This is a genomic window from Myxococcus sp. CA056 (assembly GCF_013336715.1).
GTDB lineage: Bacteria > Myxococcota > Myxococcia > Myxococcales > Myxococcaceae > Myxococcus > Myxococcus llanfairpwllgwyngyllgogerychwyrndrobwllllantysiliogogogochensis.
The window spans coordinates 1-114,490 of the sequence record NZ_JABUMT010000007.1 but is presented as its reverse complement, the minus strand read 5'-3'; the positions used below and the strand labels follow the sequence as shown (position 1 = coordinate 114,490).

At 69.2% G+C, this 114,490-nt stretch carries 96 protein-coding genes and 1 riboswitch (1 of these 97 cut by a window edge); of the genes, 54 read left to right on the top strand and 42 right to left on the bottom strand.

Features of this window, described 5'->3' with window-relative positions; all coding sequences use genetic code 11:
• The 3 genes from HUA76_RS26890 to HUA76_RS26880 all read right to left on the bottom strand — a co-directional run.
• Positions 1–455 carry the beginning of an ATP-binding protein gene (locus tag HUA76_RS26890; protein ID WP_174462457.1) on the bottom strand. The gene continues 1,669 nt to the left of window position 1, outside the view, so only the first 455 of its 2,124 coding nucleotides appear in the window; its start codon is at positions 453–455; its stop codon lies off the left edge, out of view.
• Positions 456–607: 152 nt separating this feature from the next.
• Positions 608–1,291 (bottom strand): phosphoribosyltransferase, encoded by a 684-nt coding sequence (locus tag HUA76_RS26885; RefSeq protein ID WP_174462456.1) that lies wholly within the window; start codon positions 1,289–1,291, stop codon positions 608–610.
• A 184-nt stretch (positions 1,292–1,475) separates the two neighbouring features.
• Positions 1,476–1,760: a hypothetical protein gene (locus HUA76_RS26880; protein ID WP_246137533.1), complete on the bottom strand. Its 285-nt coding sequence runs from the start codon at positions 1,758–1,760 to the stop codon at positions 1,476–1,478.
• Between the two features lie 237 nt (positions 1,761–1,997).
• Here HUA76_RS26880 and HUA76_RS26875 point away from each other — a divergent pair, with 237 nt between their 5' ends.
• The 4 genes from HUA76_RS26875 to HUA76_RS26860 all read left to right on the top strand — a co-directional run bounded on the left by HUA76_RS26875 (position 1,998) and on the right by HUA76_RS26860 (position 6,369).
• Positions 1,998–3,182 (top strand): SRPBCC family protein, encoded by a 1,185-nt coding sequence (locus HUA76_RS26875; protein ID WP_254614503.1) that lies wholly within the window; start codon positions 1,998–2,000, stop codon positions 3,180–3,182.
• Positions 3,183–3,384: 202 nt separating this feature from the next.
• Entirely contained in the window at positions 3,385–4,578 is a 1,194-nt protein-coding gene (locus HUA76_RS26870; protein ID WP_174462455.1) for a sensor histidine kinase, read from the top strand.
• Complete coding sequence (locus HUA76_RS26865) at positions 4,553–5,266, top strand: response regulator (protein ID WP_141646154.1); 714 nt, start codon at positions 4,553–4,555, stop codon at positions 5,264–5,266. Before HUA76_RS26870 ends, HUA76_RS26865 begins: the two co-directional genes overlap by 26 nt.
• A complete protein-coding gene (locus HUA76_RS26860; protein WP_174456742.1) occupies positions 5,263–6,369 on the top strand; it encodes a sensor histidine kinase in 1,107 nt (368 codons plus the stop codon). The genes HUA76_RS26865 and HUA76_RS26860 overlap by 4 nt, the downstream gene beginning before the upstream one ends.
• Before the next feature lie 36 nt (positions 6,370–6,405).
• Here the strand turns inward: HUA76_RS26860 and HUA76_RS26855 are convergent, their stop codons facing one another.
• From HUA76_RS26855 to HUA76_RS26830, 6 genes are all read right to left on the bottom strand, one after another.
• Positions 6,406–8,298, bottom strand: coding sequence for a M56 family metallopeptidase (locus HUA76_RS26855; RefSeq protein WP_174462560.1), 1,893 nt, complete (start codon positions 8,296–8,298; stop codon positions 6,406–6,408).
• Positions 8,298–8,687: a BlaI/MecI/CopY family transcriptional regulator gene (locus tag HUA76_RS26850; RefSeq protein ID WP_141646159.1), complete on the bottom strand. Its 390-nt coding sequence runs from the start codon at positions 8,685–8,687 to the stop codon at positions 8,298–8,300. The genes HUA76_RS26855 and HUA76_RS26850 overlap by 1 nt, the downstream gene beginning before the upstream one ends.
• 105 nt (positions 8,688–8,792) lie before the next feature.
• On the bottom strand, positions 8,793–10,214 hold the full coding sequence (locus tag HUA76_RS26845; RefSeq protein WP_174456740.1) for a sigma-54 dependent transcriptional regulator: 1,422 nt from the start codon (positions 10,212–10,214) through the stop codon (positions 8,793–8,795).
• 19 nt (positions 10,215–10,233) lie between these two features.
• On the bottom strand, positions 10,234–10,755 hold the full coding sequence (locus tag HUA76_RS26840; protein ID WP_174462454.1) for an OsmC family protein: 522 nt from the start codon (positions 10,753–10,755) through the stop codon (positions 10,234–10,236).
• A 119-nt stretch (positions 10,756–10,874) separates the two neighbouring features.
• Positions 10,875–12,287 (bottom strand): SLC13 family permease, encoded by a 1,413-nt coding sequence (locus tag HUA76_RS26835; RefSeq protein WP_174462453.1) that lies wholly within the window; start codon positions 12,285–12,287, stop codon positions 10,875–10,877.
• 25 nt (positions 12,288–12,312) lie between these two features.
• Complete coding sequence (locus HUA76_RS26830) at positions 12,313–12,744, bottom strand: CBS domain-containing protein (RefSeq protein ID WP_174456737.1); 432 nt, start codon at positions 12,742–12,744, stop codon at positions 12,313–12,315.
• Between the two features lie 221 nt (positions 12,745–12,965).
• Positions 12,966–13,076: riboswitch (TPP riboswitch) on the top strand.
• Between the two features lie 45 nt (positions 13,077–13,121).
• On the opposite strand from HUA76_RS26830, the gene thiC reads away from it, so the two are divergent.
• On the top strand, positions 13,122–14,996 hold the full coding sequence (gene thiC, locus HUA76_RS26825; RefSeq protein ID WP_141647377.1) for a phosphomethylpyrimidine synthase ThiC: 1,875 nt from the start codon (positions 13,122–13,124) through the stop codon (positions 14,994–14,996).
• A 140-nt stretch (positions 14,997–15,136) separates the two neighbouring features.
• Positions 15,137–15,526 (top strand): DUF4870 domain-containing protein, encoded by a 390-nt coding sequence (locus tag HUA76_RS26820; protein ID WP_141647378.1) that lies wholly within the window; start codon positions 15,137–15,139, stop codon positions 15,524–15,526.
• A 286-nt stretch (positions 15,527–15,812) separates the two neighbouring features.
• Here the strand turns inward: HUA76_RS26820 and moaA are convergent, their stop codons facing one another.
• The 3 genes from moaA to thiO form a co-directional block, all read right to left on the bottom strand.
• Positions 15,813–16,826, bottom strand: a complete 1,014-nt coding sequence (gene moaA / locus HUA76_RS26815; RefSeq protein ID WP_141647379.1) for a GTP 3',8-cyclase MoaA — start codon at positions 16,824–16,826, stop codon at positions 15,813–15,815.
• A gap of 65 nt (positions 16,827–16,891) precedes the next feature.
• Positions 16,892–18,133, bottom strand: coding sequence for an HD domain-containing phosphohydrolase (locus HUA76_RS26810; RefSeq protein ID WP_174456735.1), 1,242 nt, complete (start codon positions 18,131–18,133; stop codon positions 16,892–16,894).
• A 166-nt stretch (positions 18,134–18,299) separates the two neighbouring features.
• A complete protein-coding gene (gene thiO / locus HUA76_RS26805) occupies positions 18,300–19,418 on the bottom strand; it encodes a glycine oxidase ThiO (RefSeq protein ID WP_174462452.1) in 1,119 nt (372 codons plus the stop codon).
• A gap of 312 nt (positions 19,419–19,730) precedes the next feature.
• Here thiO and hisG point away from each other — a divergent pair, with 312 nt between their 5' ends.
• The 10 genes from hisG to HUA76_RS26755 all read left to right on the top strand — a co-directional run bounded on the left by hisG (position 19,731) and on the right by HUA76_RS26755 (position 27,864).
• Positions 19,731–20,591, top strand: coding sequence for an ATP phosphoribosyltransferase (hisG, locus tag HUA76_RS26800; RefSeq protein ID WP_141647382.1), 861 nt, complete (start codon positions 19,731–19,733; stop codon positions 20,589–20,591).
• Positions 20,591–21,898 (top strand): histidinol dehydrogenase, encoded by a 1,308-nt coding sequence (hisD, locus tag HUA76_RS26795; RefSeq protein ID WP_174462451.1) that lies wholly within the window; start codon positions 20,591–20,593, stop codon positions 21,896–21,898. The genes hisG and hisD overlap by 1 nt, the downstream gene beginning before the upstream one ends.
• Positions 21,895–22,935 carry a histidinol-phosphate transaminase gene (locus tag HUA76_RS26790; protein ID WP_174462450.1) on the top strand — a complete coding sequence of 347 codons (1,041 nt, stop codon included), beginning with the start codon at positions 21,895–21,897 and terminating at the stop codon, positions 22,933–22,935. The genes hisD and HUA76_RS26790 overlap by 4 nt, the downstream gene beginning before the upstream one ends.
• On the top strand, positions 22,932–23,525 hold the full coding sequence (gene hisH, locus HUA76_RS26785) for an imidazole glycerol phosphate synthase subunit HisH (RefSeq protein ID WP_174462449.1): 594 nt from the start codon (positions 22,932–22,934) through the stop codon (positions 23,523–23,525). The genes HUA76_RS26790 and hisH overlap by 4 nt, the downstream gene beginning before the upstream one ends.
• Entirely contained in the window at positions 23,522–24,238 is a 717-nt protein-coding gene (locus tag HUA76_RS26780) for a HisA/HisF-related TIM barrel protein (RefSeq protein ID WP_174462448.1), read from the top strand. Before hisH ends, HUA76_RS26780 begins: the two co-directional genes overlap by 4 nt.
• Positions 24,235–24,771 carry an imidazoleglycerol-phosphate dehydratase gene (locus HUA76_RS26775; RefSeq protein WP_174456729.1) on the top strand — a complete coding sequence of 179 codons (537 nt, stop codon included), beginning with the start codon at positions 24,235–24,237 and terminating at the stop codon, positions 24,769–24,771. The genes HUA76_RS26780 and HUA76_RS26775 overlap by 4 nt, the downstream gene beginning before the upstream one ends.
• Positions 24,768–25,532, top strand: coding sequence for an imidazole glycerol phosphate synthase subunit HisF (hisF, locus tag HUA76_RS26770; protein ID WP_368773779.1), 765 nt, complete (start codon positions 24,768–24,770; stop codon positions 25,530–25,532). Before HUA76_RS26775 ends, hisF begins: the two co-directional genes overlap by 4 nt.
• A gap of 198 nt (positions 25,533–25,730) precedes the next feature.
• Complete coding sequence (hisN, locus tag HUA76_RS26765) at positions 25,731–26,510, top strand: histidinol-phosphatase (RefSeq protein ID WP_174462447.1); 780 nt, start codon at positions 25,731–25,733, stop codon at positions 26,508–26,510.
• Positions 26,510–27,139 carry a bifunctional phosphoribosyl-AMP cyclohydrolase/phosphoribosyl-ATP diphosphatase HisIE gene (gene hisIE / locus HUA76_RS26760; protein ID WP_174462559.1) on the top strand — a complete coding sequence of 210 codons (630 nt, stop codon included), beginning with the start codon at positions 26,510–26,512 and terminating at the stop codon, positions 27,137–27,139. The genes hisN and hisIE overlap by 1 nt, the downstream gene beginning before the upstream one ends.
• A 179-nt stretch (positions 27,140–27,318) precedes the next feature.
• On the top strand, positions 27,319–27,864 hold the full coding sequence (locus HUA76_RS26755) for a DofB protein (RefSeq protein ID WP_246137656.1): 546 nt from the start codon (positions 27,319–27,321) through the stop codon (positions 27,862–27,864).
• A gap of 12 nt (positions 27,865–27,876) precedes the next feature.
• Here the strand turns inward: HUA76_RS26755 and HUA76_RS26750 are convergent, their stop codons facing one another.
• Entirely contained in the window at positions 27,877–29,019 is a 1,143-nt protein-coding gene (locus tag HUA76_RS26750) for a hypothetical protein (RefSeq protein ID WP_371823527.1), read from the bottom strand.
• A gap of 81 nt (positions 29,020–29,100) precedes the next feature.
• On the opposite strand from HUA76_RS26750, the gene lpdA reads away from it, so the two are divergent.
• The 5 genes from lpdA (at position 29,101) to lipB (ending at position 36,218) form a co-directional block, all read left to right on the top strand.
• Positions 29,101–30,498, top strand: a complete 1,398-nt coding sequence (gene lpdA / locus HUA76_RS26745; RefSeq protein WP_174456726.1) for a dihydrolipoyl dehydrogenase — start codon at positions 29,101–29,103, stop codon at positions 30,496–30,498.
• Positions 30,499–30,815: 317 nt separating this feature from the next.
• Entirely contained in the window at positions 30,816–31,745 is a 930-nt protein-coding gene (lipA, locus tag HUA76_RS26740; protein WP_141649413.1) for a lipoyl synthase, read from the top strand.
• A gap of 57 nt (positions 31,746–31,802) precedes the next feature.
• The gene (locus HUA76_RS26735) at positions 31,803–33,065 is read left to right on the top strand and encodes a dihydrolipoamide acetyltransferase family protein (protein WP_174462445.1); all 1,263 of its coding nucleotides are present in this window, start codon (positions 31,803–31,805) and stop codon (positions 33,063–33,065) included.
• A gap of 160 nt (positions 33,066–33,225) precedes the next feature.
• On the top strand, positions 33,226–35,136 hold the full coding sequence (locus HUA76_RS46520) for a ClpX C4-type zinc finger protein (RefSeq protein WP_174462444.1): 1,911 nt from the start codon (positions 33,226–33,228) through the stop codon (positions 35,134–35,136).
• Positions 35,133–36,218, top strand: coding sequence for a lipoyl(octanoyl) transferase LipB (gene lipB, locus HUA76_RS26725; RefSeq protein ID WP_174462443.1), 1,086 nt, complete (start codon positions 35,133–35,135; stop codon positions 36,216–36,218). Before HUA76_RS46520 ends, lipB begins: the two co-directional genes overlap by 4 nt.
• A gap of 31 nt (positions 36,219–36,249) precedes the next feature.
• Here lipB and HUA76_RS26720 read toward each other — a convergent pair whose 3' ends face one another.
• From HUA76_RS26720 to glp, 3 genes are all read right to left on the bottom strand, one after another.
• Positions 36,250–37,086 (bottom strand): MBL fold metallo-hydrolase, encoded by an 837-nt coding sequence (locus HUA76_RS26720; RefSeq protein ID WP_141645343.1) that lies wholly within the window; start codon positions 37,084–37,086, stop codon positions 36,250–36,252.
• A gap of 49 nt (positions 37,087–37,135) precedes the next feature.
• Positions 37,136–37,810, bottom strand: coding sequence for a GTP cyclohydrolase II (gene ribA, locus HUA76_RS26715; RefSeq protein WP_174456721.1), 675 nt, complete (start codon positions 37,808–37,810; stop codon positions 37,136–37,138).
• A 125-nt stretch (positions 37,811–37,935) separates the two neighbouring features.
• Positions 37,936–39,168: a gephyrin-like molybdotransferase Glp gene (gene glp, locus HUA76_RS26710; RefSeq protein WP_174462442.1), complete on the bottom strand. Its 1,233-nt coding sequence runs from the start codon at positions 39,166–39,168 to the stop codon at positions 37,936–37,938.
• A 175-nt stretch (positions 39,169–39,343) separates the two neighbouring features.
• Between glp and HUA76_RS26705 the strand changes: the two genes are divergently transcribed.
• From HUA76_RS26705 to HUA76_RS26685, 5 genes are all read left to right on the top strand, one after another.
• Positions 39,344–40,777: a protease inhibitor I42 family protein gene (locus HUA76_RS26705; protein WP_141645323.1), complete on the top strand. Its 1,434-nt coding sequence runs from the start codon at positions 39,344–39,346 to the stop codon at positions 40,775–40,777.
• Positions 40,778–40,884: 107 nt separating this feature from the next.
• On the top strand, positions 40,885–44,718 hold the full coding sequence (gene rnr / locus HUA76_RS26700; RefSeq protein ID WP_174462441.1) for a ribonuclease R: 3,834 nt from the start codon (positions 40,885–40,887) through the stop codon (positions 44,716–44,718).
• A gap of 45 nt (positions 44,719–44,763) precedes the next feature.
• Positions 44,764–45,507 carry a hypothetical protein gene (locus tag HUA76_RS26695; protein ID WP_174462440.1) on the top strand — a complete coding sequence of 248 codons (744 nt, stop codon included), beginning with the start codon at positions 44,764–44,766 and terminating at the stop codon, positions 45,505–45,507.
• 210 nt (positions 45,508–45,717) lie between these two features.
• The gene (locus HUA76_RS26690; protein ID WP_371823526.1) at positions 45,718–46,479 is read left to right on the top strand and encodes a hypothetical protein; all 762 of its coding nucleotides are present in this window, start codon (positions 45,718–45,720) and stop codon (positions 46,477–46,479) included.
• Between the two features lie 108 nt (positions 46,480–46,587).
• Positions 46,588–46,803, top strand: coding sequence for a DUF3185 family protein (locus tag HUA76_RS26685; protein WP_141645327.1), 216 nt, complete (start codon positions 46,588–46,590; stop codon positions 46,801–46,803).
• 34 nt (positions 46,804–46,837) lie between these two features.
• On the opposite strand, the gene HUA76_RS26680 is transcribed toward HUA76_RS26685, so the two are convergent.
• The 5 genes from HUA76_RS26680 to HUA76_RS26660 form a co-directional block, all read right to left on the bottom strand.
• Entirely contained in the window at positions 46,838–48,118 is a 1,281-nt protein-coding gene (locus HUA76_RS26680; RefSeq protein ID WP_254614502.1) for an MgtC/SapB family protein, read from the bottom strand.
• Positions 48,119–48,152: 34 nt separating this feature from the next.
• Positions 48,153–49,235 carry an aquaporin gene (locus HUA76_RS26675; protein ID WP_174462437.1) on the bottom strand — a complete coding sequence of 361 codons (1,083 nt, stop codon included), beginning with the start codon at positions 49,233–49,235 and terminating at the stop codon, positions 48,153–48,155.
• Between the two features lie 160 nt (positions 49,236–49,395).
• Positions 49,396–50,247 (bottom strand): S-formylglutathione hydrolase, encoded by an 852-nt coding sequence (fghA, locus tag HUA76_RS26670; RefSeq protein WP_174462436.1) that lies wholly within the window; start codon positions 50,245–50,247, stop codon positions 49,396–49,398.
• On the bottom strand, positions 50,244–51,356 hold the full coding sequence (locus HUA76_RS26665) for an S-(hydroxymethyl)glutathione dehydrogenase/class III alcohol dehydrogenase (RefSeq protein ID WP_141645331.1): 1,113 nt from the start codon (positions 51,354–51,356) through the stop codon (positions 50,244–50,246). The genes fghA and HUA76_RS26665 overlap by 4 nt, the downstream gene beginning before the upstream one ends.
• 173 nt (positions 51,357–51,529) lie before the next feature.
• Positions 51,530–52,315: a tetratricopeptide repeat protein gene (locus tag HUA76_RS26660; protein WP_141645332.1), complete on the bottom strand. Its 786-nt coding sequence runs from the start codon at positions 52,313–52,315 to the stop codon at positions 51,530–51,532.
• A 344-nt stretch (positions 52,316–52,659) separates the two neighbouring features.
• Here HUA76_RS26660 and HUA76_RS26655 point away from each other — a divergent pair, with 344 nt between their 5' ends.
• Complete coding sequence (locus HUA76_RS26655) at positions 52,660–53,406, top strand: hypothetical protein (protein WP_174462435.1); 747 nt, start codon at positions 52,660–52,662, stop codon at positions 53,404–53,406.
• 89 nt (positions 53,407–53,495) lie between these two features.
• Here the strand turns inward: HUA76_RS26655 and HUA76_RS26650 are convergent, their stop codons facing one another.
• A complete protein-coding gene (locus HUA76_RS26650) occupies positions 53,496–53,801 on the bottom strand; it encodes a hypothetical protein (protein WP_174456713.1) in 306 nt (101 codons plus the stop codon).
• Positions 53,802–53,873: 72 nt separating this feature from the next.
• Between HUA76_RS26650 and HUA76_RS26645 the strand changes: the two genes are divergently transcribed.
• Positions 53,874–54,782 (top strand): sigma-70 family RNA polymerase sigma factor, encoded by a 909-nt coding sequence (locus HUA76_RS26645; RefSeq protein WP_174462434.1) that lies wholly within the window; start codon positions 53,874–53,876, stop codon positions 54,780–54,782.
• A gap of 51 nt (positions 54,783–54,833) precedes the next feature.
• Here HUA76_RS26645 and HUA76_RS26640 read toward each other — a convergent pair whose 3' ends face one another.
• Complete coding sequence (locus tag HUA76_RS26640; protein WP_174462433.1) at positions 54,834–58,676, bottom strand: G8 domain-containing protein; 3,843 nt, start codon at positions 58,674–58,676, stop codon at positions 54,834–54,836.
• A gap of 312 nt (positions 58,677–58,988) precedes the next feature.
• Here HUA76_RS26640 and HUA76_RS26635 point away from each other — a divergent pair, with 312 nt between their 5' ends.
• Entirely contained in the window at positions 58,989–60,536 is a 1,548-nt protein-coding gene (locus HUA76_RS26635; RefSeq protein WP_174462432.1) for an alkaline phosphatase, read from the top strand.
• Positions 60,533–60,985 (top strand): hypothetical protein, encoded by a 453-nt coding sequence (locus tag HUA76_RS26630; protein ID WP_174456708.1) that lies wholly within the window; start codon positions 60,533–60,535, stop codon positions 60,983–60,985. The genes HUA76_RS26635 and HUA76_RS26630 overlap by 4 nt, the downstream gene beginning before the upstream one ends.
• 15 nt (positions 60,986–61,000) lie before the next feature.
• On the opposite strand, the gene HUA76_RS26625 is transcribed toward HUA76_RS26630, so the two are convergent.
• Positions 61,001–62,227, bottom strand: a complete 1,227-nt coding sequence (locus HUA76_RS26625; RefSeq protein WP_174462431.1) for a metallophosphoesterase — start codon at positions 62,225–62,227, stop codon at positions 61,001–61,003.
• 191 nt (positions 62,228–62,418) lie between these two features.
• On the opposite strand from HUA76_RS26625, the gene HUA76_RS26620 reads away from it, so the two are divergent.
• Entirely contained in the window at positions 62,419–63,189 is a 771-nt protein-coding gene (locus HUA76_RS26620) for an SDR family oxidoreductase (RefSeq protein ID WP_174462430.1), read from the top strand.
• 48 nt (positions 63,190–63,237) lie between these two features.
• On the opposite strand, the gene HUA76_RS26615 is transcribed toward HUA76_RS26620, so the two are convergent.
• From HUA76_RS26615 to HUA76_RS26600, 4 genes are read right to left on the bottom strand one after another with little or no spacing between them, the layout of a single operon-like run.
• Positions 63,238–64,443: an ABC transporter permease gene (locus tag HUA76_RS26615; RefSeq protein WP_174462429.1), complete on the bottom strand. Its 1,206-nt coding sequence runs from the start codon at positions 64,441–64,443 to the stop codon at positions 63,238–63,240.
• Between the two features lie 23 nt (positions 64,444–64,466).
• Entirely contained in the window at positions 64,467–65,960 is a 1,494-nt protein-coding gene (locus HUA76_RS26610) for an efflux RND transporter periplasmic adaptor subunit (protein WP_174462428.1), read from the bottom strand.
• A gap of 45 nt (positions 65,961–66,005) precedes the next feature.
• The gene (locus tag HUA76_RS26605; RefSeq protein ID WP_174462557.1) at positions 66,006–66,722 is read right to left on the bottom strand and encodes an ABC transporter ATP-binding protein; all 717 of its coding nucleotides are present in this window, start codon (positions 66,720–66,722) and stop codon (positions 66,006–66,008) included.
• Positions 66,723–66,730: 8 nt separating this feature from the next.
• On the bottom strand, positions 66,731–68,239 hold the full coding sequence (locus HUA76_RS26600) for a TolC family protein (protein ID WP_254614501.1): 1,509 nt from the start codon (positions 68,237–68,239) through the stop codon (positions 66,731–66,733).
• Between the two features lie 569 nt (positions 68,240–68,808).
• On the opposite strand from HUA76_RS26600, the gene HUA76_RS26595 reads away from it, so the two are divergent.
• Positions 68,809–70,023 carry a sensor histidine kinase KdpD gene (locus HUA76_RS26595; protein ID WP_246137460.1) on the top strand — a complete coding sequence of 405 codons (1,215 nt, stop codon included), beginning with the start codon at positions 68,809–68,811 and terminating at the stop codon, positions 70,021–70,023.
• Between the two features lie 3 nt (positions 70,024–70,026).
• The gene (locus tag HUA76_RS26590; RefSeq protein WP_174456703.1) at positions 70,027–71,373 is read left to right on the top strand and encodes a sigma-54 dependent transcriptional regulator; all 1,347 of its coding nucleotides are present in this window, start codon (positions 70,027–70,029) and stop codon (positions 71,371–71,373) included.
• A gap of 40 nt (positions 71,374–71,413) precedes the next feature.
• Here HUA76_RS26590 and HUA76_RS26585 read toward each other — a convergent pair whose 3' ends face one another.
• Positions 71,414–72,004, bottom strand: coding sequence for a hypothetical protein (locus HUA76_RS26585; RefSeq protein WP_174456702.1), 591 nt, complete (start codon positions 72,002–72,004; stop codon positions 71,414–71,416).
• Between the two features lie 98 nt (positions 72,005–72,102).
• Between HUA76_RS26585 and HUA76_RS26580 the strand changes: the two genes are divergently transcribed.
• Positions 72,103–72,564: a tetratricopeptide repeat protein gene (locus HUA76_RS26580; protein WP_174456701.1), complete on the top strand. Its 462-nt coding sequence runs from the start codon at positions 72,103–72,105 to the stop codon at positions 72,562–72,564.
• A 10-nt stretch (positions 72,565–72,574) separates the two neighbouring features.
• Here the strand turns inward: HUA76_RS26580 and HUA76_RS26575 are convergent, their stop codons facing one another.
• The gene (locus HUA76_RS26575; protein ID WP_174462427.1) at positions 72,575–72,970 is read right to left on the bottom strand and encodes a VOC family protein; all 396 of its coding nucleotides are present in this window, start codon (positions 72,968–72,970) and stop codon (positions 72,575–72,577) included.
• 157 nt (positions 72,971–73,127) lie between these two features.
• Positions 73,128–75,302, bottom strand: coding sequence for a M4 family metallopeptidase (locus HUA76_RS26570; RefSeq protein WP_174456699.1), 2,175 nt, complete (start codon positions 75,300–75,302; stop codon positions 73,128–73,130).
• 241 nt (positions 75,303–75,543) lie between these two features.
• Between HUA76_RS26570 and HUA76_RS26565 the strand changes: the two genes are divergently transcribed.
• Entirely contained in the window at positions 75,544–77,268 is a 1,725-nt protein-coding gene (locus tag HUA76_RS26565) for a phosphatidylinositol-specific phospholipase C (RefSeq protein WP_174462426.1), read from the top strand.
• Positions 77,269–77,527: 259 nt separating this feature from the next.
• The gene (locus HUA76_RS26560) at positions 77,528–79,036 is read left to right on the top strand and encodes a hydroxymethylglutaryl-CoA reductase (RefSeq protein ID WP_254614500.1); all 1,509 of its coding nucleotides are present in this window, start codon (positions 77,528–77,530) and stop codon (positions 79,034–79,036) included.
• 69 nt (positions 79,037–79,105) lie between these two features.
• On the opposite strand, the gene HUA76_RS26555 is transcribed toward HUA76_RS26560, so the two are convergent.
• Positions 79,106–81,511, bottom strand: a complete 2,406-nt coding sequence (locus HUA76_RS26555) for an endonuclease MutS2 (protein WP_174462556.1) — start codon at positions 81,509–81,511, stop codon at positions 79,106–79,108.
• Between the two features lie 75 nt (positions 81,512–81,586).
• On the opposite strand from HUA76_RS26555, the gene HUA76_RS26550 reads away from it, so the two are divergent.
• The 5 genes from HUA76_RS26550 to nadD all read left to right on the top strand — a co-directional run bounded on the left by HUA76_RS26550 (position 81,587) and on the right by nadD (position 86,187).
• Positions 81,587–82,333, top strand: coding sequence for a lipopolysaccharide assembly protein LapB (locus HUA76_RS26550; RefSeq protein WP_141645665.1), 747 nt, complete (start codon positions 81,587–81,589; stop codon positions 82,331–82,333).
• Positions 82,334–82,398: 65 nt separating this feature from the next.
• The gene (locus HUA76_RS26545) at positions 82,399–83,703 is read left to right on the top strand and encodes an adenylate/guanylate cyclase domain-containing protein (protein ID WP_174456696.1); all 1,305 of its coding nucleotides are present in this window, start codon (positions 82,399–82,401) and stop codon (positions 83,701–83,703) included.
• Positions 83,704–83,742: 39 nt separating this feature from the next.
• Positions 83,743–84,924, top strand: coding sequence for a DUF1343 domain-containing protein (locus HUA76_RS26540; RefSeq protein ID WP_174462424.1), 1,182 nt, complete (start codon positions 83,743–83,745; stop codon positions 84,922–84,924).
• 16 nt (positions 84,925–84,940) lie between these two features.
• Positions 84,941–85,612, top strand: a complete 672-nt coding sequence (locus tag HUA76_RS26535; RefSeq protein ID WP_174456694.1) for a hypothetical protein — start codon at positions 84,941–84,943, stop codon at positions 85,610–85,612.
• A gap of 14 nt (positions 85,613–85,626) precedes the next feature.
• Positions 85,627–86,187 carry a nicotinate (nicotinamide) nucleotide adenylyltransferase gene (nadD, locus tag HUA76_RS26530; RefSeq protein ID WP_141645669.1) on the top strand — a complete coding sequence of 187 codons (561 nt, stop codon included), beginning with the start codon at positions 85,627–85,629 and terminating at the stop codon, positions 86,185–86,187.
• Positions 86,188–86,193: 6 nt separating this feature from the next.
• Here the strand turns inward: nadD and HUA76_RS26525 are convergent, their stop codons facing one another.
• The gene (locus HUA76_RS26525; protein WP_217440260.1) at positions 86,194–89,775 is read right to left on the bottom strand and encodes a hypothetical protein; all 3,582 of its coding nucleotides are present in this window, start codon (positions 89,773–89,775) and stop codon (positions 86,194–86,196) included.
• An 85-nt stretch (positions 89,776–89,860) separates the two neighbouring features.
• Between HUA76_RS26525 and HUA76_RS26520 the strand changes: the two genes are divergently transcribed.
• Positions 89,861–91,177 carry a hypothetical protein gene (locus HUA76_RS26520; protein ID WP_174456691.1) on the top strand — a complete coding sequence of 439 codons (1,317 nt, stop codon included), beginning with the start codon at positions 89,861–89,863 and terminating at the stop codon, positions 91,175–91,177.
• On the opposite strand, the gene HUA76_RS26515 is transcribed toward HUA76_RS26520, so the two are convergent.
• Positions 91,170–92,105 (bottom strand): Rossmann-like and DUF2520 domain-containing protein, encoded by a 936-nt coding sequence (locus HUA76_RS26515; RefSeq protein WP_174462422.1) that lies wholly within the window; start codon positions 92,103–92,105, stop codon positions 91,170–91,172. The two genes, HUA76_RS26520 and HUA76_RS26515, sit on opposite strands and share 8 nt — an antisense overlap.
• The gene (locus HUA76_RS26510; RefSeq protein WP_174456689.1) at positions 92,102–94,672 is read right to left on the bottom strand and encodes an AAA family ATPase; all 2,571 of its coding nucleotides are present in this window, start codon (positions 94,670–94,672) and stop codon (positions 92,102–92,104) included. Before HUA76_RS26510 ends, HUA76_RS26515 begins: the two co-directional genes overlap by 4 nt.
• Before the next feature lie 232 nt (positions 94,673–94,904).
• Here HUA76_RS26510 and HUA76_RS26505 point away from each other — a divergent pair, with 232 nt between their 5' ends.
• The 8 genes from HUA76_RS26505 (at position 94,905) to HUA76_RS26470 (ending at position 104,118) form a co-directional block, all read left to right on the top strand.
• Complete coding sequence (locus HUA76_RS26505; protein WP_141643769.1) at positions 94,905–95,618, top strand: YIP1 family protein; 714 nt, start codon at positions 94,905–94,907, stop codon at positions 95,616–95,618.
• Positions 95,615–96,955 (top strand): TolC family protein, encoded by a 1,341-nt coding sequence (locus HUA76_RS26500; RefSeq protein WP_174456688.1) that lies wholly within the window; start codon positions 95,615–95,617, stop codon positions 96,953–96,955. The genes HUA76_RS26505 and HUA76_RS26500 overlap by 4 nt, the downstream gene beginning before the upstream one ends.
• Entirely contained in the window at positions 96,952–98,217 is a 1,266-nt protein-coding gene (locus HUA76_RS26495) for an efflux RND transporter periplasmic adaptor subunit (protein ID WP_141643767.1), read from the top strand. Before HUA76_RS26500 ends, HUA76_RS26495 begins: the two co-directional genes overlap by 4 nt.
• Positions 98,214–98,966 carry an ABC transporter ATP-binding protein gene (locus HUA76_RS26490; RefSeq protein ID WP_141643766.1) on the top strand — a complete coding sequence of 251 codons (753 nt, stop codon included), beginning with the start codon at positions 98,214–98,216 and terminating at the stop codon, positions 98,964–98,966. Before HUA76_RS26495 ends, HUA76_RS26490 begins: the two co-directional genes overlap by 4 nt.
• Entirely contained in the window at positions 98,963–100,201 is a 1,239-nt protein-coding gene (locus tag HUA76_RS26485; protein WP_174462421.1) for an ABC transporter permease, read from the top strand. The genes HUA76_RS26490 and HUA76_RS26485 overlap by 4 nt, the downstream gene beginning before the upstream one ends.
• Before the next feature lie 4 nt (positions 100,202–100,205).
• Positions 100,206–101,438 carry an ABC transporter permease gene (locus tag HUA76_RS26480; protein WP_141643764.1) on the top strand — a complete coding sequence of 411 codons (1,233 nt, stop codon included), beginning with the start codon at positions 100,206–100,208 and terminating at the stop codon, positions 101,436–101,438.
• Positions 101,439–101,494: 56 nt separating this feature from the next.
• On the top strand, positions 101,495–102,499 hold the full coding sequence (locus HUA76_RS26475; RefSeq protein WP_174462420.1) for a cysteine synthase A: 1,005 nt from the start codon (positions 101,495–101,497) through the stop codon (positions 102,497–102,499).
• A gap of 197 nt (positions 102,500–102,696) precedes the next feature.
• A complete protein-coding gene (locus tag HUA76_RS26470) occupies positions 102,697–104,118 on the top strand; it encodes an RICIN domain-containing protein (RefSeq protein ID WP_174462419.1) in 1,422 nt (473 codons plus the stop codon).
• A gap of 9 nt (positions 104,119–104,127) precedes the next feature.
• Here HUA76_RS26470 and HUA76_RS26465 read toward each other — a convergent pair whose 3' ends face one another.
• Positions 104,128–104,796 carry a hypothetical protein gene (locus HUA76_RS26465; protein ID WP_141643761.1) on the bottom strand — a complete coding sequence of 223 codons (669 nt, stop codon included), beginning with the start codon at positions 104,794–104,796 and terminating at the stop codon, positions 104,128–104,130.
• Between the two features lie 214 nt (positions 104,797–105,010).
• On the opposite strand from HUA76_RS26465, the gene HUA76_RS26460 reads away from it, so the two are divergent.
• From HUA76_RS26460 to HUA76_RS26450, 3 genes are all read left to right on the top strand, one after another.
• Positions 105,011–106,804 carry a choice-of-anchor X domain-containing protein gene (locus HUA76_RS26460; protein ID WP_174462418.1) on the top strand — a complete coding sequence of 598 codons (1,794 nt, stop codon included), beginning with the start codon at positions 105,011–105,013 and terminating at the stop codon, positions 106,802–106,804.
• A gap of 118 nt (positions 106,805–106,922) precedes the next feature.
• A complete protein-coding gene (locus HUA76_RS26455; protein ID WP_174462417.1) occupies positions 106,923–108,233 on the top strand; it encodes a hypothetical protein in 1,311 nt (436 codons plus the stop codon).
• Between the two features lie 7 nt (positions 108,234–108,240).
• Positions 108,241–109,434: a hypothetical protein gene (locus HUA76_RS26450; RefSeq protein WP_174462416.1), complete on the top strand. Its 1,194-nt coding sequence runs from the start codon at positions 108,241–108,243 to the stop codon at positions 109,432–109,434.
• On the opposite strand, the gene HUA76_RS26445 is transcribed toward HUA76_RS26450, so the two are convergent.
• Genes HUA76_RS26445 through HUA76_RS26435 form a run of 3 tightly spaced genes read right to left on the bottom strand, consistent with a single transcriptional unit; the run spans position 109,422 to position 112,105 of the window.
• Entirely contained in the window at positions 109,422–109,787 is a 366-nt protein-coding gene (locus HUA76_RS26445; protein WP_174462415.1) for a GatB/YqeY domain-containing protein, read from the bottom strand. The genes HUA76_RS26450 and HUA76_RS26445 overlap by 13 nt on opposite strands.
• Positions 109,788–109,800: 13 nt before the next feature.
• Positions 109,801–111,438 (bottom strand): histidine kinase dimerization/phospho-acceptor domain-containing protein, encoded by a 1,638-nt coding sequence (locus HUA76_RS26440; RefSeq protein ID WP_174462414.1) that lies wholly within the window; start codon positions 111,436–111,438, stop codon positions 109,801–109,803.
• Positions 111,407–112,105 carry a response regulator transcription factor gene (locus tag HUA76_RS26435; protein ID WP_174462413.1) on the bottom strand — a complete coding sequence of 233 codons (699 nt, stop codon included), beginning with the start codon at positions 112,103–112,105 and terminating at the stop codon, positions 111,407–111,409. The genes HUA76_RS26440 and HUA76_RS26435 overlap by 32 nt, the downstream gene beginning before the upstream one ends.
• Before the next feature lie 132 nt (positions 112,106–112,237).
• On the opposite strand from HUA76_RS26435, the gene HUA76_RS26430 reads away from it, so the two are divergent.
• Positions 112,238–113,071, top strand: coding sequence for an endonuclease I family protein (locus tag HUA76_RS26430; RefSeq protein ID WP_174462412.1), 834 nt, complete (start codon positions 112,238–112,240; stop codon positions 113,069–113,071).
• Between the two features lie 76 nt (positions 113,072–113,147).
• Here the strand turns inward: HUA76_RS26430 and HUA76_RS26425 are convergent, their stop codons facing one another.
• From HUA76_RS26425 to HUA76_RS26415, 3 genes are all read right to left on the bottom strand, one after another.
• The gene (locus HUA76_RS26425) at positions 113,148–113,297 is read right to left on the bottom strand and encodes a hypothetical protein (protein WP_174462411.1); all 150 of its coding nucleotides are present in this window, start codon (positions 113,295–113,297) and stop codon (positions 113,148–113,150) included.
• A 102-nt stretch (positions 113,298–113,399) separates the two neighbouring features.
• Positions 113,400–113,813, bottom strand: a complete 414-nt coding sequence (locus HUA76_RS26420) for a hypothetical protein (RefSeq protein WP_174462410.1) — start codon at positions 113,811–113,813, stop codon at positions 113,400–113,402.
• A gap of 114 nt (positions 113,814–113,927) precedes the next feature.
• Complete coding sequence (locus HUA76_RS26415; RefSeq protein ID WP_174462409.1) at positions 113,928–114,401, bottom strand: hypothetical protein; 474 nt, start codon at positions 114,399–114,401, stop codon at positions 113,928–113,930.
• Positions 114,402–114,490: the final 89 nt, after the last annotated feature.

Genomic DNA, 114,490 nt, shown 5'->3' with positions numbered 1-114,490 from the left:
TGGACGGGCGCATCCGTCTCCAGCGCGCTCTTGAGTCGCGGCGCGAGGAGCCGACCCAGCTCTGGCATCACCTCCGACACGTGACGGCCCAGGTGTCCTCCCGCGGGCAGCCCGTTCATCGCCGCGAGCGCCGCGTTGACGTGGATGTAGCGCAGGTTCCGGTCGAAGAAGGCGAAGCCCACCGGGGTGACGTCCATGATGGCGTCGCGCAAGGCGCTGGAGTCACCGGCGCTGCGCAAAGCGGCGTCGCGCTCGCGGCGGGTCCGCTCCCGGGCGTGCGCGAGCAGCAACGCGGGAGTGCCGGCACAGGTCAGCACCAGGGCCGCGGTAGTGAGGACACGGGGCAGGGGGCTCGCGGCATCGGGGCTGGCCCAGGCCCACTCGATGAGAGCGGCGAGCGCGGTGGCCATGAGGACGGCCAGCAGCATCTGACGGCGGGTGGGGAACTCGTGCATGGGGGTGTGGGGAGCGCGAGCCTAACCGGAATCGAGCCCGCCACCGCGCCACCGGAGCTTGGGACAGGTGCTCCCGTTGTTCGGTGAGCAAGGGGGCGGGTCCTCGATGCTCCTGCCACATGCGGGTCTGCGAGGACCGCGAGGGCGCGCGCTCACCCAGGGGCTGGATGCGCCTCTACCATGGACGACTCACGCGCGGCGCGCTCCAGGAGGTCCCTGACCTCCGCGTCGGAGGTCTGCTCGAACTGGCGATACCAGAGGCCCACGGCGAAGAACGGCTCCGGGGTCCGGACGCACACCGTCTCGTCCGCCAGCGTCGCGATGACCTCGCAGGTCTCCAGAGGTGCGACGGGCACGGCGACGACGATGCGAGCGGGCCCTTGCTTCCGGAGCGCGGCCACGGCTGCGCGCATGGAGGAGCCGGTGGCGAGCCCATCATCGACGAGGATGACGTTGCGTCCGCGCACGTCCAGGGCGGGTCTTCCCTGTCGGTAGCTTGCCTCGCGGCGCTCGAGCTCCCGGCTTTCGCGCGCGGCGACCGCGTCGATCTGCTCCAACGGGATGCCCACCTCCTCGATGACCTCGGGGTTGAGCACGCGCACGCCGCCGGTGGCGATGGCGCCCATCGCCAGCTCCTCGTGTCCGGGCGTCCCCAGCTTGCGAACGACGAACACGTCCAGCGGAGCACCCAGCGCGCGCGCCACCTCGTAGCCCACGGGCACTCCGCCGCGCGGCAGGGCCAGCACCCGGGTTTCAGGGCGGTGACCATGATGTGCGAGACGCTCCGCGAGGGCTCGACCCGCCGTGGAGCGGTCCTGGAACGCAGGTCCCTGCATGCGAAGCTCCTTGTCCGTGTGCCTCCTGGCGCACTTCTCCCCTTGAAATTGGGCACGAGCGAACGAAGAGGAACGTCTCGCCACTTGTCGCCAGCCCGGAGAGAGGGCGAGGTCGACGCGGTGTCCGCTCGCCCGTGGCCCTGGCACATCGAGTGGCCACCCAGACAGACAGGCGGCCCCTGGCTCAAGTGTCCTGGGAGCCCGGTTCGCCCGCGATGATGGTGGGCATGCCCGGCTGCCCTGGGGGCGGCGGGTCATGGATGCCAGGCGGGGTGATGTCGGGCGGCAACGGCGGCTCGATTTCCGGCGGCTGACGCATGGGCGGGTCCTGCTCGGGAGGATTCCGCGTCGGCGGCTCGCGCTGGGGATGCTGGGGGTCGGGTTCCTTCACGGGATTGTTGGGCGTCGGCTCGCGCGTGGGAGGCAATGGCGACGGCGGTCCGGGAATCGGCGGTTGCTGCTGGGGCATGCGTGTGGAGCTCCTGAAGAGGTCTGCGGCTGTCCGTCCGCTCAAGGTGTGCATGCCCGGGCAGGCGGGCACCGTCCCGTCCATCTCCCGAGCGGGGCCTCGTGCCCTCCCGGGCTCCAGGGGTGACGAGCGTCCCTTCGGGGCCTGGAGCCGTCGGCCCGTGGCTGCTGCACCGCGGCATGAGCGCCTTCACGTTCCCCGGATGGGGCTCATCAAAAACCGAACAGGAGGCACGACATGAAGGCAGCCTTTTGGGGTCTGGGAGGTCTGGGGCTGGGCGTGGGGTTGATGTACTGGTCCGACCCGCGCAGTGGTCGCTGGCGCAGGTCTCATCTGCAGGGCAGGGCGGTGCATGCCGCCCACGAGGCCGGAAGCGCGGCGGGGGTCGTGAAGCGCGATTTGACCCAGCGCTCGCGGGGCTTGTTCCTGGAGTCCATCGGACGGTTCCGCTCGGAGACGGTGGATGACGTGACGCTCGCCGAGCGCGTCCGGTCGGCGCTGGGCCGCGTGTGCTCGCATCCCGGATCCGTGAAGGTGGCCGCGCGTGATGGCGTGGTGACGCTGGAGGGCTCCCTCCTGCTCGAGGAGTTCAAGCGCGTCATTCCGTTCATCGGTCGCGTGCGCGGCGTGCGCGGCGTGGAGAACCGGCTGTTGCCCTTCGCGGAGGCGGGCCGTCAGTCCGAGCTGCAGGGTGGCGTGGCACGGCGGGGACCCACCCGGACGTTCGGTTCGGCGCACTGGTCGCCCTCCGCGCGTTTCTTCGGCGCGCTCGGTGCCGTGTCCCTGGCTTCGGGGGCCATCCAACGCGGAGGCGTCCTGGGCGCGCTGCTCGGCGCGGGAGGCCTGGTGCTGGGGCTGCGCGCGCTCAGCAACCTGGAGCTGCGTCGGCTCACCGGCATCGGCGTGGGGGCTCGTGCCATCAACCTGCACAAGGACATCACGGTGAATGCGCCGGTGGAGGAGGTCTTCGCCTTCTGGGATGCGATGCAGAACTTCCCGCGCTTCATGACCCACGTGGACGAGATTCGCGTCGACACCGACGGGCGCTCGCACTGGAAGGTGAAGGGCCCCGCGGGCCTGCACTTCGAATGGCAGGCCGTGGTCACCCAGCGCGTGCCCAACAAGCTGCTCGCGTGGAAGAGCGTGCAGGGGACTTCGGTGGAGAACGCGGGCGTCATCCACTTCGAGCCCACGCCAAAGGGCGGCACGCGGGTGGACATCCGCCTCGCGTACAACCCGCCCGCGGGCGCCATCGGCCACGCCTTCGCGCGACTGCTGGGCGTGGACCCCAAGCGGCAGATGGACGATGACCTGCTGCGCCTGAAGTCCCTGCTGGAGCGCGGCAAGGCCACGGGGCGCGAGACGGTGACGCGCGAGTCGCTGTCGCTCGGGCGCGGGGGGCGGGAGTCGCTGATGCACTGACGCAGTTGGAGCGGCGAGCGAGCCGCCTCGGCGCCCACACGTCCAGCCTCGCGCAGGATTTGCGCACCCTCGGCCCCGAGTCGATGGGTGCGCATTTCTTGCGCGCTCCTGGGTCGTCCATGCCCTCGTGTGGCTGGCTCGGTGCTTGCTTCGGAGTTCCTCCTCCGATGCGGGGCGAGCGGTTAATCTGGGCCCCGACACCATGGCGGAAACCTTGTTCGAGGAGCTGAAGCGGTACGTGGGCTTTGGAGCGCGGGACGAGCAGTCACTCGTCGGCCTCCATGCCATCGCGCATCCGCATTTCCCCCGCATCGCTCGCGTCTTCTACGACCGCATCCTGGAGCACGAGGGCGCGCGTCGGGCGCTGGAGGGCGGCGAGAGCCAGGTGGGCCACCTGCGCGGCACGTTGCAGGTGTGGATGGACCAGCTCCTGCGGGGGCCGTGGGACGAGGCCTACTTCGCGCTGCGCTGCCGCATCGGCCGCATGCACGTGCGAATCTCCCTGCCGCAGCACTACATGTTCGGGGCGATGAACGTGTTGCGCCAGGAACTCAACGCCATCATCGACTCGGCGTACCTGAATCAGCCGGAGACGTTGCACGGCGCCCGCGCGGCGCTGGGGCGCATCCTGGACCTGGAGCTGGCCATCATGCTCCACACGTACCGCGAGGACCTGCTGGCGCAGCAGGCGCGCAACGAGCGACTGGCGACGTTCGGCCAGCTGGTGGGCTCCATCGGCCACGAGCTGCGCAACCCGCTGGGCGTCATCGAGACCTCGCTCTACATCCTGCGCAGCCGCGCGGGTCCGGTGGTGGATGAGCGCACGACGAAGCACCTGGACCGCATTGGCGAGCAGGTGGGCATCGCCAACCACATCGTGTCCGACCTGCTAGACATGATTCGGGACCGGCCGCTGCAACGCCAGGAGGTCTGGCTGGACGAGGTCTGGCAGGAGGCCCTCAAGGCCGTGGCCTGTCCGGAGGGTGTCACCGTCAAGACGGAGGGACTCGTCTCGCTGCCACCGGTGCACGGGGACGCGGGGCAACTGCGTCAGGTGTTCGTCAACCTGTTGGAGAACGCCGTGCAGGCCCTGGAGGAATCGGGGGGCGGCGTGTCGCTGGTCGGCACCGTGCGCGAGCCCGGCCAGGTGGAGCTGGTGTTGGAGGACACGGGCCCTGGGGTCAGCGAGGTCATCCGGGGACGGCTCTTCGAGCCGCTGATGACGACGAAGGCCCGGGGCATCGGCCTCGGCCTTCCGCTGGTCCGGCGCATCCTGGAGCGCCACGGTGGCACCATCACCTATGCGCCGCGCCCGGGAGCGGGTGCGCGCTTCGTGATGCAGCTCCCCAGCTCGCCCGAGGAGGGCCCCCATGCGACGCTACCTCCTGCTGGATGACAACCGGGCGCTGGCGGAGAACCTGGCCGAGATTCTCCGGGACGAGGGCCACCAGGCCACCGTCGTCAGCTCGGGTGACGAGGCCCTGCGCGAGGTGGGCGCCACGCGCTTCGATGCGCTGGTGACGGACATGCGCATGCCCGGCATGAGCGGCGCGGACGCGGTGCGACGCATCCGCCGCGTGGACCCGGGGCTCGCCGCCGTCGTGATGACGGCCTATCCGCGCGAGGACGATCTGGCGACAGCTCGGCGCGAGGGACTGCTCGCGGTGCTGCCCAAGCCCGTGCCCATCTCCACGCTGATGGGCCTGCTGGCCAATGCGCGGCGCGACGGCCTGGTGGTCGTGGCGGAGGACGACCCGGCGCTGAGCGACAACCTCTCCGAGGTGCTGCGCGCGCGCGGCTTCTCCTGCGTGACGGTGTCGTCGGTGCTGGACGCGGACCTGCTCTCATGCGCGACGCCATTCGCGGCGCTGGTGGACCTGCGCATGCCGGGCGGGCCGGATGGAGAGACGCTCCGGCGGTTGCGGGCGCGCTACCCGAGCCTGCCCACCTTCGTCATGACGGCGTGGCCGGACCTGGCGCCGCTGGACGTGGGCGTGGATGTATTCTCCAAGCCCTTCGACACGGGGGCGCTCATCGGCGCGCTGGAGACGAGGTACGCCGCGCGCCCCGGGGCCACGCCATGAGCGAGCCCCTTCCCCAGCCTCCCGCGCGAGTGCTCGTCGTGGACGACAACGCGGCGTTCCTCGACAACCTCGACGAGCTGTTGGGAGACGCGGGCTATGCGGTGCGCGCGGCGTCGACGTGCCGCGACGCACGGGAGAAGGCGCGCGAGGGCTTCGATGTGGCGCTGGTGGACCTGCGCCTGCCGGATGGTGACGGGACGGCGCTGGCGGCGGAGCTGAAGGCGGGAGCCCCGGACTCGGAGGTCGTGCTGCTCACGGGCTTCGCCACGCTGGAGACGGCCGTGGCGGCGGTGCGCGCGGGCGCGTGTGCCTACCTGATGAAGCCGTGCGCGCCGCGAGAGCTGCTCCTCACGCTGGAGCAGGCGATGCGGCAGGTGCGGCTGCACGCGGAGAAGCGCGAGCTGGCCCGGCGCGCGCAGGTGACGGAGAAGCTGGCCGCCGTGGGGACGATGACGGCGGGGCTTTCCCACGAGATTCGCAACCCGCTCAACGCCGCTGCCTTGCAGTTGTCCGTGTTGGAGCGGCGCGTGCGCAGGCTGCCGGATGGACAGCAGGGCACGCTGCTGGAGCCCCTGCTGCTGGTGCGTGACGAGATTCGCCGGTTGGACCACATCCTGGAGGACTTCCTCCAGTTTGCCCGTCCTCGGGAGTTCCGCCCGGGCTCGGTGGACGTGAAGGTGCTGGTGCGCCGCGTGGTGGACCTGCTGAGCAGTCAGGCCGAGACGCGGAAGGTGACGCTGACGCACGGTGTGCCGGAGGCGCCGTTGCCCGCGCTGTCTGGAGAAGAGGAGCGGGTGCGGCAGGTGCTCATCAACCTGTGCCTCAACGCGCTGGAGTCCACGCCCGCGGGAGGCCGGGTGACGCTGACCGTCGGCGCGGACGAAGCGCGGGTGTGGATCACCGTGGACGACTCGGGCCCGGGCGTCCCGGAGGCCATGAGGGATCGCATCTTCGAGCCCTTCTTCACCACCAAGGCCCAGGGTTCGGGACTGGGGCTGCCCATCGTCCACGCCATCGTCACGCAGCACGGCGGGACGCTGGAGGTGGGCGCGGCGCCCGGAGGTGGGGCTCGCTTCCTGCTGCGCTTGCCGGTGGCGCGGTAGCGGACCCGCGCGCACCGGGAGAAAGCCCGTCGACGCTCAGAAGCCGACGGGCGGAGTCACGAGGCTGGTGGAGGCGGCGCTCGCGCAGAGGATGCAGGCGCTCTGGTTGGAGCCGTCCGCGCGCTGTCCCGGCTTGTCCGCGCTGGCGACCTGACGACGCTCGTCCATGCCTCCGCCGGGCTCGTTGGTGAACCAGACGTCGAACTCGTAGTGCACGGGCACGGGCTTGCCATCCAGCATCGCGGGCTCGTAGCGCCACGTGGTCAGCGTGCGGATGATGCCGTCTTCCAGGCCGGAGAGGCTCTGGAGGGACTTGCAGTCGGTGACGGTGCCCTCGGCGGTGATGGTGCAGCGGGTGACGACCGCGCCCTTGGGGACGGCGTTCACGCGCGAGCGTATGTTCTGGGTGAGGTCCGCGAAGTGCAGCCTGCGCCCCGTCAGGAAGCGGGGAGGGGTGATGCCAGGGCCGAGCGTGAAGACGCCATCCTGCTCGGGCATGGGCCTGGTGGAGGGCGGCGGAGGCGTCGGGGTGGGCTTCGCGACTTCCGGCGTCGCTTCCGCCACCTGGACAGGGGCGACAGGCACGCTGTCGATGGCGACGGCGGGGGCGGCCGGCTCCGCGTCGAGCGGATACGGCGTTCGGGACAGCTCCGTGCGGACAATCCCCTCCGTGTCCGGGATGAGCAGCGGACGCGGGCTGGGCTCGCGGGCCTTCTTCGTCGGGGCCTTGGCCGCCGCGCGGACCGGACGACTCACGGTGGAGGTGAGGTTGGCCGGGATGACTCGCGGCGTGGGCGCGACGAGGGGCCGGTGGACCCGGGGCTCCTCGATCTCGAAGGCGCGCTCGTGATTCGAGACGGGCGAGGCCTCGGTGGAGGCGGTGTTGGAGGTGGGCGGCACGGCCATCGCAGGCAGGGGGACCTGGGAGGTGCCCAGGGCAACGGCGAGCGCGGCGCCCCCCAGTCCGCTGACCAGCCGCCAGGACCTGCGCGGGGCACGGGGCTCCGGCACGGCCAGGAGCCGGCGGATGCGCGCGAGCAGCGAACCCCCATCCGCGCCGAGCGCGAGCAGGGCGGACGGCGGCGCGCGGAGCTGTTCGATGAGCGCGAGGGCGCGCGCATAGAGGAACGCGTCTCCGCAGGACTGCACGGCGAGGTCATCCGCGCAGTGCTCGCGCTCCTCGCGAATGCGGTGGGACAGCCACCAGACGGCGGGGTGGTAGAACAGGAAGGTCTCCACCAGGGCCTGGAGCAGGTTGACCAGGTAGTCGTGGCGCTGGATGTGCGCGAGCTCATGCGCGAGCACCGCTTCCAACTGCGCGGGTGTCAGGCCAACGATTGCGCCTGCGGGGACGAGGATGAGGGGGCGCCACAGGCCGATGACCTGGGGCACGTCGACGCGGGCGGACGCCAGCAGTCGGACGGGGCGCGTCAGGCTCAGCCGCGTGAGCGCCTGTGCCAGCGCGTCACGCCAGGCAGCGGCGGGCTCCTGGGTGTGCAGTCGGGAAAGCCGCTGGGCCGCGTACCAGGAGATGACCATCCGCGCCGACAGCAGCAGCACGCCGCAGCACCAGGCCGGGAGCAGCCACGGGCGCACAAGCTCCAACCAGGAGGTGCTGGCCGCCACCGTCGCCGGAGACGCCACGTCCACCAGCGAGGTGCCCGGAGGCAGCGTCGCCGACAGGAGCATCTCCGCGGACAGGCCGCCCGACGTCGGAGTCACGGGGACCGACGTCCCCCACAGCGCGCCCAGGAACGTGCCGAGCGGAAGCAGCGCCATGGTCAGCAGGCCCAGACAGGCGACGACATAGCGGCCCCGCGCCGAGCGGCGCGACATCAGGGCCAGCAACCCCGCGACCACCAGCGCCACCGCCGCGCCCTGCCAGGCGAAGGCGAGCAGGGCTTGTTCCAGCGAGTCCAGCACGTCCATCACTTCCCCCGCCTCTCGTGCTCGTCGAGCAGCTTCCGGATCTCCGCCAGCTCCTCCGCGGAGGCCCGCTTCATCGAAAGCGCCTGGGCCACCACGCTGGACGCGGAGCCGCCGAAGGCCCGGTCCATCAAGTCCCGCAGCAAGTCGCGCTGCGTGCGCTTCTGGCTCAGGGCCGCTTCGTAGACATGGGTGCGCTCGCTCTCATCGCGCTGGACGAGCCCCTTCTCCGTCATGTTCTGCAGGAGCTTGAGGACCGTGGTGTAGCCGGTGTCCTTGTCCTGCGTGTCCCGGAGCGACTCATGCACCCGACGTACGGTGCTGGGCCCCAATTGCCAGAGGACACGGAGGATGGCCAGCTCGGCGCGCGTCGGCTGCGGTGGAACGGGCATCATTCGCGAAAGTATTACGACGTACGTCGTAACTGTCAACGACGGACGTCGTAGATGCCCGTCATGGAACACCGCGTCGCCCGCGCGTCGGTGTCCGGCTTCGCGTCAGGACTCGGCGGCGAGGTCTCCGGGGAGTTCGTCGGCGTCGGGCTTCGGGGGCGCGCCGTCGGCCTGGGCGCCGTACTCCTTGAGGCGGTACTGAATCTTCCGCACGCTGATGCCGAGCACCTCCGCGGCGCGCGACGTGGAGCCCTGCACCATCTCCAGGGTGCGGAGGATGGCCTCGCGTTCGATGGCCGCGAGCGTGGCGCCGGGGATGAGCGCGCCCTGGCTCGTGCCGGTGGGACGGGGACCGCGCAGCACGGGTGGCAGGTCGTCCGTCGCCAGCTCCTGTCCCTGGGTGAGGACCACGGAGCGCTCGATGGCGTTCTCCAGCTCTCGGATGTTGCCCGGCCAGTCGTGCGCGAGCAGCGCCTGGAGCGTGCCCGGTGCCAGGCCGCGCACGTGCTTGCCGTAGGCCTCGCCGTACTTCTCCAGGAAGTGGTTCACCAGCGCGGGGATGTCGCTCTTGCGCTCCCTGAGCGGCGGCAGCGTCACGCTCACCACGTTGAGCCGGTAGTAGAGGTCCTCGCGGAAGCGGCCCGCCTTCACCTCCGCGGCGAGGTCCCGGTGCGTCGCGGCGACGATGCGCACGTCCACCTTGAGCGTCTGGGTGCCGCCCACGCGCTCCAGCTCGCGCTGCTGGAGCACGCGCAGCAGCTTCACCTGCACCGTGGGGGAGATCTCCCCGATTTCGTCCAGGAAGAGGGTGCCGCCGTCGGCCAGCTCGAAGCGGCCTTCCTTGCGCGCGAGCGCACCGGTGAAGGAGCCCTTCTCGTGGCCGAACAGCTCGCTCTCCAGCAGGTTCTCCGACAGCGCCGCGCAGTGGACGCGGATGAAGGGCTTGTCGCGGCGGGGCGACTCCTGGTGCAGCGCCTGGGCGATGAGCTCCTTGCCGGTGCCGGACTCGCCGAGGATGAGCACGGTGGCGCGGGTGCTCGCCGCGCGGCGCACGACGTCGTAGATGCCCTGGAGCTGAGGGGACTCGCCGATGATGTCGTGGAAGCGCCGCACGCGCGTGCGGACCTGGTCTCGCAGGGCCTCCGCCTCGCGGCGCAGGCTGCGCTTCTCCAGGGCCTTGGACAGGATGACGAGCACCTGGTCGGCGTCCAGCGGCTTGAGCAGGAAGTTGTCCGCGCCGGACTTCATCGCCTCCACGGCCATCTCCACGCTGGCGAAGGCCGTCATCATGACGAACGTCGCGTCGCTGCCCTGCTCGCGCGCGGCGCGCAGCAGGGTGAGGCCGTCCATCCGGGGCATGCGCACGTCGGTGAGCACCACGGCGGGGGAGAAGTCCGACACGCGCGCCAGGGCCTCCGCGCCGTCGGCGGCCTCGGCCACGTCGTAGCCCTCCTCGTTCAGGATGGTGGCGATGGCTCTGCGGGCATTGTCCTCATCGTCGACGACCAGGATGCGCTGTGCGGACATGGAAGGGGGGCTCGAGGTGTCAGGGAAGGGTGAGGACCGGGATGGGCTTCAAGTGGGGGGCGTCGGGTTTCGCACGGGGGCTGGCGGCGCGGGCGTGCCACGTCTCCACCACCGCTTCGATGCGCGGCGCGATCTGGATGACCGAGCTGGGGAAGCAGTGGGCGGGCAGCTCGGAGAAGATGAGGCGCACCACCTCCGCGTCCAGGTCGGTGGCCACGGCCACGTGGGGACGGACGATGAGGTCGGTGAGGTGGGGTGGCTGGCCGGGACCGCTCACCACGCGGGCCACCGCGCAGCTCTGGTAGAAGAGGACAGTCACGTCCGCCTCGCGTGCGCGCTCCAGGAAGGCCAGCAGCGTGCGCCCCTCCACCGCGCCCACCAGCAAGGTCTCCGGCGCCCAGCGTCCATCGTCCGCTGTGCCCTGCTCGACGAGTGGCAAGCCGATGGGGACGGGCGGCGCACGGTCGCTCGTCAGGACGGCACCTCGCTCGCCCTGCCAATACAGACGCGTTTCGTACTCAGTGACGGTCACGGACGTCATGGGCGCTCCTTCCGCCGGGCCCTGTTCCGGCATTGCCCTTACAACCCGTGTGCCGCGAAGGTGCTTCATGGTGGACCGGGGATTCGCCCTGAAGTCCCGGACGGGCGGACGAGGGTAACTCATGGCAGGCCAAAGAGACGTAGCACCAGGGGGCCCGTCCAGCTGACCAGCAGACAACCGGCCACCATGAGGGGAAGCCCCAGTTTCAACAGCTCGGAGGTGTCGAGCCCCTCGCCCGCGGCCATCGCGTTGGGCGGGGTGCTGATGGCGAAGGGGATGCCGAACGAGCACCCCATGGCGACGAGGATGGGCGTGGACGCGGAGGGTTCCACGCTCAGGGCCAGGGGCATCAGCAGCGCGGCGGTGCCGGTGTTGCTCATCAGCGCGGACAGGCTCGCGGCGACGATGACCAGCGCCCCCAGTCTCGCCTCGCGCGGCCACGCCTCCAGCCGGGCGCCATCGAGCGCGTGGGCCACCAGGCCCGACTGCTCCAGGAGTTTTCCCAGCGCCAGCCCACCGGCGATGAGCAGGAGGGTGGACCAGTCCAGGCGTCCCAGGTCCTCGCGTTTGAGAAGCCCGGTGCCGAACAGCAGCGCGGTGGCGCCCAGGGCGACGACCGGTGCGGGCACTCCGTGGAGCGGCTCCGACAGCCAGGCGACCACGCAGGCGGCGCTCACCGCGAGCACGCGTCGGCCGGAGGCATCGAGTGTGCGGGCGGGCTGTGCGGGCAAGGTCAGCGCGTCTCCCATGCGGAAGCGCAGGAGCACCAGGCCGAAGCCGAGCAGCAGCATCAGCACCGTGAGGGGCAGGGCGAACGCCATCCAGCCCGCGAAGGTGACGTGCGCATGAGCGCTCGCGGCGGACACCGCGAGGGCATTGGGGCCGCTGCCCACGGGCGTCGCCATGCCGCCCAGGTTTGCGCCCAATGCGACTCCCGCGAGCAGGGCGGGACGCAGCGGTGTGCCCGGAGGTGAGGCGAGCAGCACGGGCCTGAGCGCGGCGAGCATCATCGCCGCTGCGGCCACGTTGGACATCCACATGGAGAGGAAGGCCACGCCGCCCATGACGAGGAGCAGCAGGAGGCGGGGCCGGCCTCGCGACAGGCGCACGACGTGCCGCGCCACCGCCGAGTCGAGGCCGTGGCGCATGGCCGCGACTTCCAGCGTGAAGCCACCCAGGAACAGGATGAGCACCGGGTCCACGCCCCAGGTGAGCACGGAGGACAGCCGGTACTCCGGCCCCAGCGGACCGAGCACCACCGGCGTGGCGCCCAGCAGGAGCAGGGTGGGCACGAAGGGCGGCACCAGCTCCGTGAGCCACAGCACCAGGCACACGCCCGCCACCAGCACCGTGCGCGATGCCACCTCGCCGTCCACGCCGAAGCCCGCGAGCCCGGCCACCGCGACCAGGCCCACCAGCGCGAGCACGGGCCGGGTCCAGCGACGCCGTGACGACGGCGCGACGGTGGCCTCGGGAAGGCTGGTCGACAGGGCCTCGGCGTCTGCGTGTGTCGAGGCGAGTGGGGAGGTCATTGCAAGGGACGCGGGGAGGAGGGACCTACGCGTTGAATTCCCTCGCCAGCTCGCGGCGGTCCTTGTCCTCGATGAGGTGCTGCGCGTAGCGCACCAGGTCCGCCTCGGTGACGATGCCGAGCAGCGCGCCGTCCTGCCCGACGACGGGAAGGCAGCCGAACTTGTTGCGCAACATCAGCACCACGGCATCGCGCAGCGACGCCTCGGGCGTCACCGTCGTCACGTCCCGGGTCATGATGTCGGCGGCCCACAGCGGCTGCGCGGCGGGGTCCGTCGCGTGCGTGGCCGCGGCCCTCAGCAGGTCTCGGTGGGTGATGAGGCCCACGAGCTTTCCCTGTCGGACGACGGGGAGGTGCCGGATGCGGTGCAGGCGCAGCAGCTCCTCCGCCTTGCCCAGGTTCTGGGTCTCCTTGAGCGCGACCACCTCGCGCGTCATCAGCTCTCCGACGATCTGCATGTGGCGCTCTCCGGTAGATAGGTGGAACTCCCGGGGGCCGTTGCATGGAAGGGGCCAGCCCGGATTCCCTCGGGCTACGGCGATTTCGGTGCCCTGTACACGCAAGGTTTGCGCGTTCGTGTGGTGCCCCGCATTCCTTGCGCGAGTGGTGTTGACTGGAGTGCTTCGAGCCCTGGCCACCGGGCAGGTTGAAGCCGGTCCCGGCGTGCGCTAGATGCTCACCCAGTCGCTAGGGGTGCCCCTCGTAAGGGGCTGAGACGGCCGCGTGGCGCGGCCAACCCTTGGAACCTGAACCGGGTCATACCGGCGGAGGGAAGCGGCCCGGAACCCCCTGGGGGCTTCCGTCTGCCTTCCCGCCCGTCCTCGAGGAGAGAGAGATGAGCGGAGCGTCCAGAAGCCTCAAGGTCGATGGCAAGGTGCTCGAAGGCATCAGCCAGGGCCCCCTGCCAGCCTCGCGCAAGGTGTTCGTGAGTGGGGAGCTGCACCCCGACTTGCGAGTCCCCGTGCGGGAAATCAGTCAAACCCCCACGCGGCACGGACCGGGCGCGGATGCCCGGGTGACGTCGAATCCCCCCGTGCTCGTCTATGACTCCAGCGGTCCGTACACGGACCCGGAGGCGCGAATCGACCTGCGCCAGGGCCTGCCCGCCACGCGCGAGGCCTGGGTGCTGCGTCGCGATGACACGGAGGAGCTGGCGGGAATCACCTCCGACTACGGCAAGGAGCGCGAGGCGGACCCGAGGCTCGCGGGGCTGCGCTTCGGCCATCGCCGCAAGCCCCGCGTGGCACGCCAGGGCGTCAACGTCACCCAGTTGCACTACGCCCGGCGCGGCATCATCACCCCGGAGATGGAGTACGTGGCGCTGCGAGAGAACCTGCGCATGGACGCGTCGCTGTCCGCGCAGCACCCGGGCCACTCGTGGGGCGCGTCCATCCCCCGCGTCATCACCCCGGAGTTCGTGCGCGACGAGATTGCCCGGGGCCGCGCCATCATCCCCGCGAACATCAATCACCCGGAGCTGGAGCCGATGATCATCGGCCGCAACTTCCTGGTGAAGATCAACGCCAACATCGGCAACTCCGCCGTCTCGTCCTCCATCGAGGAGGAGGTGGAGAAGATGGTCTGGTCCATCCGCTGGGGCGCGGACACGGTGATGGACCTGTCCACGGGCCGGAACATCCACGAGACGCGCGAGTGGATCCTCCGCAACGCGCCGGTGCCCATCGGCACGGTGCCCATCTATCAGGCGCTGGAGAAGGTGGGCGGCAAGGCGGAGGACCTCACGTGGGAGATCTACCGCGACACGCTCATCGAGCAGGCCGAGCAGGGCGTGGACTACTTCACCATCCACGCCGGCGTGCTGCTGCGCTACGTGCCGCTCACCGCGAAGCGACTGACGGGCATCGTCAGCCGGGGCGGCTCCATCCTCGCGAAGTGGTGCCTGGCCCACCACCAGGAGAACTTCCTCTACACGCACTTCGAGGAGATCTGCGAGATCATGAAGGCGTACGACGTCAGCTTCAGCCTGGGTGACGGGCTGCGGCCGGGCTCCATCGCCGACGCGAACGACGCGGCGCAGTTCGGCGAACTGGAGACGCTGGGCGAGCTGACGAAGATCGCCTGGAAGCACGACGTGCAGACGATGATCGAAGGCCCGGGCCACGTGCCCATGCACCTCATCCAGGAGAACATGACGAAGCAGCTGGCGGTGTGCGGCGAGGCGCCGTTCTACACGCTGGGGCCCCTCACCACGGATATCGCGCCGGGGTATGACCACTTCACCAGCGGCATTGGCGCGGCGATGATTGGTTGGTTCGGCACCGCGATGCTCTGCTACGTGACGCCGAAGGAGCACCTGGGGCTGCCGGACCGCGACGACGTGAAGGAAGGCGTCATCACGTACAAGATCGCCGCGCACGCCGCCGACCTGGCCAAGGGGCATCCGGGCGCTCAGGCTCGCGACAACGCGCTCTCCAAGGCCCGCTTCGAGTTCCGCTGGGAGGACCAGTTCAACCTCTCCCTGGACCCCGAGCGCGCCCGCGCCTTCCACGACGAGACGCTGCCCGCCGACGGCGCCAAGGTCGCCCACTTCTGCTCCATGTGCGGGCCCCAGTTCTGCTCCATGAAAATCACCCAGGATGTTCGCGACTACGCGGAGAAGCTGGGCGTCACCGACGCCACCGCGCTCGACTCGGGGATGGAACAGAAGAGTGAGGAATTCCGGAAGGCAGGCAGCGAGTTGTATCGCTGAGCCACGAAGCCAGGAATCGAGGGCGTCAAACGACCTGCTACATCACCTGTCCGAGACGTGACAATGAGAGTGGGTGCATGTCATGTTAGGCAGGCATGGGCGCGGTGCACGCGCCCTCGATTATCTGGAGGGGATACTTCATGGAGACTCCGCCGCGGGAGCAAGTGGGTTCGTACATCACCGGCACTCCGATGCCGACCCAGGATGAGAAGACGATGGGGCTCATCGCCCACATGGGAACCATCCTGGCCAACTTCGTGGGCCTGGGCTTCGCGGTTCCGCTGGTGCTGATGCTGACCAAGGGCAAGGAGTCGTCCTTTGTTCGCGAGCACTCGGTGGAGTCGCTGAACTTCCAGATCACCCTCTTCATCGCCGGCCTCGTCGGCGTCGCCACGTCGTGTATCGGCATCGGCCTGGTGTTGCTGCCCATCGTCGGCATCCTGGCGCTGGTGTTCGGCATCATCGGCGGGCTGAAGGCGAACGAGGGGCAGCTGTACCGGTACCCGTTCGCCATCCGGCTGGTGAAGTAGTCGGCACGGCGGCGGCTCCCTTCGGGGAGCCCGCGGCCACTCGGGCGGGCCAGGCGCGAGCGCGCGGGCCCGCCCGTCGTCTTTTCAGGGGACGCGCGAGCGCCAGCACTCGGGTGCATCCTCGCGACGCGGCAGCGCGGTCTCGGCCCCTCGGGGGCAGCATCGTGGCGCCGGTGCGGGCCTTCAGCCGCCGATGCCCATCATGGACAGCCGCGTGGCGCCGGTGGGGCGGGCCTTCAGTCGCCGATGCCCATCATGGACAGCAGCATGGCGCCCGTGCGGGCCTTCAGCCGCCAATGCCCATCATGGACAGCAGCGTGGCGCCGTTGCCGGGCTCGGTGAAGCGGTGGCCCTCGGGCTTGTCGCCCAGGGCAGCGCGGATGGCCCGTGCCAGCTCCACGTCCGTGGCCCCACCCCGGATGAGCTGATGCAGCGGCGCCTGTGCGCGGCCGCCCAGGCAGCTGCGCAAGTCGCCATTCGAGGCCACGCGCACGCGGTTGCACCCGCCGCAGAAGTTCTGGGTCAGCGGCGAGATGAAGCCCACGCGGCCACCTGGCGCCTTCCAGTAGCGCGCGGGACCGGAGGTGACGGAGTCGGCGGCGGCGCCTGTCTCCTCGGGCTCGGCGGAGAGGTCCAGGCCCTCGCCGCGCAGCCGGTCCATCAGCTCGGCGGTGGGCACCGGAACGCCCTGGCCAAAGGGCATCAGCTCGATGAAGCGCGGGGTGATGCCGCGCGCGTGCGCGTACTCCACCAGCGCGCGGGCCTCGCCGTCGTTCACGCCCCGCATCACCACGACGTTGAGTTTGAGCGAGGCGTAGTGGGAGGCCGCCGCCGCGTCGATGCCCCGGAGGATGGCGTCGAAGTCCCCCTGCTTGGAGATGCGGCGGAACGTCTCCGGGGACAGCGTGTCCAGGCTGAGGTTGAGCTGGTCGACACCGGCCTCGCGCAACGGGGCCGCGAGGGCCTCCAGGTGGCTGGCGTTGGTGGTGATGGCCAGGTGCCGCACGCCTGGGATGCTGGCGATGCGCCGGGCGATTTCCAGGATGTCCGGACGGATGAGCGGCTCGCCCCCGGTGAGGCGCACGCGGCGGATGCCCAGCGCGGCGAAGATGCCGGCGATGCGTCCCAGCTCCTCCGCGTTCAGCAGGTCTTTCTTGCCGCCCCAGGACGCGGGAGAGCAGTACGTGCAGCGGAAGTTGCAGCGGTCCGTGATGCTCAGCCGCAGGTACGTCATGCGGCGCCCCTGCGCATCCAGCAGGGGAGGGGCGAGCGGATCCGTCTGGAGTGCGGGCGTCGTCACGGGCGGCCTGACCTCATAACAGCCGCCAGGGGGACGTTCATCTCAATCCCCCCAGCGTGAGGGGCTCAGCCCTCGCTGCCCGTGGCCGACCGGATGATCGGCACCTTCACTTCGACGGGCTCGCTCGGGGCGGCACGCGGGGCGACCGGCGCGGGCTCCAGGTCATCGTCCAGGTCCGTCAGACGCGCCAGCTCCGCCTCGGCCTCGTTCGCCTCCTGCTCGGCCACGGGAAGATTGAGCTTCCGCAGCGCCATCTCCTCCTTGATGCGGATGAGACCCTCTTCGCCGATGTCCAGGAACGCCCGGACGACTTCCGGGTCGAACTGGGTGTTGGCGCAGCGGCGGATCTCCTGGATGGCGTTCGCGAACGAGGTGCCCTTGCGGTACGGCCGGTCGCTCGTCATCGCGTCCAGCGTGTCCGCCACGGCGAAGATGCGCGCGCCGATGTGGATCTCCTGCCGCTGGAGGCCGCGCGGGTAGCCCGCGCCGTCCCAGCGCTCCTGGTGCGACAGGACGATGGCGGAGGGCGTGGAGAGGAACGGGATGGCCTGGATCATCTGGAAGCCAATCTCCGGATGCTTGCGCATCTCCAGCCACTCGTCCGGCGTGAGCTTGCCCGGCTTGAGCAGCACCGCGTCCGGCACGCCAATCTTGCCGATGTCGTGCAGGAGCGCGCCGCGGCCAATCTCCTCCAGGTCCTTGCCGGAGATGCTCATCCGGCCGGCGATGGCGGACGTGTAGCTGACCACGCGCTGCGAGTGGTCGCTCGTCTCGTGCTCGCGCGCGTCCAGCGCGGCCACCAGCGCCAGGAGCGTGTTCTGGTAGGTGTTGGCGATGTTGTGCAGCGCGCTGCGCAGCTCCGCGGTGCGGTCTCGCACCTTGCGCTCCAGCTTCTTCTGGTAGCGCTTGCGGGCCATCTCGATGCGGCGCTTGGCGAGCGCACGCTCGATGGCTCGGATGAGGTCGGTGAGCTTCGGTGGCTTGAGCAGGTAGTCCACCGCGCCCCGGCGCAGGCAGTCCACCGCGGACTCCGTGTCGCCATAGCCGGTGAGCATGATGACGGACGTGTCCGGCAGTCGCTCTCGCAGGTTCTCCAACAGCCAGAGGCCGTCCTTGCCCGGCATCTTCATGTCGCTGATGACGAGCGGGGTGTCCTCCTCGCCAGCCACGTCCAGCGCCATCTCGGCGCCGCTCGCGACGACGCAGTTGTAGCCCTCTTCACGCAGGAGGACGGAGATGACGTCTCGGACAGAGTCGTCATCGTCGACGATGAGGATTCGGGGTGGGGCAGGGGGGATGGCTTCCACGGCGGGAGATTCTAAAGGTTTCCGGGTTTCAATGGCGAATGAGTCAGGGAAATTACCACCTTCCTCCACTTGCAGGTTGACAGTCCAGTGCGCTGGTCCGGAAGACGACCCTGGGAGGGAGGGCGGCCGGGCAGGCGTGGACGGGCCCTGGGAGGAAGTCGAGCCTTCAGGCCTGGACCCTCGTACTCGCGCGGTCATGGCGGAAAGGCGCGAGGTCCAGGGTGGTCCGCTCTCCGAGGACGGCCTCGGCCACGAGCTTCGCGGTGATGGGGGCCAGGAGGATGCCGTTGCGGAAGTGTCCGGTGGCGAGGAAGAGGCCCGGGGTGGGGCCCTCTCCGAGGTAGGGCCGCTTGTCCTCCGTCCAGGGGCGGAAGCCGGCCCACGTCTCGGTGATGGGGGCGGACCCGAGCTCCGGGCACAGCTCCAGGGCCATGTCGAGGATGCGGGCCAGGCCCGCCGCGGTCACCTGCTTGTCGAAGCCCACCAGCTCCATTGTGCTGCCGGCGATGACGCGGCCGTCCGCGCGGGGGACGACGTAGCCCTTCTCCGACGTGAGGATCCGCTGGAGCAGGGGAAGGCGCGTCTGGAGCTGAATCATCTGCCCACGCGCGGGGCGCACCGCCTTCGCCTCCACGCCCGCGCCCTGGACGAGCGAGGACCAGGAGCCGGCGGCGAGCACCACCGCGTCCGCGCGCAGCACCTCGCCATCCAGGTCCACGCCCACCGCGCGGCCCGCTTCGTGGACGATGCCGCGCACGTAGCCGCTTCGGAATTCGGCGCCCACGCGCGCGGCGGCCATCGTCAGCGCGCGGACGAGGAGCCGGTTGTCCACCTGGTGGTCATCCGGGAAGTGGGCGGCGGCCACGGCTTTCGAGGAGAGGCGCGGCTCCAATGCGCGGGCCTGGGCACCGTCGAGCACGTCCGCGCGCAGGCCCATGCCGCGCTGCCACAGCACGGTGGCTTCCACGTGCTGCACCGCCGCTTCGCTGAAGGCGACCTTGAGGACGCCGCTGGGGCGGTAGGCGATGTCCACGCCGGACAGCTCGCGCAGCTCGTCGGCGAAGGCGGGATAGAGGGCGCGGCTCTTCAGGCACAGCTCGAGGAAGGGGCCGGGGCCGTCGGACTCCATCTGTGGAGCGAGCATGCCGGCGGCGGCGCTGCTGGCCTCCGCGCCGGGGATGGAGCGCTCCAGGACGGTGACGCGCGCGCCGGCCTGCCGCAGCCGCAGCGCGATGCCGCAGCCCATGATTCCCCCACCCACGATGATGACGTCCGAAACTCGCATGGACTTCTTTCCTGCTCGCCCCGTCGAGGGTTTGCAAGCGACTTGGACAGGGAGCCCAGAGGTCGGGTTGACGGCGGGGGCCTTTGCCATTACTGATGGGGCCGTGCGTTTCTCTTCCGTGCATCCCCATCATGCGCATCATCGGCTCGGCCCCGACGGGACCGTTCGCCACGCGCATGCCTGGGTGAGCCACTAGACGCACCACCCTCCCGGCACCTGCCGCAGCGAATGAAGGCCCGTCCTCCCCCGGACGGGCCTTTTTTCGTTTCCGCGCGGCCTTCGTTTCCCCCGCAGCCCCCAGCAGGTCTACCCATGTTGCTGAAGATCGCTCTTCCCAACAAAGGCCGCCTTTCCGAAGAGGTTCGTGAACTTTTCAACGATGCGGGCCTGGAGGTGCGCGGCAGAGGAGAGCGCGCACTCACCGCGTCGCTCGGCGGCGAGTTCGAGGCCATCTTCGTGCGCGCCCAGGACATCCCGGAGTTCGTCGCGGACGGCGCGGCGCATGCGGGTGTCACGGGATGGGATCTCGTGAGCGAGGCGGGGCGGGAGCTCGAGCACCTGATGGACCTGGAGTTCGGCAAGTGCCGGCTCGTCGTGGCGGCGCGCGAGGAGAGCGGCATCACCCACTCCAACGACGTGCGAGACGGCATGCGGGTGGCGTCGTGTTTCCCCCGGCTGACGCAGGACTACTTCGCGCGGCGAGGGCAGAGCATCACCGTGGTTCCCGTCTCGGGCGCGGCGGAGATTGCTCCTCACCTGGGCATCGCGGACATCGTGGTGGACCTGACGTCCACGGGCTCCACGCTGAAGATGAACGGCCTGCGCGAGGTGGCCACGGTGCTGGAGTCCAGCGCGCGACTGGTGTCGAGCAAGACGAACGTCCCGGAGGCGCGCAAGCGGTTGGATGAGCTGAAGCTGGCGCTGGGCTCGGTGCTGGCGGCGCGGGGAAAGCGCTACCTCATGGCCAATGTCCCCAGGGACTCGCTCGCGGGGGTTCGCGAGGTGCTGCCCGGACTCAATGGCCCCACGGTGGTGGATGTGCTGGACGGAGGGACGTTCGTCGCGGTGCACGCGGTGGTGGCGGCGAAGACCATCTACCGCACCGTCAACGCCCTGAAGGCCCTGGGCTGCGAGGGCATCCTCGTCACGCGCATCGAAAGGCTGGTGGCGTGATGACGCCGCTTCCTTCGTTCCTCCGCTATCGCGGACCGCTGGCCAGCCTGTCCCGCGAGGACCGGCTCCGATTGTTGCAGCGAGGCGGGGATGTGGACGCGCGCATCTCCGCCCGGGTGCGGGAGCTCATCGCCCGGGTCCGGCTGGATGGGGACTGGGCGCTCTTCGAGATGGCGCGCCAGTTCGACCGCGCGGAGTTGTCCGCACTGGAGGTCCCCCGCGCGCGTTGTGAGCAGGCGCTCGAATCATTGGACCCGTCGGTGGCGCGGGCCCTGGGACGCGCGGCGCGCAACATCGCGCGGGCGCACGAGGCGCAGCGGCCTCGCGCGGTGGAAGTGGAGACGGAGCCTGGTGTGCTGGTGGGCCGGAGGCCGGACCCCCTGGGCCGCGTCGGAGTGTACGCACCGGGAGGCCGGGCGGTGTATCCGAGCAGCGTGTTGATGGGGGTGGTGCCGGCGAAGGTCGCGGGGGTGGGCGAGGTCATCGTCTGCTCGCCTCCGGGGCCGGACGGTCTGCCACACGCGAGCGTGTTGGCGGCGGCGGTGCTGGCGGGCGCGGACCGGGTCTTCGCGCTGGGCGGAGCGGGCGCGGTGGCGGCGATGGCGTACGGCACGGAGAGTGTTCCCCGGGTGGACCGCATCGTCGGGCCGGGCAATGCCTACGTGGCGGAGGCGAAGCTCCAGGTGGTGGGGGCGGTGGCCATCGAAGCACCGGCGGGGCCGAGTGAAATCCTCGTCATCGCGGACGAGACGGCGAGTCCGGACGCGGTGGCGCGGGAGATGCTGGCGCAGGCGGAGCACGACCCGGATGCGGCCTGCGTGACGGTGGCGCGAGGCGAGGGGGTGGCGGAGGCCATCGCGGAGCAGGTGCGGCGCCTGTCACTGGGTGCGAAGCGCGAGGAGATTGTCGCCGCCGCACTGCGCTCACGGGGCGCGGTGTTGAGTGTGGCGTCGCTGGAGGAGGCGTGGCCCTTCGTCGCGGACTTCGCGCCGGAGCACCTGCTGCTCGCCACCGCCGCGCCTTCGGCGGACCTGGCGCGAGTGCGCAACGCGGGCACCGTCTTCCTCGGGGAGCGCTCCTCGGTGGCCTACGGCGACTACATGACGGGCTCCAACCACGTGCTGCCCACGGCGGGGCTGGCGAGGGCCTACTCAGGACTCAACCTTCTCGACTTCTACCGATGGACCACCTACCAGCGCGTGGAGCGCGCGGCGTCCCAGGCATTGGCGGACGACGTGGGACTGCTTGCGGAGAGTGAGGGCCTCTTCGCGCACGCGGACGCCGCGCGGGCCTGGAGGGCCGAATGATTCCCACGCGTGCGTCCTATCGGGACATCCCGTTGTATTCGCCCGCGAAGCGACCCTGTCGCGTGGACCTGAGCGACAACACCAACCTCTTCGGAGTGCCTCCCGCCGCGGAGCGAGTGCTGCGCGAGTCCTCCCTGGAGTCGCTCTCGCGCTATCCCCGAAGCTATGCGCCCGACCTGCGCGGCGTGTTGGCCGAGCAGCTTGGCGTGACAGCCGAGTGCGTGACGACGGGCTGCGGCTCCGATGACGTCCTCGACAGCGCGCTGCGAGCGTTCTTGGAGCCGGGTGAGTTGCTCGTGTTTCAAGACCCGACGTTCGTGATGATGCCGCTGTTCGCGCAGGTGAACGGACTGCGGACGGCGGCGGTGCCCTTGCGCGCCGACTTCGACGTGGAGCCCGAGTGGCTGGTGTCCACGGGGGCGAAGGTCATCTACCTGTGCTCACCGAACAACCCCACGGGCACGGTGCTGTCGCGCGCGGCGGTGGAGCGGGTGGTGGAGCGTGCGCCGGGGCTGGTCATCATCGACGAGGCGTATGCCGACTTCGCGCGCGGGCCTGGCTTCCTGGACCTGGCGCGCACGTGCTCGAACGTGCTGGTGACGCGCACGTTCTCGAAGGCCTTCGGGCTCGCGGGGATGCGCGTGGGGTGGGCCGTGGGCCACCCAAAGCTCGTGGCGGAGGTCGAGAAGGCACGGGGGCCGTACAAGCTGACGACGCTCGCGGAAGCGATGGCCGTGGCCGTGCTGCGCGAGGACGCGGGTTGGGTGCGTGCTCGGGTGGAGGAGGCGGTGGAGAACAGGGAGCGCCTGCGGGGCGCGCTGGTGGCGCAGGGGCTGAAGCCGCTGCCGTCCGAGGGCAACTTCCTGATGGTGCCGCTGCCCGGAGCGCCTGGGGTGGCGGAGCGGATGCGGGAGCGTGACGTGAACGTGAGGGCGTTCCAGGGACTGACCGGGGTCGGGGATGCGCTCCGAATCGGCAGTGGACCGTGGCCCTTGCTGGAGGCGGCGCTTGTGGCGCTGCTGGAGTCCTTGCGATGAGAGTCACCCTGTTCGACTACGGCGCTGGCAATCTGCACTCGCTGACCAAGGCCCTGGCCACGGAGGAGGGCGTCGACGTTCGCGTGGAGGAGAGCCCGGCGCGTGCGGTGGATACGGATGTGCTCGTGCTGCCCGGAGTTGGCGCCTTTGGCTCGGCGGCGGCGCGACTGGCGCCCGGGCGGGATGCGATGCGCTCGGCATTGGAGAAGGGCCTGCCCTGCCTGGGCATCTGCCTGGGCATGCAGTTGCTGTTCGATTCGAGCGACGAGGGAGAGGGCGCGGGCCTGGGCTATTTCTCCGGACGGGTGACGCGACTGACATCGCGACGCGTGCCGCAGATTGGCTGGAACCAGGTGGAGGGCGACCGCACGTTGTCGGGAGCGAAGCTGGACACCGCGTACTACGCGCACAGCTTCGTCTGCCGCGTGGAGGACACGTCGGTGGTGACGGGGTGGACGACTCACGAGGAGGACCGCTTCCCCGCGGTGGTTCGACGCGGCCGGGTGGTGGGCGTGCAGTTCCATCCCGAGAAGTCTTCGTCTTCGGGTGTCGCCTTCGTGCGGGCCTTCTTGCGGGAGGTGGCGTCATGAGGGCGATTCCCGCCATCGATCTGCGCGAAGGCGCGTGCGTGCAGCTTGTCGGAGGTTCGTATGAAGACGAGCGGGTTCGGGTGAAGGACCCGCTGGAGGCGCTACTTCGTTGGCGCGCCTTCGGCTTCAGGGCCTTCCACGTGGTCGACCTGGATGCGGCGCTGGGCCGGGGTTCCAATGCCGAGGCCGTGGCGCGACTTACCGCGCACGAGCCGGGGCTCACATTCACCGTGGGCGGGGGTGTGCGAGAGCTGGAGCGGGTGGAGGCGCTGCTGGAAGGGGGCGCTTCGGCCGTGGTGGTGGGGACTCGGGCCATCGAGGACGCGGCGTGGTTGGCCGACGTCGCGAGCCGCCATCCAGGCCGCGTGGTGGTTGCGGCGGACGTGCGAGGTCGCGAGGTGGTGACGCGAGGCTGGACGGCGGGCAGTGGCATGACGGTGGGCGATGTGCTCGCGGCGCTGGAGCCGTTGCCGCTCGGTGGCCTGCTGGTGACCGCGGTCCACAAGGAGGGGCAACTCGAGGGCGTCGACCTGTCGCTGATGCGCGAGGTGGTGGTTCGCAGCCGTCACCGGCTCTACGCGTCGGGCGGCGTGACGACGCTGGAAGACTTGAGGGCGCTGGCCTCGGTGGGCGCGTACGGGGCGGTCATTGGGATGGCGCTGTACACGGGGCGGCTGGATGCGCGCGACGTCGCGCTGGAGTTCGCGAAATGACCACTGTCACTCGAGAGACGAAGGAGACGCGGATCCGCGTGGAGCTGTCGGTGGGCCGGGGGAGCACGCAGGTGGACACGGGGCTCAAGTTCTTCGACCACATGCTCTCCACCTTCGCGCGCTACGCGGGGCTCGACTTGAAGTTGCACGCTCGTGGCGACCTCACGCACCACCTGATGGAGGACGTGGCGATTACGTTGGGGACGGCGGTGCAGCGGGTGATTCCGGCGACAGCGGCCCGCTTCGCGGAGCGCACGGTGCCCATGGATGACGCGCTGGTGCAGGCGTGCCTCGACGCGGGCGGACGGTTCTTCTACCAGGGGCCGTTGAAGAATCGGCTCTACGAGCACTGGATGCGCTCGTTCTGCGAGCACGCGAAGGTGACGCTGCACCTGCGGGTGCTGCGAGGGAAGGACAGTCACCACGTCACCGAGGCGGCGTTCAAGGCGCTGGGGCTCGCGCTGCGGGATGCGATGGTGGACTCCGGCACCGTGTTCAGCATGAAGGGCTCCGTGGCCCTGGAGGTGCTCTGATGCTGACGCGACGACTCATCGTCTGTCTGGACGTGAAGGGCGGCCGGGTGGTGAAGGGCGTTCGCTTCGAGGGTCTCCGCGACGTGGGCGACCCGGTGGAGCTGGCCTTGCGCTATGAGCAGGAGGGCGCGGACGAGGTGACGTTCCTCGACATCTCCGCGAGCGCCGAGGAGCGTGACACGCTCTGGGATTTGGTGCGGCGCACGGCGGAGCGACTGTTCATCCCGTTGACGGTCGGGGGAGGCGTCCGCACGGTGGAGGACGTGGGCCGTGCGCTTCGGTCTGGCGCGGACAAGGTGAGCATCAACTCGGCGGCGGTGGCCCGGCCGGAGGTGCTCACGGAGTGCGCGGAGCGATTCGGAGCGCAGTGCGTGGTGGCGAGCATCGACGCTCGGAAAGAGGGTTCGCGCTGGCGTGTCCACACGCATGGTGGGCGCAAGCCCACGGAGCTGGAGGCGGTGGCCTGGGCGCGTGAGTGTGTGGCGCGAGGTGCGGGTGAAGTGCTCCTCACCAGCATCGACCAGGACGGTGCCCGCTCAGGCTACGACCTGGAGCTGACGCGCGCGGTGGCGGACGCGGTGGACGTGCCCGTCATCGCATCCGGAGGGGCGGGTAACGCGGAGCACGTGCGGGACGGACTCACGCGTGGCGGCGCGGACGCGGCGCTCGTTGCGGGCATCCTTCACGATGGGCTCACCACGGTAGGGGCCATCAAATCGCTGCTCCGAGCGAGCGGCCTTCCCATCCGGAGCACGACATGACGAGCGCACAGGGCTTGATGCAGGCAGCGGAAGTCGCACGCAATTCGGGAGACGTGGCGCCGAGCGGCTTCAGGAGCCGTCCCATCCGGAGCACGACATGACGAGCGCACAGGGCTTGATGCGGGCGGTGGACGCCGCACGCAATTCGGGAGACGTGGCGCCGAGCGCCTTCAGCGGCCTTCCCATCCGGAGCACGACATGACGAGTGCACAGGGCTTGATGCAGGCGGCGGCCGAAGTCGCGCGCAAGGCCGGGGACGTGGCGCTGGGCTACTTCCGCGGCGGTATCGCAGTGGATACCAAGAGCGACGGCACGCCCGTCACGGTGGCGGACCGCACGGCGGAGCAGACCGCACGCGAATGGCTGGAAGCGCGTTTTCCGGACGACGGCATCCTCGGGGAAGAGTTCGGGGAGACACGGCCGGGTGCTCGGCGCCGATGGATCCTGGACCCCATCGATGGAACAAAGACCTTCATCCGGGGCGTACCTCTATGGGGGACCCTGGTGGCACTGGCGGAAGGGGAGCGCATCCTCGTGGGCGCCGCGTACTTCCCCGCCGTGAGCGAGCTGCTGGTGGCTGCGCCAGGGGAAGGTTGTTTCTGGAACGACAAGCGCGCGCGAGTGTCCGAGCAGGCGGACCTGTCTCGCGCGGTGGTGCTCTCCACGGACGAGCGCTTCCGTCAGCATCCCGAGCGCGGAGAAGCCTGGCGCCGCTTCACCCTCGACGCGGCCATCTCCCGCACCTGGGGCGATTGCTACGGCTACCTGCTGGTGGCCACGGGCCGAGCGGAGGTCATGGTGGACGAGCTGCTCTCGCCCTGGGATGCCGCCGCGCTCCAACCCATCATCGAAGAAGCCGGAGGCGTCTTCACCGACTGGACCGGGCGGCGGACCTCCTTCGGTGGCAACGGCATCGCCACCAACGCGGCCCTGGCCACACTCACCCGTGAGCGCCTGGGCGCGACGGAGGCCACGTGATTCTGGACCTGGACCGACTCGACTTCACCAAGGGCGGTGGCATGGTGACGGTGGTGACTCAAGACGCGCGCACCGGTGATGTGTTGATGGTGGCGCACGCGGACCGCGAGGCACTGGAGCGCACCCTCGCCACGGGGCAGATGCACTACCGTTCGCGCTCGCGTGGCCTCTGGCACAAGGGCGCCACCAGCGGGAACACGCAGCAGGTGGTGTCCCTGCGCGCGGACTGCGACGGTGACGCGGTCCTCGCCCGCGTCGAGAAAGCCGGGCCGGCCTGTCACACCGGCGAGACCACGTGCTTCGGTCCCGGAGGGGGAGACGCGCTGGCCGCGCTGGATGCCACCCTCGCCGAGCGCGCGACCCGACCCGATGCCCCGGGCGAAAAACCCAGCTACACGCGCCGCCTGCTCGCGGACCGCAACCTGCGTCTCAAGAAACTGGGCGAGGAGGCCGCGGAGCTGGTGACGGCCTGCGCGGATGCGGACGCCGGACGCGCCGCCGAGGAGGCAGCCGACCTCCTCTACCACCTCCTCGTCGCGGTGAGGCCGCTCGGGCTCTCCCTGGAAGACGTGAAGGCCGTGCTCGCACGTCGTGCCGCGAAGCCAAAACTTCCCGGCAATGCTGGATGAGCGAGGCTCACCTCGCGTGAGCAGGACACAGGGCTATCAGGGCATTCCACGTATCAAACCCCGTTTCAGGCCGTGTCAGCGTCGACCCGGATGGATTTGTCCGTCACGGCTGCATACGGACAGCAGGATTGCGACGGTGGAGTGATCGCGTGCAGCAGTGACTCTCTTCAACGAAAGGAGTGTTCCTGCTACACATCCAGACGCGCGGCGCTGTGGAGAACGCCGGCCGGGCGCTTCTTGGCATCGAAACCGTCCGCCTCACCGGAGGCATCGTGAACGGCCCCACCACGTACAAGGCAGAGCTCATCGACCGAGTCATCTTCTCCCGCTGGCAGAATCCTCCGACCAAGGAGGACGTCGCGGCGATGCTGGCTCAGATGGAGGAGGCCTCGACGCGGCTCAACTCGCGTCTCATCTACATTGGCTCCGTGAGCCCGAAGTCCAAGGTTCCCGACGCGAACGAGCGCACCATCCTCAACAACTTCCTCGTGGATGCGAGGAAGACGTGTGTCGAGCAGGCGTGGCTCATCTACGAGGGCACGGACCTGCAACACAACCTCCAGCGCGTCATCATCTCTGGCGTGCTCATCCTCACCCGGACCTTCGACAACTTCCTCTCGGTCGCGAAGTCGGGCGAGTCCATCGTCAAGGACGTCAGCGCCGTCCTGAAGAAGGACGCGGCGCCCATCTTCCAGCTCGCCAAGGACCGCGGCCTGGTCGCCTGACGCCGTCGGCGCTCAGCGCGCGCCGAGGATCTCCAACTCCAGGAGCTTGCCGTCCGCGCTCTCGGGGAACACGCTGACCGCGTCCACCTCGACAAGGGGCGCGGCGGGGTTGCAGGTCTCCCACTCGCCCGTGCCACGAAACTGGCACACGGTGGGATTGACGAACGAGAAGCCTCCCTCTGGATCATTCAAGCCCACGCCCTTCGGCGTGCGGACGATGGCTCGCAGGGAGCCTGGGCCTTGCGCCCGGACACGGAACCCCACCAGGTGCTTGAGCGTGGGCGCGTAGCCCGCTCGCAGCGCTCCGTCCGCCGACCAGCGCGTGCCCCGCCTCGCGTTGCTCACCGGGACTCCCGTGAGGAGGTCTCCATCGAACGCCTGGAACGCGGGCTGGGCCCCCAGGAGCTGATCCGGCTTCACCGGCGCGGTCTCCACCGGCTTCGCGCTGGCAGCCGTGAGCAGTGCCGGGGCCCGGGCGCCTTGCTGGGCGGCGGCCGCGCGCAGCACGGACAGCGGCAGCAGGTCCGCGCTCGCGCAGCGGGACACCAGTCCATCCAGGAGCGTGCGCACGGTGGGGGGCAGGTCGACGGAGGCCTGGGCGGCGGGGGCGAGCCCCAGTCGGACGATGGAATCACAGGCCGCCGGGGTGCCTGGGCCCGCGTGCTCCAAGCTCCACTGGAGCTCGGGGATGTTCGGCGCTTGACCGACGGCGGTGTCCAGCAGCGCACGGGCCACGGTCTGCGCGCAGGCGTTGACCCTGGAGGGACAGCGCTCGCAGAGGGCGGCGAGCAGCCCCCGCATGGGGGTGTCCGCCCCCTGGGTGAAGGGGGCTCGGGCGGCCAGCGCTCCGCCCAGCTCACAGGCGCGCGGGGGCGGCTTGTCACAGGCGTCCAGCCGCTTGCGGGCCTCGGCCACGACGGTGGGCTCGTCGGGGGCGCGCAGCGTGGCGTCCAGGGCCCGCTCCACCGCGCGGCACTCAGGGGAGGGGGGAAGCGGCGAGAGGGAGGCGGGGGACGTGGCGGTGGCGTCCCGGGTGGGGGAGCTCGCGGGCGAGGCCCCGGCCGTCTCATCCTGGTGCGTCACGCACCACAGGCGGGTGAAGGCGAGCAGCGCCACGAGCATCAGGAGGAGGGTTCTGAGCGGGAAACGGCGCACGAGCAATCTCCTTGATTCCGACCGGGAGCGGGGGTTATCAGCCCCACCGGGTTCCATCCGCAAATAATGACGGAGGCGTGCGTGGCTGAGACGTTCGACGTGGTGATCATCGGTTCGGGCCCTGGCGGCTACGTGGGTGCCATCCGCGCGGGGCAACTCGGGCTGAAGACGGCCATCATCGAGAAGGACAAGCGTCTGGGCGGTACCTGCCTCCACCGCGGGTGCATCCCCACCAAGTCCCTGCTGTGGACGGCGGAGTTGTTCCACCACGTCAAGGAGGCAGGGGACTTCGGCATCGACCTGTCGAGCCCGACGGTCAACTGGCCGAACGCGATGAAGCACAAGGACAAGGTCGTCACCAAGGGTGCCAACGGCATCGACTTCTTGATGAAGAAGAACAAGGTGACGGTCATCAAGGGCCACGGCCGCATCGCCGGCAAGGGCAAGGTGGAAGTCACCGCCGAGGACGGCTCCAAGCAGGTCCTGGACGCGAAGAACATCATCATCGCGACGGGCTCGGTGCCCAAGTCCCTGCCGAACGTGCCGGTGGACCACAAGCGCGTGCTCAACAGCGACTCCATCCTGCAGCTCGAGCGCATCCCCAAGAGCATCATCGTCCTGGGCGCTGGCGCGGTCGGCTGTGAGTTCGCCTCCATCTTCAACCACGTGGGCAGCAAGACCTCCATCGTGGAGTTCCTGCCCGCGCTGCTCCCCATCGAGGACGCGGACATCTCCAAGGAGCTGGAGAAGCTCTTCCGCCGTCGCGGCATCGACGTGCACACCGGCTCCGCGGTGGAGAAGGTGGAGCACACGGCGGACGGCGTGCGCGTCACCATGAAGGTGGGCAGCGAGACGAAGACGCTGGAGGCGGAGCTGCTGCTGTCCGCCGTCGGCCGCTCGCCCGTCACCGAGGACGTGGGCCTGGACAAGACGTCCATCAAGACGGAGCGCGGCTACATCAAGGTCGACGCGATGCTGCGCACCAGCGAGCCCAACGTCTACGCCGTGGGCGACGTCATCCCCACGCCGATGCTGGCCCACATGGCGAGCTCCGAGTGCGTGCTCGCGGTGGAGCACATCGCCGGGAAGAACCCGCAGCCCATCAACTACGACCTCACCCCGTCGGCCACGTACTGCTACCCCGAGGTCGCCTCGGTGGGCCTGACGGAGAAGAAGGCCAAGGAGCGCGGCTACGACGTCAAGATCGGCAACGCCCCGTTCGGCGCGGTGACGAAGTCGTCCATCACCAATGAGGCCACCGGCCTCATCAAGATCGTCTCCGACAAGAAGTACGACGAGGTGCTGGGCATCCACATCATTGGGCCCCACGCCACGGAGCTGCTGGCCGAGGCGTGCGTCGCGCTGAAGCTGGAGATCACCACCGAGGAACTGGCGGGCACCATCCACGCCCACCCGACGCTCTCGGAAATCGTCCACGAGGGCGCCGAGGCCACGCTGGGTCACCCCCGCCACTTCTAGGCCCAGGCTCGTCGAAGGTCAGGCCGTCCCGGAGCGTGGTTCCGAGGACGGCCTTTCCATGTCCGGCGTCCGCTGGGGCGGGTGGCCAGGATGCCTGCACACCAGGAGGGCCAGCGATGGACCGGCACGCCGTCGGGGCAGCGGCGCCCAAGTCGGGACATCCAGGCCCTCCGGTGCCCAGGTCCGGGGCTGCCCGGCCGGAGCGGGAGCATTAGTAGGAAAGCGACGCGCGCGAAGGGCCTGCCAGAGCTGACGCCTCGCGTTAGAGGCTTCAGGCTTGAACGTCTTCCGCCCAAACCATAGAAGGCCCGCGACCCATGGCGACTCCTGATCGGTTCCCGCTGCCCCAGGTGACTGAGACCACCCGCAAGCCGGACTGGCTGAAGGTCCGGCTGCCGCACGGCGAAGGGTACGAGCGGGTCAAGGCCATCGTGAAGCGCACGAAGCTGGCCACCGTCTGCGAAGAGGCCCGCTGCCCGAACATCGCCGAGTGCTGGGGCGGTGGCACGGCCACGGTGATGTTGATGGGTGAGGTGTGCACGCGCGCGTGCCGCTTCTGCCACGTGAAGGTGGGGGCGCCCCCGCCGTTGGATCCGATGGAGCCCATCCATCTGGCCCAGGCCGTCAAGGAGATGGACCTGGAGTACATCGTCGTCACGTCGGTGAACCGGGATGACCGGCCGGACGGCGGCGCCAGCCACTTCGCCTCCGCCATCCGCGAGCTGCGCCGGGAGAGCCCGCGCACCATCGTCGAGGTGCTCATCCCCGACTTCAAGGGCGTGGAGAAGGACCTGACCACGGTGGCCGAGGCCAAGCCGCACGTCGTCGCCCACAACGTGGAGACGGTGGAGCGCCTCACGCCGACGGTGAGAGACCGCCGCGCGAAGTACGCCCAGTCGCTCAAGGTGCTCGAGTACCTGAAGAACCGTCCCGAGGGCCTCTACACCAAGACGTCCGTCATGGTGGGCCTGGGCGAGACGGACGCGGAGCTGGAGCAGACCTTCAAGGACCTGCGTGAAGTGGGCGTGGACGTGCTCACGCTGGGCCAGTACCTGCAGCCCTCGCAGTACCACCTGCGGGTGGAGCGCTTCGTCACCCCGGCGCAGTTCGAGTCGTACAAGAAGCTGGCCGAGTCCTACGGCTTCCTCTACGTGGCCTCGGGTCCGCTGGTGCGCTCCAGCTACCGCGCCGCCGAGTTCTTCATGAAGGGCCTGATGGAGCGCGAGCGCCTCGAGCGGCTCGGCTGACCGGGCCTCGATTCGTGGCTTGACGCAACCCCCGTTCCTCTCGGAAAGACACCCCCCATGGCAACCTTCGAATTCAAGCTCCCCGACCTCGGTGAAGGCGTGATGGAGGGCGAGCTGGTCAAGTGGCACGTCAAGGCCGGCGACGTCGTCAAGGAAGACCAGGTGCTCGCCGAGGTGATGACGGACAAGGCCACCGTCACCGTCCCCAGCCCGAAGGCCGGGCGCGTCGTGTCGACGCACGGCAAGGAAGGGGACATCGCGAAGGTGCACCACCCCCTCGTCACGCTGGAGATCGACGGCGCGGCTCCGGCGCACGCGGCGGGCCATGGCGCGGCGGCTCCGGCGCAGGCGGCCGCGGCGGCTCCGGCGCAAGCGACGGCGCCCGCGGCGGGTGCTTCGGCGCAGGCGTCGAAGGTGCTGGCCACGCCGGTGACCCGGCGCATGGCGCGCGAGCACGGGTTGGACCTGGCGACCATTCCGGGCAGCGGTCCGCAGGGGCGGGTGACGAAGGCGGACGTGGTGGCGGCGCTGGAGGGTGGCGGGGAGCAGAAGAACGTGGTGGCGGCTCCCTCGCAGGCGCGTCCCGCGGTGCCGGCCGTGTCGTCGGGTCGGGCGGACGAGCGCGTTCCTCTGCGGGGGCTGCGCAAGAAGATCGCCGAGAAGATGGTGCGCTCGAAGTTCACGATGCCGCACTTCGCCTTCGTGGAAGAAGTGGACGCGACGGACCTGGTGGCACTGCGCACCCGGCTCAACGCGCAGCTCGCGGCGTCGGGTGACAACACCAAGCTCAACTACCTGCCGTTCATCATCAAGGCGACCATCGCCGCGCTGAAGAAGTTCCCGCACCTGAACGCCAACTTCGATGAGGCGGCGCAGGAGCTGGTGGTGCGCGGCGAGTACAACATCGGCATGGCGGTGGCGACGCCGGACGGCCTCACCGTGGCGGTGGTGAAGGACGCGGACCGGCTGACGCTGGCGGAGATTGCTCGCGAGACGGCGCGTCTGGGAGCTGCCGCGAAGGAGCGGAAGCTGAAGCTGGAGGAGCTGACGGGCGGCACCTTCACCATCACCTCGCTGGGGCAGAGCGGTGGCCTGTTCGCCACGCCCATCATCAACCACCCCGAGGTGGGCATCATGGGCGTGCACAAGCTCAAGAAGCGCCCGGCCGTGGTGAAGGATCAGATCGTCATCCGCGACATGATGAACCTGTCGCTGTCGTGCGATCACCGCGTCATCGACGGCTCTGTGGCCGCGGACTTCGTCTACGAAGTCATCAAGTACCTGGAGAAGCCGGACCTGCTGTTCCTGGCCATGGCGTGATGTCTCGCCCAGAGGCCCGGGTGGCGTGGTCGCCCGGGTTTCGAGGCTGGGATGTCCCCTGGGCCGCCGGGGAGGGGGCTGACCGCTCGCCGGCGATTGCGTCTCGTGGAATGCGTCGAGGCCGGGCGGTGGTCCACCAAGACGGTTAGGCTCTGTCCGTATGGCCGAGAACCCTCGCGAGCTGATCCGCGCCGCGCAGTCCGCCGAGCTGCGGGGTGACGTGACTCGCGCCGTGGAGTGCCTCCAGCAAGCGGCGGCGTTCTATCGGAACGCGGGCAATGCCCCCCGAGCGCTCCAGTTGCTGCGCCATGCGCGCAGGCTGGATACGAGCCGCCTGGACATCCTCGAGGAGGTGAACCGCCTCGAAGGGATGACGGAGACGCTTCTGCCGACTCAAGGGGGCGAGGAGGAAGATGACGGCCAACTGGTGCTGTCCGTGGAGGATCTCCCGCTTCCTGAGCTTGTTCGTCGGCAACGCCTCATCCAGGACGCGCTGCTCGACGTGGAGTCGCAGCCGACAGGGAAGTCCCCCGAGCTCGCGGCCTGGGTGCTGGACACGGAAGTGAGCGAGGACCTCCAGCGCCTCGAAGCCCAGCTCGCTCGGGTCGCAGCCTCCGTGGACCCAGGGGCGTCCGAAGGGCAGAAGCTTCATCCGGCGCGGAGCGCGGCCTCCGTGGAGCCAGGAGCTTCGGAGGGGCAGAACTTTCATCCGATTCGGAGCTCGGTCTCGGCGGAGTCAGGGGCGTCCGCGGGGCAAGGCTTTCATCCGGTTCGGAGCGCGGCCTCCGCGGACCCAGGGGACTCGAAGGGGTTGGAGTTCCTGTCCGCGCAGCGCGAGGCCTCGGTGGAGTCAGGGGGCTCGAAGGGGTTGGAGTTTCTGGTCGGCCGGAGCGCAGCCTCGGCGGGGTCCACTCCGCGTGGGATGGTTCCGTCGGTGGCTCGGGATGCGTTGCCTTCTCGCGGTTCGGAGTTCGTGCGTGCGGAGCGTTCACCTGGCGCCGTGGACGAGCAGCTCTTCGAGTCACGATGGAGACCCGGCTCGCCGGAAGGTGAGGAACCGTTCGGAGATGGGCTGCTCGCGCCGACGGGGCAGGCCGATGCGCGAGACTCGGATGTGGAGGCCTTCGCCGCGCACGCGTCGGAGGACGACACCACGCCGAGGCGCAGGCGCGGACCGCGAATCATCGAGCGCGGCCCCGCTCGCGCGGACGCGGCGCTGGATGCGTGGTGCTCGTTCTGCTGCCGCCCTCGCGCGGAGGTCGGAGACTTGGTCGCGGGACCGGCCGGTGCCTTCATCTGCAAGGCGTGTCTGACGGAGTCCGCATCGCTGCTCGGAGACGTGAGTCCTGTGCCGCTCCCGGCGCGTCCTCGCTCGCCGGTGCGTGCCTCGGCCGCGATGGACTTCGTGGGTCAGCCCGATGTCCGCTCGTCGATGGAGCGAGCGCTCCAGTCGGGTGCTCGCTGCATCCTGCTGGTGGGGGCCGAGGGCTGGGGCAAGAGCGTCCTGCTCCAGATGCTCCAGCGACAGGGCAGGGGGACCCTCACCCCGGTGGCTTCGCTCGCGGAGGACCTGTCGGCCTCGCCCCTGTTCGTCGAGGACGTGGATCGCCTGAGCACGGAGCACCAGACCGCGCTCTCCGTCTTCCTCGCTCGTGAGTCGCGGCCCTCCGTGGTGCTCAGCGCGCGAGGGCTCGCACCCGAGCCGGGGAAACTCATCCTGCGCGGAGGCGAGGAGCGCCTCTTGGTGCCCACGACGGAGGCCTTGTCGCGCGCGGTACGTGGCGTCATCCCCGTGAGCATCCTGGAGCACGTCCAGGTGCTGCTCAGCCTGCACCCGCCCACGCGCGAGGACTACGTGGAGATGGCCCGCGTGCGACTGGCGCTGCGTGAGCCGGCGACCTCGCTGTCCGACAGCGTCCTCTCCGCCTTCGCCGCCGAGGCCGAGCGCTCCCCCCGCGCCGGCCACGAACTCCAGGCACTCCTCCAGCGGGTTCCCCCAGGTACCTGGGAACTCGAGAACGTGACGAAGCCGACGCCCCTTCGAAAGGGCCGGCGGAAGGGAACGTCGTGAACACCATCACCGTCTACCGGCTCGGCCGGGTGGAGTACGAGGACGGCCTCAACCTGATGCGCCTCTTCGGCGACTCACGTCGGGAGGGCCTGAGCGGTGACGTGCTGCTGTTGCTGGAGCACCCGCCCGTGCTCACGCTGGGCCGGGGCGCGAAGCGGGAGAACATCACCGCCTCCGACGCGAGCCTCTCCGCGGAGGACGTGAATGTCTTCGAGACGAACCGGGGCGGCGACGTCACCTACCACGGGCCCGGCCAGATTGTCGGCTACCCCATCTTCCTGCTCCCGGAGTCGCGCCGCGACGTCCGCCGCTACGTGCGTGACGTGGAGCGCTCCATCATGCAGGTCCTGTCCGAGTGGGGCATCACCGCGGGCCCCATCGTCAAGTGGCCCGGCGTGTGGATTGGCGAGGAGGGTGCGCCCGACGCGCGGAAGATCGCCGCCATCGGTGTCCACCTGTCCAGGTGGCTCACCACGCACGGCTTCGCGCTCAACGTGAACACGAAGATGGAGCACTTCCGCTTCATCGTGCCCTGCGGAATCCGCGAGGCCGGTGTCACCTCCATGCAGCGGGAGCGCGGGCACGCAGTCCCTGTCCCGGATGTGGAAGAGGCGCTCGCCCGGAGCTTCTGCGCCGTGTTCGACAGCGAGCGCGTGGATGCCCCTGCGCCCATGCGCACCGTCAGCATCGCCGTCGTGCGAGGTCGAGGCCCGGAGGCGCGCGTGTTGCTCGTGCGACGTCGTCCTGAGCGCGGCGGCTTCTGGCAGATCCTCACCGGCCGCGTGGAGGATGGAGAGTCACCCACCCAGGCCGCGATCCGAGAGCTGGAGGAGGAGACGGGCCTTCGACTTCCCGTGGAGGACCTGGCCTACCGTCACTCCTTCGCCATCGGCGAGACGTTGCCGCCCGTGCTCGCGGAGGAGAGTGGCTTCGCCGTCCACGTCGCGCCGGACACCGAGGTCCGCCTGGGCCCCGAGCACGATGACTTCGAGTGGGTGGACGTCCCCACCGCCATGGAGCGCCTGCCATTCGCGGGGCTGCGCGAGGCGGTGAAGCGCGCGGTGTCAGCGCGCGACGCCTGAATGAAGCCACGGCCGCGCCCGCTTCGCGCGGCTACAGCTTGATGACCATCGACTCCTTGGCGGCGATGGCCTCCGGGCGGCGCCTGCGCACCTGCCGCAGCAGCTTGTCCATGGCCGCGTCGTCGCGCGAGGGGTCATGGTGGAAGAGCACCAGCGTCTTCACCTGCGCGGCGTCCGCGGCGGCCACGGCGGCCTGCCATGTCGAGTGCCCCCAGCCCGTGCGCGCCGGCCCACAGCGGCCGTGGTACTCGTCCTCCGTGTACATGGAGTCGTAGATGAGCAGGTCCGCGCCCCGCGCGAAGTCGAACAGCCCCGAGTCCAGATCACTGCCGTGCTCGACATCCGTGGCGTAGACCACGGAGCGCCCACCGCACTCCACGCGGTACCCCAGGTTGCCGCCCGGGTGGTTCAACTCCAACCAGCGCACCTGGGCGGGGCCGAGCTGGAGCGTTCCTCCCGGAGAGAGGTCCCGGTACGTGAGCTTCGCGCGGAAGGCCCCCTCCGCCGTCACGGGGAAGTAGGGCTGCACCATCTGCCCACCCAGCAGCTCCCGGGTGGTGCGCCCGTTGCGTGACGGCCCGTTCAGGGTCAGCTCGCTCGTCGGGATGAAGATGGGCGCGAAGAAGGGAAGGCCCTGCAGGTGGTCGTAGTGGTAGTGCGAGATGAAGATGTTGCCGCGCACCGGCCCGGGGGGCCCCATGAGCAAGGAATCGCCCAGCGCACGCGCTCCCGAGCCCAGGTCGAAGATCAGCAGCTCATCCCCACACCGCACCTCCACGCACGGCGTGTTGCCGCCGTAGCGCTTCGTCTGCGGACCGGGGGAGGGGATGGAGCCGCGCACTCCCCAGAAGCGCACCTCGAAGGGCACACGGGCTTGATTGCGCACGACGGCGTTGCGCCGCCGCGCAGGCGCCTTCTCAGCCGGCCTTGGCTTCCGTGTCGTCGTCCTCGGCGAAGAGCTCAATCAGGTGCCCCGTACGCTCGCGCTTCGTCCTCAGGTAGTCGACGTTATGCGGATTGTGCTCGGTCCGGGAAGGGATTCGACGCAGGACGGGAATGCCTTCCTCCACCATCCCGGCGATCTTCAGCGGATTGTTGGTGATGAGGTCCACCGAGCGTACGTCCAGCGAGCGCAACATCTCCGCCGCGATGTCGTAGCTGCGCAGGTCGTCCGCGAAGCCGAGCTGGCGGTTGGCCTCGTACGTGTCCAACCCCTTGGACTGGAGGGCGTACGCCTTGATTTTGTTGCCCAGGCCGATGCCTCGGCCTTCCTGGCGCAGGTAGAGCACCACGCCCAGCTTCTGCTGGGTGATGAAGTCCAGCGCCCGGTCCAACTGCTCGCGGCAGTCGCACTTCAAGCTGCCGAAGACCTCGCTCGTCAGGCACTCGGAGTGGATTCGCACCGGCACCCCTTCCTCACCGGACACGTTGCCCGCGACGAGCGCCACGTGCTCTCGACCGTTGCGGCGATCCCTGAACACGATGGTCCGCAGGGGCCCCCGCTCCGTGGGGATGTCCGCCTCCGAGAACCGCTCCAGGTGCTGCGTCGGTTTACGGGTCGGAAGAACCTGGGGTGAGCGAATGTCCGACATGATGGTTCATTCTCCAGATGCGAGGCCCCCTGTTTGGTGCCCCCATGCGCGCAAGTCAAGGCGGACTCACCACCGCTGCCGCCTGAAATCCTCCGCAAAGATGCACGATGGACGGCTCCGGTTTCTCAAGCCCCCCAGGAGAGCGGCAACAATTCCACCGGGTCTCCATGAGACAAGCTGCTGGCTTCCCGCGCGAAGTGCAGCAGATGCGTGGCCGTCGCCGCGGAACGGAGCACGCCCGACGTCTGGGTGGCCAGGGGGCGCGCCCAGAGGTTGCCGTCCTTCCAGGCAGCCGTCACCCGGACGAAGTGCGCCAGCCCTGGAGGCTTGGACAGCCGACCATCCAGGCGCCCAGGCACTCGCGAGGGGTCCACGTCGGTGTGGCCGAGCAGCCGGCGGAGCGCCGGCCTGACGAAGAGCTCGAAGGTGACCAGCGACGAGGTGGGGTTGCCCGGCAGACCGAAGAACAGCGTGCTCCCGCGCTTGCCCACCACCAGCGGCTTGCCCGGCTTGATGGCCACGCGCCACAGATGCTGTTGCACCCCGATGGCGGCAAGGACCTCCTTCACGTAGTCGCGCTCACCCACGGACACGCCCGCGCTGGTGAGCACCACGTCGAAGCCGTGGGCGCGCGACAGGAACTCGCCCACGGAGTCCCGCGTGTCCTGGGCGATGCCCAGCAGGGACGGGTGCCCGCCCGCGCGGCGGACCGCGAGCGCCAGTGACGGAGCGTTGGTGTCGACGATGCGGCCCCTCGGGGGCTCGTCGGCGCGGCACAGTTCGTCGCCCGTGGAGAGGATGGCCACCCGGGGCGCGCGCGGCACCGGCGCCGACAGGATGCCCTGGGCCCAGAGCAACCCCAGCTCGGGGATGCCCAGCGGGGTGCCTCGGGCCAGCAAGAGCGTCCCTTCCTTCGCGTCCTCGCCGCGGGGCCGCACGTGCTGGCCTGACTCCACGGCCTCCAGGATGTCCACCTGATCCGCGCCCCCATCCGGCACGGGGCGGACCCGCTCGCGCATGACCACGGCGTCCGCGCCCACGGGGAGGGGAGCGCCCGTCATGATCCGCACGCAGGTACCCGGTCGGACCTCTTGGCGCGGCGTGCCGCCCGCGTAGACGGTCTCCAACACGGGCAGTCTCACCGGCAGCGGGCCCGCCAGGTCGTCGGCGCGCACCGCGTAGCCGTCCATCGCCGAGTTGTCCCAGGGAGGCAGCGTCCGCTGGGCAAGCACGTCCTCCGCCAGCGTCCTGCCCAGCGCATCATCGAGGGCCAGCCACTCGGCTGACAGGGGCGTGGCCAGGGCCAGCACCCGGGCTCGGGCCTCGTCTTCCGGAAGCAGCGTCGCGGCGTCGTTCATGGGCGTCATCTTCAGCCCGGTTCGCACCCAAAGTCCGAGAGAAAATCAAGTGTTAGTTTGACAGCCCATCTGATCATCGTTACAAGCTCCAATCATCGCGAAGCCTGCCAGTCCTCCTGGGGGTGGCGTGGCAACCCGTTGAAAGTACACGGGAACTCTCAAGGAGACAGCGTCGATGGCCAAGCCCAAGTCCGGGGCCAAGAAGGCGACTCCCGCTGGAAAGACTGGCGCGAAGTCCGCCGCGAAGAAGGATAAATCCGCCCGGCTGGACCTGATCAAGAACGCGTCCAAGCGGGTCGCTACCTCGACGACGAAGCTGGTGAAGGGGGTCGGGGATTCGGTGACGAAGGGCGCGAAGGCCGCAGCGAAGAAGGCGGCCGTCGAGACCGCTCCCGAGAAGGAGAAGGTCATCGAGAAGGACAAGGCTGTCGAGAAGGAGAAGGCCGCGGAGAAGGCGCCTTCCAAGAAGTCAGCGGCGAAGCCCGCTCCCGCCGCGAAGTCCGCGACGGCGAAGGCGGCGGCTCCCGCTGCGAAGACTCCCGCTGGAACGAAGGGCACGACGGGCAAGGGCGCCGGAAAGGCAGCCTCCGCTCCCGCGGTTCCCGCCGTGGAGAAGCCGCGTCCTCGCGCCACCAAGCTGCCGCCCCCGGGCGAGCCGCTCACCAAGCGTGAGATGGAGCAGTTGCTCACCGCGGGCGAGGGTCGTGGCGTGATGGGCGAGGGCAGCCTCAAGGGCCGTCTGGTCGTCCTCAACGAGATGCCCAACCTGGTGGTGGTGGGGCGCGACAAGCGAGAGCTCACGTTCCTGCTGCAGGGACCGGATCAGGAAGTCCTCCCCGCCTACGTGAACCACAAGGTCTCCGTCAGCGGGATGATCCGCAAGACGACCAACCACGGCGGCGTGGTGGACGTGCGCAAGTACTCCGCGAAGAAGCCGGAGGCCGAGGTCGTGGAGGCTCCGCCCGCGGACACCGAGCCCCGGCTGCGCTACCTGTCGCCCGGTGAAGTCTCCATGGTGACGGCGGCCGGCATGGGCGCGGGCATCAAGGGCTTCGCGGCCGTGCGCGGAAATCTGGAGATGAACGGCGAGGAGTTCATCCTCGTCGTCTCCAACGGCGGCACGCGCCAGCAGGTGTCGTTCCTCATCGAGGGCAAGGCCGCCGTCAAGAGCCTGCGCAAGAACGTGGGCCACACGCTGCAGGTCATGGGCGTGGTGGACAAGCTCTCCGGCTGGGGTGGTCGCATCACCGCGGAGAACGTGGAGCCGCGTCCGTCGGAAGCTCGCGCCGTGTCGCGCGACGAGATGGAGATGGTCCACATCGAGGGCGAGGTGCCCACGTCCGTCGACGTGAAGCTCAACCACGGCCTCACCGTGCGCCTGCCCGAGCAGCCCGGGTTCACCTGGGCCATCGAGCCGACGGCGGCCAAGCGCGTGGGTCTGCGCGAAGCCAACTTCGAACCGGGTCCCAACGGCGGCTCGGCCACGCGCGAGTTTTTCTTCACTCCCCGAAACCCGGGGACTTTCGAGGTGGAGTTCTTCCTGGCCAAGGCGCTGACGCCGGGCCTGGTGGACCGCTCCTTCAAGATCAACGTCACGGTCAAGCCCTGAACTTCGCTTCCTGGAGAAGGTTCCGGGAAGCAGTCGGTCGCCGGGGGGTTCCCGCCCGGCCGCTTCGGGCTTACCCGTTCCCGTAGCGGCCGAGCCGCGACCCCACCGTGAGCATTTCTTCCGACCTTCTCCAGCAGATCCTCTCCGACGCCGACCACCCGCTGGGCATCAAGGAGCTCCTGCGACTCGCGGGCCTGCACCCTGGCCAGCAGACCGAGCTCAAGCGCTCCCTCCGGGACCTCGTGCGTCAGGGCCACATCGTCAAGGAGGGCAAGCGCTTCCTGCGCCCCCAACCTCGGCGTGATGACGGCCTGCCTGTTCCTCCCCCCGTAGCTCCCGACGTGCCGGACGTCGTCGCTGTGCGCGGCGATCACCGACCCCGGCAGGAGAAGGGGCGCCCCTACGACGCCCCCACGCGCGAGCGCCTCACGGGCCAGGGTGCCCGAGGCCAGGAGGGCGGTGGCTTCAAGGGCCGCTCACCCAACGCCCAAGGCTCGCGAGATTTCGCGCGGACCGACGGCGCGCGTGGCCGCGAGCGCCGGGACTTCAACAAGCCAGGCTCGTCGCGTCGTGACGAGGGGCGCGAGCGCTTCGGTCATCGGGGCCCGCGTCGTCCGGCGTTCGGCGAGGTGTTGGACACGGTGGAGGGCATCCTCCACGTCCACCGCGACGGCTTCGGCTTCGTGCATCCGGTGGGTGGAGAGGGCGAGAACATCTTCCTGCCTCCGGCCGAGGCGCAGCGCGCGCTCGACAATGACCGGGTGGTGGTGGAAGTGGCGGGTCGGCCCGGCCGGTACGAGGGGCGACTGGTGCGCGTCGTCGACCGTCGCCGCGAGCTGGCGGTGGGCGTCTACACGACGCAGGGCCGCCATGCGCTGGTGCTGCCCACCGACACCAGCCTTCCCGGCCCCATCCGCGTGCCGCAGACGCAGATGGCCCAGGAAGGAGACCTGGTGAAGGTGCGCCTGGGCGTGGGCGCGAACCTGTTGGAGCCGGGACGCGGACTGTTCGGCGAGGTGGCCGGCTCGCTCGGCAAGCCGGGGACTCCCAGCTCGGAAGTGATTGGCATCGCCTACTCGCAGGGCTTCTCGGACGAGTTCCCTCCGGAGGTCATGGACGAGGCGGACCGCTACGCCGTGAAGGTGTCGGAGGAAGAGGCGAGCGGCGAACAGCGCAAGGACCTGCGCTCGATGCAGCTCGTCACCATCGACGGTGAGGACGCGCGCGACTTCGACGACGCGGTGTACGTGGAGGACCTCGCGGGCGGGTGGCGGCTGGTGGTCGCCATCGCGGACGTGACGCACTACGTGCGCGAGCGCAGCGCGTTGGACGCGGAGGCCCTGCGTCGCGCGACGTCCGTGTACCTGCCGGACCGCGTGCTGCCCATGCTTCCGGAGCGGCTCAGCAACGGCATCTGCTCCCTGCGGCCGGACGAAGACCGGCTGTGCATGGTGGCGGACATGACGTTCGACGCCCAGGGACAGCGGCGCTCGTCCACGCTCTACCCGGCGGTGATGCGCAGCGCGGCGCGCTGCACGTACAACGAAGTGCAGGACGTCCTCGACGGCAAGAGCGTGCCGCACCGCGATGCCTTCAAGCCGCACTTCGAGAAGATGATGTCGCTGGCCCGCGCGCTGATGAAGATGCGCAAGGAGCGGGGCGCCATCGACTTCGACATCCCCGAGCACAAGGTGGTGCTGGGCAAGGACGGCCTGCCCGAGCGCATGGACAAGCGCGAGCGCAAGGACAGCCACCGGCTCATCGAGGAGTGCATGCTCGCCGCCAACGAGGCGGTGGCGCGCTTCTTCCAGGACGAGGGCCTGCCCACGGTGTACCGGTTCCATGGCGAGCCGGACCCGGAGAAGCTGGCCGCCTTCGGGGCGCTGGCGCAGGCGTATGGCTTCAAGCTGGTCATCGACGACGGCGTGTCCTCGAAGGAACTGGACGCGTTCATCAGCCAGCTCACGGGTCACCCGGAGCAGCGGGCGCTGAACCAGCTCCTGCTTCGCTCGATGATGCAGGCCGTGTACACGCCGTCGAAGGTGGGCCACTACGGCCTCGCGGCGGAGCACTACCTGCACTTCACCTCGCCCATCCGGCGGTATCCGGACCTGCTGGTGCACCGGCTGTTGAAGGCGCACTGGGCGCGGGAGGGGCGCAAGCCGTCCCTGGCGATGTTGGACCGCGAGGAGGAGAAGCTCGAGGACATGGCCATGCAGTGCTCCGACAGGGAGCGCGCGGCCATGCAGGTGGAGCGAGAGGTGGTGTCCTTCTACGCGACCTTGATGATGAAGGACCGCGTCGGCGAGGAGTTCGCGGCCACCGTGGCGGCCATCACCGACTTCGGGTTCTTCGTCGAACTGGACGCCGAGCACGTCGAGGGTCTGGTGAAGGCGGAGACGCTGGGGCCCGGCTCGAAGCTGGACAAGCAGACGCACTCGCTCGTGTATCCGAACGGGCGGCGTGTGCGCGTGGGACAGAAGCTGCGCGTGCGACTGTTGTCGGCGAATCCGACGGCGCGGAAGATCGACTTCGACGCGCTCCAGTTCGCGGGCGAAGCGCTGCTGTCGCGACATGAGGGTGGCGCACCCGCGCGTCGTCGCCCCGAGCCGCGTGAGCAGCAACTGCCGTACGGCAAGCCCAAGCCGGGCAAGCCCGGACAGTGGGAGCGCGACACGACCAAGGGTGCGCCGGCTCGCTCCTGGGCCGCGCGTGAGGAACCCGCGCGTCCTCGTGGGCGCTTCGTGCGCGAGGGGCGACGCGAGGAGGCCTCGCCTCCCCGCAGCGAGTCCACGTTCAAGAAGCCCTGGCGAGACGACACGGCGAAGACGCAAGCCGGTCCTCCGGGGGCTCGGTCTCCGGGAGAAGCTCACGGGCCGAAGCGGAGGATGTTCGTGCGGCCGGAGCAGGGCGCGAGCTCGGACGTGAGCAGCGCGCCCGTGCAGGAGACGCAAGAGGTCCGCGAGGAAACCGTGCCCGAGGTGCCTGACACGACGACGTCCTGGTCGGATCCGAGCACGAGCGAGAGCATGGGGGCGTCACCGCATCCCGGCTTTGACCGGCTGCGTGCGTTGGCCTCGCAGAGCCAGCCCGTGGGGAAGGGTGGCCGGCCCTCGCAGCCGCGTCATGGGCAGGGGCAGGGACGTGGAGGCAAGCCCGCGTCGAAGGACTCTCGCTTCAACCGCCCCGCGTCCGTGTTCGTGCCTCCGAAGCCGCCCGCGGAGACGAAGCCTGAGTTCGCGCCGGAGAACTGGCAGCCTTCGGTTCCGCCCGAGCCTCCGGCGAAGCCGCCGGTTCGCGAGCAGCGAGAGCCCGCAGCGCGTTCGACGCCCGAGGTGGCGCCGTCGCGGCCCGCGGAGGTCCCCGCGAAGTCGCCTGAGCGTCTGTCACCCCCAGCGGCGGAAGTCCGTGCTCCGCCTGTGTCCGAGTCGCCTGTGGCTCGGCCCACGGAGGTGGCCCCGCAGCCAGGGCCCAAGAGCGAGAGCGTCAAGCCCGCGCCCGAGAAGGCACCGAAGCGCACGACCGCCGTCAAGCGTGGTGCGGCCAAGGTGTCCGCGGAGGCGGCCCCGGCGGCGCGTTCTCCGACCGCGAGACCGACGGCGGTGGGCAAGAAGCCCGTCGTCACGGTGAAGAAGGCCGCTTCGGGCAAGGCTTCGGCTCCGGTGAAGAAGGCCGCGGCAAAGAAGGCTCCGGCAAAGAAGGCTCCGGTGAAGAAGGCCGCTCCTTCGAAGCCCGTCGCCAAGAAGTCGCCCAAGGCCAAGGTCGCGAAGGCCAAGGTGGCCACGGCAAAGCCGACCAGGTCCAAGGTGCCCAAGACCCAGGTGAAGTCGCCCCGGTCGAAGGCTCCCAAGGTCCAGGCGAAGAGCGCGGCGAAGCCCGGCAAGTCATCCGTGTCGGGTGGCAAGGCGCGCGGCGCGGTCAAAGGGCGGACGAAGCGCTGAAGCCTGTCGCTGACGTGTATCGAGGACGCTGGACTGGAGATTCGCGTGCTTCACCGTCCTCGCTACATGCCCGCCGACCTGTCTTCGGCGCCGCTGTCCTTCGCTTGGAGCAACGAAATCGCTGTCTCGTTCAGCGATCCGAACGCGCAGCCTCGGCAGTTGGTCGAGAAGGTCTGGTCGCTCGACTACAAAGCCAAGGCGGCTCTTGGCCTGGCTTGCCTGGAGTGGGTGCTCTTTCGGCTGGATGGCCACACGGATGTCGGAGATCCGCTCCAGCGTGTCGAGGCCGCCTGGGCGTCCATCCTCGACAAGGGCTATGCGAGGAGCCTGGACTTCGACGACGTCCGTGACGAGGTCAATCGCAAGGGAGATCCCGACGGGCCTCGCCAGAAGGCGCTGCTCCTCCTCGATGACCTGCACTTCGCCTGGGGCAAGAGCCGCACGGCGCTCGAATGGACCGCGGTCAAATCCGCGCACCTCGCGCGCAGGGTGGTGCCCGCGTCGAGTGGGTACGAGGACTGGCTGGAACGCACCTTGGACGCACTGAGCGCCGCCCATCCATGCAGCGCTGGGTTCTCGCACAGCGCACGGACCTTCGACCATTCCGCTGAACCACCGATTCCGCGTGCCTGGTTCGAGTCGCTTACCGTGCCTCTCGATGAGGCGGCGGACCGCGCCGCATGGGACGCGTTCCTGCGGGGATTGGACCCGGGCGACAACCCCTACCTCGTGCTCGCGGACGAACTCCGCGCAGAGGGCTTCAGGGGCGAGCCGTATCGACTGGCCTGAGCGCGCGCCCATTGGGGCCACGCGAGGCGCGCGACACCGTCCCCTGTCCCGTGTGAATTTTTCTCCAGGGACCTCGTCCTGAGCGTGCCCATGGACATTGACGGTCCATGGTCAGTCCTCCTGCACAGTCCCCCCGGAGATGACATGTATTCGCGCGCCCTTGTCTCAGCCCTGGTTGTCTTCGCTTTCGTCGGTTGTGCCGGATTGACCGTGACCACGACCTCGACGGGGCTCGACGGTAAGACCACCGTTCGCAGCTCGGACCCGGCGGAGCAGGCACGCATCGACGCGAAGGAGCGCGACAAGGAGGCCTACGCCAAGGCCATCGCCGAAGCGCCTCGGCGTTCGCCCCAGGACCCCATCCAGGTCGCCGTGTTCGAGACGACGGTCGCCGAAGCGCTCTCCAAGGCGCTCGACCGGAAGCAGCTCGACGAATCTCTCCGGCGCGAACTCTCCGCCGACCCCCTGTTGCGCATCGTGCCTGTGACGGGTCTGACTGGCAGCGCGGCGCGAATCGGTGCGTCGGATGAGGATCGCATCTCCGCCGCCCGTGAGAAGGGCATCTCTCCGGATGTGTGGGTCCTGCCGCATGTCATGCTGGAGGACGCGGTGGGGTCGAGCGGCGGGAGGCTTGTCTCCGTGAAGGCCTTCACGCTTCTCAGTGGCGTGGTGTCCGCGTACGGGACCGGCGCGACGCAGTCCAAGGAGCAGGGGACGGTCTTCCAGAACGCGCAGGTGGTGAGGAACGCCGCGATGAGCATTCGTGCCGCCGTCGTGGGTGGACTCGGGCCGAACCTTCCCGACCACGAAGCAGTGGCTGCGCTGCAGGAGGAGCGTCGGCGGAAGGCGGCGGACACCATCGCGGAGCAGGCTGGAATCCTCCCCGAGGACGACACCGCGACCCGGATGAGGAAGCTCATGGACCTGGCGAAGCAGCCCAAGCAGCCGGCTCAGTCGTCCGCGCAGGAGTAGGCAGGCGACGCCGTTGGGGGACGCCCATCCCCACGGCCCTCATTTCCACCGGGCGCTCTCCTGGGGCGCTATAACGCTCTCGGTTCAACTCGAGGAGTCACCGTGGGAATGATTCGGCTCGTGGGAGTGATGCTCGCCGTCGCGGGCGGCGTGTTGCTGTGGACGGGACTGAATGCGCGCGAGTCGTTGACCGAGCGCGCGACGCAGGCCCTCACGGGCAAGTACAGCGAGAACACCACGCTGTACATCGCGGGCGGCGGCGCCGCGCTGGCGGGCGGCATCCTCCTCGCACTTCTCGGCGGCGGCTCGCGCAAGCGTCGTTAGCCGCGGACCGACCCGCTCGACTCGGCCCCAGGGCTCAGGGGAACAGCCCTCCGATTCGGGTCTGGACGAAGGCCCCGGCGAGGCCCAGGACGAACACCGTGCCGAGGGCCCATCCCAATCGCACCGTGAGCGCCCGCTGCCCCGCCACTCGTGCCACCACCACGAAGCTGACGGCGGCGCTCGCGAGTGACGCGATGGTGGCGCCGACTCCCGCGGTGGTCGGTGACAGCGACCCATGCGAACTCAGTGACGCGGCCGAGGCCACCGCCGAGGCGCTCGACACCAGTCCTCCCAGCGCGCTCACCGCATAGAAGCCCGCGTGGCCCAGGAGGCTTTGCCCCACCGTGCCCACGACCTGGAACAGCAGCAGCATCGCTCCGAACTTGAGCGCGGACGTGAGCGAGAAGGGACTCTCCAGGGGCAGCGACGGCACGGCGGCCGTGCTGCTCGGAGTCTTGCGGGCCCTCACCAGCGCGAGCCCGATGCTCGACAGCAGGATGAGCGTGAGCGGCACCACGGAGTTCACCAGCGCCCGATAGGACAGGATGCCGAGCAGTGCGGCATTGCGCATCGCCATCGCCGCCGTGGCCAGCATGACGCCTCGATACGCCACGTCCTGGAGCCGTCCGTCCGTCTCCTTCACGCGATGGGCCAGCTCCGTCACCGTGACGGTGCTGTTGACGAGCCCTCCCAGGAATCCCGTCACCTCCACGCCGCGCGTGCCGAAGAGCTTGAGCAACACGTAGTTCACGAACCCCATCGCCGCGATGAGGATGACCGTCACCCACGCCACGCGGGGCACGATGAGCCCCCATGGGTCGACGGGCGCGGTCGGCAACACCGGGTAGATGGCGAAGGCGAGGATGGCCAGCAGGATGGCGGAGCGCAGCTCCTCGGCGGTGATCTTGCTGCTGAAGCCCGCCAGTCGCTCCTTCCATGTGAGCAGCCCCGCGCTCGTCACGGCCACCGCCGCGGGTGTCACCACATGCCCCAATCCACACAGCACTCCGGTGAAGCCGGTGACGAGGAGCGCGGCGGAGGTGGTCAGCTCCGCGCCCTCGTTCGCCCGCAGCGACTGCCAGTTCAGGAAGCCCACCAGCACACCCAGCAGGGCCACGGCGGTGATGGCGAACGGAGTGCCCAGCAGCCCGCCCATCGCCCCCAGCAGCGATGCGAAGCCGAAGGTGCGCAAGCCGGCCTCCTTGCCACGCCACTCGCGCTCCAATCCCACGAAGAGCCCCACGCCCAGGGCCAGCGTCAAGCGCATCAACGTCTCGAGCGGCGGCCAGGAGACGGCCGGCGGAAGTCCTTCCATCAAGGGTGAGCCTCTCCTTCGTCGAGCGAAGACTTCAGGTGGTGTGGCGTGGTGCCTCGTGCGCCGCGTCGCCCACGGCGTGCAGCCGGGACCATCCGCGCTCGCGCAACAATCGCTGGATGGGCTCGCGCAGTGACGCTCGGAGTCGCTGCACCTCATCCGCAGTTCCATCTTCACTCACGGGCACCCGCCAGCAAGCGCCGCCTCCCGCCAATGGAGGCGCATCCTCACCGGCCAGGACCAGCCGCACCACGAGCGGCGGCGGTCCGTTCGCATCCCCGTCACACGCGGCGCCATCCACCGTGGCCCGGGCCCGGTCCTGGGCGGAGAGGCCATTGAAGACCGTGACGGCCTGCTCGGCCACGGTCGGACGCGAGCACTGGAAGACGACACACCAGGGCCTGTGCGCGGGCTTCTCCGCGGGCATCATCAACCAGCGGAAGAGCAGCACGGCGAGCGTGGCGCCCAGCATCTGCGCGGCGACGAAGGACTCGACATCCATCGCATGCAGGGCGCTGGCGCGGGTGCTCACGGCGCGTGCGAGGATGAGCGCGGGATTGGCCAGCGAGCGCGAGTCGGTGAACCAGACAGTGGCGGCGGCATAGCCCGCGACGACCAGGGGCGTGGCGGACGGACGGCTGCGCACGCACCCACGCACCACCACCAGCAGGCCGAACGTGGCGACCAGCTCGGTGAGGAACTGCGCGGAGCTGGCCGAAGGCGCACGCGTCGCGATGAGCAGGGGCTCCCCGCACATGAGGTGGGCGACCAGCCGTCCGACCAGGCCACCGCCGAGCTGCGCGAGCACGTAGCGCGGAACGTCCCGCCACGGCGTGCCGTCCTCCAGCGCATCCGCGAAGGTGAGGGCGGGATTGAAGTGCGCCCCGGACAACGGCTGGAGCACCAGCGTGAGGCAGGCGAGGACGACGCCCGCGGCCAGGGACATGAAGAGGCGCCCGTCGGTGGCGCTCACTCCCAGGTGCTCCGCGCCGTGGTGGGCTCCTTCGAGTGCCACCACGAGCAGCCCGCAGCCGAGCGCTTCGACCGCGAGCCTCCGGGGCCGGTTCAGGCGCCCCGTGCCGGACGGTGTCGTCGTGGATGGAAGTGCACCCGTCATCGCCCGGCCCTCCAGCGGATCTCCCACCCTATGCCTCGACGAAAGGGTCGTCAAAGGCGGGCGCGAGGGCCCGAGCGAAAGCCGACGAGTGGTCGGGCTTGCTCGCTCGCGGAGGGCCCGGACGTGTCCGTCACCGGGCCCCCGCGAGGTGTCCGCGAGGCTACGCGTTCAGCGCCGCGGCGTGGTGCCGCAGGTGGTCCTCCATGAACGTGGAGATGAAGTAGTAGCCGTGGTCATACCCGTCATGGATGCGCAGCGTGAGCGGCTGCCCCGTGGCCTCGCAGGCCTCTTTCAGCAGCTCCGGCTTCAGCTGTTCCTGGAGGAACTTGTCGCCCGTGCCCTGGTCCACCAGCAGCGGAGGAAGCCGCGTCTTCGCGGAGCGGATCAGCTCCGTGGCGTCGTACTCGCGCCACGTGGCCGTGTCCTCGCCCAGGTAGCCCTTGAAGGCCTTCTGGCCCCACGGCACGCGCATGGGCGCGACGATGGGCGCGAAGGCGGACACGGAGCGGTATCGCCCCGGATTGCGCAGCGCGCACACCAGCGCGCCATGGCCGCCCATGGAGTGCCCGAAGATGCCCTCGCGGTCCTCCCGGGCGGGGAAGTGCTCGGCGATGAGCGCGGGCAGCTCCCGCGTGACGTACGTGCCCATGCGGTAGCGCGCGGACCAGGGCGCCTGGGTGGCGTCCAGGTAGAACCCCGCGCCCACGCCGAAGTCCCAGGACGCGTCCTCGCCGGGATAGCCCGCGCCACGAGGACTGGTGTCGGGTGCCACCAGCATCACCCCCAGCTCGGAGGCCACGCGCTGCGCGCCCCCCTTGATGAGGAAGGTGTCTTCCGTGCACGTGAGGCCGGCGAGGTAGTAGAGCACCGGCACCTTGCGCTCCCGCGCCTGCGGCGGAACGAAGACGCCGAAGCGCATGTCACCCCCGCACGCCTCGGACACGTGCTTGTAGAAGCCGACGGTGCCGTCGAAGCAGCGGTGCTGGCTCAGCAGTGTGGGGGCCGCCGTCATGAGTACTTCACCACGCTGCGGATGGACTCGCCCCGGTGCATCAGGTCGAAGCCCTGGTTGATGTCCTCCAGCTTCAGCGTGTGGGTGATGAGGTCGTCGACGTTGATCTTCCCGTTCATGTACCAGTCGACAATCTGGGGCACGTCCGTGCGGCCCCGTGCGCCGCCGAACGCGCTGCCCTTCCACACGCGCCCGGTGACGAGCTGGAAGGGCCGCGTCTTGATCTCCTGCCCGGCGCCCGCCACGCCGATGACGATGCTCTCGCCCCAGCCCCGGTGGCAGCACTCGAGCGCCTGGCGCATCGTGTTCACGTTGCCAATGCATTCGAAGCTGTAGTCCGCGCCGCCATTCGTCAGGTTGACGAGGTAGGGCACCAGGTCCCCCTCGACTTCCTTCGGGTTGACGAAGTGGGTGAGGCCGAACTTCTCCGCCATGGCCTTGCGCGCGGGGTTGATGTCCACGCCGACAATCTGGTCCGCGCCCACCATGCGCGCGGCCTGCACCACGTTGAGCCCGATTCCGCCCAGTCCGAACACGACGACGCGCGCGCCCGCCTCCACCTTCGCCGTGTACACCACCGCGCCGATGCCCGTCGTCACGCCGCAGCCGATGTAGCAGACCTTGTCGAACGGGGCGTCCTCGCGAATCTTCGCGACGGCGATCTCCGGCAGCACCGTGTACTGCGCGAAGGTGGACGTGCCCATGTAGTGGTGCACGCTCTGCTTGCCCAACCGGAAGCGACTGGTGCCGTCCGGCATCAGGCCCTTGCCCTGCGTCGCGCGGATGGCCGTACACAGGTTCGTCTTGCGCGACAGGCACGACTTACATTGCCGACACTCCGGCGTGTACAGCGGGATGACGTGGTCGCCCTTGCGCACCGACGTCACGCCCGGCCCCACGTCCACCACCACGCCCGCGCCCTCGTGGCCGAGAATGGCGGGGAACAAGCCCTCCGGGTCCTGCCCGGAGAGCGTGAACTCGTCCGTGTGGCAGATGCCGGTGGCCTTCAGCTCGATGAGCACCTCTCCCGCCTTGGGCCCCTCGAGGTGAACCGTCTCGATGCTCAACGGCTTTCCCGCCTCGAGCGCCACCGCCGCGCGCACGTCCATACACGAGCCTCCCTGTGAAGTTTTGAGGGGCGCAGCGTAATGCGCACGGTGCCTGGGGGGCACGACGGAATCACCCCGTGACCTCCAGGAAACGCTTCTGCCTTCGAGAAAAAACGAAGGGCCTGGAACCGGTGCGCGGTTCCAGGCCCTGGAGCTTCAGGAAGGCGAGGGGACTACTGCGCGTTCGCCGCCTGGGCCTTGGTGGCCTTCTGCGCGTCGCTGAACTTCTTGGTCATGTCCGCGAACTGGCCCTGGAACTCGTCCATCCGCTTCTGGTGCTCGGCGGCGCGGGCGTTCGCCTCGGCGACGATGGCCGGGTCCTTCGCGTTCTCGGTGGCCTCCGACAGCGCCATCTCCTTCTGCTGCCGCTCGTATTCCATGAGGCGGCCCATCACCACGCGCTTGTTGAGGTACGTGTTGGCGGAGTTGGGGTTGAGGGCGATGACCTGGTCGTAATAGTTGAGCGACTTCTCCAGGTCGGCCTTGACGATGGGCGCCGCCATGGAGCGCGCACCACCGCGCTGGGCGTAGATTTCAGCAATCCACCCGAGGGACGCCTCGTCCTTCGGCTCGAGCTTCAGGGCCTCGTTGAAGTACTTCTCGGCCGCTTCCGTGGCGCCGCCCTGCATGTTCATGCTGGCGAGCGTCCGGTACGTCTCGGCCTTCTCGGCCGGCGTGGTCTTCATCTCGAGGATCTTCAGGACGGCCTCGCTGGCCTTGTCCATCTCCCCGAGCTGGAGGTGGGCGAACGCCTTCTTCTCCCAGACCTTCTCCTGCTTGGGGTCCGCCTGGAGTGACAGCGCGTAGGCCGCGGCGGCCTCCTTGTACTCCTTCTTGCTCAGGTGATCGCTGCCCTTGATGCGGTGTGGCTTGGCGAGGTCCTCCTCGCCTTTACAGGCCACCGTGCCGCCCAGGGCGAGAACTCCGAACACCAGACCGACTCGTGCCAGTCGCTTCATGTGTGTGAACCTTTCGAGCGGGCCTGAGGAGTCGACCCCGGCCCCCTTCATCCTGCTGTCCGCTCATCGTGTGGGACCCGGCCTCACGGGTCCGAAAGCCCGGCAAGCATACCTGAAGTCCTGGCTCTGGCACCCAGGCCAAGCGCGCCTGCCCTCCAAGCTTTCGGGCTCCCTCCGGCCCCCGGCACCTCGACCAGCGGCCACCTGGCTCGGTCACTCGGGGTACGGGTCTCGGCGAGTCACAGCCAGGGCGCGGCGCTCGCTGCGTATGAACCGCGACAAGGCGCGGCGTCCGCACCCCGGCCGGGGGAGCACGTGGGGCACCCGTCAGGGGGAGTCAGGCGATGTGGAGCAAGAGGTGGGTGGGAGTCCTGATGATGGGGCTGATGGTGGGCAATGGGGTCGCGTGCAGCCCGTTGAGGCTCGCGGTCCCGGAGACGTTGGCGCGCGAGGCCCGTCCGGTCCCCATCGAGCGGCACCAGCGGTTCCTGGGCACGGGGGGCACTCTGTCCGCCGCTGGATACTCCGCGCTGTATGCCACCGATGCGGTCGAGTTCATGAGCGGCTCGCTGCGCAACGCCACCGCGTGCGAGCGGAAGTCGGCCTATCGCTTCACGCTGGCTTCAGAGGTGCCGTCATCCCGTCCGACGAAGGTGGAGTGCCAGGAGAAGATGACGGGCGTGCAGGCGGAGCTGGAGGCGTTGAAGGGGCAGTTCACCGTGGGCCGCGGCCAGAGCCGTGTCCTCTGCGAGCTGGAAGGGGGCGGGCGCGTGGAGCTCACGCAGTCCGCGGAGCGCCAGAGAGCCGTCACGGAGGCCCCGGTCGTACGAGGGCAGGCGCAGGTGGGCGAGGTGCGCTTGAGTGTCCTGAGCGCCAGCCAGTCCCAGCACGGATTGCCGGTGTCCTATCTCGGCTTCCACCTGCTCCGCGATGAGCGGACGGTGGCCTCCGTGCAGGTGGTGAAACCCGCGACGCTGTGGATGGCACCGGACCTGTCGGCGGAGGAGCGCGATGCCGTGGTGCTCACCGCCTTTTCGCTGATGCTCCAGCGCGCGTGGACCCCGGAGGGTCCGCTGGACTGCGACGTGTAGTGTCTCGCGGAGTGTGGGTTCCGGAGTCCCGGCGATGGGCCCACCCTTGGACCCACGCCGGGGCCTCCATCGGTCCGCCTCGAGTCTCGTTACGGGGCGCTGCCGTACGAGCCGATCCGCTCGACGGGTAGCGGCTTCGGCGGCTCACCCACGGCCCAGCGGGCCACGGTGGCTTGCAGCGCTCGGGCCGCCTCGATTCCAAACAACGGATTCTCGATGCCTTCATCCAGGTCGAGCAGCGCGATGAACTCGGTGCTGCCCGCTCGATGAAAGTATGAATAGCGCAGGCCCTTGGGCTGCTGTGCCCTCACGGCCTCGAACGCGGCCTGGACCGCTCGAGTCACCTCTTCGACACCTTGTTCCGCCACCTGGTAACGCACCATCAGTACAGGCATGACCGGCTCCTTGTTCTCGCGTCGTTCATCGCGTCTCTCGCTATGATGAATGGCGCGGATGAAAGGTGACCGATGGCGAATCACTCCGAGTTGGCCGAGCAGTTCGACCGGTCCCGCCGCCACCTGCGGGCGGTCGCGTTTCGCATGCTCGGCTCCGCGGACGAGGCGGACGACGCGGTGCAGGAGACCTGGCTTCGAGCCAGCCGCTTCGATGCCCGTGCCGTCGTCAACGTGGCGGGCTGGCTGACCACGATTGTCGCGCGCGTGTGCCTGGAGTCGCTGCGCTCGCGCCAGCGACGGGGTGAGGAGTTTTTCGACGTCGCTGAACTCGACCGGGTCATCGCCCACGATGCCGAGGCGCATCCGGAGGGTGACCTGGTGATGGCGGAGTCCGTCGGGCTCGCGCTGCTCGTGGTGCTCGACGCGTTGGGGCCCGCGGAACGCATCGCGTTCGTGCTTCATGATTTGTTCGGCGTGTCTTTCGAGGAGATCGCCGGGATTGTCGAGCGCTCCCCTGTCGCCGCGAAGAAGCTGGCGAGCCGTGCCCGTCAGCGGGTGCGGGGCACGCCCACGGTTTCCGCCGCCGAGCTCCGCGAGCAGCGAGAGGTCATCGACGCCTTCCTCGCCGCTTCACGCGCGGGGGACCTGGAGGCCCTCCTCGCCGTGCTGGCGCCGGACGTCGTGCGCCGTGCGGACCGTGCCGCGCTGCGAGGTGAGGAGGAGACCGAGGTTCGTGGCGCCCGCCGCGTCGCGGAGGAGACGCTCACCAACTCCGGCCGAGCGCGCTTCGCCCGACCCGTCTTCGTGAATGGCGCCCTGGGCATCGTCGTCGCGCCGCTTGGGCGGCCGCTGCTCGTCCTCGAAGTCGAACGCCGAGGCGACCGCGTCGCGGCGTTCAACGTCATCAGCGACCGGGCCCGTCTCCGTCAGCTTCGATTCTCCGTCGTCGACCCCGTCCCCACCTGGGCATCTCCCGCGTGAACCGCCCAGGTGGGTGAGCCCACCTTCCCCTTGAGCCGGGAAGGCGGAGCGCTACGGCGCCGTCGCTCGAATCCAGTCGATGTCGAACGCGATGCCCGAGCCCGACACCGGGTCCAGGCGCAGGTCGGTGATGGTCCCATTCCAACCGGGGACGCCCTGCATGTTGAACGTGAGCGTCTGGTACGTGCCGCCGCCGGAGTGGCCCACGGTCGCCACGCGCGCGCCGGAGAACCCGGGTTGGGTGTCGGTGGCGAAGAACAACTGGACGCCGGTGGGCGCGAAGGACCGCATGTGGACCCGGAGCGTCGCCACTCGGCTGGCGTCGAAGTTGTAGTCGCTGTTGATGAGTATCGCGTCGGCGCTGCTGGAGGTTCCGGTCAACACGCCACCGCTCACCGCTTGTCCCGCGATGTTGGTGCCCACCCAGCCTTCGGTGTCACCCAGCGCGTTGAACTCCACGGAGAGGTCCGAGGCGTCGAAGGCGTGCCGGTTCGCGCCAATCTCCACGGAGTCCGGCATCCTGTCTCCGTCCGTGTCGAGCGGTGGAACCACGAAGTCCGTCATCCAGGAGATGATGAACCCCTGGTAGCTGTCCGTGGCCACCGCCTTGATGCTCAGGTCTCCGCCCGGCTGCAGGTAGTACCCCGAGGCGGTGGAGGCACGGAGCGCGGCGAGGGATTCGCGAGGGGGAAAGTTCCCCTGATTGGTAAAGTACGAGAGCCCCCCCAGCTTTCCGAAGTCCTTGAAGTGGGCGATGTACGAGTCACCCGGGGTGGCGTCCACCATCTGCATCAGCACTGACTTGTTCGATGGAAGCGACTCGTAGGCATAGGTGTACTCATAGCCCTCGTTGACGATGACGGGCAGTTGATGCCATTCGCGGTAGCCGTCGACGTAGTAGACGTGCTCGGTGTTGGTCCCCGCCTTCCTGCGCGTGCAGGTGAGGTTGGGGCTCAGTTGCAGGTTCTCGTCGTAGTAGAGCAGGGAGAGCACGAACCGGTGGTCGCTCCGGTATGCGTACTCCCAGTTCGGCGGCTGGTACTCGTCTCCCACGAGCATGAACGGATGGTTGGACACGATGGCCGTGTTGGGCTTGCCGGTGATGCTCCCCGTGAGGTCTCGCAGCACGGTGGACCAGACGCGCGGGTGCTTGGGGTGCCCGGCGTGGGTGCCCGGCGTGGGTTTGCCCGTGGCGTCGCACAGCGTGCCTGATTCGTCGCAATAACGGATGCGGGGTGGCCCGGCGGGGGACATCGTGTTCCGGAGGAACGTGTGGTTGGGGTGCTTGATGGCCGCGCCCGTGTTCATGAGGAAACTGGCGTTGGCCGCGGTCCACCCGACGAAGTGGGAGTCGCGGACCTGCCCCGCGCCGTCATAGACGCGGTAGGCGGTCCGCTCGCCGCTCACGAGGTTCTCCCCTGAGTCCGCCACGAACAGGCTCTGCTCGACGATGCTGTAGCTGGCCATCATGGTGCCGACGGTGTTGTCGACCATGATGTTGTTGCGGAAGACGAGGTTGTTGGTCGAACCCCCGGCGCCAATCCCCGTGTAGAGCGCCATCGCGTTCGCGTACCACGTGCCGTCCTCGATGAGGTGGAGGTCCGGGTTCAACCAGCCGTGGTTCGGCTCGATTTCATGGTCAGGGCTCAGCCTGTCGAAGATGTCGAACGCGCTCATGGTGCTGTGGGCGCTGTTGCCCTTGAACGAAATCAACGGGAGCGTCCGGACGGGCATGTCCTGGAATCGCGAATCCCCCGCGGACTGGCCCATGGGCTTGTCGGGGAACGCGAACCAGAACCCCGTGCCCTCGGTTCCCGCCGCGACGTTGTCCTCGAAGGTGTTCTGGGGATTGGTGATCCAATAGCTGGCCGGCGTGCGGTTCTGGACGGCGTTGAATTGGTTGTCGGAGGGGGTGACCTGCTCTCCGGGCGCGGGACGGCGGGTGAGCAGCGTCACGTTGCGCTTGATGACGTTGAAGCGCTCGCTGCCGTCTTCCAGGAACACGCCGTGGCCGATGTGGTCATGGAAGAAGTTGTTCTCCACCAGCGTGCTCTCGGTGCCGTGGATGGTGATGGCGCGGTTGTAGGAGTGGTGGATGCTGGAGTTCTTGAAGTACTGCCCGGCGCCCTCGGCGCCCAGCATGTGCCAGTGGAACGGGTAGCGCCCCAGCTTCGCCTTCTGGCCCATGTTGAAGAGCTCGACGCCGCTGATGAACGCGCGCGAGCTGCCCATGATCATCACGTGCCCGCCGAACCCGTTGGCCGCGGACGTGGAATCTCCCTGCACCTTGATGTTGTGAGTGAGCAGGCCCACCTGGGCGCGCAGGTCCGCGGTCCACGTGCGTGAGCCGTTGGAATAGGACTTCTGCACGCCGCTGTGTGCGTGGGAGAGCGGGCTCGTCAGGGTGAGCCGCGTGTTGGTTGCGTCGAGGGACTGGATGACGCGCTGCTCGGCCTCGTTCCAGTTCCGGGTACTGGACACGACGACGATGACGTCGCCCTGCCGCCAGTTGACGGGCTGCTTCAGGACCAGGCTGTTGCTTCCCGCGCTCACATTCCCCTGGAGCTGCGTCCAGCTCACCCGTTCCTCGCCATGCAGCCGGACGGTGGCGTTGGTCATGGCGCCGAGGAACTTGTCGCCCATTCCCATCACGTCGAGCGTGGGCTCGGATGCGTTGAGCGTGATGACGGCGGTGCTGGGGTAGGGCGTCAGCTCCTGGCCCAGCTCGAACAGGGAGCCTGGGCCCATCACCATCACATACCGCGTGGTGAGGGACACGGGCCGGTTCTGGACGCCGAGCACCTCGCCGCTCACCACGACGGCCCCCGGGGTGAGCGTGCCCTGGAGGCTGACCGCGCTGCCGAGGCCCACGGTGGCGGTGTCACTCGCCGTCGGCACCGCGCCGCCCCAGACGTAGGCATCATTCCAGTCGTGGACCATCTCCATCCGGAGGTCATCCACCAGCCCCGTGTGGTCTCCCGGAGACGTGTCCTCACCGAGCACACTCACCGTGACGGGCCCGGCGTTCAGCGCGAGCACCGTGGAGACGTGCTCGGTGTACTGGATGCTCCCGAGGCGGAAGTGGCCGACCTCCGTGCCATTGACGGTGACGCGGACGTCCTTGGCCGGGGGCTGGGTCGGGTCATTGGCGCGCAAGGCGGCCCTCAGCCGGAAGCGGTAGTAGCCCGTGCGCGGAAGGGTGACGGCGGTGGTGGCCGTGGCCCCGCCTTGGAGGAAGAGGACCTGAGCGCCCTCGGGCGCGGCGGGATTGGCGACGGTGAAGGCGCTCCCGTTTCGTGCGAGGCCCGCGCCCGCGGTGAAGCTCCAGGGGCTTCCCGTGGGCGCATAGACAAAGCCGGGGCTGGTGGGGATGGCGGGCGATTCGAAGCCGCTGATGCTGATGTCCCTCACGCGCGACGCCCTGAAGTCATCCACGAAGGCGGTGTCCCCGCCCTGGGGTTTGAGCCCGCGCAGTTCGACGGTGTGGGGCCCGGAGGTGAGCAGCACCGGTCCAGCCGTGAGCCGTTGGTACGTCGCGCCGACGGGGCTCACGGTCAGGATGGCCGTGCCGTCAACGAGCAACTGGACGCTCTGGGCGCTGGTCGGGTCGTTTCCGCGCTGCGCCGTGGAGAAGCTGAAGACGTAGTAGCCCGCCGTGAAGTTGAACGCGCGTGACGCCGTTCCCGCGGCCTGGAGGACGAGCACCTGCGCGCCTTCGGGCGCGTTGGGATTCCCCGACGTGAACGCCGTGGCGTTCCGGGAGAGGCCCGCGCCGCCTGCCAGCGTCCAGCCAGAGCCGGCGGGGGCGTAGGCGTACCCAGGTGAGGCGGGGAGGGCAGGCACCTCGAACGTTCCGTTGGGCACCGTGAACGCGGTCGCCGACGCGGAGCTCACGGCAGCGGCACTGGCTTCAAGCGCGAAACACAGCGTCAATGAGAGAAACAGTTTTTTCGGATAAAGCTAGGATGTCCGCATGGGCGGATTTATGGCTGTCATCACGGGGCGTCGTCAAATGGGTGGGGGAGTCGTCGCGAGTGCGGGCTGCTTCGCGTCGCTGACTTGACACGTCATACGTGCGTCCGGAATTCGCGACTCTTGTCGGAGGTCTCGTTCATGCGTGGCTTTCGGGTGGCGGCGGTGGTGCTGGATGCCTGGCGGAAGTGGCCCTAGTGTGAGGGCCGGTTCCTTCCTCGGAGCGTGCTCACCATGACTGTCCTCACTCGACGAACCGTGCTCCAGGGGCTCGCCGTCACCGCCGCGGGCTGTGCCTCGACGCGCTCGGTGCGCGCGCCACGTCCCGGGCCGGCGCTGCCCCTGGGCGCGCAGATGGGAGACCTGCGCACCGGCGCCGTCACCGTCTGGGGCAAGGCGGACCGGGCCTCGCGGCTCGTGGTGGAGTGGAGCGAGGACTCCCGCCTCGTGAAGGGCGTGCATCGCGTGGAGGGCGCCGCGCTCACCGCCGCGACGGACTTCACGGGCGTGGTGGACCTCACGGGTCTGCCGGCGGGGCGCGAGGTCTTCGTGCGGGTGCTCGCGGAGGACGGCGGCGTCACCGGCGAGGAGTGGCGCGGGCGGTTCCTCACGTCACCGGACTCGGCCAAGGACGTGTGCTTCGCGTGGAGCGCGGACGTGTGTGGCCAGGGTTGGGGCATCAACCCGGAGTGGGGCGGTTATCGAGGCTACGCGGCCGTCCATGCGCTGCGCCCCGACTTCTTCCTGCACGTCGGCGACGCCATCTATGCCGACAACCCCCTGCTGCCGGAGGTCGTCCTCCCGGATGGGCGCGTGTGGCGCAACAAGGTGACTCCCGCCAAGTCGAAGGTCGCCGAGACGCTGGAGGAGCTGCGCGGGAACTTCGCCTACAACTTCCTGGACGACTCGCTGCGAGCCCTCGCTCGCGACGTGCCCATCGCGTACCAGTGGGATGACCACGAGGTGCGCAACAACTGGTATCCGGGGCGCAGCCTCGCGGACGACCCCCGGTACACGCAGGTCTCGGACGAACGGGTGCTCGGCGCGCGAGCGCGTCAGGCGTTCTTCGAGTATTCGCCCGTGGGCGGCGCCGCGCGAGCCGAGGGTCGCATCCATCGCCAGCTCTCACAGGGGCCCTTGCTGGATGTCTTCATTCCAGACGTGCGCGCGTTCCGGGCGCCGAACTCCGTCAATCGGCAGGAGCAGCAGGGACCGGAGACGACGTTCCTCGGACGCGCGCAGCTCGACGGACTCAAGCAGTCGCTGGCGGCCTCCCGGGCGACGTGGAAGGTGATTGCGACCAGCATGCCGCTGGGGCTCATCATCCCGGCGGAGAAGCTGCCAGATGGCGCCTACCTCATGGAGGCGTGGGCCAACGGTCCGGGTGCCCCGCTGGGACGCGAGCTGGAGCTGGCGGAGTTGTTGTCCTTCCTGAAGGAGCGGAAGGTGCGCAACGTGGTGTTCGTCACCGCGGACGTACACTACCCGGCGATGCACCACTATCACCCGGACCGCGCGCGCTTCCGCGACTTCGACCCGTTCTGGGAGTTCGTCGCGGGTCCGCTCAACGCGGGCACTTTCGGCCCCAGCCCGCTCGATGAGACCTTCGGCCCGGAGGTCAAGTGGCACAAGCCGGCGACGGTGATGAACGCGGCACCGTGGGAAGGACAGCAGTACTTCGGCAGCGTCCGCATCCAGGGCGACAGTGGCGTGATGACCGTCGCCATCCATGACCTGACGGGCAAGGCGCTGCACTCCGTGGAACTGGAGCCGAACCGATGATGCTCATGCTCGTCGTCCTGCTGGTGGGCTTTGTGTCGGCCGTGGTCGTCGTGCTCTCCATGAATCGTCCGGCAGGGCAGGTGGAGTCGAAGCGCTCGGAGCTGGAGGTCTGCCAGCACTGTGGTCAGGCGCGGGAACTGCTCGACGAGGAGATGGATGACCTCCATCTGAATGATGAGCAACGCCGGCAGGAGCAGAGCGGTGCCGTCGACTATCACGTCTGGTGGTGTGGCTCCTGCGAGGACGGCGTGGTGACGCGCAATTCGCGGTTCATCCAGACGGTGGGCGTGTGCCGTGCGTGCAGCGGGCGCGCGGAGCAGTCCATGCGAACCGTCGTCCCCGCCACGGCCGCCCGTGGCGGGGAGCTTCAAGTGGAGCTGGCCTGTCAGGGCTGTGGCCACCTCCAGCGGTTCTGGCGCTACACGCCCCGGGCTTCGTTGGCGAAGTGAGGGCGCACGTGCCCGCTACGTGGTGAGCACGAGCTTGACCAGCTCCGGGGGACTGCCGACGCGCATGGGGGGCCCCCAGAAGCCACAGCCCCGGCTCACGTAGATGTGGGAGTCCTGGTGCCGGTAGAGACCGGCCGCGTGCTCCCATGCGAGGCCGATGAACAGCGTCATCGGGAGGAGCTGCCCGCCGTGGGTGTGGCCTGAAATCTGGAGGTCCATCCCTCGCTCCGCGGCCACCTTGAAGTTCGCGGGCTGGTGCGCGAGCAGCACGGCCGCCCGGTCCGGCGCCCGTCCCGCGAGCGCCAGGTCCAGGTCGTAGCCCTTCTGGTTGCGCCGTCTCCAGCCGCTCCAGTCGTCCACGCCGACCAGGTCCAGCGAAGCCCCCGCATCGCCGATGCGGACATGGCGGTTGCGCAGCGACTGGATGTCGAGCGTCTGGAGGAACGCCGTCCACTCCGCGTCACCGGAGTAGTAGTCGTGATTGCCGGTGACGAAGTAGCTGCCGTACCGGGAGCGCAGGGCTCCGAGCGCGGCGACGGCGCCTCCCAGCGTGGGCACGTCCCCGTCCACCAGGTCGCCGGTGATGGCGAAGAGGTCCGGCTTGAGGGCGTTGGCCTGACGCACCAGCTCGTCCATGAACCTGCGCTGGATGAAGGGGCCCACGTGGATGTCCGTGAGCTGGACGATGGTGAGCCCATCCAGCGCTCGCGGCAGCTTGGGAATCCTGACGGCGAGCTCCGTCACCAGCGGCGGTGCATAGGCGCGCCAGTTCCCGTACGTCGCCAGCCCTCCGCCCGCGAGCGCGGCGCCTCCCGCCAGCGCGCGCCCCAGGAACTTCCTCCGCTCCTCGTCCACCCGGAGTTCGACGTCTGGCGGAGCCTCCGGCACGGCGGCCGTGGGCGTGGGTGGTGGGGCCGCGTAGCGCCGTTGAATATGCCGTCCCAGGCCGACGAGGGCGCGGAGGAGGTCCGTCGCTCCGAGCGCAATCACCAGACAGAGCGCCACGCCCATCCACGTGTACGTGGTCACCGTCGCGATGCGTTCGAATCCCTCGGGGAGGGCATCCAGCACGGTGCGCCGCATCCCCAGGAGCAGCGTCAGGAGGCCCAGCACGACCAGGGCCACGAACCGGGCCGCGCGACCCCGCACCAGCTCACGGACCAGCCGCCGGTAGATGTACAGGTGGCCCAGCACCGCGCCGAGCCCGATGAGCATCGAGAAGGAGAAGATCCTGAACGGCATGTGCGAGCGACCCGAGGCGAGAGCGGACGAGAAGGGTAACACGGTGCCCACGCCATGGCCGTCCTGGTGACAGGCCCGCGCCCGGGTCCTCGCGATTGAACAGAGTCCTCGGCTTCATCGCCGGGAATCCGCCAGAGTCTTTTCGGGCAGGTAGATTCCGTGGGGCAGGCGAGCGTCACGAGGGGACACGCATGGACAAGGTCATCGTCATCACGGGGGCAAGTGGGGGAATCGGGGCGGAGCTGGCCCGGGTCGCGGGGGCGCGTGGAGCGCAGCTGGTGCTGGCCGCGCGGCGTCGGACGGAGCTGGAGGCTGTCGCCAACCGTTCCGGCCGCGACTCGCTCGCCGTCGTCACCGATGTGACGGCTCGCGCGGAGGTGGAACGACTTCGTGACGCGGCGCTCGAACGCTTCGGTCGCATCGATGTCTGGGTGAACAACGCGGGACGCGGCATCACCCGCTCCGTGGCCGAGCTCACCGACGCGGACCTGGAGTCGATGTGGCGCGACAACGTGCACAGCGCGCTTTACGGGATGCAGGCCGTCCTGCCGCACTTCCAGGCGCGCAACGCCGGACAGATTCTCAACGTCTCCAGCACCCTGGGACGGCTGCCCGTGGTGCCCCACCGCTCGGCGTACAGCGCGGCCAAGCACGCGTTGAATGCGCTGAGCGCCTGTCTCCGACTGGAACTGCGCCAGACGCACCCAGGCATCTCCGTCACGGTGGTGATGCCCGGGGTCGTGGCCACGGAGTTCGGCTCGAATGCGCTGGGCGGTGGGCCGGACTCGCGCGCGCTGCCCGGGGCCCAGCCCGTCGAGGAGGCCGTGGAGGCCATCCTCGACGCCATCGCCCACCCGCGTCCGGAGGTCTTCACGAAGGCGTCCACGCAGGCCGAGGTCGAGCGCTACTACCACGACGTCGCCGCGTTCGAGGCGGACCCGGGCGCGCGTCCCGGGCGCTGAGCGGAGTGTGACGCCCGGGGGCAGTCGGGTTGCTCCCGGGAGAAGGTGTCATTCGTAGCGGAGCGATTCGATGGGCGCGAGGCTCGCGGCGCGGCGCGCGGGCCAGATGCCGAAGAACACGCCCACGGACGCGGAGAAGGCGATGGCCACCACGATGGCCTCGGGGGCCACCACCATGGTCCATCCCATGAGCTTCTGGAGCACCGCCGCGCCCCCCACTCCCAGCACCAGTCCGAGCGTGCCTCCGGCCAGACACAGGACGAGGGACTCGACGAGGAACTGGAGCAGGATGTCCGTGCCCGTGGCCCCCAGCGCCTTGCGCAGACCAATCTCTCGCGTCCGCTCCGTCACCGAGACGAGCATGATGTTCATGATGCCGATGCCTCCCACCAGCAGGGAGATGGCGGCGATGCCGGCGAGCAGCAGCGAGAAGGTCTGCGTCGTCTCCTGCACCGTCGCGAGCAGCGAGGCCTGATCTCGGATGTTGAAGTCGGCCGGCTCCTCGGGACGCAGGCGGTGCTCGCGCCGCAGCTTGAGGTCGATCTCCGCCATGGCGTCGTCCATGGTCTTCTCGCTCATGGCCTGCACGGCGATGGAGCGGATGCGGTCACTGCCCATCACCCGGAACTGCGCGGTGGACAGCGGGATGTAGAGGCTCTCGTCGGGGTTGGAGAAGCCCTGGGAGCCCTTCTCCGCCAGCACTCCAATGACCTCGAAGGGAATGCCTCGGATGCGAATCGTCTCGCCCACCAGCGAAGAGGCGTCGCGAATCCCCAGCTGCCCGCCCGCCAGCGCCCCCAGCACCACCACGCGCCGCCGACCCCGGTCCTCCGCGTCGGTGAACATCCGGCCCGCGACGACGCGGGACTCGTTGATGCCGAAGTACGCCGGCCACGTGCCCACCACCGACAGGTTCGCGTTGCCCGCGCCGTACTCCACCTGGAAGCGCGACTCGATTTCCGGCGCCACGGCCTGGATGTGTTTGGCGTTGGTGCGCAGCGCCTCCGCGTCGTCGATGGTCATCGACGCCTGACCTCGACCGAGGCCGCCCGAGAAGGACTGGCCGGGGCGCACCGTCAGGACATTCGTCCCGAGCGTCTTCAGCCGCTGCTCCACCGAGCGCTGGGCTCCTTCGCCCAACGCCACCATGGTGATGACCGCCGCGATGCCGATGACGATGCCGAGCATGGTCAACAGCGACCGCAGCTTGTTGGCGAGGACCGCGTCGAACGCCACAAGGATGATTTCACCCATGACCTGCCTCCTCCTCCCGCCGACTAACGACCGCCGCGCCCACCGCCAGCACCACCACCCATGCCGGGCATCATTCCGCCCCCCGCCTGCCGCATCCGCTCGTTGCGCTGCGCCTGCTGCTGCTGGAGCTGCGCCACCGACACGAGCAACACCTGCTCGCCCGCCTCCAGCCCGCTGATGACCTCCGAGCTCTCCCAGTCACTCATGCCCAGCACCACGCGGCGCGGCTCTGGCCCCTTCGCGCCCTGCACGAAGACGAGCCCCGGTCGCGTGTCGCCCTGGGCCTGCTGGCCGTCGCGGTTGCCCCGGTTGCGCCGGCCTTCACCCGCGCCGTCCTGACCCGCGGCCGTCGCGGGAGTCGCCACGTTCACCGGCGTGGCCGTGCCCGCGCCCACGGTGCCCTTGTCGCCGCCCGCCACGGGCGCGCCCTCGGTGCCACCCGTCGACGCCGGGCCCTGTGGAGCGGTGTCCGCGCCGCTTCCCCCCGAGCCACCCCGGCCCCGGCCCGCCCCGGTGGAGCCCGGCGGACGCATCAGCGAGCGCACCGAGTCCTCCGTAAGTCCCACCGCCAGCGCCGCCGCGCGGGCATCCCGCAGGCCCACCACGGCGGAGTTGGGGACGGTGATGGCGTCGCGGCGGCGGGAGATTTCAATGGCCACCTCCGCGTTCATCCCCGGGCGCAGCAGCCCTTCCGGATTGTCCAGGCGCACGAGCACCGGGAAGAGGGTGACGTTCTGCTCCACCAGCGCCTGGGGTTCGATCTTCACGACCTCACCGACGAACGTCTTTCCCGGGTACGCCTCCATCGTCACGCGCGCCTTGAGGCCCGCCTTGAGCTGGCCCACGTCCGTCTCGTCCACCTTGGCGCGCACCTGCATGACGGACAGGTCCGCCATCTTGAACAGCGTGCTGCCACCGGACACGTTGGACGTGGCTGACGCGATGATCTGCCCGGGCTGAATCGTCCGCTCCAGCAGCGTCCCGGCGCTGGGGGCGCGGATGGTGACGTCGCGGCTGCGCTCCTTGGCGAGCTGGAGGTTCGTCTCCGCGCGCACCTTGGCCGCCCGCGCGGTGGCGTAGGCATCCACCGTCGTCTCGTATTCCTGCTGGGTGACGTAGCCGGACTGACGCAGCGACTCCATGCGCTGGCGCTGAGCCTCCGTCGTGTTCAGTCGCACGCGCGCGGAGTCCAGGTCCGCCTGCGCCTGGGCCAGCGCGTTCTGCACGTCGCGCGGGTCGATCTCCGCGAGCAGTGCGTCCTTCTCCACCTTGTCGCCGGTGTCGAACAGCACGCGGAGCACTTCGCCGGACGCCTTGGACTTCACCTCCACCACGCGCAGCGGCTCCACCAGGCCGGCGGACTCCGCGACGACCTCCATGTCCCGGCGCTCCACCACGGCGACGGCCGCCGAGCGCTCCGGTGTGGCGGGCTCCGTGCTCCGCTGGGTGGCGTAGACGCCCGCTCCAATCAGGACCGCCGCGACACCCGTGATGACCATCTTCTTCGCCTTGCTCACGACGTCCTCCAGGTCTCTTCGTGGCCGCGCGACGCGCGGTCCCGCTCAATTCCGCTTCAGCTCGTCCCGCTCGATGACGCCGTCCTTCAAGAACAGCACCCGCCGCGCGTACGCCGCGATGTCCGACTCGTGCGTGACGAGCATCAACGTCTGCCCCTGGGCATGCAGCTCCCCGAAGAGGGCCATGATTTCCTCACCCGTCCGGCTGTCGAGCGCGCCCGTGGGCTCGTCCGCCAGCAGCAGCGCGGGCTGCGTCACCAGCGCGCGGGCGATGGCCACGCGTTGACGTTGACCGCCCGATAGTTCGTTGGGCCGGTGGTCCTTGCGTGCGCCCAGGCCCACCTTCTCCAGCATCGCCGCCGCGCGCTCGTGGCGGACCTTCTTGGGCACGCGCGCGTACACCAGCGGCAGCGCCACGTTGTCCAGCGCGGAGGCGCGGGGCAGCAGGTTGAAGCTCTGGAACACGAAGCCCAGCTCGCGGTTGCGGATGCGCGCGAGCGCGTTCTCCGTCATCCCCGCCACGGGTTGGCCGTTGAGCCAGTACTGCCCGCCGCTCGGCACATCCAGGCAGCCGATGAGGTTCATGAAGGTGGACTTGCCGGAGCCCGACGGGCCCATGACGGCCACGTATTCGTTGCGGCGGATGGTGAGGTCCACGCCGCGCAGCGCGCGCACCACCTCCGAGCCCATCGTGTAGGCCTTGCTCAAGCCCTCCACGCGGATGACCACGTCCGCGATGTCCCGCGCCGTCGAACTCTCCATGGCGATGCTCACAGCGGCCTCCCGGCGAGCGCTTCCAGTTCGGCGCGTGCGATGCGGTAGTCGAAGCGAGAGGACACGAGGTTGATCTCCGCCTGGACCAGGTTCTCCTGCGACGTCAGCAGCTCCAGGATGGTCGTCGCGCCCAGACGGTAGCGCTCTTCCTGCACCTTGAGGTCCTCGCGCGCCACCTCCACGGACTGCTCGGACAGGGTGATGCGGTCCGCGGAGAGGCGCAGTTGAGCCAACGCCTGGCTGGCCCCCGACCTCACCGCGCGCCGTGTGTCCGCGAGCTGCGCCTGGGACACGACTTCCTGCGTCCTGGCCCGCTGCACCCGCTCCTCGCGCAGGAAGCCGTCGAAGATGGGGTAGGAGAGGCCCAGGCGCACCGACCAGCTCGTCTTGCCTCCGTTGAAGCTCGCGTCCTGGTTGAACCAGTCGTAGCCGGCGGACAGGCGAACGGACGGCAGGTAGGTCGCCTTCGCCACGCTCACGCCCGCTTCGGAGGCGCGCAGCGTGGAGGCCGCGGCGAGCACCGCGGGGGCGTTGGATTCCAGCTCCGTGATGAGCGCGGCCTCGGTGAGCGTGAACGGCTTGGGGCCCAGGTTCCCGTCGGCCTGGGCCTGCGCCGGACCGTCCGCGCCGATGAGGCGTCCCAGCGACAGGGCCGCCGAGGTGCGCTGGGTCTCCGCCGTGCGCAGCGCCTCCAGGGCCGTGGTGTGGTCCAGCCGCGCCCGCAGCAGGTCGGAGCGCGTCGCCGAGCCCACCGCCAGTCGCCGCTCCGCCGCGTCTTCGTTCTGCCTGGCCCGCTCGATGCGCGAGCGCGCCACTTCTTCCAGGCCCGTCGCCCGGAGCACCTCGTAGAAGGCGCGCTCCACGTCGAGCACCGCGCTGGCGCGCTGCGCGGTGAGCTGTGCCCCGGCCGCACCGGACTGCGCGCGGGTCTGCTTGCGCGTGGCGCTGCGCTGGCCACCGGTGAAGACGTTCCACGACGTGGACAGGCCCGCGCTGTACGTGTCGTTGGAGCCGGAGACGACGGTGCCTGTATCGGGCACGATGCGATCACTGCTGGAGAGCGAGCCCGTCGCGTTCGCCGAGAGGGAAGGGAGGTAGGCGCCCACCGCGCTGAGCTCCGCCGACGCCGCGTTGGTGACGGTGCCCTCCGCCTGCACCACCTGCGGATTCGCCTTGAGCGCCCGCGCGATGGCCTCCTCGAGCGTGACAGTCACGCCCTGGGGCTCTTCTGCCTGGGCCGTGAGGCTCTGGACCGGCGCGCTGTCTGGGGCCTGGGGAGTTCCCTGAACCGGCGCGGCTGCGTCCTTCTTCGTCGTTTCCTGGGTGGGCGCGTCCGCCGGAGCCTTCTGCGCCTGGGCGGCGCTGTTCTGCTCGGTGCCGGGAGCCCCGGTGGGCGTTTGCGCCGCGCCCAATCCTGGCGTCGCCACCAGGCCGAGGAGGCCCAGCGTCAGCGCCGTCATCCGGTGGGGCCGTCTCTTGAACCACGCTCTCTTGAGCATCGTCATCGCAGCCATGTCCCGTTGAAGGCCGGTGCGCTTCTGGCGCGTCCGGCGGTTCCGAAGCAGGGTGACTGCATGCGCCTTGCCAGTTTTCAACACATTGAAACCTCAGGGGAAACCCGCGCGAGCGCTGCGAGAAGCGCCGCCCGAGTGCGGATTCCGCATGCGGTCCGCGAGGGTCTCTATCGGTCATGCCTCGCGGCGTGAGGGCCGCGTGGGGGCGGGGCTTCGTGGGCCCCTGGCGAGACGTGGGCCTCGTGCTTGCACACGGAGGCCGGGACGGGTGGGCGTGACGCGTGTCGCCGCCTGCTCGGACTGCGCTCCAGCGGCCCGTGCGCCGCGCCAACCCTCGGGGAGAACCGCATGGGCTCGACAGCAACCAGGCAATGGGGAGCCCGCGTGGCGCCACGCCGTGCGAGAAGGGAGTGCGGATTCCGCACCGTGCATGCAGAGTTCGCAGCGAGCGGAGGCATCTCATGGAGTGGGATTCACCCCGAGCGGGGTCATCGTCGATGAGCGGCGCGTCCCGTTGGAGGCCGCGTGGTCCGTGGATGCCGTGGGTCGCGGCGGGGCTCATGTGCGCCGTGCTTCTGTCCGCGGTGCTCTTCATCCGCAGGTCCGCGATGGAGTCGTCCTCGCTGGTGGTGCGAGGCATGGCCAACGTCCTGATGCACTCCGGGTTGGAGGCCTTCCGAGAGGGCTCGGGTCCTCCGAGCCAGCAGTCGCTCGATGCCTTCCTCGCGGCGAACCAGGAGGGCGGCCTGCGCTACGTGGCCATCATCGAGGACGGGCGGGTGCTGGAGTCGTCGGGGGAGGGCTCGCTGGGAGAGATTCAGGACGGCCCCCTGCTGCGCATCGAAGCGGGCCGGGGTCGCTTCATCCATCGACTGCGCAAGCCGAAGCCGGAGGCCCCGGTCACGACGAGCGGGGGTGCGCCCACGGTGGACCCGGCGCCGCAGGAGCCGCGCCGCAACCTGCGCATCGGCTACGAGTTCGAGCCTGTCACCGCGCTGGAGTTGACGGACCGCGCGCAGCGTCTGCTGTTCATCGCGGCGGTGTCGTGCGTGGGAATCCTGGGGCTGGCCTTCGCCTTCTCGCGCTCCCTGGCGCAGCGCGAGGCCCTGGCTGCGGAGCTGGAGCGAGGCCGTCGGCTGGCTGCGCTGGGCACCATGTCGGCGGTGCTGGCGCACGAGCTGCGCAACCCGCTGGCCTCGCTCAAGGGCCACGCACAGTTGCTCGCGGAGCGCGTGGAGCGGGACGAGGTGCTGCGCCCCAAGGCGGACCGCATCGTGGGTGAGGCGGTGCGGTTGGAGCAGCTGATGAATGACCTGCTGTCCTTCGTGCGCAGCGGAGAGCTGCGGCGCACCGGGACGGACCCCAACGAGGTGTTGCGCGCGGCGGTGGAGGCCACGGGTGAGTCCAGCGTGCAGGCGCACTACCTGCCGAGCCGCGAGCAGTGGGAGCTGGACGCTGGGCGCTTCCAGCAGGCGCTGGAGAACGTGCTGCGCAACGCGGTGCAGGTGAGTCCGGCCGGGCAGCGCGTGGAGGTGGACGTGGCCCAGGAGGGCAAGTCGCTCGTGTTCATCGTGAGGGATTACGGGCCGGGCATTCCGAAGGGAGACGAGGAGCGCATCTTCGAGCCCTTCGTCACCGGGCGGCTGCGGGGCGTGGGCCTGGGCCTGGCCATCACCCGCCGCATCGTGGAGCTGCACGGGGGCTCGGTGAGCGCGAAGACCCATTCCGGAGGTGGCGCGGAGTTCCGGCTCATCGTCCCGGCGAGGGGGACCTGAGCCATGGCGCGCATCCTGGTGGCGGATGACGAGGAGGGCGTGCGCTCGTTCATCGCGGAGGCGCTCGAGGTCGAAGGCCACGTGGTGACGACGGCGGCGGATGGTGAGGAGGCCGCGCGGCTCCTGGCGAAGCAGGGCGTGGATTTGCTGGTGACCGACCTGCGGATGCCGGGGATGGATGGGCTGACGCTGCTGCGCAAGGTGCGCGAGGAGCAGCCGGACGTGGAGGTCATCATCCTCACCGCGGTGGGCTCGGTGGAGAGCGCCGTGTCGGCGATGAAGGCCGGCGCGTTCGAGTACCTCCTCAAGCCGGTGGGAAGTCCGGCGGAGCTGCGACTGACGGTGGCTCGGGCGCTGGAGCGCCGCGCGCTGTTGAACTTCAAGGCGGAGGCGCGTCAGTCCACCAGCGAGGTGGTGCTGAGCTGGGGCGCGCCGTCGATGGGGCCCGTGGTGGAGGCGCTGCGCAAGGTGTCACCCACACAGGCCACGGTGTTGCTCGTGGGCGAGAGCGGCACGGGCAAGGAGGTCGCCGCGCGGGCGCTGCACCAGTGGGGTGAGCGCTCGGAGGGGCCCTTCGTCGCGGTCAACTGCGCGGCCCTCACGGAGACGCTGCTGGAGAGCGAGCTGTTCGGCCACGAGAAGGGCGCCTTCACCGGCGCGGTGGCGCAGCGGCGCGGACGCATCGAACTGGCCCAGGGCGGGACGTTCTTCCTGGACGAAGTGGGCGAGTTGAAGGCGGAGCTGCAGGCCAAGCTGTTGCGCGTGCTCCAGGAGCGGCGCTTCGAGCGCGTGGGTGGTACCCGGACGCTGGAGGCGGACGTGCGCTGGGTGGCGGCGACCAACCGCGACCTCAAGACGATGATGGCCCACGGCGAGTTCCGCGAGGACCTCTACCACCGGCTGGCGGTGTTCCCCATCCGGATGCCGTCGCTGCGCGAGCGTCGCGAGGACCTGCGTCCACTGGCGGAGCTGTTGCTGCGCCGCATTGGCGAGGAGCTGGGACGGCCCGGGTTGAAGCTGTCCCCGGAGGCGTCGGAGCGGCTGGAGTCCTTCTCCTGGCCGGGCAACGTGCGCGAGCTGCGCAATGCCCTGGAGCGCGCGGCCATCCTCGCCGACGGCGCGGTGGTGGAGTCGAGCCACCTGTGGCTGGACCCCACCAGTGCTCCGGCTCCCACGGCCACACCCGCGGCGGGCGTGCGCCTGCCGGACACGACGCTGGAGGAGTTGGAGCGGATGGCGATTGAACAGGCCATCGCGGACGAGGGTGGCAACCGGAAGCGCGCCGCGCAGCGGCTGGGCATCGGGTTGCGCACGCTCTACGACAAGCTGCGGCGCTACGGAATGCAGTGAGGCCAGGGGGCGCGAAGCAGCCGCGCCCCCGGGGCCACGCTCACGGAGGGCCGTAGCCCTGCACGCGGGAGTTGACCTCCACCGCGGTGGCGTAGATCTGCGCCCACGTCCGGTACTTCAGCTTGTCGCCGAAGCCCTTCTGGTCATTGGCGTAGTTGAACAGGTCCTTGCGGAAGAGCGCGTCGGCCGCCTTGCGCGCGCCATCGGCCAGGGGCGTGCCCTTGCGGTCGTAGTAGCGCAGCAGGTCATAGCCGTAGTCGTGCGTCTTCGCGGCCGGGTCGAACTCCTTGTCCGGTCCAATCTTGCCGGGCGCGGACGCGGAGCCGTGCGGGTCCTGCATGCGCTGACCGTGCTTCGTCTGGATGGCGTAGGGCTTGTAGCCCATCACCTTCTCGAAGTCGGCCGGGGGCGGGCGGGCACCCGTCAGGTACTCGTTCATCAGCTTGCCGTGGTCCCCGGCGGGCGCCGCGCCCACCTTGGCCGTCTTCTCCGTGGCGTCCGTGCCGCGGGCGAAGGTGTCCTGGGTGTTCGGCCGGACCGGCACCGCCGTGTTGGAGCGCTCGGCGGTCGGCGACTCAGCGCTGTTGGAGACCGGACGGCGGGAGGAGACGGGGGGATTGCGCACGAGCATGGAGGACCCGGGGGAAAGCTTCTCTTGGTTTGTCGCACTCTGTAGGGTGGAAGTTGCGTGAATGGGATTAACGCACCGCATTGTGAGAAGGAGAGCTTGTGGGCACGGACCTGTATCGCGACGGACTGGCGCGGCTGGAGGCGGGGGATGGGAAGGAGGCGAAGCGGCTGCTGGAGGCCGCGCTGCATGAGGCCCCGGGGGACGCGGGGGTGATGCACGCGCTGTCACGGGCGCTGGACCTGGCGGGGGAGCGCGCGAGGGCCGTGGAGTTGCTGGAGCTGGTCCACGCGAAGGCCCCATCGGAGCCGGGCCCGGCGTGTGACCTGGCGATTGCGCTGTTGGAGAAGGGGGAGGACGCGCGCGCGGCGCAGGTACTGGGGCCGGTGCTGGAGGCCCACCCCGACCACCCCCGGGCGAACCTGGACCTGGCGCTGGCGCTGGCGAAGACGGAGCCGGACCGGTCAAGGCTTCATGCCCAGCGCGCGGGCCGGAGCTCCAACGCGGACGAGCGCGAGCAGGCGGCGGCGCTGGAGCGGGTGCTGTCCGGACAGGCGCCCTGAGCCACGAGCGTCACATCTCCCGGACGCACGCCTCGATGTTGTTGCCGTCCGGGTCCAGCAGGAAGGCCGCGTAGTACTTGTAGGCGCCGACGCGCGGACCGGGCGCGCCATTGTCCCGGCCGCCCGCGGCCAGTCCGCGCTGATGGAACGCGTCCACCTCCGCGCGGTCCGTGGTGGAGAACGCCATGTGGAGGGGACTGCGCCCCGGGCCGTGCTGGTCCGTCCAGGTCTCCGGTCGAAGCGTGCCCACCCATAGGAAGGGGGACTTCGGGTCGGTGCCGAACAGCGCGAAGCCGTCGCCGCGTTCCATGCGTTTGAGCCCCAGCGGAGCGAGGCACGCCTCGTAGAAGCGCACGCACTTCTCCAGGTCCTTGGTCACGAATCCGAAGTGGTCGAGCTTGAGCATGCGGTCACGATGGGAACGGGCGCGACCCGGTGACAAGTGACCGCCCGGCGGTCCCCGCGCTCGCTCTCCCGCCTGCCTTCGCGCGGGCGGAAAGCGCACGACGGGCGGCCTCCCGAGGGAAGCCGCCCGCCGTGTGAGGTGCCGCGCGAAGCCGGTGCTACGGCGTCGTGTAGTTGATGGTCAGGTTGTACGTCGCCGCCTGGTTGCTGGCGCCGCGCACCATGACGTGGGCCGCTGTCTGCCCGGCGGGCACGGTGAGCGTGCACGTCTCGGCGGCTCCCGACAGGTTGGGGCGGCAGTCATAGGCGCTGGTGGTGGGCTGCGAGCCGAAGCGGACGTACAGGTTGGGGTTGCGCGTGCCTGTCATCACCACGCTGAACGTCGTGCCCGGCACCACGGTGTAGGGGCCGTAGCGCACGTTCGTGTTGCGCGTCACCGAGCCCGACTCCGTCTCCGTGGTGGGCGTGCCGGGCCCGCCACCGCCCGAGTACGTGCCCGTCAGCGTCAGCCCGGAGTAGGCCGAGAAGGCGTTGACCATGACGTACCAGGTGCCGGCCTGCGGGTTGTTGATGGTGCACGTCTCCGCGTTGCCGCTGGTGTACGGGCGGCAGTCGTAGGTGCCGGAGTTCGGCGCGGCGCCGAAGCGCACGTACAGGTCCGCGTCACCCGTGCCACCGCTGGTGGTGACGACCAGCGAGGCGCGGCCCGCGGGGACCTCCAGCGTGTAGTACTTCTTGTTGCCGGAGCTGCCGGACAGGCCCGTCACCGGCACGCCGTTGCTCAGCGGCGTCGTCACCGGGGGCGGAGGCGGCACACCGACGGCCACCCACGCATCCGTCACGGCCTGCACCGTCGCGGCGTTGTAGCCCAGCTCCTGCGCGGCCTGGACGGTGTACGCCTTGGCCTGCTCGAACGTGGTGCTCGGGGTGAAGAGGTCCGTGTTGGCCTTGTAGAAGATGCGGCCGGCCGCTTCCGGGCCAATCGCGGCGACGGTGTTGGTCGTCTTGCCACGCGGGTGCGTGCCACCCTTGGAGAGCAGGGCGAAGACGAGGTTGCTGATGCCGGAGCTGTAGTGCACGTCCACGCCGGACGAGTAGTCGCCGTAGAAGTCCAGCGAGTCGCCATCCTTGGCCGGGTCGTCCATGTAGCGCAGGGCGTCGTTGGCGGTGCCCGGGGTCCAGATGTCCTCGCCCACCATGAACACGTCCGCGTCCGTGGCCCAGCTGCGCGTCCAGCTCTCGCACACGCCGGAGAAGATGTCGGACATGGACTCGTTGAGGCCGCCGGACTCACCCGAGTAGATGAGGTCCGACTCGGTGTCCGTCACCGCGTGGGTCAGCTCGTGGACGGTGACGTCCAGGTCCTTGCCCAGCTCGATGGAGTTCACGCCGTCGCCGTCGCCGTACACCATCTGGGTGCCGTCCCAGTACGCGTTCACGTAGTTGCTGCCGTAGTGGACGGTGCTGATGAGCGCGGCGCCCGCGTTGTCGTACGAGTCGCGGCCGAACAGCGTCTGGTAGCAGTTGTACGTGACGCCGAGCTGGTCGTAGTTCATGTCCACGTGGGCATCGCCCGTGGCCGCCTGTCCCTCGCTGCGGCGGAGGGTGCCCGGCGTGGTGCTGCCATTGTTGGCGCTGTGCACCCGGCGGTTGAGCGCCTCGTGGATCTGCGGATGCGTGGCCACAACGCCGCCGCGCTGCGCGTCGACATAGACCAGGTCATCGGCCTTGAAGCCGTCGCGGGTGCCTACCAGGCGCACCTGCCACGCCAGCCGGAGCTCCTCGGTGCCCTCGGGACGCAGGTACACCAGCGTCGGAGCGCCCTCGGCCTTCGCGCCGTCGACGGACGTTCCGGCGAGCGCGGACGTGCGAGCGGCCTCCGAGGCCACTGTCGCCCGAGCGGAAGGCGCCGAGCCACCACGCGCCGAGCCGTTGGCCGCGTAGATGAGGCCCTCCGGGTCCGCGTGGAGGACCAGCTCGCTGCCCACCACGGGCAGGCCCTGCTCGAGCTGCCGGAAGCGCAGGTGCTTGCGGCCCTGCGCGTCCACCGTGGCGCGGCGGAACACCAGGTCGTCGTTGCGCAGGCGGAAGGCGGAGGCGATCTCCGCCAGGGCCTCGCGCGCCTCCTCGCCGGAGTCGGAGCGAGCGCGCTGCGCGGACACTCCGCCAGCCCCGGTCAGCCGACCCAGCTCACCGCGGATGAGGAACGGAACACCTTCCTGCTGTCCGACCACCTCTGCTCCAGGCAGTCGCGCCAACGCGGCCTGGACATCCGCGTCCTTGGCCTCCCCGTTGGGTGCTTCTCCTTCTGGCTGCACCGCACCGCAAGCCATGAGACCGGCGCCAACCCACGCCGCGCAGAACGTCCTCCAGACATTGCCTCTCAAGAGCACGACCTTTCTGTTGAAGGGGCTCTTTCATTGCACGTGGCTTATTCGTGTTTCAAGTGATTTTGATATATAAGATGGTTTTTCCTGTTTCGGGGTGGTTTTACACGCAGGCCCGCTCAGGTGTGCCCATTCGTGGGCAAGGGTATGTCGCCGCCACCCCTTCACACGTCAACGAGAGACAATCATGTCCACGCTGTCTTTCCCTGTCGCGGGGCTTCGTCCCCTGGCGCTCCTGCTGGCTCTGGGGCTCATCGTCGGTACGACTCCAGCCCTCGCGAGGGGGCGGTACTACAACCACTCCGGCGGTATCGAGACGAGTCACCCCGCGTGGATGAGCTGGGTCCCCAACTCGACGGGCCTGGGCGCCCTGTCCATGCCTGGGACTCACGACACCATGGCCTATCAATCTTATGGTGGAGATCTGACACAGACCCAGTCGTTGGGATTGCGCCAGCAGCTCGACGCGGGGATCCGCGCGCTGGACATCCGTTGTCGGCACATCGGTGACCGTTTCACCATCCACCACGGCGTCGTCTACCTGCACGTCAACTTCGACGATGTCCTCCAGACGACCATCCAGTTCCTCAATGCGCACCCCACCGAGACGGTGGTGATGCGCGTGAAGCGGGAACACACGGAGGAGAGCAATACGCGCGGTTTCGCGCAGACCTTCGAGTGGTATCGCGACCAGCCCGCCTACAGCCCCTACCTCTGGCGGGGCTCGCATGTGCCCACGCTGGGAGAGGTTCGCGGGAAGATTGTGATTGTGGACGATTTCGCCGGAGGGACTTACGGCATCCCCTGGGGCGCGGTGAATCTCCAGGATGACTGGACGGTGTCCCAGCTCGCGGATATCGACGACAAATGGAACAAGGTCCGCGCGCACCTTGACAGGACCCAGGGCGGTTCACCGTCCACCCTGTTCATCAACTTCCTGAGTGGTTCTTCCGCCATGGCTTATCCCTTACATGTGGCGGGAGGAATCAACATCCTGGGTATCAATTACCGGGGCGTGAATGACTACGCCATCGACCACCTGGTGGGCGGGTGGGCGCAGCGCGCGGGCATCATGATGATGGATTTCCCGGGGGCGGGATTGATTGACGCCATCCTGGCCCTCAACGTCCGGCTGCTGCCGTCCTCCAGGGGGTTGCCGGCGGACTTCAGCGCCATCTTCAGGAATACGGCGTACACGCTCGGGGGCGACGCGGAGGCGCGCTGGTATGGGATGCAGGCGTTCCTCCAGAACGCGGCGCCAGGGCGCAACTGGCATGTGATGGCGCTCAAGAAGGAGTGGGGGGCGTGGATGCACCACGAGGGCGCCTTCTATCAATCCGATTCGATGGATGACTGCACGCACCTCGCCTTTCCGACCCGGACGGTGACCAGCGTGGTGGGGCCCGGGTATCTGGCCAGCTATGTGAATGGGCAGATCGGGAGCTTGTCTGGAGGCTCGGGAGACAGGTCCTCCCAGCTCCATTCGCGGCTGAGCGCGCGCTTCCCGTTCCAGCTCTGGTCCGTGGTGGTGAAGCGCGCTCCGGGAGGGCTCGGCAACTGGGCGTATTCGGATTTCGGGCGCGGCTACAAGACCTCGTCGGGCGACTACACGTATGCGGTCCAGGGCTACTCGGCCTACGACGGGGTGTATCTGCACGAGCACATCCAGCAGGAGGGCAACGTCGTCCGTCTGACGTCGAGCATCGGCTTCCTGGGGGACGTTGGCTTCGATGATTCGCTGAGCTCCATCACCGTGCTGGGGCCCTATCAGGCGACGCTGTGCGAGCACCCGAACCAGACGGGCCGGTGTTTCACCACGTCCTCGAGCATTCGCGAGGTCAACGCCGTGCCGGGTGGGCCGTGGAATGACCAGATTTCGTCGGCCTCCGTCAGCCGGACGGGGCTGCACTGAGGCTTCGGGCGGTGCCCGCGGGGTTGAATGTTCCTCGCCCCGCGGGCCCGTCCTGTCTGCCTCGCGGGGCGAGGTGCTGTCACACGTTGGATGGCGGGGCGCCTCGTTGAACATGCTTTGCCGGGAAGTCGGCAGTGTCGTGCCGGCTCCGCGCGACATTTGAAACAAGCGTGCCTTGGTTGGCCCGGGGGGCGTCATGGCCAGCGATGTGGTGAGTTCGACGAGGGGTATCGGGAGCGAACCAGGAGCGACGCGGTGCTTGAGGAATCGGCGCGGCGCGGTGGAACTCGAGCTGCGCAATCACCTGACGGACCTGCGGCTCATCGGGCTCGGCGTGGTTCGGGTGGATGGGAAGGAAGTTCCGCTCGAGCAGGTCGTGCTGATGTCGGACGAGGGCCCCGTGTGGCGTGGCGAGCGGCTGTCGCGGGAATGCCCGGTTGCCTTCGAGCAGCGCAGGACGCTGTGCCTGCGCGCCGAGATTCCGCCGCTCGGGGAGGGGGAGCACTGGGTGGAGGTGGAGCTGGAGTGTGGACTTCACGGCCCCGTGAGTCTGCATGTGACGGAGGCCATCGAGGAGGGACACCCGGAGCCCGACAGTCGCATCCCGCGCTGTCCGGAGGATGACTACACGGAGGACATCGTCCGCTCCCGGCGGGACTATGCGGAGGCGTGGACGGGGGCTCGGCTGGAGCATGTGGCGAGCCACTCGTTCGACGCCGGCCATGCGAGGAACTCGTGCGAGCACTTCACGGGTGTGGCCCAGGTTCCGCTGGGCATCGCCGGGCCCCTCACCATCCTGGGGGAGAATGCGCATGGCGCGTACCTCATCCCCCTGGCCACGACAGAGGGGGCGATGGTGGCGAGCTACAACCGCGGCATCAAGGTCCTCAACGAGGCCGGAGGGGCTGTCTGCACGGTGCTGGACGACGCCATGCAACGCTCGCCGGTCTTCGTCTTCGAGAGCGCGAAGGCCGGGCGAGAATTCACGACATGGGTGAGGACGAATCGGGCGGCCATCGCCGAGCAGGCGGAGTCGACGAGCCGTGTGGCGACGCTCCAGGACATCGAGGCCTATCAGGTGAGCCGGATGGTCTTCCTGCGCTTCAACTTCACGACGGGAGATGCGGCGGGACAGAACATGGTGGGCAAGGCCGTGTTCGCCGCGCTCCTGTGGATTCGGGAGCAGTACCCGGCCATCCGCGCCAGCTTCCTGGATGGCAACATCTCCACGGACAAGAAGTCGTCCCAGCTCAACATCCTGCGGACCCGAGGCAAGCGCGTGGTGGCGGAGGCGGTCATCGGCAAGGAGTTGCTCCTGTCACGGATGCGCACGCACGTGCGCCAGTTGGTGCAGGTGCAGCGCATCACCACGGAAGGGTCGAATCTGGCGGGCTCACACAACAACGGCTCTCAGTCCGCCAATGCACTCGCGGCGCTGTTCATCGCGACGGGACAGGACGTGGGGGCCCTGGCGGAGTCCGCCGCCGGACGCCTGTACATGGAGGAGACTTCGGACGGGGACCTCTATGCGTCCATCACCTTGCCCGCGCTCGTGCTGGCCACGCACGGTGGAGGCACGGGCCTGCCGACGCAGCGGGAGTGCCTGGAGATGATGGACTGCTACGGACGCGGCAAGGTGCGCCGGTTGGCGGAGATTGTCGCGGGAGTCGTCCTCGCGGGAGAGCTGTCGCTCGCGTGTGCCCTGTCATCCACGCTGGGCTCGGAGGAGTGGGTTGCCAGCCACGAGCACCTGGGACGCAATCGCTAGCGAGCCAGGGCCGGGCGCCTGGCTCGCGAGCCGATGTGGCCGCGAGCCAGGTCAATCCGCGCCTTTCGCTCAGGCGCGCAGGGCCACCACGGTGACGCCGTCACCACCCTCGTGGGCCTCGCCTGGCCGGTACATCCGGATGTAGGGCGAGTTCGACAGGTAGTCGCGCAGCGCCTGCTTCAGCGCCCCCGTGCCGTGGCCGTGGACGATGAGCGCGGCTTCCTCTCCGCTGCGCATGCCCCGGTCCAGGAAGGACTCCACCTCCGCGAGCGCGTCGTCCGCGCGCATTCCGCGCACGTCGCACCGGAAGTTCGTCGCCTCCACCTGCGCCGGCGCCGCCGAGGCCGCACGCTTGAGCGACGCCTCCTGCTTCTGCCGCTCCGGGAACTTCGCCTGCTGCGGCTTGCGCGTGCGAGAGCCCGACAGCTCCGACGTGGGGACGCGCATCTTCATCGCCCCACCGGCGGACACCACCGCATGGCCCTCCGCCAACTCCAGGATCTCCACATCCCGGCTCAACCCCGAGTGGTGCACCCAGGCGCCCACCTTGAGGTTCACGGGCCCGGGAGCCTCCACCTGGAACAGCTCCGCCTTCGCCGCCAGGGCGCGCTTCTGGGCATCCTCCGCCCGCTGCTGGAGCTGCATCCGCGCTTCCGACAGCGCCTTCTCGTTCTGCTCGGAGCGCAGCTTCGCCAGCAGCTCTCTCACTTCCGAGGCCGCGTGCTCGCTGGCCGCGTGCACGTCCTCGTTGAACTGCATCATCTTCGCGCGGCGCTCCCGCTCGAAGGTCTGCTTCTGCTTCTCCAGCTCGGTGCGCAGCGCCTCGGCTTCCTTCGCCGCGACGCGCGCCCGCTCCAGCTCCTCGGACAGCTTGCGCCGCTCGTCCTCGGCCGCCGCCAGTGCCTGGGAGAGGGGACCGCCCGCGTTCAGCGTCAGAGAACGCGCGCGCTCGCATACCCGCTGGGGCAGGCCCACCCGGACCGCCATGTCGATGGCGGAGGACTGGCCCGCCGCGCCCATCTGGAGCCGATACGTTGGCGCCATCCGCTTCGAGTCGAAGCCCACCCGTGCATTCAAGAAGCGCGGGTCCATGTGCGCCAGCGCCTTGAGCTCCTCCAGGTGCGTGGTGACGAGCGCCACTGCGCCCTTGGCCAGCATCTCCTCGAGCACCGCGATGGCGATGGCCGCGCCCTCGCGCGGGTCCGTATCCGCGGCGATTTCGTCGATCATCACCAGCGAGCCCTCGCCCACCTCCGCGATGATGTCGCGCAGCATCACCACGTGCGCGCTGAACGTGGACAGGCCCTGCGTCAGGTCCTGTGAGTCGCCCACCGTGGAGTGCACGGAGCGATACAAGGGCATCCGCGAGCCTTCCGCCACCGGAATGGGCAGGCCCGCGCGCAGCATCAGCGCGCACAGCCCCACGCCGGTCAGCGTCACCGTCTTGCCGCCCGCGTTGGGGCCGGACACGACGAGCGCCTTCGCGCCACCATTGAGCGTCACGTCGTTGGCGATGACCTCCGTGCCCTTGAGCACCAGGCGCGGATGGCGCAGCAACTGCAACTGGAGGTCCGATACTCCGACGAACTCCGGCGTGCTCGCGTCCAGGTCCGCGGAGAGGATGGCCACCGCCTCCGCCTCGTCCAGCTCCGCGACCGCGTCCAGACCTTCCAGGACGCGGTCCGACTCCCGGCCGAGCTGCTGGCTCAGCTCCTGGAGCACCCGCCGCTCCTCTTCCAGCACCACCGACTGGGCAATGGCCAGGTCGTTGCCCAGGCCCACCATCGCCTGCGGCTCCATGAAGAGCGTCTGGCCCGTCTGGCTCGCGTTGTGGACGATGCCGTCCACTTCCGAGCGGTAGTTCGACACCACCGGCACCACGTACCGGCCGTTGCGCAGGGTGTAGTAGTTCTCGCGCAGCTTGGAGAGGAAGCCCTCGTCGTGGAGCATCTCGTCCAGCCGCGTCTTGATGCGCCGGTGGAGGCCCCGGGCCCTGTCCCTGGCCTCGCGCAGCTCCGGGCTGGCGCGGTCGGAAATCTCACCGTCCGGCTCGAAGCACTGGTCGATGCGCCGGGCCAGTGACTCCAGCATGGGCAGCCGGCGCGCCAGCTCCATCAGCCGGGGCACCCGCTCCTTGCGTTCTTCCACCGCCTCACGGGTGCGGACGAAGGCGAACAGGAGCTGCGCCGAGTCGATGAGCTGACGGGGCTCCAGGATGCCGCCCTTGGCCGCATGGCCCACGGGGATTCGCAGGTCCACCACGCCGCCAAGCGGCAGGGAGAACTGTTCCCGGGACAGGGCGCGCGCCTCGTCCACCAGGGCCAGCGCCTCCGAGACCTGCTCGGCCGAGTCGAGGAACGGCCGGGCGAGCACTCGCTCCCTGCCTGGCTCCGTCCGACACCGCTGCGTCAGCGCGCGAAGTACTTCCGCGAATCCGAGGTCTTCCAGCGTCTTTTGGGATATCTGCACGGTCATGGGTTTCATGCGCAGCCGTCCGGCCGTCAAGAGGATCTATTGAGGAGCCCCGCTCGGCTCTGCTATCTGCCGCGCATGCACTGGGTCTTCCTGGTGGCTTGCCTGGCGGGCGCCTCTGACGCCGCGGAGCCATCCACCCTGACGGTGGCGCAGTCCCGACCCGTGGCCCCGGCTTCCCCACCCATGTCCTTGACGGACGCGCTCGCGCTGGAGTCGGGCGGGGATGACACCGGCGCACTCCAGGCCGTGGAGGCACTGGTCCTCTCCAAACCCCAGTGGGAGCTGCCCCGCCTGGAGGCCGCGCGACTGTTGCTGAAGGTGGGCGGCTCGCTGGAGCAGGCCGAGGCCCACCTGGAAGTCGCCACGCGCATTGCTCCCACCAACCCCCGAGGTTGGTACCTGCGGGGGCTGCTCTGGGAGGAGCGGGGCAACTCCCTCCAGGCCACCCGTGCCTATGAGACGGCCGTGCAGCACCGGGCGTCGTACGAGGAGGCTCGCTTCCGGCTCGGGGGCCTGTGGGTCTCCCTGGGGGACCTGCTCAAGGCGGAGCTCCACTACCGCTACCTGGCCCGTTCGAAGCCGGAGTGGGTGCAGGTGCGCCTCCAACTGGCGGACGTGCTGGAGAAGCAGGAGCGGCTGCTGGATGCCGAGACGGAGCTGCTGGCGGCGCGGAGCGTCCAGCCGGACAGCCCGCTGGTGCTCCGCAAGCTGGCCGACTTCTACGAGCGGACGGAGCGGCCCCAGCTCGCGGCGAAGGTGCGCAAGTCCATGGAGCCGCAAGAGAAGAAGCGCATGCGAGCGCTCAAGCCGTCGCGTCGCTGACGAATGACGTCGCGGTGCGTCGCGGCGATTGCGCCCCGGATCGTGGCGCATAGACTGCGCGCGCTTTGAAGACCGCCAACCTCGCCATTGTCTTCACCGACATCAAGGGCTTCACCGAGCGGACCAGTCGGCAGTCGCTGGAGCAGAACCAGCGCCTGCTGCGGGTCCACGGTGCCCTGCTGTCGCCGCTCATCAAGGCGTTTGACGGCCGCATCATCAAGTCCATCGGTGATGCGCTCCTGCTGACGTTCGAGTCACCCACCCAGGCGGTGCTCAGTGGCGTCGCCATCCAGGACCGGCTGTGGCACCACAACCGGGGGGTGCCGGAGTCGGAGCAGCTCCATGTCCGCTTCGCCATCAACGTGGGCGAGGTGCGGCTGGACGGCAATGACGTCTTCGGGGAGCCGGTGAACATCGCCGCGCGCGTGGAGGGGCTGGCCGAGGCGGGCGAGGTGTACTTCACCGAGGCCGTCTACCTGGCGATGAACAAGGCGGAGATTCCCTCACGGGAGGTCGGCGCCTTCGAGCTCAAGGGCATCCCTGGGAAGATTCGAGTCTTCCAGGTGCCGCGCGCGCCGTACCGCGTGGAGGCGCCCTCCGCGGGCGCCATCGCCGAGGCGCCGGGCACGGAGTCGATGCCGCCCTACGGAAACCTGGGCCTGTCGCGTGTGCCGGAGTCGTCGCTGGAGGGCGGCGCGGTGGATGTGGCGCTGCTGGGGCAGCGGGCGGCGGAGCTGGGACAGCGGGCCGCGGCGGGCGCGGTGGTGCTGGGGCGTCAGGCGTCACATGCCGGCAGGTCGCTCTTCGCGCGGATGCGGGACGGGATGCCTCCGGGCGGAGCGGGAGCGGTGCTGCGGGTGCTGGGCGCGCACCGTCGCACGCTGCTGATCGCCGGAGCGCTGGCGGTGGTGTTGGGGGTGGGCGTGGTGGCCTTCAGCGGCAGCCCGGCGACGCGGGCCATCTCCGAGGTGGAGCGCGCGCCCAAGAGCGAGCGTGAGGCGTTGGCGAAGGAAGCGCGGAAGATCATCGGCGAGGAGAAGGACCAGGGCCGTCGCCTCTACCTCCAGGGCCAACTGGACGAGGCGATGGAGAACCCCCGACGCTCGCTGGACGACTACGCGCGCGCGGTGAGGGTTGGCAATGGCGACGCCGAGAAACGCGTCATCCAGATGCTGTCGCATCCCATGTGCAGCGTTCGCGCGGCGGCGGCGGACGCGGTGCGCTCCCTCAAGCTGCAGAGCGCGCTGGGCGAGCTGGAAGACCTGGCGGAGGATGGGGGTCCGGACGACGGCTCGGGCGGCTTCCTCGGCGTGGGGAAGTGCGACTCGAAGGTGGCCGCGCAGAACGCGCTCAAGAGCTTCAAGGACTGAGGACCGGCCCGCGAGGCCCGTTGCGAGGAAGGAAGCGCCGTGACGAAGGTGAAGACGGGACTGGACGTGTGGGTCGAGCAGGGCTTCTCCGCGCTGAAGGGCAAGCGCGTGGGGGCCATCGTCAACCCCACCAGTGTGGACTCGCGCTTCCGCCACCTGGCGGACCTGCTGGCCCAGGCGCCGGGCGTGACGCTGGGCGCGCTGTTCGGCCCGGAGCACGGCGTGCGCGGCGAGGCGCAGTACATGGTGGCCGTGGGCGAGGAGAAGGACCGCCGTACCGGCGTACCCGTCCACAGCCTCTATGGCTCTACGTTCGAGTCGCTGTCCCCGCGCGTCGAGTGGCTCAAGGGCCTGGACGCGCTCGTCTTCGACATCCAGGACGTGGGCAGCCGCTACTACACCTACGTCTACACCATGGCGCTGGCCATGAAGGTGGCCGCCAAGGCGGGTGTGCCCTTCTATGTGCTGGACCGGCCCAATCCCCTCAATGGCCAGGCGATGGAAGGCAACCTGGTGGGGGAGGGGTTTCGTTCCTTCGTGGGCCTGTACGCGCTGCCCAACCGACACGGGATGACGGCAGGGGAGTTGGCCCGGCTGTTCAACGCGCAGGAGGGCTTCGGTTGCGCGCTGACGGTGGTGCCCTGCGAGGGCTGGCGCCGCGAGCACTTCTGGTCAGACACGAACCTGCCGTTCATCTCCCCGTCGCCCAACATGCCCACGCCGGACACGGCGCTGGTGTATCCGGGCATGTGCCTGGGGGAGGGGACCAACGTATCCGAGGGGCGCGGGACGTGCCGCCCCTTCGAGCAGTTCGGCGCGCCCTGGGTGGACACGGACGCGCTGCTGGCGCGGCTGGCGAAGGAGGACCTTCCGGGCGTGTCCTTCCGCGCCGTGGGCTTCACCCCGACGTTCGACAAGTACCGGGGTGAGTCCTGCAACGGGGCCTTCATCCATGTCACGGACCGGCGGACCTTCCAGTCACTGCGCACCGGGGTCGCCATCTTCCAGGCCCTGCACGACATTGGCCCGGGGAAGTTCGACTGGCGGGCGGACGCGTACGAGTTCGTCGAGGACGTGCCGGCGTTCGACCTGCTGTGCGGGACGGACCAGGTGCGCCGGGGAATCGAGGCCGGGTGGAGCCTGGAGCGGCTGATGGAGGGATTCTCCACCCAGACGGAGCGCTTCGCCGGACAAAGGGAGCCCTACCTGCTGTACGCTTGAGCGTGGGACTTTCCACGTGATTGGTGTCTTCTCCGACAGCCACGGCGACCTGCAAGCCTTCGACGCGGCCTATGAGCTGCTGCGCTCCCTGGGCGCGCGCCGTTTCCTCTTCACGGGCGCGCGCTACACGGACCTGGACGAGTGGCTGCTCTGGCGGCGGCAGAAGAGCCGGGGCGGCCGGGAGTACTCGGACTCGGACTTCCTGGCGGATGTGAGCCAGTGGCTCGGCAGCCAGGACTCGTTGCCTCGGACGCCCGCGCGCGGTGCGGCGCCCGCGGATGTGGCCTCCGAGGAGAACCGGCGACTGGTCATGGAGCGCTTCGTGCGCGTTCCGGAGCGCGAATCGCTTCAGTATCGAGACCCCACCATCAACAACAAGGCGATGGACCTGCTGGGCGATACGCTGTGCTGCGTGGTGCACGACAAGAACGACCTGACGCGCGAGGACCTGCTGAACGCGATGGTCTTCATCCACGGCAAGGACCCGGAGCCGAAAGTTGTTCAGATTGGCCCGCGCTACTTCCTGACGCCGGGACGCCTGGTGGGCGCCGCGGAGCAGACGTGCGCGCTGCTGGAGAAGGCGGACCGCGACTTGCGCTTCTCCGCGTACCGGCTGGACGGGCACGTGGTGTTGGAGCCGCGGGTGCTGGCCCTGGACAAGAAGTCCCCGAAGCTGACCTTGAAGTGACGTGAGGCCCTGACGTGCAGGTCGCGCTCCTTGGAGGCTCGTTCAACCCCCCGCACGTGGGGCATCTGATGGCGGCCTCGTACGTGCACGCGACGCAGGGCGTGGACGAGGTGTGGTTGATGCCGTCCGCGCAACACCCGTTCGGCAAGCAGATGGAAGCGTTCGAGCACCGCGTCGCCATGTGTGACGCCATGTGCCGCGAGACGTCGGGCTGGCTGAAGACGACGCGCATCGAGAGCGAGCCTGGATTGACGGGCCGCACGGTGGACACGCTCGCGTTGCTGGTGGAGCGCCACCCGAGCGTGCGCTGGTCCCTCATCATCGGCAGCGACATCCTGCGGGATTTGCCTCACTGGAAGGACTTCCACCGCATCCAGGAGATGTCGCGTGTCCTCGTGCTGTACCGCGCGGGCTACCCGGCGCCGGACACGGTGGGCCCGCCCCTGGCCGAGGTGTCCTCCACCGTGATTCGCGAGCTGCTGGCGCGGGGCACGGAGCCCTCGGACCTGGTGCCGTCCGGGGTGCTGGCGCATGCCCGCGCCGCCGGGCTGTATGGACTGAGGCGCGGGAAGTAGCAGGGCCTAGAGGCCGATTCCCACCAGGTGCAGGTCTCCCAGCCCATCGTCGTAGCGACGGGCGAACTGGTAGAAGAGGGAGAAGGGCACGGCCTGCCCCATGGTGAACTGGATGGACATGGCCGCGCCAAACGCGCCGTGATTGTCCCGGTTGTCCGTCCGCGCCAGCGTCGCGAAGACATCCATCTCGAAGTTGCGCACGAAGAGCGACGGCAGCAGCCACAGCGTGGACGCCCAGCCGTGGTCGACGATGATGCGATACCGGTACGTCGCGCCGCCAATCAGCGCGTTCCTGGCGCGAATCGTGATGTCCTCGTAGCCGCGCACGTACTCGCTGAACGCGATGCCCGGCTGGAGCTGGAGGGGGAGGCGACTCGTCTCCGTCGAGCGCCGGCTGCTGTACCAGGTCTGGCCAGCGCTGAACCCACCGACTTCGAGCAGCCCTTCGGGTGCACCCGGCAGGTAGCGCCCCACGGCGCTGAGCTGGAGGTTGTCCTTCCCGCCGAAGAATCCGCCGAAGAAGCCGTCCAGGCCCAGGCGGACGTCGCCCACCGTCGAGTCCAGCGCGAACGCTCCGGGATAGACGGCGCCGCTCACGGAGATTCCCAGTCCACGCTGGAGACCACCGTAGGACGTGGCGTCACCCGCGAAGTACGACATGGAGACCTCGGGTCCAATCAGCCGCGTGACGAGCCGAGGGAACTGGCCGACGGCGTCGTACTCACGATGCAGCGCCAGCACGCCAATCGTCACCGGTGTCGTCCAGAACGTGCGGGACGCGTACGCCAGGGCCTGGAGGTCGGTGCGCTCGTTCTCGCGCACGCGCGCGACGGAGGCCTGCAAGTACCAGGGGGCGAGCTGCGCGTTGCCGTATGCGAGCGACACGTTGGGCTCTTGGTCCTGCGTGCTGTACGAGAAGTTCAGCGCGTACGCGTGGAAGCCGAGCCGGTCCTGGCCCGCGAGCGACAACCCACCGCTGAACAACAAGTCGTCCGAGTCGTCGCTCTCCCTCGCGACCCACAGGTAGGGGAGGCGGAACTCGGGGATGAGGAAGCCCTCCAGCGTCGAGTAGGGCTCATCGGTGAGGACCGTCACGGGCTTGCCTGGGTCGGGTGGCGGCGCGCCGACAGGCGCTTCGAGATTGCCCGTGGTGGATGCGATGGGCTCCACCGGAAGGGCTCCCGCGAGCGGCGGAGCCACTGGAGCGGGTTTCACTGGCGTGTCCGTGGAACCTGGAGGGAAGGGCGTGAAACCTCCGGGGGGCGGCTCGGACGTCGCGGGTCCCTGCGCCTGGGCAGGTGACGAGGTCCCCGCGTCCCGGGTGCTTGCGAGCGTGTCGGGCGATGCTCCCGCATCCGGTCCACCCGAAGCACTGGTTCCAGGGCGAGCCGCGAGCGTTCCTGCATCTGGCGCGCTGGAGGCGGGCGTGCTGGGAGTGGCCGTGAGCGTGTCGCGCGATGCTCCCGCATCGGGGCTCTCGGAAGAGGTCGCTCCAGGAAAGGCCGCGAGTGCTTCGGGCGACATCCCCGCGTTCTGTCCACCGGGAGGCGCCGTGCTGGGGAAGGTCGAAAGCTCCTCGGGCGCGGGCGGCGGAGGCGTCTGCTCCGAGGGAGTCGTGACGGCGGGCGCCGAGGTAAGAGGCGGCGGGCTCATCGGTGACGTGTCCGCCAGGGATGGCGGAGGTGTCCCGGTGCCGGAGCCAGCGGGCGCGTTCGCGGGAGGCACTCCCGGCTCGGCGCGCAGCGAAGGCGCTTCATCGGGAGACGACGTGGGCGCCTGCATGCCGGACGGCAACACCGCCGCGTTCACCCGCTCCGCCATCGCGGACACGGCGGCACGGTCGATGGTGAACGAGGCCCCATCCCTGTTCAGGAAGGCCACTTCACCGGTGCCCATGGGGCTCACGTCCATCACCAGGAACGGTGCATCGGTGATTCGCGCCAGCTCCCGCGTGGAGACCGTCATCACATGCGCCTGGAGTCGTCCGGTGTCCTCGCGCAGGAACACGATGCGGTCCGCGTCCAGCCAGCGCGGCGAGTAGTTGAACAGGCCATCCCGCGTCAGCCAACGCAGGCTTCCATCCGCCTCCCGCACGACCAGGTCCCAGCCCTGGTTCCCTTTCAGTGGGAACACCATCCGCGTCCCATCCGGGGACACGGCCGGTGGGCCCAGCGGAGCGCTCGCGTCGAAGTGGGTGAGCTGTTCCTGCTTGCCCGTCTCCAGCTCCAACCGCCTCAGGTTCGCCGTGTCTCCCTCGACGCGGACATAGACATACGCCGCGCCATCTGGCGTGACGCTCCCGCCCATTCCCTTCACGTCATCCCAGACGCGCACCACCTCACCCGTGCGAGCGTCCACGCGCCACAGCTTCGCGTCGTATGCGCCCACCGCGTTCAGGTCCGCCATCACCAGGTAGAGCCACGCACCGTCCGCGCTGAAGGACATGCCGCTGACCAGCGTCGACGACCCCAGCACCCAGCGGCGGAAGGGCAGCAACTCCACCAACGGCCGCTCGAACCGCACATGTCCATCCGGCTCACGCACCGTCAATCGCGAGTACTGTTCCCGCCCCACGCTCACCAGGGCCGTCACGCCGGTAGACGGATGCGAGGCGAGGCGCGAGAAGTACCCCGCTTCGGGAATCCAGACGCGCTGCGACTGCGGCCGCTCCCGCACGATGAGCTGCTCACGCAGGTCCTTGGTGTACTCAGCGAACAGCGAGCCGATGTCCTTGCCATAGACACCCTTGAATCGCAGCGTCACGGCGATGGGTGGAATGACGGTGGTGCCCTGGTTGTCCACCAGCTTCCACAGCTTCGCCTCGCCGTACTTCGTGGCCAGGTACTCCACGAAGTGCATGCCCGTGAGGTAGTTGCCGCCGAAAGGGTCCAACGCCCGGTTCTCGGGTGACAGGAACCCCGGGTCCATCCGCCCATCCCGGGCCTGCACCACCGAGTCGAACCAGCCCCGCCACACCGGACTGTGCGGACGCCCCGTGTCCTTGCCGAAGCGGCCCTCGTAGTACGTGGCCAGGCCTTCCAGGAACCACGACTCGGTGAAGGTGTTGGGTTGGAACAGGCCGCCAGTGAAGTCGTTGAGGAAGCCCCAGAGCCCGTTCGTCTGCTGGAGCTGCACGTAGTGCACGGCCTCGTGGCAGGCCACGTCGCCGACATCCACCTCGCCCAACCCGAAGAGGTGGAACAGCTCCAGCGTCACGTTCGCGGGCACCACCATCTGCTGCGGGATGCTCGCGTAGTCCGGCACCACGTACGCGTTGTTGAAGTCCGCGCTCGTCATGTAGACGAGGACTCGCGCTCGCGGCTCCTTGCGCCAGGTCTGCGCGCGCAACTGCTCCACGCAGCCCTCCAGCCGCGCCGCCATCCGCAGCGCGGGGCCTCGCAACTGCTCCGGGTAGTAGAGCTCCAGTGACGCGGTCGTCAGCTTGCGCATCGGGTCGCGCGCGAACGACGTCTGGATGTCTTGGGGAAAACGAGGTGTGACGAAAGCACACCCCCAGGATGTCAGCAGGAGACAGACGGCTACGGCATGCCAGCGCAGGCGCCAGCGGGAAGCAGGCATGCGGGCCATCCTACTGGCCACAAATCGTAGCCACGAACGCGTTTTTCACGGTAAGGGGAGGCCCACCGCTTCCCTTTCGATTTCGGATTCCTTCATGTCCCAACCGGAACCCCAGGCGCATCCTGTCCCCCAGCATGTCCACCAGGCGCAGCTCCAGGTCGCCGCGGCCCTCGAACAGGCCGAGGGCAAGCCGATCGACCTGGTCAAGGCGCCCTGGGCGGACGTGGAGAAGGCCGTCGCGAAGGTGCTGGGTGGCCCCTTCCAGGTGAACAAGCCCGAGCACCAGACGGTGGCCCTGGGTCTGGCTGGCGCGTTCGCCATGCGCCTCATCGTGGAGCACAACGCGTTCTGGTTCCCCAACCGCGACTCTCCGGAAGGCGCCACGCTGGGCTTTCCCGAGGCCATCATCATGCTGTCGCCCTTTGGCGCGGCGATGGACGCACTGGGTCAAAGCAAGCTGAGCCGGCTGGATGACCTGGCGGCGGACATCCGCCGCTCGCTGGGGCAGGCCCGCTTCGGCACCAACCCGGCCCAGGCCCTGGGCGGTCAGGCGCCGAAGCTGACGCCGGTGGACTACCAGCGCCTGTTCGACCCGGGCTTCCTCCAGTTCGTCGTCGTGGACCCGAAGAAGGCGACGACGACGCTGGAGACCAAGCCGGACGTGCTCGCCCGCGACGTGCGCAACGCGCTGGGTCGTGCGCAGGACCTTCCGGCGGAGGCTCGCCAGCAGTTCGAGGGGCAGATCGTCCAGTCCCTCCAGCGGTTGGATCCGACGAAGACGCTCATTGAGCAGGCCGAGCGCGCCCCGCGTCTGGCCGAGCTGATGGTCCACCTGTTCGCCACGGTGAATGGCACGGGCTCCGCGCCCGAGGACTTCTGGCACGACATCGTCCTGCCGCTGCTCTTCATCGGCGCGCCGACCTCCTTCCCGCCGCTGGATGACGAGGAAGTGGAGCTGTATCGCCAGGGCGCGGATGCGCTGCCCCTGTTCGTGGACGTGGTGCCGCACGCGCACCCCGCTCCGGACGAGGGTCTGCTGGGCGCGTTCGAGATGAGCGACATCGGTCTGCTGCACCCGGGCTTCGCTCGGGTGGGCGCGCTGCGACTCATCCGCATCGACCCCACGCGCATCAAGCCGCTGCTGGCCAGCTTCGACGCTGCCAAGCTCGGCGGCACCATCAAGGCCTTCGGCGAGGCCGTGGCGAAGGCCGCTGGCAAGCCGGTCAACGACACGCCGCAGGGCAAGGAGATGCTCCAGGCCTCGCTCACGCTGCTGTCGGACCTGCAGCGCGGTGTGGCGTCGGGTCAGGGCGAGCTGTGCCTGCGCCGGCTCACCGAGGCGGAGGCCGCTTCCGAGCGTGCGCTCGGCTCCGTGCGCAAGGGCCTTCAGGGCTCGCTGATCATCACCTGAGCCGCTTCTCCAGCGCGGCGCGCGACTCGGGGCGGAGACGCTCCGAGGCCAGCTTCAAGGCGCGCCGCGACAGCAGTCGGTAGATGGGGGTGACGTCGTCGGGCAGCGCCGCGAGATGCGCGGCCACCACGCCCGCGTCACCCCGGACGATGGGACCGGTGAGGCCTCCCGCGAGGCCCCGGGCTTCCACGCCGCGAAGGGCGGAGCGCATCAGGGGCAGCAGCGCCGGCAGGGCGTCCTTCGGTGGAATGCCCGCGGCACCGAGCGCCGCGACCGCCGCGTCCGCCAGGGCCACCATGAGGCCCGCGCTCATCACCGCACCCGCGTGGTAGGCGGCGCGGTGTCCCTCTGGCACTTCCATGGCGTTCAGCCCCACGTCGACGGCCATGCGACGGAGCACGTCTCTCAGCGCGCGCGAGCGGGTGCTGATGGAGGCGGTATGTCCCGCGAGGGAATCGCGAGCGGAGGACACCGCGCACAGTGGATGGAACGAGCCCAGCGCGCGACCTCGTGGTGGGCCCAGCGCGTCCAGGGAGAGCGCGCCCGCGGTGTGCACGAGGGCGACGGAGCGGGGCAGGGTGGTGGCGAGTGTCTCCGCGACGTGGGGCACCTCCGCGTCCGGGACGCAGAGCAGGACGAGGCGCGCGCGCCTCAAGTCCTCGGGAGTCGCGGGCTTCAGGCCGAGGGCTTCGGCGCGAAGGCGTCCCTCATCGCTCCGCGAGTGCATGCGCACGGGCCATCCCGAGGCGCTCAGCGCGAGGCCCAGCGCACCGCCCAGCCTCCCCGTGCCGACGATGACGAGGGGCGGCCGCGTTTCTCGACGAGGTGCTGCGCGGACGGCACGTTTCCGAGAGGAGCCCGTGCCTGTCCCGGGAGCGGGTTTCCCCGTCCCCTTGCCGCCGCGCGTCCGTGAGACGCGGGGGCTCATCGCACCCGCTGGAACGCGAGCTGACCGGCGAGCAGCGCGACGCGCACCTTGTCGCCCGCGCCGAACTCACCCGAGAGGATGCGCTCGGCGAGCGGTCCTTCCACGAGCCGCTGCACCATCTGCCGCATGGGCCGCGCCCCGAGCTGCGGGTCGAAGCCGCCCGACTTCAACAGGTGGCCCACCACGTCCTGGCCCGCGACGTATTCGATGCCGCGCTCGGTGGACAGCCGCTTGCTGCTCTCCTCCAGCAACAGCGTGGCGATTCGCGCGACCTCTTCCTCCTCCAGCGGACGGAAGGGAAGCCGCTCGTCGATGCGATTCCACAGCTCCGGGGGCAGCGCCTTGCGCGCCGCGGACGCCGCCAGCTCCAGCGCGTTCGTCGTCGCCGAGCCCTCCGAGCCAAAGCCCAGCGGACGACCCGTGCGAGAGAAGGCCTCCGCGCCCAGGTTGGTCGTCATCACGATGACGGTGTTGGAGAAGTCGATGTGCCGACCCTTGCCGTCCGTCAGCCGTCCCTCTTCCAGCACCTGGAGCAACAGCATCTGCACTTCGCGGTGCGCCTTCTCGATTTCGTCCAGCACCACGATGGACGAAGGGCGCCGACGCACCGGCTCGGTGAGCTGGCCACCTTCGCCGAAGCCCACGTAGCCCGCGGGAGAGCCGATGAGGCGCGAAACCCCATGCGCCTCCGACATCTCGCTCATGTCCAGCCGCACCAGCGCGTCGCGATTGCCGAACAGCACCTCCGCCAGCCCGCGCGCCATCTCCGTCTTGCCCACGCCCGTGGGGCCCAGGAAGAGGAAGCTGCCCATGGGCCGCCGCGAAGCGAAGCCCGCGTAGTTGCGGCGGATGACCCGCGCGATGCGCGCAATCGCCTCTTCATGCCCGATGACCCGCTCGCTCAGGTCCTGCTCCAGCCGCAGCAGGCGCGACGAGTCGTTCATCAACAGCCGCTCCTCCGGCACGCCCGCGAGCTTCGCCACCACCCGCGCCACGTCCGAGACCTCCACCACGTCCCGCCCCTCGCGGTGGCACCGGCTGCCCGCCAGGTCCACCACGGAGATGGCCTTGTCCGGCATGAACCGGTCCGTCACGTACCGACTGGCCAGCGACGCGGCGGCCTCCAGGGCCTCCGGCCGGTAGCGCAGCGCGTGGTGCTCCTCGTAGCGACCGATGATGCCGCGCAGGATCTCCACCGTGTCCGGCACCGACGGCTCGTGCACCACGACGGGCGTGAAGCGCCGCTCCAGCGCCGGGTCCGCGCTGATGAACTTGCGGTACTCGTCGTGCGTCGTGGCGCCGATGCAGGGGAACTCGCCCCGCGCCATGGCCGTCTTCAGCTCGTTGGCCGCGTCCTGCGGGCCGTCGCCCGTGGAGCCCGCGCCCACCAGCGTGTGAATCTCGTCGATGAAGACCATCACGCGGCCTTCCGCGCGGCGGACCTCTTCCTTCAGCGTGTTGAGCTTCTCGGAGAAGGAGCCCCGCAGCTGCGTGCCCGCGACCAGCGAGGCCATGTCCAGTTCAACGACCACCTTCTCCGCCAGGCTCCCGCGCAAGCTCAACAGCCGCTGCGCCACGCCCTCCACCACCGCCGTCTTCCCCACGCCGGCTTCACCCAGCAAGCACGGGTTGTTGGTGCGGCGCTTGCCCAGGACGTCGATGACCTCTTCGATTTCCCGCGCGCGGCCCACCACTGGATCCAACCGACCCTCGCGGGCCAGTTGGCTCAGGTTGCGGCCCAGCGACGTCAACATCGGAAACGCCTTGGGGTCCAACGCCAGCGAGGTGCCTCGGGCCGCCGGAGCAGCGGGCGCGGGCGTCGGCGCGGGGCGCGACACTGGCGCGGCGGCGAGGGGCGTCGAAGCCGGCGGCGGCACCGCGCGGGCCACCGCGGCGGGCGCGGCGGGGGGAGGAGCGGCCTTGGGCGGGGGCGCTGCCTGGGCCTCGTCGTCGTCCACGTCGATGAGGTCCCTCGGAGAGAGGGCGGGAGTGGTGACGCGTGGCGGCGGAGGCGGCAGCGGGGGAAGTGCCGGGGGCGCGCTCGGCAGCGAGCGCGGCAGGCTCACCGCCACGGCGGAAGCGGGCAGGGGAGACGGAGGTGCACCGAGCGGCCGGCTGGGGGCGGGGCGCGCGCCCAGGACGTGCGTGCGACCGGGCTGGAGCTTGCGAGGCATCCGCCCACTCACGAAGTAGGACACCGCCGTGGTCCGCAGGGTCGCCAGATCCAACCCCGTCTGCACCAGCAGCTCTTGCGCGACGCAGCGCACCCGAGTCACCGCGATGAGCAGGTGCAGGCAGTCGGCCTCCTGCGAGCCGCAGCTCGTGGCGATTTCCCGGGCTTTCTCCCGCAGCTCGCGAACCTGTCCGTCCGTCTCCGCCGGGGCCGCGGTGAGCAGGTGGAGGAGGGCATCCTCGTCCACGCCCCGCTCCTTCAGCAGGAGCTGCGCCCGGTTCTCCACCGTGAAGAGCGCCAACAGCACGTGGGCCGAAGTAATCTTCTGGGCCACGCTCCGGGCGATGTCATTCGCTTCTTGGAGGACCTGGGCCAGATCCGTGCTTTCGACCATTCGAGCTCCGGCAAGCGTGCAGCCGAGCGGAATACACCCTCTCGATCCCGACGGCAAAATTTCCGCAACAGGTTGCTACAGGTCTGCGGAATCCTTGAGGTAGAAAGCCGCGCAACCTTCCATGAGGATGGAATTCGGTTGGCCGGCTGCCCGTTCACCGCCGCGATTTTTCGACTGGCCGAGCAATTGCCTGAGGGGGAGCGCCGTACATCCCTCCGAGACCACTCACTCTATGACCTCACTCGTCCAACCCGTGCGCGTCTTCATCGACCCTGTCGAGGGAACGCCCGCCGCCGTCGAAGCCCGCCGTTGGGTCTGGCCCCTGCTCATCCTCGCGCTTTGTGTGTCCGCCTCCGGGACGCTGTTTTCCCTTCGCTGGGACGCGACCCCGGATGTCATCCGTGAACTCCAGGCGTCCGGGGAGATGGCGACCATCTCCGAGGCCGACCTGACCGACAAGATCCAGACGACGACCCGCAAGGCGCTCGTCGGAGGCATCGCCAAGGGCGTCTTCGTGATGCCGATGGTGGCGCTGCTGCTGGCCGCCATCCTCTGGGTGGTGTCCTGGCTGTTTGATCGCCCCGCCCACTTCGAGCAGCTGATGTCCGTGGCGGCGCTGGCGCTGTTGCCCATCGCGCTGTACCACGCGGTCCTCACGCTCTGCATCGCCGCTCAGCACACGCTCAGCGTCGCTCGCGTCGCGCAGTTGGTGCCGTCGCACCTGGGCGCGTTCCTGGGGACCCTCAGCCCGAAGATGGCGCGCGTTGCGTCCACCGTGGACTTCTTCAACCTCTGGAGCACGGGCCTGTTGGGCCTGGGCTTCGCCGCCGCCACCGGTATGCCCCGCGGCCGCGCGCTGATCCTGGCACTGGTGCTCTACGTGATGTTCGCGGGGGTGTTGATGGTGGGCCTTCCCGGAGCGGAGATGGCGGGAGGTGGCCGATGAACGCGCTCCTCGTCGCCGTGCTGCTCACCGCCGCTCCCGCGCCCACGCGCCTCACCCTGGACGAGGTCCGCACCCAGGGCCGCCAGAGCACCACCGCGCTCCAGGCGCTGCTCGACCTGGACATCGCCAGTGAAGACGTGCGCGTGACGCGCTCGGCGCTCCTGCCGCAGCTCTCCGTCAACGCGTCGGTCGGCAAGAACTGGTTCGGTCGCCGCAAGTCCTTCAATCTGGTGCCGGACCCGAACAACCCGGGCGAGTTCGTGCAGATCCCCGTCGAGTCGAAGCCGACCAGCACGGGCGACTACGACCTGGGCTTCATCCTCAATCAGGTCATCTACGACAGGGCGCGCTGGAAGCAGCTGGAGCAGAGCGGCGTGCTGCGCGATGCGCAGACGAGCCAGGCGCAGGAAGAGGCGGACACCTCCGAGCTGGAGGCCATCCGGCGGTTCTTCACGCTCTTCCGCTCCCAGGCCACCCGCCAGGTGCTGGAGGCCACCGTCAAGCGCAGCGAGGAGCAGCTGGACCGCGCGCGCTCCCTGTTCCAGGCCGGACGCGTGGGCAAGGTCGAGGAGATCTCCGCGCTGGTGAACCTGGGCAATGACCGCATCACCTTCGTCCAGTCCCTCACCACGTTGGTGACGGACCAGACGCAGCTGGCCGTGTGGTTGACCCGTCCCGGAACCGAGCCCCTGGAGGCGGTGGATCCGGGCGTGCTCACCTCGGAGCCCGCGCCCGCGCCCACCATCGAGCAGGCCATCGACTCGGCCCGCGAGCGGCGCCCGCTGCTCAAGGCGCTCCAGCTTCAGGTGCGCTCGGCGGAGCTGCAGCGCTCCATCGCCCGCGCGGACTATCTGCCCGTGCTGTCGGCCCGTGGCCTCTACACCCGCCAGGGCCCGGACGCGGAGCAGGTCTTCACCGAGCCTCGCCTGCAGAACAACTTCCTGGGCAGCATCAACCTCGAGTGGAACGTCTTCAACGGGTTCATCACCCCCGCCCAGACGCGGCGCGCCGAGGCCAGCATCCGCAAGGCGCAGCTCACGCTGGCGCAGTCGGCCCGGGAGATCGAGGGCCAGGTGCGCGCCGCCCACCAGTCGCTGGAGGCGCAGATGGTCGCCGCCCGGCTGTCCGCCGAGAACAAGGAGGCCGCCTTCCAGGGCCTCCGGCTGGCGGAGGAGCGCTTCAAGGCCGGTGCGGGCTCCACGCTGGAAGTCCGCGATGCCCAGCTGAACCTCACGCAAGCGGAGCTGAGCTTGTTGGAAAACAGGATTGATGTCGAAATCGCCCGCTTCAGTTTGTTGCGGGCCATGGGCGCCCTGAGCCCGGGAGAGACGAAATGAAGTGGTGGAAGGGTGCGATTGCCGGTGCGCTGTTCCTGGGTGCCGCTGCCATCACGGCTGGAGGACTGAAGGAGCGTCCGCCACCGTCCCAGGAAGTGCAGATCGCCAAGGCTCGCAAGGGCACCATCACCCGCACCATCACCGGTGCGGGAAAGGTGCAGGCTGCGACCACGGTGAAGATCTCCTCCAGCCTCTCCGGAGACCTGGTGGAACTGCTCGTCAAGGATGGCGAGCCGGTGAAGAAGGGCCAGGTGCTCGGGCGCATCGACAAGCGCATCTACGAGGCCGCGATGAAGCAGGCGATGGCGTCGCAGAACGCCGCGCGCGCCGACTCCCAGGTGGCGGAGGTGGAGGTCAGCCGCACCACGTCGGAGCTGGGACGGGTGGAGGGCCTGGTGACCAAGGGCCTGGCGTCCGGCGCGGAGCTGGACATCGCGAAGGCGAGCAAGAACACGGCGGAGGCGCGGCTCGCGTCCGCCCGCCAGCAGCTGGCGCGCAACATCGCCATCGTCGAGCAGGCGCAGGCGGACCTGTCGAGGACGACGCTGTCGTCGCCCATCGACGGCAACGTCATCGAGCTGTCGCGCGAGGTGGGTGAGCGCGTGCGTGGCTCGGAGCTGGCCGAGGACGTGGTGATGACCATCGCCGCGCTGAGCGCCATGGAGGTGAAGTTCGAGGTGGGTGAGCACGAGGTGGTGCACCTGAAGCCGGGCCAGCCCGCGGACGTGACGCTGGACGCGCTGGAGGGGCAGACGTTCCAGGGCTCGGTGGTGGAAATTGCCCAGAAGGCGCTCATCAAGAACCCGGGCACGGAGGCGGAAGTGACGAGCTTCCCCGTCACGGTGGCGCTGGACATGCGGCCGCCGGGCGTGCTGCCGGGCATGAGCGCGGAGGCTCGCATCTCCGCGGAGACGCACGATGACGTCATCCTGGTGCCCATCCAGGCGGTGACGGTGCGCGCGGAGCGCTCGCTGCCGGACTTCAAGGAGTCGGTGGAGGGCGGCGCGCTGAAGGCCAAGCGCACCGAGACGCTCGCCAAGGTGGTGTTCGTGGTGGACGCGGCGAACAAGGCGCAGGTGCGGCGGGTGCAGACGGGCATCGCCTCCGACACGGAGCTGGAGATCCTCTCCGGGCTGAGCGATGGGGACCGCGTGGTGGAAGGGCCCTACCGCACGCTGTCGAAGGAGCTGAACCACGGGGACAATGTCCAGGCGCCCGAACCGGGCGAGGGTCCTGGCGCGAAGGGCGGTCAAAAGTCGTGAGTGACGGCAGCGGCGCCGGCACAGGCCGGCTCATCCAGGTGGACGACATCACCCGCGTCTTCCATGTCGGTGGCGAGGAGGTGCGCGCGCTGCGAGGCGTCACCTTCGGCATCAGCCGAGGGGAGTGGGTGGCCATCATCGGCCAGTCCGGTTCTGGCAAGAGCACGATGATGAACGTGCTGGGCTGCCTGGATACGCCCACCAGCGGCCGCTACATGCTCAACGGCAAGGACGTGTCGCGCATGAGCGACGACGAACTCGCCGTCATCCGCAACGTGGAGATCGGCTTCATCTTCCAGACGTTCCAGCTGCTGCCGAAGGAGACGGCGCTGGCGAACGTGGAGCTGCCCCTGGTGTACCGGGGCATGGCGGCCAAGGAGCGGCGGGAGCGGGCGAAGGCGGCGCTGGACAAGGTTCAGCTCACGCACCGCATGCACCACCGGCCCAACGAGCTGTCGGGTGGTCAGCGTCAGCGCGTGGCCATTGCCCGCGCGCTGGTGTCGGAGCCCTCCATGCTCCTGGCGGACGAGCCCACGGGCAACCTGGACTCGGCCACGGGCGAGGAGATCGTCCGGCTGTTCGAGCAGCTCCACCAGGCGGGCCACACGCTGGTGCTCGTCACGCACGAGCCCAAGCTCGCGGCGCGCTGCCCTCGGGCCATCCGCCTGAGCGACGGAGAGATTGTCGCCGACGGTCCCGGGCGTGAAGTGGCCATGGGCGTCGCCGGCCCGATGGTGGCAGGCGTATGAAGAACGCGACGAGCCTGCGGGTGGATGTCCTGGAGGGGGCGCGCATCGCCGTGTTCTCCCTGCGCGCCAACCGCCTGCGCACGGTGCTGACGACGCTGGGCATCGGCATCGGCGTGGCCACGCTGCTGGCCATCGTCGGCATCATCCAGGGGCTCAACACGTCCTTCCACCGACAGCTCGCGAGCTTCGGCGCCAACACGCTCTATGTCTCCAAGTTCCCGTGGATGATCAAGGGCGATTGGTGGAAGTACCGCAATCGCAAGAACTTCACCCTGGAGCAGCTGCCCCGGCTGCGCGCCATGGCGCCGTTCATCACCGCGATGTCCCCGTCCGTCTCCCGGCTGTCGGACGTGTCGTACGGCGGCGAGCAGATGTCGTCGGTGCGCATCCAGGGCGTCAACCACGAGTACCTGGGCATCGCGGGCTTCGACATCACCGGGGGCCGCTTCATCACGGAGTCGGATGAAGAGGTGACGCGTCCGGTGGCGGTGCTGGGCGCGGACGTGGCGGAGCGGCTGTTCCCCGGCATCAGCCCGGTGGGACGGAGCATCCGCGTGGACAACCACTCCTTCCAGGTGGTGGGCACGCTCAGCCGGAAGGGGAAGGTGGTCAACGAGAGCATGGACCTGCTCGTGCTCATCCCCTTCAAGACGTTCTACAGCAACTTCGGCAAGGGGCGGCCGTTCGAGATCGCCATGGCGGTGGCGGACGCGTCCCAGGTGCGCATGGCGGAGGACCAGCTCATCGGCATCCTGCGGCGCCTGCGCGGCACGGAGCCGGGTCAGCCCGACGACTTCAACATCAACAAGCCGGAGGCGATGGCGCAGACCTACGCGCAGCTCACCGGCGCGCTGTACGGCGTGGCGGTAGGCGTGGGGCTCATCACCTTGTTGGTGGGCGGCATCGGCATCATGAACATCATGCTGGTGTCGGTGCGCGAGCGGACGCGGGAGATTGGCGTGCGGCGCGCGCTGGGAGCGCGCAAGCGCACCATCGTCGTCCAGTTCCTCATGGAGGCGGCCAGCGTGTCCGCGGTGGGAGGCCTGCTGGGAACGACGGTGGGATTGGGCACCGCCAAGGTGGTGTCGCTGATAACGCCCCTGGCGGCGGACGTGCAGACGTCCACGGTGCTGGGCGGGGTGTTCTTCGCCGCGCTGGTGGGCCTGCTGTTCGGCATCTGGCCGGCGGCGCGCGCGGCGAACCTGGACCCCGTGGAAGCCCTTCGGTACGAGTGAGTCGATGCGAGCCTTCCTGGACAATCTGCGGCTGGCCCTGGGGACCTTCCTGGGCAACCCGCTGCGCTCCCTGCTGACGCTGTTGGGCATCGTCATCGGCGTGGCCACGGTCATCACGATGATGGGCCTCATCGAGGGCCTGCGCACCAAGGTGAACCGCGACCTGGGCCGGCTGGGGGCGCACACCTTCCAGCTCACCAAGTGGCCCGCGGGCGGCTTTGGCCGCTTCAACTGGGCGAAGTTCGCCAAGCGCCCGGACATGGGCCTGGAGGACGTGCGCGCCATCGAGATGTTCTGTCCGTCGGTGGGCGTGGTGGCCCCGTCGGACGACCAGGGCGGGCAGAAGGTGTCGACGGTGAGCGCGGAGACGCGGCCGTCGGTGCGCATCATCGGCGCGTCCACGACATACCCGATGACGAGCGGCGTCTCGGTGCAGTCCGGCCGCTACTTCAACGAAGTGGAGGGCATGGACGGCCGCAACGTGGTGCTGCTGGGCGTGGACGTGGCGGACCTGCTCTTCCCCGGCATCGACCCGGTGGGCTTCGAGGTGCGCATCCAGAACCGGCCGTTCCGGGTGATTGGCGTGCTCCAGCGGCGCGGCAGCTTCCTGGGCATGGTGAGCATGGACAACCAGGCCCTCATCCCCCTGCGCGTGTTCCAGCAGCTCTACGGCAAGGAGCGCTCGCTGGACATCGACATCCAGGCGAAGGACCCGAGCCTGTTCCGCAAGGCGCAGGACGAGGTGACGACGCTGATGCGGCGTCGGCGCAACGTGGACCCGGACCAGCCCAACGACTTCGAAATCCACACCAACGAGTCGGTGACGGCGTCCTTCAACCAGCTCTCCCAGGTCATCACCATCGCCGGCATCGGCGTGTGCCTGCTGTCGCTGGTGGTGGGCGGCATCGGCATCCTGAACATCATGCTGGTGTCGGTGATGGAGCGGACGCGGGAGATTGGCGTGCGCAAGGCGCTGGGGGCCAAGCGGCGGCGCATCCTCGGGCAGTTCGCCACGGAGGCCGTGCTGCTGGCGCTCTTTGGCGGTGGCCTGGGCGTGGGCCTGGGCTTCGGGCTCGTCTTCCTGGGCGACTGGATGGTGGGTTTCCCCATGTCCGTGCCGCCCTGGGCGGTGGGCCTGGCCCTGTCGATGAGCTGCGGGGTAGGGCTGCTGTTCGGAATCTACCCGGCCGCCCGCGCCGCGAAGCTGGACCCCGTCGAGGCGATGCGCAACGAGTAGCGGGCCCCGGTCCGTCGTCGGTTGCCTCCCTCCCCGGACTCCATTAGGGGAGGGGGATGGCGCCACGCATCGGCTCGCTGTGGGACTCGGTGGGAAACACTCCGCTGCTTCGCATCGGTTCTCTCAGCCGCATCACCGGCTGCGAGATTCTGGGCAAGGCGGAGTTCATGAACCCTGGCGGCAGCATCAAGGACCGCGCCGCCAAGGGGATGATTCGCCGCGCGGAGGAGGAGGGACTTCTCCATCCGGGCGGCACCATCGTCGAGGGCACCGCGGGCAACACCGGCATCGGCCTGGGGCTCCTGGGCCGCGAGCGCGGCTACCGCGTCGTGGTGACGATGCCGGACAACCAGGCGCGCGAGAAGTACGAGCTGCTGGAGGCCATGGGCGTGGAGGTCCGCAAGGTGCCGCCCGTGCCCTTCGCCAACCCCGGCCACTTCTTCCACCAGGCGCGCGCGCTGTCCGAGCAGCACGGCTGGTTCTGGGCCAACCAGTTCGAGAACACGGCCAACGGCGACTTCCACTACGAGACGACGGGGCCCGAAATCTGGGAGCAGTGCGAGGGCCGCGTGGACGTGCTCGTCGTCTCCGTGGGCAGCGGCGGGACGATGTCCGGCGTCAGCCGTTTCCTCAAGGAGAAGAACCCCGCGCTGCGCGTGGTGCTCGTGGATCCGCCGGGCTCCGGCCTCTACTGCTTCGTGCGCGACGGGAAGCTGGAGTCGTCGGGCTCCTCCATCACCGAGGGCATCGGCATCATGCGGCTCACCGCCAACTTCAAGGCCGCGCGCGTGGACGAGGCGATGCGCCTGGGGGACGAGGACATGCTCGACACCCTCTACCACCTGGCCCGCGAGGACGCGCTCGTGGTGGGCACGTCGGCCGCCCTCAACGTGCGCGCCGCGTATGAGATTGCCCGCCAGCACCCGGGCTCGGGCCTGCGCATCGTGACGTTCCTGTGCGACCACGGCAGCCGCTACGCCTCCAAGGTCTTCAACGCGGAGTTCCTCGCCTCGAAGCAGCTCCGGGTGAAGCCGCTGCCCGTCAACCTCGCCGCGCGCTGAGCCGCGCCCGTCCAGCCCGCGCCGAAAATGCGGACCCCGGCGCAAGCACGTTCAGGGTCCTCTCAACTGTCCGACAGGACTGGATAGTCTTTCTTCGTTTTCTGGAAAAACTGTTGTTGCGGGTTTAGGGCGACGCTACAGGTGCGCGACCCATCCGTCCCCATGTCGGGGGCGGGGGCTCACCTCATGGAGTCCGCATGTCGCGCATGGTGTTGCCGTTGAGAGCCCTGGTGGTGCAAGCCGCGCTGGCGGCCGTGGTGCTGGCCTGTTCCGGGCCGCCGGACGCCGCCTCTTCCGGAGAAGAGCCGCTGGGCCGGCAAGAGGGCGCGGCGCTGGCGACCCGCGTCGTCGGCTACTTCCCGACGTGGGCGGGCGACGTCAACACCATCCCCTACGACAGGCTCACGCATATCAACTACGCCTTCGTGGTGCCCACCGCGCAGGGTGGGCTCACGGGGCCGAGCGGGACGGACGCACGGCTTCGCTCGCTCGTCACGGCGGCGCACGCGCGAGGCGTGAAGGTGCTCATCGCCGTGGGCGGGTGGAACGACGGCAATGACAGTGGCTTCGAGTCGCTCGCGGCGAACGCGGGCACTCGCACGGCTTTCGTGAACAACCTGGTCAACTACGTCAACGCGGCGGGGCTGGACGGCGTGGACATCGACTGGGAGTACCCGGACCCGGGCGCTTCCGCGCAGAACTACGCGGCGCTCATCCGGGAGCTGGGCGGGGCGATGCGCTCGCGCGGCAAGCTGCTCACGGCCGCGGTGGTGGCCAACGGCTACTACGGCGAGGGCATCCCCACCTCGACGTTCGCCGACTTCGACTTCCTCAACATCATGGCGTACGACGGCGGGCAGCCGCATTCGACGTACGACTACGCCGTCCAGTCACTCAACTACTGGAAGGGGCGGGGCCTGCCGGCGTCGAAGGCCGTGCTGGGCGTGCCGTTCTACGGGCGCTCGCCGTCGTCGTATGTCGGCTACGCGGACCTCGTCGCGCGCGACTCGCAGGCGCCGTACAAGGACAACGTGGGCGACGTCTATTACAACGGCATTGCCACCATCCAGGCGAAGACGCGGCTGGGGCTCCAGCAGGGCGGCGGGGTGATGATCTGGGAGCTGACCCAGGACACGCGCAATGACACGTCGCTGCTGCTCGCCATCTTCAACGCCGCGCAGGCCGGCGGTGGCGCCACCCGCTACCGCATCGTCAACAAGTCCTCCGGCCGCTGCCTGGACATCAACGGTCCCAGCACCGCGGACGGCGCGACGATTCACCAGTGGGCGTGCCACACGGGCGCCAGCCAGCAGTGGGTGCTGGAGCCCACCGACAGCGGCTACGTCCGCATCGTGTCCCAGTACAGCGGCAAGGTGCTGGATGTGCGCGACGTGAGCACCGCGGATGGCGCGGGGCTCCAGCAGTGGACCTGGTCCAACGGCGGAAACCAGCAGTTCCGCACGGTGGCGACCTCCGGTGGGTTCCATCGCATCGAGGCCCGACACAGCGGCAAGGTGCTGGATGTCGCGAGCTGCGGGACGAGCGCCAACGGCACCGTCATCCAGCAGTGGAGCTGGTCCAACAATGACTGCCAGCAGTTCCGGTTGGAGGCTCAGTAACGAGGGGCCTCAGTGCGGTGCCGAGAAGCGCCCGGTCTCCAGCGACGCCGCGCCCGGGCGCGTCTTGCGGAACACGTAGTAGTCGGCGGGCCGGGCCCAGTGGGAGCCGCCCGCGTCGTCAAGCGCGGCGGGCCCCCGGGGCGGTAGCTTCGGGACCAGGTACGCGGCGAGCTCCTGGTCGCTGAAGGTGTACTTCCCCCGCAGCTCCTTCACCACGGCGACCAGCTCCAGGTTCTCCTCGGCCGCGGCCTCCGCCGCGTCGCCGTGGTGGTCGTTCGTCACCAGCAGCCCGCCGACCTTCAGGTACTTGCCGCAGGCGCGGGAGATTCCTCCGGCATACAGCGCCAGGAGCAGGTCGAAGCTCTCCTCGAGCGCGGGGATGGGCTGCAGGTAGTCCTGCGAGACGAAGCGCACGTGGGCCTTCTGGGCGTACTGCTGCCGGGAGGATATCTTCCGCAGCACGCCGTCCTTGTTGGCGAAGAACCCCTGCGCCAAATCGTTCCGGTCCACGTAGACGACGTGCTGGAAGAAGAACGACGGGGTGATGTGCACGAAGCACCCCGGGTACAGCACGGTGTCCACGGCCACGAACCGCTCGCGGAGCAGCTCGAAGAGGCCCGCGCGCTCGAGCTGATGATCAACCACGAAGCCCTGGTAGATCTCCTCGACTCTCTCCATTTTCTGGATTTGAGCCGGTTTCTGGGCTGCCGTAAAACTTTGGGCCCTCTCGGGAAAGGAGAGGCGCTGTAGCGCGGAAAGTCACAGTCCGAGTGACGGTTGTTGCCTCAAGAGACACATCCCTCTGGTGTGTGTGGGCTTCTCTCGGGGTGCTGGTCCTGGCCTGCGGGGTGCACTTGGAGGGGTCGCCGTAAATCCCCTGGAGGCGACATCCATGAAGAAGTGGTCCCCGAAGAAGGCCCTGGGCCTGAAGTGGGCTGGGTCCGGTGTGCTCGCAATCGCATTGTGCATGACGGGTTGTGGTGGTGAGGCGCTGGAGAGCCCGGTTCCCCTGGAGGAGCGGCCCCAGGCGGCGGTGGCCGAGCCGACGCCCACCAACAAGCCCGCGCCCATCATCCAGTCGCTCGACGTGGTGGCGCAGGACGACGTCCTGGGCACCGCGACCCGCAGCCTGGTCCGAGTGCGGCTCGCCCAGAGTCAGCAAGGCCTCTTCACGGAGGTCCCCGTGGTGTCCGATACGGGCAAGCCCGTGGTGCTGAGAGATCAAGGCACGGAGGGTGACGAGCAGGCCGGAGATGGTGTGTTCTCCGGCTTCGCCGAGGTCGACCTCGAGCTGCACCGCAAGACGCAGGACCGCATCACCGCGGCGCAGAACCGGCAGCCCAACGAGCCGCTGACGTTCGCCGTCTTCAACAACCGCGAGCTGGTGGAGGAGCGCCGGGTGGTGGCGCTGTCGTCGGACGTCTTCCGTCCGCGCGTGCCCATCCCGGTGACGCCCGTGGGCCTGCTCGCCGACGTCAGGCCGGCCAAATCCCTCATCATCACCCATCCGAACGTCATCAACGACCCGACGCGGACGTATGACCCGTGCTCGAACTCTGGCAACCCGAACGGGGTGTGGACGTTCAACCACCTGATGACGGAGATGGCGAGCACGTTCGTGACGCCGTCGGCCCTCACCGAGCAGTGGTTGCTGCAGTGGAACGCGAACCAGACGCTCAACGGGTGGACCGTCCCGGCGCGCACGCAGGTGGTGCCGCGCATCCTGAACCCGTGGCCGAAGATCGCCGGCACGCTCGACATGACGAAGTCGGCGTTCAAGCTGGTGGCCATCTTCAACCGGTTGGACCTGGGCAAGGGCAACGGCCCGGTGGGCTACGGCGGCTCCAGCGGTGGCGGTGAGCTGCGCTTCGTCTTCGCCGCGGTGGACAAGAGCGCGGGCTGCGTCATCCGGCCGCTGCTGGTCATCTTCGAGTACGGCGTGCCCATCTCCGGCTGCCTCAACGTGAAGAGCTGGGCGCAGCAGTGGATGCAGCTGTCGAACCCGCTGATGGTGCTGGGCAGCCCGGCCTACAACGCGGCGCTGCAGGCGCTCACGGAGCAGGTCGTCGTCGCCGGCGCGGCGCCCACCAAGCCCAACGGCAACGCCATCAACCAGATTCGCACCAACGACTTCATGCTCGCCTCGCCCTGGGAGCTGCGGGAGTTCCACCTGTTCGACACGGGCGCGACGCCGAACTTCCTGTCGGAGACCACGGTGGCGTTGACGCCGGGAGACGCGCGCAACAACACCACCATCTTCCGCGACTTCGTGAACACCAACCAGGCGGCCATCCTCGCCAACACCTACGGCGTGCCGGCCACCTTCGCGAGCGTGAACTTCCTGGGCGCCAACCCGCGCGTCCCAACGCCGTCCAGCACGTTCTGGCGGGCCACCGGCATCGTGAACAACACCGCGCGGCACAAGTTCTCGTTCAACACGTGCAACGGCTGTCACGCGCGTGAGACGAACACGCCCTTCACGCACATTGGCGAGACGGGCGCGCTGTCGGCCTTCCTCTCCACGGGCATGGTGAACCCGCTCACGCCCTTCAACGTGGCGGACCCGGTGGACGGCACGGTGCGCAGCTTCTTCGAGATTCGGGACCGCGCGCAGCACCTGGACTCCACCGCGAACCAGTCCTGCCTCACCCGCGCGTTCGACGTGCGCAACCTCGCGGTGCACTGATGTGAAACGCGGGTCCGGGGGGAATCTCCCCGGGCTTGCACAAATTCCGCACGAACATTCCTCATGAAGCGCACAGGCTGGCCATCCGGGTTGCACACCGGGGGGCCAGTCTGGGCCCATGAACATCCCTGTTTCCGCGCCGCGTCCGCAGCGGACGTCCGACGGCCCCATCCGTAGGGCCTTCCGGTGGCTCGTCGCCCACCACGTCTTCGGCAGTCTCTTCATCGTCATCTTCGCAACGGCGGTGATCGCCGGCCAGGTGGCGGACCGGGCGGACTTCGCCAACTCGGAGCTGGCGGCGGGCGTGGAGGACCGGTGGGGTGCTCCCGTCGTCCAACCCGCGCCCTCGCTGCGCTTCGTGCACAGCGGCACCATCTTCACCGAGCTGAAGCCGCTGGCCTTCGACCGTCAGCACGTGGAGGTGCTGGCGAAGATGAACTACCGCAAGCGCGGCCTGCGCTACTTCTCCGGCTTCGACTTCAACCTGGGCGCGGAGTACGCGGTGGTCAACCGCGAGGGCCACGACATCGACGTGGCGTTCATCTTCCCCATGGAGATGGACAAGTCGCAGGTGCTGCTGTCGGAGCTCCAGTTCCTCGTGGATGGCCAGGAGGCCAGCCTGGACCTGGGTGATTCCGGCAACCGGCTGGTGTGGACGGGACGCATCGCGAAGGGCGCCACGGCCCGCTTCGTCATCCGCTACCGTGCCCGAGGGCTCGACTCCTTCATCTACAAGTTGGACCCGGCGCTCTCCGCGCGCGACGTCCGCCTGCACTTCGCCGTGGAGGGGGGCGACAACTACGACTATCCGGGAGGCGTGCTGTCCGCCTCGTCCGTGCAGACGGGCAGCGACACCGTGACGCTGGACTGGGCCTTCCAGTCGCTGGAGTCCGGCGTCAACCTGGGCGTCATCCTGCCCTCGGAGAAGACGTTCGACTCCATGGTGTCCCGCATGGCGAGCCGCGCGTGGGTGCCGTTCCTCGCCCTGGTGGCGCTGCTCGCGGCGCTGGGCATGCGGCACAAGCGACAGCTCGCGCTGCATGAGGCGTATCTGCTGGCCGCCGTGTACGGCTTCTTCTTCGTGCTCCTCGCGTACCTGGCCGCCTTCATGAACTTCTATGGCGCGTACGTCCTCAGCGCGCTGGGACTGGGCGCGGCCGTGGTGGCCTATGCCCGCTGGCTGTTCCCCAAGGAGCGTATGGCGGTATTGGCGGGCCTCTGGGCGGCCACGCTGCTGGTGCCCACCGTCGCCGTCATCCTGGAGGGCTACACCGGCCTCATCTACACGCTGGAGATTCTCGCCGGCCTGCTCGGACTGATGGTCCTCTCCACCCGCGCCAGCGTGCGGGCCTTCCTCTCCGACTTGTCCCAGCCCGGCGCCGCACCTCGCGAGGCCGCCGCCACCCCTGTCACCCCGGAAGCGAGCTGAGCCCACCATGCGGACCCTTTCTCTCCTCGTCGGATTCATGCTGCTCGCCCCGGAGGCCCTGGCCACGGGCGCCACCTCGGCCACGACTTCTCCCTCGGGCACCGCCACCGTGCCGTTGGAGCAGCTCATTCCCCTCTACACGCAGCGCCAGGCGGATGTGCCCGCGCCTCCCACCGAGGCCCTGGTGAAGAGTGAGCTCAAGGGCCGGCTGTCGACGGATGCCCTCCAGGTGGAAGCGACCTTCCAGGTGGAGGTGCTCGCGGACGGACGTTGGACGCAGGTGCGCCTGCTCCAACTCGACGCGGATACGTACCCCACCGCGCTGCCCACGCTGGAGGATGCCACGGTGGGCGTCGTGGATGGCTTCCTGTGCCTGCTCACGCGCAAGGCGGGGCGTCACGACTTCGAGGTGGGCCTCACGGTGCGCTCGTCGGGCACGGGGCCGGAGCGCCGCGCGCAGCTTCGCTTCGGACCGCAGGCCTCTCCGGTGCCGCTCGAGCTGGAGGCCGACACGTCCGTCTTCACGCTGATGGAGCCGCTGCCGACCTCGGGGGAGGGCTACGCCGTCTATCCCGTGCAGGGCGTGCTGCGGGTGGGGTGGCGAGCGGCCTCGCTGGTGTCGCAGTCGATGAAGCCGCAGGTGCGCCCGCCGATGGAGCCTCGCATCGCCGAGGCCACCGCGACGTGGGTGTCCACCCTGGAGGGGCGTGCCTCGCTGCGCGTCAGCTACGCGCTGAGCCTGGACCGTGAGCAGCCGCTGGAGCTGACGGTGCCGGAAGGGCACAAGCTGGAGCGGGTCACCCTCAACGCGGTGCCGGTGCCGGTGCCGGTGGAGGAGGCAACGGACGGCGTGCTGAAGCTGAAGGTCGCTCCGGCGCGGCTGGGTGAGACGGGCGGCGCGCTGGAAGTGGTGCTGACGCGGGAGCTGGGCGTCTTCCACCTGTCCGGTCGGCTGAAGCTGGCGCTGCCCCGCGTCTCGTGGCCGGTGGCGGAGCTGCGGGCCCGTGCGCACTTCCCCGCGGTGTTCAACTACCGCCGCGAGGGTGGAAGCCTGGAGCAGGTGGATGAGGCCGCCGCCGTGGCGGAGAGCGCGCCCCTGCCGGGCAAGGTGCTGCACTTCCGTCAGTACCTGGTGGCCGCGTCCTCGCCCACGCTCGAGCTGGGCTACTCGGTGGACATCTCCAACAGCTACTTCCGCTGAAGCTCCAGGAGCACGTTCAACTGGGCCGTCAACGCGTTGGCCTCGTCGTGTCTGCCGAGGCTGACGTAGAGGGCCACCGCGTCCCGCCGTTCTTGAACCTCGCGTTCGATGACGGCGCTCACGGCTTCCGGCGTCAGGGCCAGTCGGGCCACTTCACCACTCCCCAGGCCACCGGCACTTCCCGCGAAGGCGCCATCCACGGCCGCTGGAGCGCCGCTTACGTCGGGAGCTTCCGCGTTGTCGAGGGCCGCCAGCACTTCACGAAGCACCGCCGAGGCAGGTGCGTTCCGAGCGCGAAGCGCCTCTTTCATCGCGGCGCGAAGCATCGCCTTCCATTCATCCACGGTTTTCATGGGCCTGCCCAACCTAGCGACGAACCAGGGGCGCCGCCACGGCGAAGGCCGCGCCTGACTCCGCGGGGCGGGCCGGGAGCAGCTCCAGTCCCGCGCCGAACGCTCGCAGCATCGACTGGGAGATGGTGAGGCCCAGGCCTGTGCCGCCGCGCTCACGCGCCGTGGTGAAGAAGGCGTCGAAGATGAGCGCCCGGTTCGCCTCGGAGATGCCTCGGCCGGTGTCGCGCACGACGACGCGCACGGACCCCTCGGTGTTCGTCTCCACGGACAGCGACACCCGGACGTCCTCGCCCCCGTGCTGTCTCGCGTTGGTGACGAGCTGCCAGAGCACGTCATCCATCACCTCGGCGGGCAGGCTCACGGTGAGCCCCTCCGGCACGGGCCCCACGTCGACGCGCGCGAGTCCCTCCGCGCCTGCCCGGGTGGAGAGCGCCGTCAGCAAGGGCGCCAGCTCCACCTGCGCGGGGCGGGCCGTCATCGAGTCCGCGCGGGCCAGCTCCATCAGCCGTTGCACGAGCCGGGTGAGGCGCTTCGCATCGGCGTCGATGTTGGAGAGGAAGCGCGCGCGCTGCTCTGGCGTCATCACCTCGGCGCTGTCGCGCAGCAGCTCCACCGCGCCCTGGATGGAGGCCAGCGGCGTCTTGAACTCGTGCGACACGTTGGCGGCGAAGGAGCGGATGTACTGGTTCCTGTCGCGCAGGGCGGTGGCCATGCCGGCCAGGGATTCGGACAGCTCGGCCAGCTCCGCGACGACGGGGCGGGCCACGGGCTCGAAGCCCTCGGGCGCGCTGGCGGCGATGGCGCGCGTCTGCCTCACCAGCGCACGCACGGGACGGCCCAGCAGCGCGGCGGCGGCGAGCGACATCAGCGCCACCGCGCCCAGCAGCACCAGCCCCGTGGCCGTCAGGTTCCATCGGTCCGCATACGTGGCCTTGGCGAACGTCATGGGCGTGCGCGCCAGCACCACCGCGCCCCAGACGCGCTCACCGTGGAGGACGGGCAGGGCCACGAAGACGCGGATGCCGGTGTCTCGACTGAGGGAGGCGAGGGGGGTGTCCTCGGGCTCTGCGTGGCGGCGACGCAGCACGCTGGTGGGGACGCCGTGAAGCGCCTCCTGCACTTCGAGCCGGTCACCCAGCGTCGCGCCAATCAACTCGGCGCTGCTGCTGGACACCACCACGCCCCTGACGTCGACGACGCGGATGCCCGCGAGCGTGGCCGCCCTCACGTTCTCCAACAGAGGCCGCAGTCGCTGACCCACGTCCTGGGCCAGGGGTTCTCCTGGCACGCGCGAGAGGGGTGGACGGTCGTCCGGCGGCAAGGGCTCGTCCGAGGCCCGGAGGGAAGGGAGGACGGGCCGCAGTTGGTCGTCGCTCGGAATGGGGAAGGGCCACTTCGCGGTGCGAGGCTTTCCGTAGTCGAGCGTCCCCACCTGCTCGGCCAGCATGGACCGGTAGACCTCGGCGACCACGGCGCCCTGCGTGAGCAGCTCCGTCTCCGTCTGTCGGATGAGCTGGTTGTCGTAGACGCGCACGAAGGACAGTCCGCCCAGCGTGAGCACGAAGCCCGCCAGCCCCACCGAGGCGAAGACCATCCACAGCCGGGGCCTGGCGCGGGGCCTAGGGGATGGCGAGCCGATAGCCAAGGCCATGCACCGTCTCGATGACTTCTCCGCCGACTCCGGCGAACTTCTGGCGCACCCGGCGCACGTGGCTGTCGATGGTGCGGTCACTCACCACGCCGTCGTCATAGACGCGGGTCATCACCTCGTCGCGGGTGAACACCTTGCCGGGCACGCGCAGCAGCGCCGCGAGCAGGTGGAACTCCGTCACGGTGAGCACCACTTCCTGCTCGCCCCACCAGGCACGAAAGCGCTCCTCGTCCAGCTTCAAGGGCCCCCGCGAGAGCGGTTGGGTCGCCGTCGAGGTGGCGGCGGCTTCAGGAGCGGGCCGGGCGCGGCGCAGCACCGCCTTCACGCGCGCCACCAGCTCGCGCGGACTGAAGGGCTTGGTGAGGTAGTCGTCGCCGCCCAGCTCCAGGCCGAGGATGCGGTCCACCTCGTCGTCGCGCGAGGAGAGGAAGACGATGGGCAACTCGTGCGCGCGGCGGACCTCGCGGCACACCGCCAGCCCGTCCATCTCCGGCATCATGATGTCCAGGACGATGAGCGCGGGGGGAGCACGCTGGACCTGCGCCACCGCCGCCCGTCCATCCGCGGCCTCCTCCACCCGGAAGCCTCCTTGCTCCAACGCGAAGCGGACGATGTCCCGCAGGTGCGGATCATCATCGACGACGAGGATGGTGGGACGCTCGGCCAAGGGACACTCGGAAATGGGAGGGCGAGACTCGGAGTGTAGCTCCGCCACCCCTCCTCAGGGACTTGCCGTCACAGTCGTATTTTTTGTCGTCACGGAACGCAACTGCCGGATGGGTCGGTCGATAACCCCGGCATGACCGTTGTCGGTTCCCCCCGCCCGCTGACTCGTCTGCTCGTCAATTCATCCACCGCTGGCGTGGGGACCCGTCCCTCTCAAGATGTGTCGTCGCCCCAGGCGCGGAACGTCGCCGCCCTGGGCCTCAAGGATACGTTCGAGCAGGCGCCCGCCGCGAAGAAGGGCCCGGCCAGGACGGAGGCGCCCACCCCGCCGGCGCCGTCAGAGGGGAATGACCCCTTCGAGGGGCTCCGGGACGCCGCGCTGCTTCGCGCCATCAAGGAGTCGTCCTCCGGCAAGCACGTGAAGAGCTACACCGAGGCGCGCAAGGTCATCTTCGGCGAGCTCGATGTGGTGAACGGCAAGGTGGCGTGCGTGTACACCGGCCGGGAAATCGAGGGCGGCAAGCTGCCCAAGAACTCCGACATGAACGTGGAGCACACCTGGCCCCAGTCGAAGGGCGCCACGGGCGTCGCGAAGAGCGACCTGCACCACCTGTTCCCCACCGACAGCAAGGCCAACTCGAAGCGGGGCAACTGGCCCTTCGGCGAGGTGGTCAACGTGAAGTGGAGTGAGAACGGCGCCAAGTTTGGAACCGACGCGCAGGGGCGCACGGTGTTCGAGCCGCCCGACTCGCACAAGGGCAACGTCGCGCGCGCGATGTTCTATTTCTCCTCCACCTACAGCAAGCCCATCCCGGATGCGGAAGAGGCCGTGCTGCGCGAGTGGAATGACCTGGACGTCGTGGACACCGCGGAGCACGCGCGCAACCAGCGCGTCTCGGACATCCAGGGCAACGTCAACCAGTTCGTCGAACACGAGGACCTGGTCGACCGCATCAAGGACTTCTGAATTGACGGAAAGGGACGAGCGACCTCGGGGGAGGGGCTCGTCCGGGCCGAGCCGGGGCGTCAGTCCGAGCCCCGGCTCACCCAGTCACCGTGGGCGAAGGGTACGGCGGGTACCCTTCGCGAACCTTGAGTCGCCGCGTCCGCCGCCGCGGGCGCCGGATGGCCACCGCCGCTACGAGCGCGAGCACCACCGGAACGAACACCAACAACGCTTGAGCCGTCACCATCTCCCTCCTCCTGGAACTATGGCGGTGGGGTCTGACGCTCAGTCCCTGCAAAACCTGAAAGAGCCCGGACTCCAGGTGTGGGGCGGGGTGTGACGGAACGGCTCAGGAGCAGGAGAAGTACGGGCCGTAGCCGGTGCCCACCGAAGCTCCCGTGGAGTCCGTCACCGTCACCCTGGCCCTCAAGTCGTAGAGGAACGTTCCGGTTCCATCTGGCCCGGGACACGAGAAGCTCCGGGTGGCGCCACCCGCAGTGGGCCCGGACGTGTAGGTCCTGTTCGTCGCATACAGGAAGTGCTGCTGGGTCCAGGAGTAGGTGAACGGCGGAATGCCGTCCGTGACGGTCGCCGTGCAGGTGACGCCGCTGAAGTCCTGGGAGCAGGCGAGCGAGGCCGACAGGGCCGCGCCCTGCGTGGTCAGCGAGTCCGCACCGGGGTCCTCGATGTCGGCGGGTCCACCACAGGCCATCAAGAACAACCCAGCTCCGAGCATCGTCGCTGCCATGAAGTTCGTCGCCATGCGCGTCTCCTGGAACGTGATTCGGGTGAAGGACCGCGCTTCAACAATATCATCAGTGCAAAGTCGTTAAATCCAGCGAAAGCGTTGCGAGTCTTTGTGCGCCGTCGCGGGGCGTCAGGCGGACGGGTGTCTGGACTGTCTCCGCGCCATGAGCGCCAGGGTCATGAGCAGCGTCCAGGACAGCGCGCTGATGACATAGCCCGCCCAGAGGATGGGCGGCCGCTGGTACTCCAGTCGAAGCGTTCCTTGTCCCAGGCCGAGCAGATGCGGGTATGCGCGAAAGAGGGGCTGCTCGATGCCCTGCTCATTCACCAGCCGCATGCCGGGAAACCACGCCAGCTTCACCTTGAAGAGTCGCGGGCCTCCCTCGGGAAGCTCCAGGCGATAGGTTCCTCGCCCTTCCTTGTGCAACGAGACGGGCGCGGGCGGCAGGTTCACAGAGGGCCCCGCGTGGGCGAGCGCGTCGTGCAACGGCTGCCATTCCGCGTCGCCCACGAGCGTCTGTCGCAGGTGGATGCGCGCCTCGCAGGCGGGGCCGATGGGATGGAAATAAGAGGACCTAACAAAAGTCAGGGCTGGGGTGGCCACCGACGAAGGGCATCCCCAGCTTGAGTGCATGGTCCGCGAACTCGTTCCCGACGCCTTCTGGCAGCGTGTGGCGCCGCTGCTGCCTCCGC

Excerpts from the sequence above, each read along its gene's own strand:
- HUA76_RS26885 (WP_174462456.1), bottom strand. The coding sequence starts at position 1,291 with ATGCAGGGACCTGCGTTCCAGGACCGCTCCACGGCGGGTCGAGCCCTC.
- HUA76_RS26880 (WP_246137533.1), bottom strand. The coding sequence starts at position 1,760 with ATGCCCCAGCAGCAACCGCCGATTCCCGGACCGCCGTCGCCATTGCCT.
- HUA76_RS26875 (WP_254614503.1), top strand. The coding sequence starts at position 1,998 with ATGAAGGCAGCCTTTTGGGGTCTGGGAGGTCTGGGGCTGGGCGTGGGG.
- HUA76_RS26870 (WP_174462455.1), top strand. The coding sequence starts at position 3,385 with ATGGCGGAAACCTTGTTCGAGGAGCTGAAGCGGTACGTGGGCTTTGGA.
- HUA76_RS26865 (WP_141646154.1), top strand. The coding sequence starts at position 4,553 with ATGCGACGCTACCTCCTGCTGGATGACAACCGGGCGCTGGCGGAGAAC.
- HUA76_RS26860 (WP_174456742.1), top strand. The coding sequence starts at position 5,263 with ATGAGCGAGCCCCTTCCCCAGCCTCCCGCGCGAGTGCTCGTCGTGGAC.
- HUA76_RS26855 (WP_174462560.1), bottom strand. The coding sequence starts at position 8,298 with ATGGACGTGCTGGACTCGCTGGAACAAGCCCTGCTCGCCTTCGCCTGG.
- HUA76_RS26850 (WP_141646159.1), bottom strand. The coding sequence starts at position 8,687 with ATGCCCGTTCCACCGCAGCCGACGCGCGCCGAGCTGGCCATCCTCCGT.
- HUA76_RS26845 (WP_174456740.1), bottom strand. The coding sequence starts at position 10,214 with ATGTCCGCACAGCGCATCCTGGTCGTCGACGATGAGGACAATGCCCGC.
- HUA76_RS26840 (WP_174462454.1), bottom strand. The coding sequence starts at position 10,755 with ATGACGTCCGTGACCGTCACTGAGTACGAAACGCGTCTGTATTGGCAG.
- HUA76_RS26835 (WP_174462453.1), bottom strand. The coding sequence starts at position 12,287 with ATGACCTCCCCACTCGCCTCGACACACGCAGACGCCGAGGCCCTGTCG.
- HUA76_RS26830 (WP_174456737.1), bottom strand. The coding sequence starts at position 12,744 with ATGCAGATCGTCGGAGAGCTGATGACGCGCGAGGTGGTCGCGCTCAAG.
- thiC (WP_141647377.1), top strand. The coding sequence starts at position 13,122 with ATGAGCGGAGCGTCCAGAAGCCTCAAGGTCGATGGCAAGGTGCTCGAA.
- HUA76_RS26820 (WP_141647378.1), top strand. The coding sequence starts at position 15,137 with ATGGAGACTCCGCCGCGGGAGCAAGTGGGTTCGTACATCACCGGCACT.
- thiO (WP_174462452.1), bottom strand. The coding sequence starts at position 19,418 with ATGCGAGTTTCGGACGTCATCATCGTGGGTGGGGGAATCATGGGCTGC.
- hisG (WP_141647382.1), top strand. The coding sequence starts at position 19,731 with ATGTTGCTGAAGATCGCTCTTCCCAACAAAGGCCGCCTTTCCGAAGAG.
- hisD (WP_174462451.1), top strand. The coding sequence starts at position 20,591 with ATGACGCCGCTTCCTTCGTTCCTCCGCTATCGCGGACCGCTGGCCAGC.
- HUA76_RS26790 (WP_174462450.1), top strand. The coding sequence starts at position 21,895 with ATGATTCCCACGCGTGCGTCCTATCGGGACATCCCGTTGTATTCGCCC.
- hisH (WP_174462449.1), top strand. The coding sequence starts at position 22,932 with ATGAGAGTCACCCTGTTCGACTACGGCGCTGGCAATCTGCACTCGCTG.
- HUA76_RS26780 (WP_174462448.1), top strand. The coding sequence starts at position 23,522 with ATGAGGGCGATTCCCGCCATCGATCTGCGCGAAGGCGCGTGCGTGCAG.
- HUA76_RS26775 (WP_174456729.1), top strand. The coding sequence starts at position 24,235 with ATGACCACTGTCACTCGAGAGACGAAGGAGACGCGGATCCGCGTGGAG.
- hisN (WP_174462447.1), top strand. The coding sequence starts at position 25,731 with ATGACGAGTGCACAGGGCTTGATGCAGGCGGCGGCCGAAGTCGCGCGC.
- lipA (WP_141649413.1), top strand. The coding sequence starts at position 30,816 with ATGGCGACTCCTGATCGGTTCCCGCTGCCCCAGGTGACTGAGACCACC.
- HUA76_RS26735 (WP_174462445.1), top strand. The coding sequence starts at position 31,803 with ATGGCAACCTTCGAATTCAAGCTCCCCGACCTCGGTGAAGGCGTGATG.
- HUA76_RS46520 (WP_174462444.1), top strand. The coding sequence starts at position 33,226 with ATGGCCGAGAACCCTCGCGAGCTGATCCGCGCCGCGCAGTCCGCCGAG.
- ribA (WP_174456721.1), bottom strand. The coding sequence starts at position 37,810 with ATGTCGGACATTCGCTCACCCCAGGTTCTTCCGACCCGTAAACCGACG.
- glp (WP_174462442.1), bottom strand. The coding sequence starts at position 39,168 with ATGAACGACGCCGCGACGCTGCTTCCGGAAGACGAGGCCCGAGCCCGG.
- HUA76_RS26705 (WP_141645323.1), top strand. The coding sequence starts at position 39,344 with ATGGCCAAGCCCAAGTCCGGGGCCAAGAAGGCGACTCCCGCTGGAAAG.
- HUA76_RS26685 (WP_141645327.1), top strand. The coding sequence starts at position 46,588 with ATGATTCGGCTCGTGGGAGTGATGCTCGCCGTCGCGGGCGGCGTGTTG.
- HUA76_RS26680 (WP_254614502.1), bottom strand. The coding sequence starts at position 48,118 with ATGGAAGGACTTCCGCCGGCCGTCTCCTGGCCGCCGCTCGAGACGTTG.
- HUA76_RS26675 (WP_174462437.1), bottom strand. The coding sequence starts at position 49,235 with ATGACGGGTGCACTTCCATCCACGACGACACCGTCCGGCACGGGGCGC.
- fghA (WP_174462436.1), bottom strand. The coding sequence starts at position 50,247 with ATGACGGCGGCCCCCACACTGCTGAGCCAGCACCGCTGCTTCGACGGC.
- HUA76_RS26665 (WP_141645331.1), bottom strand. The coding sequence starts at position 51,356 with ATGGACGTGCGCGCGGCGGTGGCGCTCGAGGCGGGAAAGCCGTTGAGC.
- HUA76_RS26660 (WP_141645332.1), bottom strand. The coding sequence starts at position 52,315 with ATGAAGCGACTGGCACGAGTCGGTCTGGTGTTCGGAGTTCTCGCCCTG.
- HUA76_RS26655 (WP_174462435.1), top strand. The coding sequence starts at position 52,660 with ATGTGGAGCAAGAGGTGGGTGGGAGTCCTGATGATGGGGCTGATGGTG.
- HUA76_RS26650 (WP_174456713.1), bottom strand. The coding sequence starts at position 53,801 with ATGCCTGTACTGATGGTGCGTTACCAGGTGGCGGAACAAGGTGTCGAA.
- HUA76_RS26645 (WP_174462434.1), top strand. The coding sequence starts at position 53,874 with ATGGCGAATCACTCCGAGTTGGCCGAGCAGTTCGACCGGTCCCGCCGC.
- HUA76_RS26635 (WP_174462432.1), top strand. The coding sequence starts at position 58,989 with ATGACTGTCCTCACTCGACGAACCGTGCTCCAGGGGCTCGCCGTCACC.
- HUA76_RS26630 (WP_174456708.1), top strand. The coding sequence starts at position 60,533 with ATGATGCTCATGCTCGTCGTCCTGCTGGTGGGCTTTGTGTCGGCCGTG.
- HUA76_RS26625 (WP_174462431.1), bottom strand. The coding sequence starts at position 62,227 with ATGCCGTTCAGGATCTTCTCCTTCTCGATGCTCATCGGGCTCGGCGCG.
- HUA76_RS26620 (WP_174462430.1), top strand. The coding sequence starts at position 62,419 with ATGGACAAGGTCATCGTCATCACGGGGGCAAGTGGGGGAATCGGGGCG.
- HUA76_RS26615 (WP_174462429.1), bottom strand. The coding sequence starts at position 64,443 with ATGGGTGAAATCATCCTTGTGGCGTTCGACGCGGTCCTCGCCAACAAG.
- HUA76_RS26605 (WP_174462557.1), bottom strand. The coding sequence starts at position 66,722 with ATGGAGAGTTCGACGGCGCGGGACATCGCGGACGTGGTCATCCGCGTG.
- HUA76_RS26600 (WP_254614501.1), bottom strand. The coding sequence starts at position 68,239 with ATGACGATGCTCAAGAGAGCGTGGTTCAAGAGACGGCCCCACCGGATG.
- HUA76_RS26595 (WP_246137460.1), top strand. The coding sequence starts at position 68,809 with ATGTGCGCCGTGCTTCTGTCCGCGGTGCTCTTCATCCGCAGGTCCGCG.
- HUA76_RS26590 (WP_174456703.1), top strand. The coding sequence starts at position 70,027 with ATGGCGCGCATCCTGGTGGCGGATGACGAGGAGGGCGTGCGCTCGTTC.
- HUA76_RS26585 (WP_174456702.1), bottom strand. The coding sequence starts at position 72,004 with ATGCTCGTGCGCAATCCCCCCGTCTCCTCCCGCCGTCCGGTCTCCAAC.
- HUA76_RS26575 (WP_174462427.1), bottom strand. The coding sequence starts at position 72,970 with ATGCTCAAGCTCGACCACTTCGGATTCGTGACCAAGGACCTGGAGAAG.
- HUA76_RS26570 (WP_174456699.1), bottom strand. The coding sequence starts at position 75,302 with ATGGCTTGCGGTGCGGTGCAGCCAGAAGGAGAAGCACCCAACGGGGAG.
- HUA76_RS26565 (WP_174462426.1), top strand. The coding sequence starts at position 75,544 with ATGTCCACGCTGTCTTTCCCTGTCGCGGGGCTTCGTCCCCTGGCGCTC.
- HUA76_RS26555 (WP_174462556.1), bottom strand. The coding sequence starts at position 81,511 with ATGACCGTGCAGATATCCCAAAAGACGCTGGAAGACCTCGGATTCGCG.
- HUA76_RS26550 (WP_141645665.1), top strand. The coding sequence starts at position 81,587 with ATGCACTGGGTCTTCCTGGTGGCTTGCCTGGCGGGCGCCTCTGACGCC.
- HUA76_RS26525 (WP_217440260.1), bottom strand. The coding sequence starts at position 89,775 with ATGGCCCGCATGCCTGCTTCCCGCTGGCGCCTGCGCTGGCATGCCGTA.
- HUA76_RS26520 (WP_174456691.1), top strand. The coding sequence starts at position 89,861 with ATGTCCCAACCGGAACCCCAGGCGCATCCTGTCCCCCAGCATGTCCAC.
- HUA76_RS26515 (WP_174462422.1), bottom strand. The coding sequence starts at position 92,105 with ATGAGCCCCCGCGTCTCACGGACGCGCGGCGGCAAGGGGACGGGGAAA.
- HUA76_RS26510 (WP_174456689.1), bottom strand. The coding sequence starts at position 94,672 with ATGGTCGAAAGCACGGATCTGGCCCAGGTCCTCCAAGAAGCGAATGAC.
- HUA76_RS26505 (WP_141643769.1), top strand. The coding sequence starts at position 94,905 with ATGACCTCACTCGTCCAACCCGTGCGCGTCTTCATCGACCCTGTCGAG.
- HUA76_RS26500 (WP_174456688.1), top strand. The coding sequence starts at position 95,615 with ATGAACGCGCTCCTCGTCGCCGTGCTGCTCACCGCCGCTCCCGCGCCC.
- HUA76_RS26495 (WP_141643767.1), top strand. The coding sequence starts at position 96,952 with ATGAAGTGGTGGAAGGGTGCGATTGCCGGTGCGCTGTTCCTGGGTGCC.
- HUA76_RS26485 (WP_174462421.1), top strand. The coding sequence starts at position 98,963 with ATGAAGAACGCGACGAGCCTGCGGGTGGATGTCCTGGAGGGGGCGCGC.
- HUA76_RS26480 (WP_141643764.1), top strand. The coding sequence starts at position 100,206 with ATGCGAGCCTTCCTGGACAATCTGCGGCTGGCCCTGGGGACCTTCCTG.
- HUA76_RS26475 (WP_174462420.1), top strand. The coding sequence starts at position 101,495 with ATGGCGCCACGCATCGGCTCGCTGTGGGACTCGGTGGGAAACACTCCG.
- HUA76_RS26470 (WP_174462419.1), top strand. The coding sequence starts at position 102,697 with ATGTCGCGCATGGTGTTGCCGTTGAGAGCCCTGGTGGTGCAAGCCGCG.
- HUA76_RS26465 (WP_141643761.1), bottom strand. The coding sequence starts at position 104,796 with ATGGAGAGAGTCGAGGAGATCTACCAGGGCTTCGTGGTTGATCATCAG.
- HUA76_RS26460 (WP_174462418.1), top strand. The coding sequence starts at position 105,011 with ATGAAGAAGTGGTCCCCGAAGAAGGCCCTGGGCCTGAAGTGGGCTGGG.
- HUA76_RS26455 (WP_174462417.1), top strand. The coding sequence starts at position 106,923 with ATGAACATCCCTGTTTCCGCGCCGCGTCCGCAGCGGACGTCCGACGGC.
- HUA76_RS26450 (WP_174462416.1), top strand. The coding sequence starts at position 108,241 with ATGCGGACCCTTTCTCTCCTCGTCGGATTCATGCTGCTCGCCCCGGAG.
- HUA76_RS26445 (WP_174462415.1), bottom strand. The coding sequence starts at position 109,787 with ATGAAAACCGTGGATGAATGGAAGGCGATGCTTCGCGCCGCGATGAAA.
- HUA76_RS26440 (WP_174462414.1), bottom strand. The coding sequence starts at position 111,438 with ATGGCCTTGGCTATCGGCTCGCCATCCCCTAGGCCCCGCGCCAGGCCC.
- HUA76_RS26430 (WP_174462412.1), top strand. The coding sequence starts at position 112,238 with ATGACCGTTGTCGGTTCCCCCCGCCCGCTGACTCGTCTGCTCGTCAAT.
- HUA76_RS26425 (WP_174462411.1), bottom strand. The coding sequence starts at position 113,297 with ATGGTGACGGCTCAAGCGTTGTTGGTGTTCGTTCCGGTGGTGCTCGCG.
- HUA76_RS26420 (WP_174462410.1), bottom strand. The coding sequence starts at position 113,813 with ATGGCGACGAACTTCATGGCAGCGACGATGCTCGGAGCTGGGTTGTTC.